General features: G+C 36.3%; 111 protein-coding genes, 2 tRNA genes, 1 other RNA gene and 1 other annotated feature (2 of these 115 running past the window's edge). Of the genes, 102 read left to right on the top strand and 12 right to left on the bottom strand.

Going from position 1 to position 115,343, the window contains the following annotated elements; genetic code table 11:
* The 6 genes from JOC49_RS01455 to JOC49_RS01430 all read left to right on the top strand — a co-directional run.
* A protein-coding gene (locus JOC49_RS01455; RefSeq protein WP_204661443.1) for an RNA polymerase sigma factor crosses the window boundary here: on the top strand, positions 1 to 299 show its 3' portion. 262 nt of this gene lie to the left of the window's left edge; 299 of the gene's 561 nt are visible here — the last part of the coding sequence; the start codon falls outside the window, past its left edge; it ends in the stop codon at positions 297 to 299.
* A 16-nt stretch (positions 300 to 315) separates the two neighbouring features.
* Positions 316 to 1,548, top strand: coding sequence for a DUF4349 domain-containing protein (locus JOC49_RS01450; RefSeq protein WP_204661536.1), 1,233 nt, complete (start codon positions 316 to 318; stop codon positions 1,546 to 1,548).
* Entirely contained in the window at positions 1,538 to 2,281 is a 744-nt protein-coding gene (locus JOC49_RS01445) for an SIMPL domain-containing protein (protein WP_204661441.1), read from the top strand. The genes JOC49_RS01450 and JOC49_RS01445 overlap by 11 nt, the downstream gene beginning before the upstream one ends.
* Before the next feature lie 66 nt (positions 2,282 to 2,347).
* Positions 2,348 to 5,035 carry a DNA polymerase I gene (gene polA / locus JOC49_RS01440; RefSeq protein ID WP_204661439.1) on the top strand — a complete coding sequence of 896 codons (2,688 nt, stop codon included), beginning with the start codon at positions 2,348 to 2,350 and terminating at the stop codon, positions 5,033 to 5,035.
* On the top strand, positions 5,022 to 5,648 hold the full coding sequence (gene coaE / locus JOC49_RS01435; protein WP_204661437.1) for a dephospho-CoA kinase: 627 nt from the start codon (positions 5,022 to 5,024) through the stop codon (positions 5,646 to 5,648). The genes polA and coaE overlap by 14 nt, the downstream gene beginning before the upstream one ends.
* Positions 5,649 to 5,697: 49 nt before the next feature.
* Positions 5,698 to 6,735 (top strand): nicotinate phosphoribosyltransferase, encoded by a 1,038-nt coding sequence (locus JOC49_RS01430; protein WP_204661435.1) that lies wholly within the window; start codon positions 5,698 to 5,700, stop codon positions 6,733 to 6,735.
* Between the two features lie 108 nt (positions 6,736 to 6,843).
* On the opposite strand, the gene JOC49_RS01425 is transcribed toward JOC49_RS01430, so the two are convergent.
* Positions 6,844 to 6,930, bottom strand: a tRNA-Leu gene (locus JOC49_RS01425).
* Between the two features lie 122 nt (positions 6,931 to 7,052).
* Between JOC49_RS01425 and JOC49_RS01420 the strand changes: the two genes are divergently transcribed.
* From JOC49_RS01420 to JOC49_RS01260, 32 genes are all read left to right on the top strand, one after another.
* Positions 7,053 to 7,763: a TSUP family transporter gene (locus JOC49_RS01420; protein WP_204661433.1), complete on the top strand. Its 711-nt coding sequence runs from the start codon at positions 7,053 to 7,055 to the stop codon at positions 7,761 to 7,763.
* Between the two features lie 12 nt (positions 7,764 to 7,775).
* Complete coding sequence (locus tag JOC49_RS01415) at positions 7,776 to 8,138, top strand: response regulator (protein ID WP_204661431.1); 363 nt, start codon at positions 7,776 to 7,778, stop codon at positions 8,136 to 8,138.
* A gap of 90 nt (positions 8,139 to 8,228) precedes the next feature.
* Entirely contained in the window at positions 8,229 to 9,017 is a 789-nt protein-coding gene (locus tag JOC49_RS01410; RefSeq protein WP_204661429.1) for an SPOR domain-containing protein, read from the top strand.
* 200 nt (positions 9,018 to 9,217) lie between these two features.
* Complete coding sequence (gene rsxC / locus JOC49_RS01405; protein WP_204661427.1) at positions 9,218 to 10,531, top strand: electron transport complex subunit RsxC; 1,314 nt, start codon at positions 9,218 to 9,220, stop codon at positions 10,529 to 10,531.
* A 13-nt stretch (positions 10,532 to 10,544) separates the two neighbouring features.
* Positions 10,545 to 11,480 (top strand): RnfABCDGE type electron transport complex subunit D, encoded by a 936-nt coding sequence (locus JOC49_RS01400; protein WP_204661425.1) that lies wholly within the window; start codon positions 10,545 to 10,547, stop codon positions 11,478 to 11,480.
* Positions 11,480 to 12,073 (top strand): RnfABCDGE type electron transport complex subunit G, encoded by a 594-nt coding sequence (locus JOC49_RS01395; RefSeq protein ID WP_204661423.1) that lies wholly within the window; start codon positions 11,480 to 11,482, stop codon positions 12,071 to 12,073. The genes JOC49_RS01400 and JOC49_RS01395 overlap by 1 nt, the downstream gene beginning before the upstream one ends.
* Positions 12,070 to 12,663 (top strand): electron transport complex subunit RsxE, encoded by a 594-nt coding sequence (gene rsxE / locus JOC49_RS01390; protein ID WP_204661421.1) that lies wholly within the window; start codon positions 12,070 to 12,072, stop codon positions 12,661 to 12,663. Before JOC49_RS01395 ends, rsxE begins: the two co-directional genes overlap by 4 nt.
* A gap of 12 nt (positions 12,664 to 12,675) precedes the next feature.
* Positions 12,676 to 13,257, top strand: a complete 582-nt coding sequence (gene rsxA / locus JOC49_RS01385; protein WP_341534637.1) for an electron transport complex subunit RsxA — start codon at positions 12,676 to 12,678, stop codon at positions 13,255 to 13,257.
* Between the two features lie 13 nt (positions 13,258 to 13,270).
* Positions 13,271 to 14,095 carry an RnfABCDGE type electron transport complex subunit B gene (locus JOC49_RS01380; protein ID WP_204661419.1) on the top strand — a complete coding sequence of 275 codons (825 nt, stop codon included), beginning with the start codon at positions 13,271 to 13,273 and terminating at the stop codon, positions 14,093 to 14,095.
* A 181-nt stretch (positions 14,096 to 14,276) separates the two neighbouring features.
* Positions 14,277 to 14,525 carry a DUF4321 domain-containing protein gene (locus tag JOC49_RS01375; protein WP_204661417.1) on the top strand — a complete coding sequence of 83 codons (249 nt, stop codon included), beginning with the start codon at positions 14,277 to 14,279 and terminating at the stop codon, positions 14,523 to 14,525.
* Positions 14,522 to 15,094 (top strand): Maf family protein, encoded by a 573-nt coding sequence (locus tag JOC49_RS01370; protein ID WP_204661415.1) that lies wholly within the window; start codon positions 14,522 to 14,524, stop codon positions 15,092 to 15,094. Before JOC49_RS01375 ends, JOC49_RS01370 begins: the two co-directional genes overlap by 4 nt.
* Before the next feature lie 12 nt (positions 15,095 to 15,106).
* A complete protein-coding gene (gene radC / locus JOC49_RS01365) occupies positions 15,107 to 15,781 on the top strand; it encodes a RadC family protein (RefSeq protein ID WP_204661414.1) in 675 nt (224 codons plus the stop codon).
* Positions 15,782 to 15,834: 53 nt separating this feature from the next.
* Positions 15,835 to 16,860: a rod shape-determining protein gene (locus JOC49_RS01360; protein WP_204661412.1), complete on the top strand. Its 1,026-nt coding sequence runs from the start codon at positions 15,835 to 15,837 to the stop codon at positions 16,858 to 16,860.
* Between the two features lie 32 nt (positions 16,861 to 16,892).
* Positions 16,893 to 17,771: a rod shape-determining protein MreC gene (mreC, locus tag JOC49_RS01355; protein ID WP_204661410.1), complete on the top strand. Its 879-nt coding sequence runs from the start codon at positions 16,893 to 16,895 to the stop codon at positions 17,769 to 17,771.
* Positions 17,771 to 18,268: a rod shape-determining protein MreD gene (mreD, locus tag JOC49_RS01350; RefSeq protein ID WP_204661408.1), complete on the top strand. Its 498-nt coding sequence runs from the start codon at positions 17,771 to 17,773 to the stop codon at positions 18,266 to 18,268. The genes mreC and mreD overlap by 1 nt, the downstream gene beginning before the upstream one ends.
* Entirely contained in the window at positions 18,261 to 21,098 is a 2,838-nt protein-coding gene (locus JOC49_RS01345; RefSeq protein ID WP_204661405.1) for a penicillin-binding transpeptidase domain-containing protein, read from the top strand. Before mreD ends, JOC49_RS01345 begins: the two co-directional genes overlap by 8 nt.
* A gap of 71 nt (positions 21,099 to 21,169) precedes the next feature.
* Positions 21,170 to 21,838: a septum site-determining protein MinC gene (minC, locus tag JOC49_RS01340; RefSeq protein ID WP_204661404.1), complete on the top strand. Its 669-nt coding sequence runs from the start codon at positions 21,170 to 21,172 to the stop codon at positions 21,836 to 21,838.
* A gap of 28 nt (positions 21,839 to 21,866) precedes the next feature.
* Positions 21,867 to 22,664, top strand: coding sequence for a septum site-determining protein MinD (gene minD / locus JOC49_RS01335; protein WP_204661402.1), 798 nt, complete (start codon positions 21,867 to 21,869; stop codon positions 22,662 to 22,664).
* An 11-nt stretch (positions 22,665 to 22,675) separates the two neighbouring features.
* Positions 22,676 to 22,942, top strand: a complete 267-nt coding sequence (gene minE, locus JOC49_RS01330) for a cell division topological specificity factor MinE (protein ID WP_204661400.1) — start codon at positions 22,676 to 22,678, stop codon at positions 22,940 to 22,942.
* 40 nt (positions 22,943 to 22,982) lie between these two features.
* Positions 22,983 to 24,095 carry an FtsW/RodA/SpoVE family cell cycle protein gene (locus tag JOC49_RS01325; RefSeq protein ID WP_204661398.1) on the top strand — a complete coding sequence of 371 codons (1,113 nt, stop codon included), beginning with the start codon at positions 22,983 to 22,985 and terminating at the stop codon, positions 24,093 to 24,095.
* Between the two features lie 12 nt (positions 24,096 to 24,107).
* Positions 24,108 to 25,946, top strand: a complete 1,839-nt coding sequence (locus JOC49_RS01320) for a TIGR03960 family B12-binding radical SAM protein (protein ID WP_204661396.1) — start codon at positions 24,108 to 24,110, stop codon at positions 25,944 to 25,946.
* A complete protein-coding gene (locus tag JOC49_RS01315; protein WP_204661394.1) occupies positions 25,933 to 26,634 on the top strand; it encodes a TIGR03936 family radical SAM-associated protein in 702 nt (233 codons plus the stop codon). The genes JOC49_RS01320 and JOC49_RS01315 overlap by 14 nt, the downstream gene beginning before the upstream one ends.
* A complete protein-coding gene (locus JOC49_RS01310) occupies positions 26,634 to 28,007 on the top strand; it encodes a ribonuclease E/G (protein ID WP_204661392.1) in 1,374 nt (457 codons plus the stop codon). Before JOC49_RS01315 ends, JOC49_RS01310 begins: the two co-directional genes overlap by 1 nt.
* Before the next feature lie 106 nt (positions 28,008 to 28,113).
* Positions 28,114 to 28,422, top strand: a complete 309-nt coding sequence (rplU, locus tag JOC49_RS01305; protein WP_204661390.1) for a 50S ribosomal protein L21 — start codon at positions 28,114 to 28,116, stop codon at positions 28,420 to 28,422.
* Positions 28,423 to 28,424: 2 nt separating this feature from the next.
* The gene (locus JOC49_RS01300) at positions 28,425 to 28,775 is read left to right on the top strand and encodes a ribosomal-processing cysteine protease Prp (RefSeq protein ID WP_204661388.1); all 351 of its coding nucleotides are present in this window, start codon (positions 28,425 to 28,427) and stop codon (positions 28,773 to 28,775) included.
* On the top strand, positions 28,759 to 29,040 hold the full coding sequence (gene rpmA, locus JOC49_RS01295; protein WP_204661386.1) for a 50S ribosomal protein L27: 282 nt from the start codon (positions 28,759 to 28,761) through the stop codon (positions 29,038 to 29,040). Before JOC49_RS01300 ends, rpmA begins: the two co-directional genes overlap by 17 nt.
* Positions 29,041 to 29,121: 81 nt before the next feature.
* Complete coding sequence (gene obgE, locus JOC49_RS01290) at positions 29,122 to 30,399, top strand: GTPase ObgE (protein ID WP_204661383.1); 1,278 nt, start codon at positions 29,122 to 29,124, stop codon at positions 30,397 to 30,399.
* A gap of 12 nt (positions 30,400 to 30,411) precedes the next feature.
* A complete protein-coding gene (gene yhbY, locus JOC49_RS01285; protein WP_243423528.1) occupies positions 30,412 to 30,840 on the top strand; it encodes a ribosome assembly RNA-binding protein YhbY in 429 nt (142 codons plus the stop codon).
* On the top strand, positions 30,837 to 32,021 hold the full coding sequence (gene nadD, locus JOC49_RS13165) for a nicotinate-nucleotide adenylyltransferase (protein ID WP_243423527.1): 1,185 nt from the start codon (positions 30,837 to 30,839) through the stop codon (positions 32,019 to 32,021). Before yhbY ends, nadD begins: the two co-directional genes overlap by 4 nt.
* On the top strand, positions 32,018 to 32,356 hold the full coding sequence (gene rsfS / locus JOC49_RS01270; protein ID WP_204661381.1) for a ribosome silencing factor: 339 nt from the start codon (positions 32,018 to 32,020) through the stop codon (positions 32,354 to 32,356). The genes nadD and rsfS overlap by 4 nt, the downstream gene beginning before the upstream one ends.
* A 20-nt stretch (positions 32,357 to 32,376) precedes the next feature.
* A complete protein-coding gene (locus JOC49_RS01265; RefSeq protein ID WP_204661379.1) occupies positions 32,377 to 33,018 on the top strand; it encodes a helix-turn-helix transcriptional regulator in 642 nt (213 codons plus the stop codon).
* A gap of 12 nt (positions 33,019 to 33,030) precedes the next feature.
* The gene (locus JOC49_RS01260; RefSeq protein ID WP_204661377.1) at positions 33,031 to 33,408 is read left to right on the top strand and encodes a RidA family protein; all 378 of its coding nucleotides are present in this window, start codon (positions 33,031 to 33,033) and stop codon (positions 33,406 to 33,408) included.
* A gap of 26 nt (positions 33,409 to 33,434) precedes the next feature.
* Here the strand turns inward: JOC49_RS01260 and JOC49_RS01255 are convergent, their stop codons facing one another.
* Entirely contained in the window at positions 33,435 to 34,739 is a 1,305-nt protein-coding gene (locus JOC49_RS01255; RefSeq protein ID WP_204661375.1) for a D-alanyl-D-alanine carboxypeptidase family protein, read from the bottom strand.
* A gap of 97 nt (positions 34,740 to 34,836) precedes the next feature.
* On the opposite strand from JOC49_RS01255, the gene JOC49_RS01250 reads away from it, so the two are divergent.
* The 8 genes from JOC49_RS01250 (at position 34,837) to JOC49_RS01215 (ending at position 44,254) form a co-directional block, all read left to right on the top strand.
* Entirely contained in the window at positions 34,837 to 35,211 is a 375-nt protein-coding gene (locus JOC49_RS01250) for a ComEA family DNA-binding protein (RefSeq protein WP_204661373.1), read from the top strand.
* Between the two features lie 46 nt (positions 35,212 to 35,257).
* On the top strand, positions 35,258 to 36,304 hold the full coding sequence (gene selD / locus JOC49_RS01245; protein ID WP_204661371.1) for a selenide, water dikinase SelD: 1,047 nt from the start codon (positions 35,258 to 35,260) through the stop codon (positions 36,302 to 36,304).
* Between the two features lie 8 nt (positions 36,305 to 36,312).
* Entirely contained in the window at positions 36,313 to 37,704 is a 1,392-nt protein-coding gene (gene selA, locus JOC49_RS01240; RefSeq protein ID WP_204661369.1) for an L-seryl-tRNA(Sec) selenium transferase, read from the top strand.
* Positions 37,701 to 39,584, top strand: coding sequence for a selenocysteine-specific translation elongation factor (gene selB, locus JOC49_RS01235; RefSeq protein WP_204661367.1), 1,884 nt, complete (start codon positions 37,701 to 37,703; stop codon positions 39,582 to 39,584). The genes selA and selB overlap by 4 nt, the downstream gene beginning before the upstream one ends.
* A gap of 13 nt (positions 39,585 to 39,597) precedes the next feature.
* On the top strand, positions 39,598 to 40,305 hold the full coding sequence (locus JOC49_RS01230; RefSeq protein WP_204661365.1) for a response regulator transcription factor: 708 nt from the start codon (positions 39,598 to 39,600) through the stop codon (positions 40,303 to 40,305).
* A gap of 52 nt (positions 40,306 to 40,357) precedes the next feature.
* Positions 40,358 to 41,698 carry a sensor histidine kinase gene (locus JOC49_RS01225; protein ID WP_204661363.1) on the top strand — a complete coding sequence of 447 codons (1,341 nt, stop codon included), beginning with the start codon at positions 40,358 to 40,360 and terminating at the stop codon, positions 41,696 to 41,698.
* A 10-nt stretch (positions 41,699 to 41,708) separates the two neighbouring features.
* Positions 41,709 to 42,578 carry a GerMN domain-containing protein gene (locus JOC49_RS01220; protein ID WP_204661361.1) on the top strand — a complete coding sequence of 290 codons (870 nt, stop codon included), beginning with the start codon at positions 41,709 to 41,711 and terminating at the stop codon, positions 42,576 to 42,578.
* Positions 42,579 to 42,664: 86 nt separating this feature from the next.
* A complete protein-coding gene (locus JOC49_RS01215; RefSeq protein ID WP_204661359.1) occupies positions 42,665 to 44,254 on the top strand; it encodes a glycosyl hydrolase family 18 protein in 1,590 nt (529 codons plus the stop codon).
* A 47-nt stretch (positions 44,255 to 44,301) separates the two neighbouring features.
* On the opposite strand, the gene JOC49_RS01210 is transcribed toward JOC49_RS01215, so the two are convergent.
* Together JOC49_RS01210 and plsY are read right to left on the bottom strand one after the other, a co-directional pair.
* Positions 44,302 to 44,398, bottom strand: a tRNA-Sec gene (locus JOC49_RS01210).
* Positions 44,399 to 44,450: 52 nt separating this feature from the next.
* Complete coding sequence (plsY, locus tag JOC49_RS01205) at positions 44,451 to 45,047, bottom strand: glycerol-3-phosphate 1-O-acyltransferase PlsY (protein WP_204661357.1); 597 nt, start codon at positions 45,045 to 45,047, stop codon at positions 44,451 to 44,453.
* A gap of 112 nt (positions 45,048 to 45,159) precedes the next feature.
* Here plsY and JOC49_RS01200 point away from each other — a divergent pair, with 112 nt between their 5' ends.
* Entirely contained in the window at positions 45,160 to 46,083 is a 924-nt protein-coding gene (locus JOC49_RS01200) for an alpha/beta hydrolase (RefSeq protein ID WP_204661355.1), read from the top strand.
* On the opposite strand, the gene JOC49_RS01195 is transcribed toward JOC49_RS01200, so the two are convergent.
* Positions 46,073 to 47,278, bottom strand: coding sequence for an alanyl-tRNA editing protein (locus tag JOC49_RS01195; protein ID WP_204661353.1), 1,206 nt, complete (start codon positions 47,276 to 47,278; stop codon positions 46,073 to 46,075). The genes JOC49_RS01200 and JOC49_RS01195 overlap by 11 nt on opposite strands.
* 76 nt (positions 47,279 to 47,354) lie before the next feature.
* Between JOC49_RS01195 and JOC49_RS01190 the strand changes: the two genes are divergently transcribed.
* The 5 genes from JOC49_RS01190 to holA are packed head-to-tail and all read left to right on the top strand — an operon-like array spanning position 47,355 to position 53,706.
* Positions 47,355 to 48,254 carry a hypothetical protein gene (locus tag JOC49_RS01190; protein WP_204661351.1) on the top strand — a complete coding sequence of 300 codons (900 nt, stop codon included), beginning with the start codon at positions 47,355 to 47,357 and terminating at the stop codon, positions 48,252 to 48,254.
* A 39-nt stretch (positions 48,255 to 48,293) separates the two neighbouring features.
* Entirely contained in the window at positions 48,294 to 48,725 is a 432-nt protein-coding gene (locus JOC49_RS01185) for a hypothetical protein (RefSeq protein WP_204661349.1), read from the top strand.
* A 40-nt stretch (positions 48,726 to 48,765) separates the two neighbouring features.
* Positions 48,766 to 50,517, top strand: coding sequence for an Eco57I restriction-modification methylase domain-containing protein (locus tag JOC49_RS01180; protein WP_204661347.1), 1,752 nt, complete (start codon positions 48,766 to 48,768; stop codon positions 50,515 to 50,517).
* Positions 50,518 to 50,568: 51 nt separating this feature from the next.
* Positions 50,569 to 52,692: a DNA internalization-related competence protein ComEC/Rec2 gene (locus JOC49_RS01175; RefSeq protein ID WP_204661345.1), complete on the top strand. Its 2,124-nt coding sequence runs from the start codon at positions 50,569 to 50,571 to the stop codon at positions 52,690 to 52,692.
* Positions 52,693 to 52,695: 3 nt separating this feature from the next.
* Positions 52,696 to 53,706: a DNA polymerase III subunit delta gene (holA, locus tag JOC49_RS01170; RefSeq protein WP_204661343.1), complete on the top strand. Its 1,011-nt coding sequence runs from the start codon at positions 52,696 to 52,698 to the stop codon at positions 53,704 to 53,706.
* A gap of 120 nt (positions 53,707 to 53,826) precedes the next feature.
* Here the strand turns inward: holA and rpsT are convergent, their stop codons facing one another.
* On the bottom strand, positions 53,827 to 54,093 hold the full coding sequence (rpsT, locus tag JOC49_RS01165) for a 30S ribosomal protein S20 (RefSeq protein WP_204661341.1): 267 nt from the start codon (positions 54,091 to 54,093) through the stop codon (positions 53,827 to 53,829).
* 177 nt (positions 54,094 to 54,270) lie between these two features.
* Between rpsT and lepA the strand changes: the two genes are divergently transcribed.
* From lepA to JOC49_RS00940, 45 genes are all read left to right on the top strand, one after another.
* Entirely contained in the window at positions 54,271 to 56,082 is a 1,812-nt protein-coding gene (lepA, locus tag JOC49_RS01160) for a translation elongation factor 4 (protein ID WP_204661339.1), read from the top strand.
* A gap of 53 nt (positions 56,083 to 56,135) precedes the next feature.
* Positions 56,136 to 57,290 carry a radical SAM family heme chaperone HemW gene (gene hemW, locus JOC49_RS01155; RefSeq protein WP_204661337.1) on the top strand — a complete coding sequence of 385 codons (1,155 nt, stop codon included), beginning with the start codon at positions 56,136 to 56,138 and terminating at the stop codon, positions 57,288 to 57,290.
* A gap of 115 nt (positions 57,291 to 57,405) precedes the next feature.
* Positions 57,406 to 58,431: a heat-inducible transcriptional repressor HrcA gene (hrcA, locus tag JOC49_RS01150; protein ID WP_204661335.1), complete on the top strand. Its 1,026-nt coding sequence runs from the start codon at positions 57,406 to 57,408 to the stop codon at positions 58,429 to 58,431.
* Between the two features lie 13 nt (positions 58,432 to 58,444).
* A complete protein-coding gene (gene grpE / locus JOC49_RS01145; protein ID WP_204661333.1) occupies positions 58,445 to 59,002 on the top strand; it encodes a nucleotide exchange factor GrpE in 558 nt (185 codons plus the stop codon).
* Positions 59,003 to 59,025: 23 nt separating this feature from the next.
* Positions 59,026 to 60,846, top strand: a complete 1,821-nt coding sequence (gene dnaK, locus JOC49_RS01140) for a molecular chaperone DnaK (RefSeq protein ID WP_204661331.1) — start codon at positions 59,026 to 59,028, stop codon at positions 60,844 to 60,846.
* A 66-nt stretch (positions 60,847 to 60,912) separates the two neighbouring features.
* Positions 60,913 to 62,085 carry a molecular chaperone DnaJ gene (gene dnaJ, locus JOC49_RS01135; protein ID WP_204661329.1) on the top strand — a complete coding sequence of 391 codons (1,173 nt, stop codon included), beginning with the start codon at positions 60,913 to 60,915 and terminating at the stop codon, positions 62,083 to 62,085.
* Between the two features lie 117 nt (positions 62,086 to 62,202).
* Positions 62,203 to 63,141 (top strand): 50S ribosomal protein L11 methyltransferase, encoded by a 939-nt coding sequence (gene prmA / locus JOC49_RS01130; RefSeq protein WP_204661327.1) that lies wholly within the window; start codon positions 62,203 to 62,205, stop codon positions 63,139 to 63,141.
* Between the two features lies 1 nt (position 63,142).
* Positions 63,143 to 63,898: an RsmE family RNA methyltransferase gene (locus tag JOC49_RS01125; protein WP_204661325.1), complete on the top strand. Its 756-nt coding sequence runs from the start codon at positions 63,143 to 63,145 to the stop codon at positions 63,896 to 63,898.
* 11 nt (positions 63,899 to 63,909) lie between these two features.
* Positions 63,910 to 65,214: a tRNA (N(6)-L-threonylcarbamoyladenosine(37)-C(2))-methylthiotransferase MtaB gene (gene mtaB / locus JOC49_RS01120; RefSeq protein ID WP_204661323.1), complete on the top strand. Its 1,305-nt coding sequence runs from the start codon at positions 63,910 to 63,912 to the stop codon at positions 65,212 to 65,214.
* 39 nt (positions 65,215 to 65,253) lie between these two features.
* Positions 65,254 to 65,598, top strand: a complete 345-nt coding sequence (locus JOC49_RS01115) for an HIT domain-containing protein (RefSeq protein ID WP_204661321.1) — start codon at positions 65,254 to 65,256, stop codon at positions 65,596 to 65,598.
* 116 nt (positions 65,599 to 65,714) lie between these two features.
* Positions 65,715 to 65,897 carry a 30S ribosomal protein S21 gene (gene rpsU, locus JOC49_RS01110; RefSeq protein WP_204661319.1) on the top strand — a complete coding sequence of 61 codons (183 nt, stop codon included), beginning with the start codon at positions 65,715 to 65,717 and terminating at the stop codon, positions 65,895 to 65,897.
* A 15-nt stretch (positions 65,898 to 65,912) separates the two neighbouring features.
* Positions 65,913 to 66,356 (top strand): GatB/YqeY domain-containing protein, encoded by a 444-nt coding sequence (locus JOC49_RS01105; protein WP_204661317.1) that lies wholly within the window; start codon positions 65,913 to 65,915, stop codon positions 66,354 to 66,356.
* A 120-nt stretch (positions 66,357 to 66,476) separates the two neighbouring features.
* A complete protein-coding gene (locus tag JOC49_RS01100) occupies positions 66,477 to 67,466 on the top strand; it encodes a PhoH family protein (RefSeq protein ID WP_204661315.1) in 990 nt (329 codons plus the stop codon).
* Positions 67,453 to 69,522: an HD family phosphohydrolase gene (locus JOC49_RS01095; RefSeq protein WP_204661313.1), complete on the top strand. Its 2,070-nt coding sequence runs from the start codon at positions 67,453 to 67,455 to the stop codon at positions 69,520 to 69,522. The genes JOC49_RS01100 and JOC49_RS01095 overlap by 14 nt, the downstream gene beginning before the upstream one ends.
* Positions 69,519 to 69,977, top strand: a complete 459-nt coding sequence (gene ybeY / locus JOC49_RS01090; protein ID WP_204661311.1) for an rRNA maturation RNase YbeY — start codon at positions 69,519 to 69,521, stop codon at positions 69,975 to 69,977. Before JOC49_RS01095 ends, ybeY begins: the two co-directional genes overlap by 4 nt.
* A gap of 15 nt (positions 69,978 to 69,992) precedes the next feature.
* Positions 69,993 to 71,078, top strand: coding sequence for a DUF3048 domain-containing protein (locus JOC49_RS01085; protein WP_204661309.1), 1,086 nt, complete (start codon positions 69,993 to 69,995; stop codon positions 71,076 to 71,078).
* Positions 71,079 to 71,089: 11 nt separating this feature from the next.
* The gene (locus tag JOC49_RS01080) at positions 71,090 to 71,479 is read left to right on the top strand and encodes a cytidine deaminase (protein ID WP_204661307.1); all 390 of its coding nucleotides are present in this window, start codon (positions 71,090 to 71,092) and stop codon (positions 71,477 to 71,479) included.
* A gap of 11 nt (positions 71,480 to 71,490) precedes the next feature.
* Positions 71,491 to 72,381, top strand: a complete 891-nt coding sequence (era, locus tag JOC49_RS01075; RefSeq protein WP_204661305.1) for a GTPase Era — start codon at positions 71,491 to 71,493, stop codon at positions 72,379 to 72,381.
* A 16-nt stretch (positions 72,382 to 72,397) separates the two neighbouring features.
* Positions 72,398 to 73,768 carry a magnesium transporter gene (gene mgtE / locus JOC49_RS01070; RefSeq protein WP_204661303.1) on the top strand — a complete coding sequence of 457 codons (1,371 nt, stop codon included), beginning with the start codon at positions 72,398 to 72,400 and terminating at the stop codon, positions 73,766 to 73,768.
* A 6-nt stretch (positions 73,769 to 73,774) separates the two neighbouring features.
* Positions 73,775 to 74,515 carry a DNA repair protein RecO gene (gene recO / locus JOC49_RS01065; protein WP_204661301.1) on the top strand — a complete coding sequence of 247 codons (741 nt, stop codon included), beginning with the start codon at positions 73,775 to 73,777 and terminating at the stop codon, positions 74,513 to 74,515.
* 117 nt (positions 74,516 to 74,632) lie between these two features.
* Entirely contained in the window at positions 74,633 to 76,618 is a 1,986-nt protein-coding gene (locus tag JOC49_RS01060; RefSeq protein ID WP_204661299.1) for a methyl-accepting chemotaxis protein, read from the top strand.
* A 94-nt stretch (positions 76,619 to 76,712) separates the two neighbouring features.
* The gene (locus JOC49_RS01055) at positions 76,713 to 77,207 is read left to right on the top strand and encodes a DUF4342 domain-containing protein (RefSeq protein ID WP_204661297.1); all 495 of its coding nucleotides are present in this window, start codon (positions 76,713 to 76,715) and stop codon (positions 77,205 to 77,207) included.
* 27 nt (positions 77,208 to 77,234) lie between these two features.
* Positions 77,235 to 77,400, top strand: a binding site (T-box leader).
* A gap of 54 nt (positions 77,401 to 77,454) precedes the next feature.
* Positions 77,455 to 78,843 (top strand): glycine--tRNA ligase, encoded by a 1,389-nt coding sequence (locus JOC49_RS01050; protein WP_204661295.1) that lies wholly within the window; start codon positions 77,455 to 77,457, stop codon positions 78,841 to 78,843.
* A gap of 40 nt (positions 78,844 to 78,883) precedes the next feature.
* The gene (locus JOC49_RS01045) at positions 78,884 to 79,705 is read left to right on the top strand and encodes a pyruvate, water dikinase regulatory protein (RefSeq protein WP_204661293.1); all 822 of its coding nucleotides are present in this window, start codon (positions 78,884 to 78,886) and stop codon (positions 79,703 to 79,705) included.
* 85 nt (positions 79,706 to 79,790) lie between these two features.
* Entirely contained in the window at positions 79,791 to 82,415 is a 2,625-nt protein-coding gene (gene ppdK, locus JOC49_RS01040; RefSeq protein ID WP_204661291.1) for a pyruvate, phosphate dikinase, read from the top strand.
* A 125-nt stretch (positions 82,416 to 82,540) separates the two neighbouring features.
* Positions 82,541 to 83,554 carry a deoxyguanosinetriphosphate triphosphohydrolase gene (locus tag JOC49_RS01035; protein ID WP_204661289.1) on the top strand — a complete coding sequence of 338 codons (1,014 nt, stop codon included), beginning with the start codon at positions 82,541 to 82,543 and terminating at the stop codon, positions 83,552 to 83,554.
* A 77-nt stretch (positions 83,555 to 83,631) separates the two neighbouring features.
* Positions 83,632 to 85,422 (top strand): DNA primase, encoded by a 1,791-nt coding sequence (gene dnaG / locus JOC49_RS01030; RefSeq protein WP_204661287.1) that lies wholly within the window; start codon positions 83,632 to 83,634, stop codon positions 85,420 to 85,422.
* A 15-nt stretch (positions 85,423 to 85,437) separates the two neighbouring features.
* Positions 85,438 to 86,661 (top strand): RNA polymerase sigma factor RpoD, encoded by a 1,224-nt coding sequence (gene rpoD, locus JOC49_RS01025; protein WP_204661285.1) that lies wholly within the window; start codon positions 85,438 to 85,440, stop codon positions 86,659 to 86,661.
* Between the two features lie 56 nt (positions 86,662 to 86,717).
* On the top strand, positions 86,718 to 87,431 hold the full coding sequence (locus JOC49_RS01020; protein ID WP_204661283.1) for a tRNA (adenine(22)-N(1))-methyltransferase: 714 nt from the start codon (positions 86,718 to 86,720) through the stop codon (positions 87,429 to 87,431).
* Positions 87,428 to 88,231, top strand: coding sequence for a Nif3-like dinuclear metal center hexameric protein (locus tag JOC49_RS01015; protein WP_204661281.1), 804 nt, complete (start codon positions 87,428 to 87,430; stop codon positions 88,229 to 88,231). Before JOC49_RS01020 ends, JOC49_RS01015 begins: the two co-directional genes overlap by 4 nt.
* Positions 88,232 to 88,305: 74 nt before the next feature.
* Positions 88,306 to 89,298, top strand: a complete 993-nt coding sequence (locus tag JOC49_RS01010) for an ABC transporter permease (protein ID WP_204661279.1) — start codon at positions 88,306 to 88,308, stop codon at positions 89,296 to 89,298.
* A 9-nt stretch (positions 89,299 to 89,307) separates the two neighbouring features.
* Complete coding sequence (locus JOC49_RS01005) at positions 89,308 to 90,189, top strand: ABC transporter permease (RefSeq protein WP_204661278.1); 882 nt, start codon at positions 89,308 to 89,310, stop codon at positions 90,187 to 90,189.
* Between the two features lie 19 nt (positions 90,190 to 90,208).
* A complete protein-coding gene (locus tag JOC49_RS01000; RefSeq protein ID WP_204661276.1) occupies positions 90,209 to 90,499 on the top strand; it encodes a hypothetical protein in 291 nt (96 codons plus the stop codon).
* A gap of 40 nt (positions 90,500 to 90,539) precedes the next feature.
* Positions 90,540 to 90,872: RNase P RNA component class A (rnpB, locus tag JOC49_RS00995), an RNA gene on the top strand.
* A 333-nt stretch (positions 90,873 to 91,205) separates the two neighbouring features.
* Complete coding sequence (gene uraA, locus JOC49_RS00990) at positions 91,206 to 92,498, top strand: uracil permease (RefSeq protein ID WP_204661274.1); 1,293 nt, start codon at positions 91,206 to 91,208, stop codon at positions 92,496 to 92,498.
* 123 nt (positions 92,499 to 92,621) lie between these two features.
* Entirely contained in the window at positions 92,622 to 93,677 is a 1,056-nt protein-coding gene (locus JOC49_RS00985) for an endonuclease/exonuclease/phosphatase family protein (RefSeq protein WP_204661272.1), read from the top strand.
* Between the two features lie 18 nt (positions 93,678 to 93,695).
* Entirely contained in the window at positions 93,696 to 94,448 is a 753-nt protein-coding gene (locus JOC49_RS00980) for a nitroreductase family protein (protein ID WP_204661270.1), read from the top strand.
* A gap of 296 nt (positions 94,449 to 94,744) precedes the next feature.
* Entirely contained in the window at positions 94,745 to 96,682 is a 1,938-nt protein-coding gene (locus JOC49_RS00975) for an endonuclease MutS2 (RefSeq protein ID WP_204661268.1), read from the top strand.
* A gap of 53 nt (positions 96,683 to 96,735) precedes the next feature.
* Entirely contained in the window at positions 96,736 to 97,917 is a 1,182-nt protein-coding gene (locus tag JOC49_RS00970; protein WP_204661266.1) for an acetyl-CoA C-acetyltransferase, read from the top strand.
* A 93-nt stretch (positions 97,918 to 98,010) separates the two neighbouring features.
* Positions 98,011 to 100,035, top strand: coding sequence for a sensor domain-containing protein (locus JOC49_RS00965; RefSeq protein WP_204661264.1), 2,025 nt, complete (start codon positions 98,011 to 98,013; stop codon positions 100,033 to 100,035).
* A complete protein-coding gene (locus JOC49_RS00960) occupies positions 100,035 to 100,697 on the top strand; it encodes a SanA/YdcF family protein (RefSeq protein ID WP_204661262.1) in 663 nt (220 codons plus the stop codon). Before JOC49_RS00965 ends, JOC49_RS00960 begins: the two co-directional genes overlap by 1 nt.
* 21 nt (positions 100,698 to 100,718) lie before the next feature.
* On the top strand, positions 100,719 to 101,654 hold the full coding sequence (locus tag JOC49_RS00955; RefSeq protein WP_204661260.1) for a hypothetical protein: 936 nt from the start codon (positions 100,719 to 100,721) through the stop codon (positions 101,652 to 101,654).
* Between the two features lie 123 nt (positions 101,655 to 101,777).
* Positions 101,778 to 103,112, top strand: coding sequence for a TldD/PmbA family protein (locus JOC49_RS00950; protein WP_204661258.1), 1,335 nt, complete (start codon positions 101,778 to 101,780; stop codon positions 103,110 to 103,112).
* A 9-nt stretch (positions 103,113 to 103,121) separates the two neighbouring features.
* Positions 103,122 to 104,348 (top strand): metallopeptidase TldD-related protein, encoded by a 1,227-nt coding sequence (locus tag JOC49_RS00945; protein WP_204661256.1) that lies wholly within the window; start codon positions 103,122 to 103,124, stop codon positions 104,346 to 104,348.
* Positions 104,349 to 104,397: 49 nt separating this feature from the next.
* Positions 104,398 to 106,536, top strand: a complete 2,139-nt coding sequence (locus JOC49_RS00940) for a DNA topoisomerase III (protein WP_204661254.1) — start codon at positions 104,398 to 104,400, stop codon at positions 106,534 to 106,536.
* Positions 106,537 to 106,786: 250 nt separating this feature from the next.
* Here the strand turns inward: JOC49_RS00940 and JOC49_RS00935 are convergent, their stop codons facing one another.
* Positions 106,787 to 107,857 carry a M42 family metallopeptidase gene (locus JOC49_RS00935; protein ID WP_204661252.1) on the bottom strand — a complete coding sequence of 357 codons (1,071 nt, stop codon included), beginning with the start codon at positions 107,855 to 107,857 and terminating at the stop codon, positions 106,787 to 106,789.
* 172 nt (positions 107,858 to 108,029) lie between these two features.
* Here JOC49_RS00935 and JOC49_RS00930 point away from each other — a divergent pair, with 172 nt between their 5' ends.
* Complete coding sequence (locus JOC49_RS00930) at positions 108,030 to 108,410, top strand: hypothetical protein (RefSeq protein WP_204661250.1); 381 nt, start codon at positions 108,030 to 108,032, stop codon at positions 108,408 to 108,410.
* Between the two features lie 2 nt (positions 108,411 to 108,412).
* Here JOC49_RS00930 and JOC49_RS00925 read toward each other — a convergent pair whose 3' ends face one another.
* Positions 108,413 to 108,955: a hypothetical protein gene (locus JOC49_RS00925; protein WP_204661248.1), complete on the bottom strand. Its 543-nt coding sequence runs from the start codon at positions 108,953 to 108,955 to the stop codon at positions 108,413 to 108,415.
* A gap of 95 nt (positions 108,956 to 109,050) precedes the next feature.
* Here JOC49_RS00925 and JOC49_RS00920 point away from each other — a divergent pair, with 95 nt between their 5' ends.
* A complete protein-coding gene (locus tag JOC49_RS00920) occupies positions 109,051 to 109,539 on the top strand; it encodes a flavodoxin domain-containing protein (RefSeq protein WP_204661246.1) in 489 nt (162 codons plus the stop codon).
* Here the strand turns inward: JOC49_RS00920 and JOC49_RS00915 are convergent.
* The 3 genes from JOC49_RS00915 to JOC49_RS00905 are packed head-to-tail and all read right to left on the bottom strand — an operon-like array spanning position 109,531 to position 112,059.
* Positions 109,531 to 110,163, bottom strand: a complete 633-nt coding sequence (locus tag JOC49_RS00915) for a LysE family translocator (protein ID WP_204661244.1) — start codon at positions 110,161 to 110,163, stop codon at positions 109,531 to 109,533. The genes JOC49_RS00920 and JOC49_RS00915 overlap by 9 nt on opposite strands.
* Positions 110,145 to 111,326 carry a mechanosensitive ion channel family protein gene (locus JOC49_RS00910; RefSeq protein ID WP_204661242.1) on the bottom strand — a complete coding sequence of 394 codons (1,182 nt, stop codon included), beginning with the start codon at positions 111,324 to 111,326 and terminating at the stop codon, positions 110,145 to 110,147. The genes JOC49_RS00915 and JOC49_RS00910 overlap by 19 nt, the downstream gene beginning before the upstream one ends.
* A gap of 19 nt (positions 111,327 to 111,345) precedes the next feature.
* Complete coding sequence (locus tag JOC49_RS00905; RefSeq protein WP_204661240.1) at positions 111,346 to 112,059, bottom strand: class I SAM-dependent methyltransferase; 714 nt, start codon at positions 112,057 to 112,059, stop codon at positions 111,346 to 111,348.
* A gap of 133 nt (positions 112,060 to 112,192) precedes the next feature.
* On the opposite strand from JOC49_RS00905, the gene JOC49_RS00900 reads away from it, so the two are divergent.
* The gene (locus tag JOC49_RS00900; RefSeq protein ID WP_204661238.1) at positions 112,193 to 112,915 is read left to right on the top strand and encodes a tRNA threonylcarbamoyladenosine dehydratase; all 723 of its coding nucleotides are present in this window, start codon (positions 112,193 to 112,195) and stop codon (positions 112,913 to 112,915) included.
* A gap of 21 nt (positions 112,916 to 112,936) precedes the next feature.
* Positions 112,937 to 113,755, top strand: coding sequence for an MBL fold metallo-hydrolase (locus JOC49_RS00895; protein ID WP_204661236.1), 819 nt, complete (start codon positions 112,937 to 112,939; stop codon positions 113,753 to 113,755).
* A gap of 124 nt (positions 113,756 to 113,879) precedes the next feature.
* Here JOC49_RS00895 and JOC49_RS00890 read toward each other — a convergent pair whose 3' ends face one another.
* Positions 113,880 to 114,326, bottom strand: coding sequence for an Lrp/AsnC family transcriptional regulator (locus JOC49_RS00890; RefSeq protein ID WP_204661234.1), 447 nt, complete (start codon positions 114,324 to 114,326; stop codon positions 113,880 to 113,882).
* A 151-nt stretch (positions 114,327 to 114,477) separates the two neighbouring features.
* Here JOC49_RS00890 and JOC49_RS00885 point away from each other — a divergent pair, with 151 nt between their 5' ends.
* Positions 114,478 to 115,343, top strand: the 5' portion of a protein-coding gene (locus JOC49_RS00885) for an oxaloacetate decarboxylase subunit alpha (RefSeq protein WP_204661232.1). The gene runs 532 nt beyond the window's last position; 866 of the gene's 1,398 nt are visible here — the first part of the coding sequence; its start codon is at positions 114,478 to 114,480; the stop codon falls past the right edge of the window.

Below are 115,343 nucleotides of genomic sequence, written 5' to 3'. Positions count from 1 at the left end.
ACATTTTGTCGTTGGATGAAGAGATTGCTGAACGCATTACGCTTGAACAGACACTGGAATCAAATTCTGGTGATCCATTGATGATATATGAAAAAAAAGAGATGAAAAATGCGCTGGATGATGCGTTGAACAAGCTTTCAGATGAAGGGCGATCAGTTGTTGTTTTAAAAGATTTGCTTGGATACACCTATGAAGAAATCGGGGAGATACTTCAAATCCCAATTGGAACGGTGAGATCGAGGTTAAATAGAAGTCGATCAACACTTCGTATGTTGTTGAAAGTGCAATTGGCAGAATAGGAAAGGAGGGACAGTTATGACATGTGAAAAGGCAAGAGAACTGATGTATGCCGCAATTGATGGCGAACTTGATCAGGGTCATTTAAGATCACTTGAAGAACATCTGGACTCCTGTGGCAGTTGCACCATAGAATTTGAAGAATTAAAATATATGATTCAAATGGCAGGAGAGTTGCCACTTAAAGAACTGCCTGATGACTTTAATAAGACTTTGCATAGTAAATTAATGTCTGAAGCAAAAACAGAAACATGGCTTAAAAAATTAGCAACCAAACGTAATGCTTTTGTTTTAGGATCAGTTGCTGTTTTACTTGTTGCAGTGTTTGCGGGTCAAAATTTGTTGGGTGGCATGGGGTCCACTGATATGGCAAAATCCGAATCGGCCTATGACTTTGTAGGCGAAATGGAAACAACGGCAGCGGCAGAAGCACCTGCATCTGTTCAATTCAATACATCTATGAAAAGTGATGACGCTTTAGATGGTGGAGCAGGAACACGTGTAGAGGCGACAGAGTCATCGCAGATCACTAACGAAACATATAGGGAAGGCCGATTAATCATTCATTCAGCGTCCATCAATATGGATATTGAAGATTACGATGGTACTTTTATGACCATTCGAAACTGGGTTGAAGGCACCGGTGGGTATGTAGAAAGTGAGTCCACATCGCTAAAAACCAATTATGGGGATGGAAAAGATCTTAAGTATGGCTATTTGACGCTGAGAATTCCAGTTCATGCATATGGGACTATTTTGACGGATTTAAAATCGCTTGGTCATGTAACCCGTGATTACGCCAATGCTTATGATGTGACAAAACAGTATCGAGATACAGCATCAGAAGTTGAAAATTTGAAAGTAACAGAAAATCGATTGAGAGAAATTATGACTCAAGCCACTGAAATTGAAGATATTTTGTCGATAGAAAACGAATTGACTCGAATTAGGGGATCAATTAATGCGTATGAAAGACAACTTAAGGATTGGGAAGCTTTAGCAGATTTAACAACTGTTACTGTAGAGTTAAATGAAGTCAATTCCCTTGAAACGGTTATTGAGCCCATAGACGACAGCTTATGGGGAAAGGCAAAAGAGGGGCTTATAGACACGATTAATGGCATTAAAAAAGCGGTTGAACGGTTTGTTATTTGGACTGTATCCAAGTCTCCGATACTTTTGGGGATTGCAGGTATTGTATTTGTGGTTCAAAAGATTTATTTTAAAAGGAGGAAACGAAATGAAACGTAAAATGATTTCAGTACTGTCAATAGGACTTGTGCTTATGATGAGTTTAGGCATTGCCACATTTAATATGCCGTTTTACCCATCGGGGGCGGAGAGCGAAACGGAGGCATCACGCGTGGTTACTGTATCCGGAAAAGGCGAAATAGTAGTGGTACCAGATATGGCTCAAATATCTATTGGCGTTCAAACCAAAAATCTGGACGCATCTGGTGCACAAAATGAAAATGCAAAGTTAATGGATCAGGTTATTGCTGCACTTCACAAGCATGCTGTGGCTGAAAAAGACATTAAAACAACTGGGTATTCACTTTATCAAACTTATGATTATGATTCTGATGGGAAAAGAAGTGACCCGTATTATGTGTCAAGTAATACTGTAACTGTAACCCTTAGAGATATTGATAAAGTTGGAACGCTTATAGATGCAACCACTACAGCTGGTGCTAATTCTATAAATAACATTCGATTTATGCTTGAAGATGATTCAGAATATTATCAAGAGGCACTAAAACTTGCGATGGAAAATGCCAAAGGTAAAGCCGAAGCAATTTTATCTACTTTTGATCGCAGTCCCGGTTTACCAAAGTCTATAAGTGAGTCCAGCAGTGGTGGGCGATTATATCTAGAGTATTCTCCAGATAAAGCGATGGCTGAATCTTATTCAAATGTGGAAACACCAATAGAAGCCGGTGAAATCACAGTTTCAGCCAGTGTATCTGTAACGTATGATTATTAAAACCCTTTAAAATGACATTGTGAGTCTACAGTGTCATTTTTTTGTTCTTGTGAAGGTGGCATGCCGGTGTTTCCTAAGACATTTTATGATATAATTGCCATAGAATATTCTGAAGGGAGAAAATCATTGAAACAAAAAATTGTGATAGTAGATGGAAACAGTTTGATTAATAGAGCTTATTTTGCCATGTCTGAACTTAAAAATTCTAAAGGGGTCTATACAGGAGGCGCTTATGGGCTAATAAAAATGATTATGAGTTTGACAGAACAATTTAACCCAAGCCATTTCTGTGTGGCGTTTGATATGAAAGGTCCAACGAAACGACATGAAGCCTACGCTGAGTACAAAGGAACGCGTAAGGGAATGCCTGAAGAATTGGCGATGCAAATGCCAATTGCAAAAGATCTTCTGGATGCGCTTAAAATATCAAGAATTGAGTTTCAAGGATATGAAGCTGATGACCTAATTGGCACACTATCCAAGCGTGCACTGGATGAAGGGTTTGAAGTCAATGTTGTAACAGGGGACAAGGATGCACTTCAGCTTGTAGCCATAGGTGCCAGAGTGCATATTACAAAAAAAGGCATTAGCGAACTTAAACTCTACACAGACGACACTGTAATGGAGGAACTGGGTGTGCATGCCGATCAAGTAATTGATTTTAAAGGGCTAAGTGGGGACAGCTCTGATAATATCCCAGGGATACCAGGTGTTGGCCCAAAAACGGCTGCTAAACTTCTTACACAGTTTAAAACGGTTGAGAATTTGGTTTCCTCATTTGAGTCAGTTGAAAACAAGCGCATTAGAGGTCTCGTTGAAACTTATAAAGAACAAGCTTTGCTTAGTAAAAAACTTGCTACAATTATGCTTGAAGTGCCTTTGGACTTTACGATGGATGCCTTTGTGATTGAAACGCCAGATTCTGATGTTGTCGTTGACCGATTTAGGTATTATGAATTAAGTAATCTTTTACAGAAATATATTGCTTCAGAAGACCAGCATACAGAAGTTAAAGAAATAGAGTATGACTTAAAGCCCGTTTCAGAGATTGTAGAAACAATTAAAAAGAATAAAGCTTTTGATATGAAACTGTATCAAGATAAAACGGGTGATGCTTTGGTGTGTGCTTCTTTTTGTGTAAATAATAAAGTGTTCTTGGCGCAAGACCCAAATGCAATAAACGAAATGGCACCCGTCTTTAAAGATAAAAATATAGCCATTAGTGGCTATGATCTTAAAAGAGACTTGCTGTATTTGTTTAAGCATGACATAGATGTAGACCATTGTCATTTTGATGGCTATATTGCGGCTTATCTTTTGGACCCATCTAGGCGTAATTATGATTTATCTGAAGTTTACTATGAGTATACAACACAAAATCTTCCATCAGAGGAAGCTGTATTTGGGAAAGGCGCAAAGAAAAAAAACTTTGAAGATGTTGATGGAAAAACGATTCATGTGTATGCAGCATCAGAAATTTTTGCCATTCATAAGCTTAATGAAACTTTTCAAAGCAAATTGAAAGCATCTGATTTGATGGATTTGTTTGAAGGGGTTGAAATGCCACTTGTGAAGATATTGGCTGAGATGGAGTATACTGGGTTTAAAGTGGATATGGACCAAGTCAATCATATTGATGGTCAACTCAATGAAAAACTCACTGAGATAGAAAAAGCGGTCTATGATTTAGCGGGTGAAACTTTTAATATCAACTCACCAAAGCAACTGGGGGTCATACTTTTTGAAAAATTGGGACTGCCACCGGTTAAAAAAACAAAAACGGGATACAGTACAAGTCATGATGTTCTTGAAAAATTAGCCAGCAAACACCCAATTATATCGGAAATCATGGATTATAGGATATATGCAAAACTTAAATCAACTTACATTGACGGCTTAAAAGCTGTTATGGATCTTGAAAATTCAAGGGTTCATACATCTCTTAATCAAACAGTTACAATGACGGGAAGGCTAAGTTCTACAGAGCCAAATCTCCAAAATATTCCCATCAGGCTTCCATACGGTCGCAAAATTCGCCGTTTTTTTGTAGCAGATGAAGGGTGCACACTTTTGGATGCTGACTATTCACAAATTGAACTTAGAATTTTAGCGCATTTGTCAGGTGATAAGGTGTTAATTGAAGCCTTTAGAAATGAACTTGACATCCATGCGATTACAGCTTCTCAAGTATTTGGGATTGATCAATCAGAAGTAACTGGTCTACAGAGAAGCCGCGCAAAAGAAGTGAATTTTGGGATTATCTATGGCATGGGCGATTATGGCCTTTCAGAGAGTTTGGGCATTAGCAGAAAAGAAGCTAAAACTTACATTGAAAATTATTTTAAAAGTTATCCTTCTGTTGAAGGATTTATGCATGGCATCATAGAAAAATGCAAAGAGAAGGGGTATGTCGAAACGATTTTGAAAAGAAGGCGTGCCGTTCCCGATATTGATGCGAAGAATTTTATGTTGAGATCGTCAGCAGAACGTATTGCGAGAAATACCCCAATTCAAGGTTCGGCGGCAGATGTCATTAAACTGGCAATGATTAGGGTGGCCAATGCTTTGCAAGAAAAGGGGCTAAAGAGCAAACTTATACTGCAAGTTCATGATGAACTGATTCTTAATGTGCCAAATAATGAGCTTGAAGATGTCAAGCAATTGCTAAAGGAAAATATGGAAAGCGCAATTGATTTAAAAGTCCCTTTGAAAGTAGATATGAGCATAGGAGCGAGTTGGTATGATGCCAAGTAAAACCAATTGGGTTATTGGAATTACAGGATCAATAGGAAGTGGGAAATCAACTGCAGTGACTTATTTAATCGATCTTGGCTATCCGGTGGTTGATGCAGATCGAATTGCCAGAGAAATTGTCGAACCTGGAGAAGAGACTTATAATAAGATTATAAGGGCGTTTGGAACGGAAGTTTTAGAAGAAACTGGTGTGATTGACCGGAAGTTTTTAGGACGCCTTATTTTTAATGATCCTGAAAAGCGTAAGATATTGAATGCGATTACGCATCCTGCGATTTTTAGGTGTGTTCAAGATCAAATTAGGGTTCACATGAAAAATAACCGGATTGTTTTTGCAGATATTCCTTTATTGATAGAGTCTAATAGGATGTCAGATTTTGATGAGGTATGGTTAATCTATGCACCTGAACCTATGTTGGCTCAAAGAGTCATGTCGCGCGATCAAGTCACACAAGATGAGGCGATGGCAAGAATAAAGGCTCAAATGTCAATTGAACAGAAACGTAGACTTGCGGATACAATCATTCAAAACACAAAAGGAAAACAGGAGCTTTACAGTAATATTGACAAAGAACTATCAAGACTAAAAAGTCATTTGAATGTTGATAAATGAGGTTGATTCACTTATAATGTAATGGACTAAATGGTAGGAAGGAAAAGCCATGATTAAAGAATTGAAGCATTTGTCAGATATTGATGAAATTCAGATATCTGATCATCGTAAACTACACAGTGCAACACATGATGAAATAATTGCAGGTCATACAACAGATGTCTATTTTCTAAGAACATTGGATATCTTAGAAGAACTTAACTTGTCTGATTCTGAAGTGGTTGCAGAAATTTTTCCACGAAAACCTGGTGTTATGGCAGGGATGGCGGAAGCGCTTAACTTGTTAAAGGGGAGAGGCCTTGAAATTTGGGCGCTTGATGAAGGCGAATCTTTTGAACCAAAAGATACTGTTCTAAGAATTAAGGGAAAGTACAAGGATTTCGCAATTTATGAAACGACACTTCTTGGTATGTTGGCCAGTGCATCGGGATGGGCAACCGCTTCACGTGAAGTTAAAGAGGCTTGTGGAGATAAATTCTTTCTCTGCTTTGGTGCAAGACATGTTCACCCTTCAGTAGCACCTGTTATGGAACGTGCAGCTGTGATTGGAGGCGCTGGCGGTGCAAGTTGTATTTTGGCAGCCAAATTAAGTGGCATAGAGCCTTCAGGGACAGTCCCACATAGCGCTATGCTTGTAGCAGGAGATACATTGCCTGTTGCGGAGACTTATGATCGCATTGCCTCAAAATCCCACAATCGAATAGTGCTTGTAGATACCTATAAAGATGAAGTTGAAGAAGCTTTACGTATTGCCGAAAAATTAGATGGTAATCTATATGGTATAAGGTTAGACACACCAAGTGAAAGAGGTGGTGTTACACCTGGTTTGGTGCGTGAAATGCGTGCTAAGTTAGACTTAAATGGGTTCAATACAGTTAAAATTTTTGTTTCTGGTGGATTATACCCTGAGAAAATTAAGAGTTTAAGTGAAGCCGGCGCAGATGCTTTTGGAGTAGGGAGTTATATTTCTGCAGCGTCTCCAATTGATATGACCATGGATCTTAAAGTTGTAAATGGAAAATCAGTTGCTAAAAGAGGTCGGATTCCAGGCCTAATTGAGAATCCAAAACTTAAAAAAAGAGATTAAAAATAACCGTATCCACTTGAATGCTTTGTGTTCTTGGATACGGTTTATTTATTGAAATAAAGAAAAAAAAGAGCATCCCAAGCTTATTGAGATACCCTTCTTTATAAATGGTGCGGATGGCGGGATTCGAACCCGCACGAGCGGTTGCCCACTACCCCCTCAAGATAGCGTGTCTGCCAGTTCCACCACATCCGCTTGTTGCGACTTTTTCATTATAGGGATATTGCAAATAAAAGTCAATGATTTTTCAAAAAAAAAATTCAAAAGTTTATATTTTGATGCTATAATGTGTTTATGTCAAAAAAAGGAGCAATGATGTGACAATTTTAATACCAGGTTTGATCATATTCTTTTCTGCACTTGTTCAAGGGGCAACAAGTTTCGGGTTCTCATTAATTGCCTTACCGCTTTTAGGTCTTGTATTGGACCTTAAAACCATTGTGCCAATGTTGGTTCTTTTCAGCCTCTTTATGAACATTATTATACTGATTAGACTCAAACGTAAACCCCATATAAAAGCACTTCTTATGATGTTTATTGTTGCTGTGATTTTTACACCGATTGGGGTACAAATCCTAAAAGTAATGGATGAATCAATTCTTAAAATTTTTATTGGAATTTTATTAATCGTTGTTGCAATTTTACTTAAAAGGGGATATCGGGTACACATACAAAATGAAAAATTGACTTTTTTGATTGCTGGCGTTTTAAGTGGTATTTTTAATGGGTCAGTTTCGATTAGTGGGCCACCGATTGTGGTTATGCTCTCTAACAATGATACAGAAAGAGATTTATTTAGAATATCGTTAACGACGTATTTTCTGCTTCTAAATATAATTACTGTATTTCTTTATTTTAATGGCGGTTTATTGTCTGCAGGCATCATTAAATCATATTTAGGGCTGATTCCATTTTTAATTGGAGGTACAATTGCAGGAACTTTACTGGGAAGCCATATTGATGAGGTTAAGTTTAAGAATGTCGTCTTAAATTTACTGGTTGTTATGGGAATTATGAATTTATTTTAGGAGGTGATCAAGATGGGCAAACGTATTTTGATTGTAGATGACGCTGTTTTTATGCGTAAATTATTAGGAGATGTTCTTAACAAAGCGGGTTACGAGGTTGTAGGGGAAGCTTCAAATGGTGGTGAAGCACTTGAAAAATATAGGGATTTGAAACCAGACCTTGTTACTATGGATATAACAATGCCAGAAGTAGATGGCATAGAAGGGCTTAAGCGGATCAAAAAAGAGTTTCCAGATGCAACTGTTTTGATGTGTAGCGCAATGGGCCAAGAATCTATGGTTATTGATTCTGTTAAATCAGGTGCAAGAGGATTTATTGTTAAACCCTTTGTAGCGGATAAGGTTATTTATGAAGTGTCAAAGTTAATTGGATAATTGTATTCATTCATGAAGTTGCCAGTATTTTAACGCAACTTCTTATTTTTTTGCTATAATAGACAAAGAACAAATTAGGAGGCTATGTGCATGCTATCTAGAAAAAAAATTCAGCAATTTATGGATCAACAGTTTTATATTGCGATAGTCGTAATTCCATTGGCACTTTTTTTAATTGGCTATGGTGTTACTTCTCTGATTTTAAAAGGAGATACAGATTCTATAGGCGATACACATTCAAATTCAGAAGTGAGTGCCACCACAGAAACAACAGAACCGGAAGTAATAGTGACCCCTCAAGAGGTTAGGCTGGGAACAACTGAACAATTTATCCTTCAAATTGCAAGTTTTAATTCAAAAGAGGGTGCTGAAGCTGCAGTTATTCAATTTCAAAAAGAAGACCTTCGTTCGCATTGGATAAAATCGGGACAAAATTATAAGGTGTATGTTGTAATGTCTTCAGATCAAGAAATAATTGGGGATTATAGAACCGCATTTATCAAAGATAATCCTGAACATTCTGATGCTTATGTTTCAAATGTTTCTTTAGAACTAAAGAATTTTACAGTGTTTGCAACTCCTGAAGAGGTTCAAGAAATTAAAACTTTTATAAATGACTTCTATTTTGACAACAACGCGTTTTTTATGCAATTTATGGATTTGGATACAGTTCCGAATCAAGTTTTGTTGGAAGCTTTAGAACCAATTCAAAAAACTTTGGAAATTTTGGATGACTATAGCGGGAACATTGATACTGAATTCACAAGTATGCTTCAAGAAAATTATGCTGTTTTTGAAAAATTAAACGCTGAAAATGCGTCGTCTGAAGCCTATATGGATGCATTTATAGATCAACTTATGATGTTAACAAGCCATTAAATTAGCGGGTTTATCCGGTTAAGATTGAGAAAAAATTAACTTATGATTTCAAAAAAATGTTGAAATTTCAATGGTTATAGCATTGACCTGTTATTTTATTTATAGTAAAATTGTTTTGGCAACTCGGGAGATTGTATACAGTATAATCTTCTTTGTATATCTATTTAAGTTACTTCAAATTTTTTTTAAGGGGTGAGTATATGGGGCTTCTATCGTTTAAAGGTGGTATACATCCACCGCATGCCAAAAAAGCAACTGAACATTTACCAATCGTTGATTTTTTGGATCCAAAGATAGTTGAGATTCCACTAAGGCAACACATTGGTGCACCTTGTGACCCTATTGTGAAAAAAGGGGATCAAGTTAAAGTGGGCCAATTAATTGGACAAGCGCCTTCTTTTGTTTCGGCGAACATTCACAGTTCAGTATCAGGGACTGTTTTGGATGTAAAAAAGCAAGATACGGCATATGGGTTTGAAACCTGTATCATTATTGAAAATGACGGACAGAACTCAATTCATGAGAGCGTGACGCCAAAACCTGATTATAAAACATTATCGGGCAAAGAAATTGTTGAAATCATTAAAGACGCTGGATTAGTCGGTATGGGTGGTGCGGGTTTTCCAACACATGTAAAATTATCGCCACCACCTGAAAAGACAATTGATACAATTGTTCTAAACGGGGCAGAATGTGAGCCTTATTTGACTTGTGATCATAGGTTGATGCTTGAGAATTCTCAAAGTATTGTTAAAGGTCTTCAAATATTGATGCATGCATTAAATGTTCCAAACGGTTATATTGGAATCGAAAACAATAAACCTGATGCAATTGAAAGCATGACGAAGGCTGCTGAAGGGACGGGGATTCATGTTGTTGGTCTTAGGACGAAATACCCTCAAGGTGCAGAAAAGCAGCTTATTTATGCGTGCACTAAGCGTGAAATTCCATCAGGTGGATTGCCAATGGATATTGGCGTTGTGGTGAATAATGTTGCAACTGCCTCAACAATCGGTATTCTTTTTGAAACGGGAATGCCTTTGGTTGAACGTATTTGTACAGTTACAGGTAAGGGAATTAAATCACCTAAAAATATTCGCTTTAAAATTGGAACACCACTTAGTCAATTGGTTGATTTCTGTGACGGGTATGCTGAGAAACCTGGAAAATTGATTTTAGGTGGCCCGATGATGGGTGTCGCACAAGCAACAGATACTTTACCTGCGATGAAAAATACTTCGGGTGTTTTGGTTTTTTCTGAAGCTGAAGCGAAATTACCTGAACCATCACTTTGTATAAAATGTGGTAAATGTGTTTCGGTATGTCCGGCATTTCTAGAGCCTATCCAAATAAGTGCGTATTCTTTAATGCACGATTATGATAAAGCGAATGCCTATCATGCACTCGACTGTATAGAGTGTGGTTCTTGTTCTTTTGTTTGTCCGGCACATCGGCCATTGTTGCAAACCATTCGGGTAGCCAAGCGTGAAATATTGGCCAAGAAACGTAAATAGGGGAGGTTTATAAATGGAATCAAGACTTATCGTATCATCTTCTCCTCATATTCGTTCGTCGGAAACTACGCAAAATATTATGAGGGATGTAACAATCGCACTGCTTCCTGCAGCTGCTTTTGGTGTATATAATTTTGGAATTAACGCATTTATTATCTTGGCTGTTTCAGTTCTTACGGCTATTATTGCTGAAGCCATCAGTCAAAAAATTAGAAAAGTACCAATTACGATTAATGATTTTAGTGCCGTTGTAACTGGTCTTTTGTTAGGGATGAACCTACCATCATCCGTTCCAATTTGGATACCAATTATTGGTAGTGCATTTGCCATTATTATAGTAAAGCAAGCTTTTGGAGGTTTGGGACATAATTTTATGAACCCTGCACTTGCAGCCAGAGCTTTACTTGTTGCTTCTTGGCCTGTGGAAATGACGACTTGGCCAACAGCTGGTGTTGACACCACAACTTCAGCAACAATTCTTGGCATTATGAAAGAAGGTCAAGTTACAGAACTGCCTTCAATTATGGATGCGTTAATTGGGACAGTTGGTGGATCAATTGGAGAAACTTCGGCTTTACTTCTGATTATTGGTGGTTTGTATCTCATTTTCAGAGGGGTTATTTCTTATAGAATCCCAGTGTTTTACTTGGGAACATTTGCGACTTTAACGCTTGTTATTACAGGTTTTAATGTTCAGGAAACCCTTCTTCATGTTTTAGCAGGTGGTTTGATGCTTGGTGCTTTTTTCATGGCCACGGATTATGCGTCATCGCCAATTACTGCTAGAGGACAGATTATTTACGCAGTTGGAATTGGTGTCATTACGGTTGTGATTCGCTTCTATGGCGGCTATCCTGAAGGTGTCTCGTATTCAATTCTACTGATGAACGTCGTAGCACCAATTATTGACAAATATACTAAACCGCGTGTGTTTGGAGGTGCTAAATAATGAAAGAGATTTTTAAAACAGGAGTAGTCCTTTTAATCATTTGTTTTGTAGCGGCTTTATCTTTGGCATTTACCAATGAAATTACAAAGGATAAAATAGCAGAGCAGAGAATGATGGCAAATGAACTGGCAAAAAAAGAAGTATTGCCTGCTGCTGCAACCTTTCAAGATGTTGATGAGGATTTATTATTAGAATTGATTGAGTCTTATTCACCAATTATTGAGGCTTATATTGGATACAACGATTCAAATGAAGTTGTAGGCATCGTATTTAAATCAACACCTACAGCTTTTGGTGGTGCTATAGAAGTTGTGACAGGAATTGAACTTTCTGGTGAAGTAACTGGTCTTAGAATTGGCTCTCATCAAGAAACACCGGGATTAGGTGCAAAAGCAGCAGATGCAGATTTTTATGCGCAATACGCGGGAAAAAGCACTGAATCTTATATTGGTGTTTCCAAGACTGCTGCTAGTGGTAATGATATTCAAGCCATTACAGGTGCAACCATTACATCCGATGCAGTTACTGTTGGCGCCAATGCTTCTATAGATGCTTTTAAAATGATTATGGAAACAGGAGGTGTTGGAAATTGAATTTAAAAAATTTAACAAACGGTTTGTTTAAAGAAAATCCAATTTTTGTCCAACTGTTGGGAATGTGTCCAACCCTTGCTGTTACCACATCAGCTGAAAATGGAATTGGTATGGGACTTGCAACAACAGCCGTTTTAGTGAGTTCAAACCTTGTTATATCTTTGCTTCGTAAATTGATACCAGCAAAAGTAAGAATTCCGGCATATATTGTTATTATTGCAAGTTTTGTTACAATTGTCGGTATGGTTATGGAGGCATTTCTTCCAGCATTGTATGGTGCACTTGGTTTATTTATCCCACTTATTGTTGTTAACTGTATTATTCTAGCCCGTGCTGAATCTTTTGCATCAAAAAATAACATTGCAGATTCGGTATTGGATGGTGTCGGAATGGGATTAGGATTTACATTAGCCCTCACTGTGCTGGGTGCAGTAAGAGAATTGTTTGGAAATGGAACAATTTTCAATTTGTCTATTTTTGGCGCTGGCTATAAACCAGCACTTATTATGATATTACCACCGGGGGCATTTCTTGCACTTGGTATTTTGTTGGCACTTTATAATGTATATCAAATCAAGAGCGCTAAATAAGGAGGGGTTGACGTGGAAAATGCAAGTATATTTGTAATAATGGTCAGTGCAATTCTCGTGAACAACTTCGTCTTATCGAGGTTCTTGGGAATATGTCCATTTTTAGGTGTATCCAAACAGGTAGAAACTGCTTTTGGAATGGGTATGGCTGTAACGTTTGTCATGACCATGGCGGGTACACTCACATATTTTGTTCATCATTATATTTTAGTTAAGGCCGGATTGGAATTTTTGCAGACAGCAGCTTTTATTCTTGTTATTGCATCACTTGTGCAGTTTGTAGAAATTGTACTGCAAAAATTAAGTCCTACACTTTATCAAGCTCTCGGCGTTTTTCTGCCGCTAATTACAACCAACTGTGCTGTATTGGGTCTTGCCTTACTGAACATTCAATATGAGTTTGGATTAATTCAAACCATTGCACATTCATTTTTTGCAGCTGTAGGCTTTTCATTAGCCATCGTTTTATTTGCTGGTATTCGTGAAAAACTTGAAACTTCTGACGTGCCTTTGCCATTTAAAGGCTTTCCAATAGCATTGATTTCAGCGAGCTTAATGTCAATAGCCTTTTTAGGCTTTACTGGTTTGGTTTAGAAAGGTGGACTAAATGGATATAAATACAATTGTTTTGGCAGCTTCCATTCTGGGTGTTATGGGTCTGCTTTTCGGTACTGGTTTGGCTTTGGCATCGAAGAAATTTGCCGTTGAAATTGATCCAAGAGTAGCAGCTGTTAGAGAGGCTGTTCCTGGTGCCAACTGTGGTGCTTGTGGATACCCAGGATGTGATGGATTCTCTCAGGCTGTTGTGAAGGGCATTGCACCAGTCAATGGATGCCCTGTCGGAGGTGCTGATTGTGCACAAAAGATTGCACAGATAATGGGAACTGAAGCTGGAAGTAGTGTTAAACAAGTGGCCCGTGTAAAATGTGAAGGTCATGAAGAAAATTGTGGTAACCGTTATGATTATGATGGTGTTACAAGTTGTGTGGCTGCTAATATGCTAAATGGTGGGCCTAAAATGTGTACGTATGGCTGTATGGGCCTTGGATCATGCGTAGAAGTATGTCAGTTCGATGCTATTTTTATAAATGAAAAAGGAATTGCAGAAGTAGATCCTGAAAAATGTACAGCTTGTAATAAATGTGTAGAAATATGTCCTAAGAATGTCATTAGTCTTGTGCCATATGACCAACTTACAATAGTGGCTTGTAACAATTATGATAAGGGTGGTCACGTAAAGAAAAATTGTAATGTTGCTTGTATTGCATGTGGTATTTGTGAAAGAAATTGTCCGCATGATGCAATTCATGTCATTAATAATTTGGCTCAAATCGATTATGATAAATGTACAAATTGTATGATTTGTGTTGAAAAATGTCCTACTAAAGCCATTCAAGGAGACTTAACACTTAGAACAGTAGAAACTGCATAATTGTAAAATAGATAGGAATCTAAAACGGCATTTCCAAGGGAGATGCCGTTTTTTAACGGTTAACAAAAGTAATCTGCAACCATTCTTTAACTTGTATTTGAGACATCTTAATGCTAAACTATTATGTAGGTTAAAAAAGTGAATTACAAATGGAAAAATATGGTATAATTGAGGAGATACTATGAGAGGTAAAAACGGAGATCGTTTAATTTTATTAGTGCTTTTATTGATTGGTGCTATATTTGGAAGCTTAATTGGATCGGCACTGGGTGACACTTTTCCAATATTGAATTATGGAAAATCCATTGGCGTTGATCCATTTGTTGTAGACCTAAACATAATACACTTAACTTTTGGTCTCAAACTGAGTTTGAATTTAGCGGGCATTATCGGTTTAATCTTAGCTTTTGTGGTGTATTGGAAACTATGAGAATTATTTTAGCTTCCCAATCTCCACGAAGAATTGAGCTTCTTCGACAATTTAATCTAGAATTTGAAATTATGCCGAGTACGATTGAAGAAAAAATAAATGTAGAGGATGAACCCGTGCAGGCGGTTATGGCCTTGGCGTTTCAAAAGGCGCGAGAAATTGCTTTTGAAAATCCAGATGCACTGGTTATTGCAAGTGACACCATTGTATATGACGATACTATACTTGGAAAACCTACAACTGCTGATTCAGCAAAACAAATGCTGCGTTTGCTGAGTGGGACAAGTCACTACGTTTATACAGGCATCGCGCTTATACATCTGAATGCAGCAAAAAAAATCGTCGACTGTGTTAGGACAGAAGTTTGTTTCAACAGTTTATCGGATGATTTAATTGATCAGTATGTTAAAACAGGGGAACCGATGGATAAGGCTGGTGCTTATGGTATACAGGGTTTGGGATCAATTTTAGTTCGTAAAATTAACGGTGATTATTTCAATGTGATGGGTTTGCCTCTCTCAAAACTGAGTCTATTATTGAAAGAACATTTCGATTTAGACCTTCTTTAAATAGGAGAAACGATGATTAAAGGCATCCCTCAAAGTGAACAGCCAAGAGAAAAAATGATATCTTTAGGCGTAGAAACGTTAAGCAATTCTGAACTTCTTGCAATATTGATTCGAACTGGAACAAAACATAAAACGGCAGTTCAGCTGGCACAAGAGTTGGTTAATTCATGTTCAGGAGACTTTTCAGAATTCGCGAACATAACCTTAGAAGAATTAAGTGGTTTTACGGGTATTGGGCCTTCAAAAGCTTGCCAAATTCTAGCTGCTGTTGAAGTGGGTAAGCGCGTAAAAATGTCTGGCATTGTAAGGCGCACAAAAGTTTCAAGTCCAGCGGATATTTATCAGTATTTTAGCGCTCAATTATCTGATTTAAAAGTAGAAAAATTTATAATTGTCTTGTTAAATACAAAAAATGAAATTATTAATTGGGAAATGGTTTCAATGGGGAGCCTAAATGCTTCTATAGTCCATCCAAGAGAAGTTTATAATCGTGCTGTGAAAAGAAGTGCAGCTTCAATACTTGTATTGCACAACCATCCATCTGGCCATGTAAAACCAAGTGCCGAGGACATAAACATTACGAGGAGATTAAAGGAATCAGGGACTTTACTTGGGATACCATTAATCGACCATTTAATTATTGGCAAAGACAGTTATTTTAGTTTCAAAGAAGAAAATCTTTTATAAAGCTTAAAAGAAATATATAACAAATTATTTGAAAGTATGAAAGGAAACATATTATGAGATTTGGACTATTTTACAAGCAACTGGGCATCGATTTAGGGACATCAAACACTTTGGTTTGCGTTAAGGATAAGGGGATTGTTGTTAGAGAATCTTCAGTTGTTGCAATTAACGATAAAGGGGAAGTACTCGCTGTTGGACGTGAAGCAAAAGAAATGATTGGTAAAACGCCAGGCCAGATTAGAGCGATTAGACCTCTCAAAGATGGCGTAATAGCAGATTTTGACATTACACAAAAAATGATTAAGTATTTTATCAATAAAGCAGTTCCTAATATTGGATTTCTTACAGGTGCAAAAGTTGTCGTTGGGATTCCATCTCAGATTACAGAGGTTGAAAAAAGAGCTGTCTATGAAGCTTCGCTTTCAGCTGGTGCAAAAGATGCGTTCTTGATTGAGGAACCAATGGCTGCCGCAATTGGTGCAGATCTTCCAATTACTGAACCTACTGGCAGTATGATTGTTGATATCGGTGGCGGGACAACTGAAATAGCCGTTATTTCTTTAGGTGGCATCGTAACAAGTCAATCTATTCGTATCGCAGGTGATGAACTTGATGAAGCCATTATCAGTTACGTCCGAAAGAAGTACAGTTTAATGATTGGTGAGCGGACGGCAGAACGAATAAAAATGGAAATCGCATGTACTATGATTCCTGAAAAGGAACGTCAAATGGAAATTACAGGCCGGAATTTGGTAACTGGACTTCCAAATATGTTGGTTCTTAAGTCAAGTGAGATATATGAAGCCATTAGAGAACCTATTCAGGCTATCGTTGAAGGCATAAAAACAACATTAGAAAAGACCCCACCTGAATTGTCATCTGACATTTACCAATCGGGAATTGTTCTAGCAGGGGGTGGCGCATTACTTCACGATCTTGATAAACTAATTCATAAAGAGACTGGAATGCCAGTGAGAATCGCAGATGATCCTTTAGATTGTGTTGCAAATGGAACGGCAAAGGCTGTTGAAAGTTTTAATGAGTTAAAAGAAGTTTTCAAAGGATCTAGAGCTTTTTAATCAAGTAATTTACTAAAATGTCGGAGTTATAAATGAATGAACGCCTAAAAAAACTCACAATTTTCATAGCAGGATTTACATTGGTTATTCTTATGATTCTTTCATTTGGTGGCCGAGAACGTATAACCTTTATCGAGAGTAAACTCGGTTCTGTTCTGACGCCTATACAGAAGGTTTTAACTCAGTTTGGAAACTTTATTGACAATCAGACAGAACCAATTATCAATGTTCTAAACTATAAGGACCTTAACGAAACCCTATCTGAAGAAAACGAGTATTTGAAAGAGCAAGTGGTTTCTCTAACGATGACTCAAAAAGAATTGGCTGAACTAAAGCAGTTGAAATCTGCACTTAAATATGTAGATACTGAATCAACAAATCGTATTGTAACTGGAAATGTAATTGGTAAAGATATTGGCAATTGGTATAACATGTTTACCATTGATGTGGGCGCTGACCATGGCATAACTAAGAACAGTACCGTTATAAATGGAAAAGGTTTGGTAGGACAGATTTACGAAGTCGGCGAAAAGTGGTCAAAAGTCATTTCCATTGTTGATCATAAATCTTCTGTTGGTTTTGAAATGATGCGTGTTAATAATGACTATGTGGGTACATTAAACGGTACAACCAATTACGAATTAATTGGTGAACTGTTTGATCCAAAGGCGGAGGTATTTGTTGACGAATACATTGTGACTTCCGGTTTGGGACTTTATCCAAAAGGAATTTTAATTGGACAGATTTATGAAGTTTTAGACGATCGCGATCAACTGTTAAAACGTATAAAAGTAAAACCATCTGTAGATTTCAGAAAAATTGATAAGGTCATGGTAATTCCTTTTACTCGGGAATTGAAGCAAAATCATTCAGAACTTTTTAATTATGATATGAAACTGGAGCAAAATTGATGAAATATCGGAGTGTTGTATTACTTGGAATTTTAAACTTTATACTGTCCAGTTCGCTTTTACAAATAGTGCGAATCAATGATGCAATGGCTAATCTTTGCATCATTTTCTCTATTGTCATTATGGCGCTTGTTTCTGAAAAACATGCCTATGTGTATGTTCTGGTCTATGGTTTTCTCCAAGATGTTTTTTTGGGGCGCATGATTGGTGCCAACGTATTCACTTATTTGATAATTGTATTTGTAGCGGCTCGATTAATCCATGTTCTTTTTGTTGGAAATTATGTTACACCTATATTTTTAGTGATTTTATCAACCGTGATGTATCATTTTGTTTTTTATCTGATTACGTTTTTCTTTCAGGCCACAGTTCCGCTTGAAATGTTGTATGTCAAAATTATAACTGAAGTTGTTTTAAACAGTTTGATTGCATTATTTGTTTATGCATTTGCATTTAAAAAAATTAATGGCTATAAATTAGGGGATTATAATGCTTAAATTTATTCTGAATAAAAAAAATCATATTGTAATCGTTCTGTTTGCAGTTTTTGTTTTTTTGGGATGGAGTTTACACCAACTTACAATTGTAGAAGGCGATGCTTACTACGAAAGGTCTATTAATAATCGCATCAAAAAAGTCGAAACCTTGTCAAAACGTGGTGAAATCTATGACCGAAACGGGAAATTACTTGCAACAAATTCTGTTGGATTTACCCTTGAATTAAACAGTGGGGTTATACCATCAAATGAATTTTCAGAAATTACAATTTCAATCATTGATTTTTTAGAAACTCAAAATGAAACGCATATTGATTTTCCAATTCAAATTGTGGATGGCGCATATCACTATACATTTGATAGAAATATAAAAAGTTGGTTGAGTAACAATGGTTATAACGAAACTTGGACAGCTGAGGAAGTGTTTAACGACATCCGTGCAGCCAACTATTTAGATGATGAATTGAGTAACTATGAAGCGTATCGAATTCTGTACAATCAAGGCAAATATTTGCCAATTTCCACCTCTAGAATGATGTTTTTAGAAGAAATTTATAAGAAAAACTTTTTGGATATGTATGGATTGCCGATTGACATATCCGCAGAGGAAGCTTTTAAAAAAATCAGATCACGTTCAGAGTTCCATATTTCAAAATCTTATTCTGATGAAGATGCCTATAAAATACTCATTTTTAGACATGCCATTAAATCACAAGGGTATTTAAGTTATGAGCCCATTGTTGTTGCGCCATCAATATCTGAACAAACCGCTATTTTGGTTCAAGAAAAAGGGTATGATTATGTAGGCTTATCTGTGGGATATACAACTGTGAGAACTTATCCTGAGAAAAGTACTGCAGCTCACATTTTGGGTTATATGGGACCTATTGCAACAGAAACAGAAATTGAGACCTATGTAAATGATCTGGGCTATTCAAAAAATCAAATTATTGGGAAAACTGGAATTGAAGGCGTCTATGAAAAAGATTTGCATGGTGAAAATGGATACAAGTATATTGAAGTAGATGTTTATGGGAAGTATGTTTCAGAGGTGGATGAAACAGCCTACGGTTTAGACATTAAGGCGTCGAAATCTGGTGATGATTTGATATTGTCTATAGATTATGATTTGCAAAAAGCTCTTGAGAACAGTTTGGATACAGTTCTTTCTAAGATTAGAAATGGCGAACTTTATGAAAATCCATGGGGCGATTTTCAGTTTGATGCTTACCCAAATGCTGAAACAGGTGCAGGGGTAGTTGTCGATGTTAAAACGGGCGAAGTTCTGGCTATGGCTAGTTATCCGGCCTATGACGTCAACTTGTTTTCGCAGGGAATAAGCCAATCTGATTGGAATGCTTTAAACCCAGTAAATAAAAGAAACCCTCTAGCGGCAAGACCACTATATAATATTGCTTCCATGATGGTGGTTCAACCAGGCTCCGTCTATAAAATGGCGACAGCTTATGCAGCACTGGAACAAGGATTAGATCCTACTGAGAAGTTGTTTTCCGATGGCTATATAGAAGTGGGAAATCATGTTTTTGGGTGTTGGTACTGGAACGATCATCGTCACAAACATGGTTTGACGGATCTTTACAAAGCACTTGAAGTTTCGTGTAACTATTATTTTTACAACATATCAAATGGCTATGATTATTACAAAAATCGCCCCCTTAACTTTGAGATGGGCCCCACAATTATGACAGAATCCTCAAAACAATTTGGACTTGGCGAAAAAACGGGTATAGAAATCGGTGAAGTTGCTACAGGTGTGCCGGATCCAGATCGAAAAAAATTAACAATTCAAGCTTTGCTCAAACGTCAACTTAAGGTGTTGGCTAAAGATTACTTTCCTGAATCAATTACTGAAAACGAAGAACAGTTAAATGATTTGGTGGATGAAATTGTGAGTTGGTCTGATGACAATCCATCTAGAGGGGCATTGATTAATAAACTATTTGAAGTAGGCAGCAATCCAGATTACTATGTAACAGAACAACTGGCTGATATTATAAAATACGATTATTTCAATTTAATGAAATGGTACGAAAGTGATACCATGAACCTCTCGATTGGACAAGGTGACCACACTTATACACCTGTTCAAATTGCACGGTATATATCCACCATTGCAAATGGAGGGTACCTGAATGAATTGACTTTGGTTAAACAAGTGGGCGATGAGATTATAAATAAAAACCAATCTGTGGTTTCAATGGATCCGGAAAATTATCTCGTTCATATACAAAAAGGAATGAGACAGGCGTTAACCAGTCAATCAAGTTCTTTAAGGCATTTTTTTAATGAGTTTCCGATAGAGATAGCGGGGAAAACTGGAACAGCTCAAAAAGAAGGCTTGATTCCACCGTTAGACGAAGTTGCCTATTTAACAGAATACCTAGAATTTATTGCGCCAAAACTCACATTAGAAGACGTGGAATTAAAAACACTTGAAATCATTAAGCAGCGCAGTGAAGAAATGAGTCAATTGGAGAAGCAAAAAGATAATGCAGCAAACGAGGCAGAAGCTGATTTTTTTGAAGCAAAATTCAACAGATTGGTGGAGCAGGATTATTTGAATAAGGGCACAGCAATGCGACTTGCTATAAAAGAACTTTCTGAAGAAGAAATTTCAGATGATGATTTAAATCAATTTAGACTCCCTTATGATAATTATTCGTGGTTTGCTTCCTATGCGCCTTATGATAATCCTGAAATCGCAGTTGTAATTTTGGTCCCTCAAGGTGGGTCTGGATCTTATTCTGCTGCAATTGCCAGGGATGTCTATGCTCAGTACTTTAAATTAAAACCACCTACAGGGGAGTAACTGTTGTAGATTCGTTAAAAATACGGTAAAATAGATGTGTTAGGCAATAATAAGATTCAGGTGGTGATGAAATGGGGCGTAAAGGGCCTGCTGAATTTAAAGGAACTTTCAATGGACTCTATATTAATGTGGACTCAAATGCAAGTTTTGAAGAGATTATTTTATTCTTAGAGAAATTGTTAAAAGATAAAGCAGACTTTTATCGAGGCTCAAAAATAATTGGATTAACTGGTAAATCGTTTAATTATCGTGAAAAAGCGATGGTTGAAGCGCTGATTGAAGCACAATCGGGTATTGAAGTCATTAGTCTAGAAGAATCTGTTTCTGAAGTGAAAAAAGTACCTGAAACACTCAAGGTCGAAATTGAAAAAGAGAGTGTTGTTGAAAAACTAGTTGTTGCACAAGCTGGAGCGGATACTCATTTTGTATACGGAACGATGCGTTCTGGAAAATCAGTCCATTTTGCGGGACATGTTGTCGTTGTTGGAGATGTGAATCCAGGTGCTGAAATCATTGCAGAAGGAAACATAGTCGTTATGGGTCGCATACTGGGATTTGTACACGCGGGTTCTTCAGGAGATGAGTCTGCAGTAGTGGTGGCTAATTTACTTAAACCTACTCAGATAAGAATTGCAAAGTATATTTCTGTTCCACCAAATGATGATCATTCAGAACACACAGTTTATCCAGAAAGAGCCTTCATAAGTGAAGGTCTTATAAAAATAGAAAAATGTCATTGATTTTAAGGTGACTTATGGAGGGGACACTATGGGTGAAGCAATTGTAATTACGTCCGGCAAGGGCGGTGTTGGTAAAACAACAACAACTGCCAATATTGGTGCAGGATTGGCTATGGAAGGCAAAAGAGTTTGTGTCATTGATGCAGATATTGGACTTAGAAATCTAGACATTGTCCTTGGCTTAGAAAACAGAATTGTATACGATATTGTTGATGTTGTAACTGGCGCATGTCGTTTAAAACAGGCATTGATTAAAGACAAACGATTTGATAATCTTTATTTGCTGCCTGCAGCTCAAACCAAAGATAAAAATGCAATTAATCCAGAACAAATGAAAGAGCTCATTACAAATTTGAAAAAAACACATGACTATATATTGGTGGATTGTCCTGCAGGTATTGAACAAGGGTTTAAAAATGCCATCTCAGGTGCTGACCGCGCTATAGTCGTTACAACTCCAGAAATTTCGGCAGTAAGAGACGCCGATCGAATTATCGGTCTTTTGGAAGCGGCAGAATTACATGATCCAAGACTAATTGTCAACCGTTTAAGAGTGGATATGGCAAAACGTGGTGACATGATGAATGTTGAAGACATTGAAGATATTCTTGCAGTTGACCTTATAGGTGTTGTCCCTGATGATGAAGAAGTGGTCATGAGTACCAATAGAGGCGAACCGGCCGTTTTTAAAGAAAATTCTATATCAGGTATGGCATTTAAAAATATCGCAAAACGCATTATGGGAGAAGAGATAGCCTTCTTGGAATTTGATGTTCAGGAAAGCTTTTTGGATAAACTTAAACGAGCGTTCACATTCAACAGATAGGAGGAGGTTGCATGTTCGATTTATTCGGATTCTTAAATAATAAACAGACAAGTAAAAATGTGGCTAAAGACCGATTGAAACTCGTTCTTGTTCATGACAGATCCAACTGTTCTCCAGAATTGTTGGAACTGTTAAAAAAAGATATTTTATCGTCAATATCTGAACATGTTGATTATGACACGGCAGATTTGGATATTAAAATAACACGAACAAGAGACAGTTCATCTGGTAAGCCGGTCCTAGTGGCCAACATTCCGCTAAAAAATCTTAAAAGATAAAAGGTCCTCGCGGGGCCTTTTTTAAATAGGAGAAAACACCTTGAATTTTAGAAAAATACTCTCTCAATTTGATTATCTGCTTATAGTGATTGTCCTTATTATTTTTTCTGTAGGCCTTTTAACCATTGCAAGTGCTACAGACTTTATGAATCTAGGCATCACAAGAGAAGTGAAAATGCAAGTGGTTGCTTTTTCTTTGGGAATTGCTGCGATTATTTTGCTTCAGTTTATTAATTACGAAATTTTTGGCATGTTTTATAAAAGTATATATGTTTTGGGAATTTTACTTTTGCTTTTGGTTTATGTGCCAGGTCTAGGCGTTGTTCGTGAAGGGTCAAGACGTTGGATTGATATTGGCTTAATTAACATTCAAACAAGCGAATTGGCAAAACTTGCATATATTTTATTCTATGCCAAATTTCTAGAAAAAATAGGTGGCATAAAGGGAATCAAGGAAATTTTCAAATCTCTTTTAGTATTGGCGCCTTATTTGGTGTTGGTTTTAAAACAGCCTGATTTAGGAACATCTTTGGTATTTGTTTTTGTAACTTTTGGCATGATGTTGGTTTCAGGACTTAAGTATAGATATGTTGTTTTGGGTGTGGGAACTTTGGGGATAGCAATGCCTTTTATTTATCCAAGGTTAGAAAATCATCAACGGGTCAGAATTGATGCTTTTTTAAACCCTGAAGATTTATCTTTACCTGGCAATTATCAAGTATTACAGTCCAAGATTACCATTGGTTCTGGCCGAATGTATGGTAAAGGACTTTTTGAAGGGGTATACCATAGATTAAATTATTTACCTGTCCAAGAAAGTGATTTTATTTTTGCTGTTTTTGTAGAAGAAACTGGGTTTGTTGGCGGATTAGCACTTATTTCCATGTATTTTTTCTTTTTAATGCGAATGATTCACTTAAGCCGTAAAACAAAAGATGATTTTGGATCTTATGCAATTATTGGAATTACGTTTATGTTTGCTTTTCAAATTATTGAAAATATTGCTATGACAATGGGCAAACTTCCTGTAACCGGAATAACGCTCCCTTTTTTCAGTTATGGCGCTACAGCTGTTCTCACAAGTATGCTTGCGATTGGACTTGTGGAAACAATTTATTTGAGGAGACAAAAGGGTACATTTACTCATTTTTAACAAGGAGGCATTATGAATTTGGAAACACTGCTTCGCCAAGTTGAAAAACCAACACGGTATATCGGCGGAGAAATCAACACTTTTAATAAACCTATTGATGATCAAATGATTCGTTTTGCATTTGCATTTCCCGATGTATATGAAGTGGGAATGAGTCATTTAGGCATGCAAATTCTTTACCGGTTATTGAACACACAAGAGGACGTTTTCTGTGAACGTGTTTTTTCACCATGGGTTGATATGGAAGCTAAAATGCGTGAAAGTCAGCAAAAGTTGTTTACTTTAGAGTCAAAGTCACCCTTGTCTCATATGGACATAGTTGGGTTTACACTTCAATATGAGTTAAGTTATACAAATATACTAAATATGCTCGATTTGGCAGGCATTGAAAAATATGCCAAAGACCGTCATGATAAAGAGCCACTCATTATCGCAGGAGGCCCTTGTGCTTATAATCCTGAGCCAATTGCTGACTTTATAGATATATTCTTTATAGGAGAAGCTGAAGAAGTCTTATTGGAATTTTTAGATGTTTATAGACGGTATAAGGTCAATCAGATATCTAAGGATGAACTTCTCTTGGAAGCTACGAAGATTGAAGGGCTTTATGTGCCTAAATTTTATGTGCCAATCTATGATGAAAGTGGATTGCTCATAAAATATGAGCGAAATAGATCTGTCCCTGAGAAAGTCAAAAAGCGTCTTATCAGAGATTTTGATAAAGGTTACCAATTGGATACCATGATTGTACCTTTTAATGATATTGTACATGATCGGGCCATGGTTGAAATTTTTAGGGGGTGTACAAAAGGCTGTCGTTTTTGTCAAGCAGGTATGCTTTATAGACCTATTCGCGAAAAATCAGTTCAAACAATAGAGAAAAATGTAAGAGATATTATTGATTCTACAGGATATGAAGAGTTTTCATTGACCTCTCTGAGCAGCATGGATTACAGTGAAATTGATACTTTAATTCGAAATTTAGTATCTGAGTATGAGTCAGACCATATAGGTGTCTCTTTACCGTCATTACGATTGGACAGTTTTTCAGTAGATGTTTTAAAGGAAATTCAAAAAATTAGGAAAACTGGGTTGACTTTTGCGCCTGAAGCTGGAACGCAACGCCTTAGAGACGTGATTAACAAGGGTGTTTCTGATGAAAACATATCAAGCACCTTTAACAGTATTTTTTCACTTGGTTGGCATCGGGTAAAACTCTATTTTATGATTGGATTGCCTACAGAAACAGTTGAAGATTTAGATGGCATAAATGACATTGCAAATTTAGGAACGCATACTTTTAAGCAAGTAAGACCTGAATACATGAAAAAGAATGTTCAAGTGACTGTAAGCACCTCTTGTTTTGTGCCAAAACCCTTTACCCCCTTTCAATGGATGCCCCAAGATAGTTTGGAACAGTTTAAAGAGAAAATTAGTCACTTAAAGCATAAAATAAACAATAAGAAAGTTGTTTATAACTATCATGATCCAGAAACAAGTGTGCTTGAAGGTGTGTTTGCGCGTGGAGACAGACGACTTTCCAAAGTGATTTTAAGGGCTTTGAAATTGGGATGTAAGTTCGACGGCTGGCAAGAATTTTTTAATTTTGAGTTGTGGCAGAAAGCTTTTGAGACGGAACAGGTTGATATGGCATTTTACAATACACGTGTACGTAGTTTTGATGAATTTTTACCATGGGACATAATTGATGCAGGTGTTGATAAACGGTATTTAGAATTGGAGTATAAAAGAGCTTTAAACGGTGAGGTCACTCAAGATTGTCGTGAAGGCTGTACAGGCTGTGGTGTAAATATCAGTATAATTGGTGGTGAGTGTTATGGCGACGCTTAGGATTGCATATTCAAAAGAAAAATATATGAAATATTTAGGACACTTAGAATTGATGAAGCTATTTGAGCGTATTTTTAGGGTAAATAAGATGCCGCTTAAATTTTCCGAAGGATTCAATCCAATTCCAAAGCTTACTTTTGCTGCACCATTATCTGTGGGATATAGTACGAAGTATGATGTTATGGAAGTGACTCTTGATCGAGAGGTTCCAATTTCTGATGTTTTAAAGCTTAGTTTCCCAGATGGGATTGACCTTAAGGATGCCATTTATGTGGACTGTAAAGCGTCGCTTATGTCAAAAGTTGAGTATGCGGATTATTTGGTCAAAATTGAATTTCAGAACGATGTTTCACAATTGCCATTTAAGGATTGGGTAGAGTCTTTCATGCAACTTGAGTCCGTGACCTATGATAAAAAGACAAAAAAAGGTAAAATCAAAACCATAAATGTTTTAGATCAGATTTATAAATTAACATCTGTATATTGTATGGAAAATGAATGGATTTTTAAAGGTACTTTTGCATCGGGAAGTAATGGGAGTTTAAACCCAGAAAAATTTGTAGAAGTCTTTTTAAAACACTATAAAATAGAAAAAACTATTGAATCAATTGAAGTAGAACGGCTTGGGCTATATTTTAGTGAAAATGACGCCCTGGTAAACTTATTTGATTTAAAGGACACGGAATAATGGTTGTTATGACGGTTGACGAAACACCAATTCTACGTCTAGGACTTGTTATTGATTTGGAATCGGATTCAATTAAACACCTTATTTTGGATAACAAATTTAAAACATCAATTTTGAATCAAATTTATTGTGGCCGAATTATGCAGATTATTCCAAGCCTTGAAGGCGCATTTGTTGATATTGGTAAATCTCAAAATGCTTTTATTCGAAACAAGGATCTCTTGAGACTAATGGGAGACTCTTTTAAGCAAGGCGATTCAATTATTGCTCAAGTTTCTAAGGATATTCATGGTCAAAAGGGACCTCTTTTGACGTCTGATATCACCATAGAAGGTCACTACACAGTATATTTACCCTATGGCAACCAGGTGAAATTTTCAAAAAAAATTTCAGACAATTCAACCCGAAGCGTCATAGAAAAGTGTATTAGAGATCAATTTGGTGATGACTTTGGTGTTATTGTTAGAAGTTCTGTTTTAAATTTGGGTGTTTCTTTTGACCTGCTAATAGATGAACTTAAAAAACAGCGCGATAAATGGGATTGGATTGTAAAAAGAGGCTTATTGGAGCAAAAAACAAAGTGTCTTTATGACACCAATAGCTTTGAAAATCGCATAGGTGAAACTGTTGAATTGTTTTCAATAAATCAAGTTGAAACGTCATCAAAGTCATTTAATCAAATGTTTAAAAACGATTTTCATGATTTACCAATTAAGATGACAAGTGGCGCTGCTTACAAGAAGTATTTAACACAGATTACCAAACTTTTGTTTCAAAATGCATTTAGTGCAAGGTCGGGAAGCTCATTCGTTATAGACACTCTGGAAGCATTTACAATTGTTGATGTTAATTCAAAACATGTAATAGGCAACACACAGAAAACAACAGCAGCTTTTGAAATCAACTGGGAAGTCAGTGGTTTAATTGCTGATTATATACGGTTAATAAATATTGGTGGTCCTGTATTAATCGATTATATAAACATGGATTCAGCTCACCAGCGGTTGTTAATTGATAGGCTTCAAAAAGATTTTTTTAGACGTATTGATGGGTTTACAGTTCATGGGTTTACGAAACTTGGCATTCTTGAATTGTCGAAAAAAAGAGTTGGACCAACAGTGTTTGATCGGTTAAGTTTAAACGCCGAAAAAAAGGATATGTACTTTTGGTGGTTGAATGAGATGTTTGTTGACCTGATGGAATTGGAACACCATACCAATACAAAATCCGTAGAGGTTGAAGTTGATTCTGAACTTTATTCTTTTTTAAGACAAAATCCAATTGAGTGGGAGACTTCACTTAACGTTAAGTTTAAAGCAAATAAAGGTAAAGAGATACCCTATAAATTTCAGTCTCAATTTATTGACAATTAGGTGGAACTGTGATAACATTTATCGGGTAGCCGCACGAAACCGGTTCTATTAATAAATGGAGTCATCCATACCGAGTTTTGGCGAGAAAGGATAGAGGAGGTGCGATATGTACGCAATTATTAAAACAGGTGGCAAGCAATACAAAGTTGAGCAAGGCGATGAACTCTTTATTGAAAAATTGCCAGTGAATCAAGGAGATTCTGTTGATTTCACTGAAGTTCTTGCTGTTTCAAATGAAAATGGTTTGCTTGTAGGCGAAGACGTTTCATCAGCTAAAGTTACAGCTTCAGTTGTTAAAAATGGTAAAGCTGCAAAAGTGGTTATCTTCAAATACAAAGCTAAGAAAGACTACCGCAAAAAGCAAGGTCATAGACAACCATATACGAAAGTTAAAATTGAAAGCATTAGCTTATAATAATGATCAAGGTTATTTTTGCAACTGCTAGGAATCATTTTTCAGGAATAAAAGTAACTGGACACGCCTATTCGGATGAACCCGGAAGAGATTTGGTGTGTGCTGCTGTATCCACACTTTCGCAAACGTTATTGAATGCGATAGAAGTCGTTGGAAAGATTCCTGAAGAAGAGATGCTGTGTCAAGTTGAAAAGGGATATTTAAAATTCTCCATTGACAGCAAGTGGCAGAGCGATTCGCTTGATCTTGTTTTTAAAACGATTTTAATTGGCATTGAAGGTATAGAACGGACGTATCCAGAATACGTCAAGCACATTATTAAGGAGGTGCATGAAGATGTTGAGAACTTTTGATTTGCAATTGTTCGCCAGTAAAAAAGGTGTTGGTTCTTCTAAAAACGGTCGTGACTCACAGTCAAAAAGATTGGGTCTTAAAAGAGCTGACGGTCAAATGGTAAGCGCTGGCAGCATTCTTATTCGACAAAGAGGCACAAAAATCCATCCTGGCAACAATGTTGGCAGAGGTGGCGACGATACTTTATTTGCTAAAGTAGACGGCGTTGTGAAGTTTGAGAGAAAAGGCAGAGACAAGAAACAAGTAAGCGTTTATGAAGCTTAATCCGAATGTCCATCATCCGTGATGGACATTTTTTATTAAAACCTTTATAGTAGATATATAAGGTTCTTTTTGAGGTGCAAAATGTTTGTAGATGTTGCAAGAATCCATATTAAAGCTGGAAACGGTGGGAATGGCCGTGTGAGTTTCAGACGGGAAAAATATGTACCGGATGGTGGGCCTGATGGTGGCGATGGTGGAAACGGTGGAAACATTGTTGCTGTCGTAGATTCAGGGATGCGTACTTTGATGGATTTTAGATATAAAACAAAATACCATGCTTTACCTGGAGAAGATGGTGGCAAAAAGAAAATGTCAGGTAAGGCAGCGGAAGATTTAGTGATTAAGGTTCCGGAAGGGACCATTATTCGTGATCTAGATACTGGAAAGGTCATTGCGGATCTTAAATCCACAGGTGATCGTGTTATTTTAGCAAAAGGTGGTCGTGGCGGAAAAGGAAATCAACACTTTGCAACACCAACTCGGCAAGCGCCTACGTTTGCTGAAAAAGGAATTAATGGTGTTGAAAGGACCATATCTTTAGAATTGAAATTACTTGCTGATGTTGGCTTACTTGGCTATCCCAATGTTGGAAAGTCTACATTTTTAGCTGCAACTACTAAAGCAAAACCTAAAATAGCAAATTATCACTTTACAACGCTTCAACCCAACTTAGGTGTTGTTGAAGCTGTAAAGGGTAAAAGTTTTGTGCTTGCGGATATTCCGGGACTTATTGAAGGGGCTAAGGAAGGTGTGGGCCTTGGACTAGAGTTTCTAAGACATGTTGAACGGACAAAAATATTGATTCATGTTGTGGACATATCGGGTTTAGAAGGTCGTGATCCGTATACTGATTTTTGTACTATAAATTCTGAAGTTTTTGGATATAGCGAAAGACTTTCGACGCGTAAACAAGTGGTCGTTGCAAATAAAATGGACTTACTTTATGATGAAACTGAGTATCAGGCGTTTAAGGAAAAAGTTGAGGTAGATGGCTATACAGTTTTTCCTATGTCGGCAGCAACAGGCGAAGGTATTGAAGCAATACTAAATCATGTGACGATGTTATTGGATACAATTGAAGATGAACCGCTCATTAGCGAGGATGATTATTTGGTTGAAGAACTTGACATAACAGATCTTAATGAAATCAATTTCTTTAAAGATGGGGATGTGTATTGTGTTGAGGGTCAATTTATAGAAAGAGTTCTATACTCTACAGATTTGTCTGATATTGAATCCCTCAGAAGATTTCAAAATGTACTTAAGACCAAAGGTGTTTTTGATCATTTGCGTGAAATGGGTATTGAAGATGGTGATACGGTGAGAATTTTTGACATAGAATTTGAATTCTATGCATAGGAGTAGTAGATTATGTTAACTGGAAAACAAAGAAGTTATTTAAAGGGGTTGGCTCATAATGAGAAGGCTCTGATGCAACTGGGTAAAGAGGGCCTTTCAGAAGGTTTTATTAGTCAACTGGATGCGCTTTTGGAATCTCATGAGTTAATAAAGGTTAGTGTCTTGGATAACAGTTTGGAAGATGCTAAAGCGGCTGCAATAGACGTCTGTGAGGCTTTAAAAGCTGAATATGTTCAATCTATTGGCAACAAATTTACCATATATCGTCAATCGAAAACAGATCCTATGATTGAGATTCCTGGTGCTGATAATTCAAGAGTACGTGCCAATAAAAGTCGAAAGGCTTCTCAAGTGCCAAAACAGGAGAAACTTTCAAAAAGAGGTGGCAAAATTTCAAAACCAAATCAAAATAAAAATAAAAAGAAGACACCTCGGCCATGATAGGGCGAAAAATCGGGATTATGGGTGGTACATTTGATCCAATTCATTATGGCCACCTCATGCTTGCCGAGCAAATTCGCACAAGCTTTCATTTAGATGAAATTATATTCATCCCTGTTGGTAAACCACCTCACAAGGCACATTTTAATTCAGCCAATCAAGTGGATCGATATGAAATGGCAGTGCTTGCAACTGGAAATAATTCTTTTTTTAAGGTATCAGATATTGAGACCAAGCGGACGGAAACCACATACACTATTGATACAATTAGACTTCTAAAAAAAACATTGCCAGATTGCGATGAACTCTATTTTATAACAGGTGCAGATGCCATTTTACTTTTAGATTCATGGAAAAATTATGAAGAACTGGTAAAAATGGTTCGTTTTGTTGCGGCAACAAGGCCTGGTATCGATTTGGAAAGATTGAATGACAAAGTGAGTGAATTGACAATCAAGTATGGTGCTGTAATTGATGTTTGTTATATTCCTGCGCTTGCCATTAGTTCTACGGATATTAGAAGACGTGTTAATGAAGAAAAGAGCATTCGGTACTTGTTGCCTGAATCGGTTGAAGCCTACATAGAATCTAAAGGTCTTTATAAAGAACACCATGATCAATATTTTGAAGTTCTAAGTGTTCTAAAGAAAAATATGAGTTTAAAACGATTGACACACACTCTAGGAACCGCCCAAATGGCACGTAGACTTGCAGTTCACTATAATGTGGATCCTGTTAAGGCAGAGTTTGCAGGTTTGTGTCATGATTTTGCCAAGGAAATAGATCGGGAAAGTATGTTGGCCCACATTAATCATTATGGCATTTATTTCGATCCTGTTTTTAAAGTCAATCCCAATATAGCGCATGGCGAAGTTGGTGCAGAATTGATCAAAGACCAGTTCAACATACACGATGAAACGATTCTAGATGCAATTAGGTGGCATACGTACGGGTTTAAGAAGATGTCTACTTTAAGTAAGATTGTCTATGTTGCTGATCTAATTGAGGAAGGACGTCGGTTTGAGTGTGTTGAAATATTGAGAAATTTAGCTTTTAAAAGTTTAGACCAAACGGTACTTGCATACAATAACATGAATCAAAAATATCTGGAAAATGGTATTGGCATTCATAGAAATACACTGGAAATGATTGAAGAAATCATAAATGAGGAGAAATCATGAGCGTATCAAAGGAATTTGCATTAAAAATTGTTGATTTATTGGAAGATAAAAAGGCAAACGATATTACGGTTATAGATGTAGAAGGGATTAGTCCAATTGCAGATTGCTTTGTTATTGCAACTGGAACATCATCAACACATATAAACGCTTTATCGGACCATTTGTCTAAAGAACTTAAAGAGGATTTAAAACATAGAGAAGGCAAGGTTTCAGGCGGCTGGATTTTACTTGATTTTAAAGATGTAATTGTGCATGTTTTTACTGGTGAAACCAGAGCCTACTATTCACTCGAACGCGTGTGGAGTGATGCACCGAGAGTTGCCTTGCATAACTGATAAAAGAAAGGAGTATGCTCATGACGAAAACCGTTCATCCGGTACTTACAAAAATGATTCCTGTTGCAAAAGGGATTGCTGAAACTTTTGGATCGAATTGTGAAGTTGTTATTCATGACTTCAGTAACATAGAACAGTCCATAGTCGCAATATTTAACGGTCACGTTACAGGACGAACACTTGAAACACGTATGAGTGAATCTATTCTGGAAAAAATCAACAAGCATCAAGATGGTTATGATGTGTATAATTATACTGGAAAAAGCACATTAGGCAGAGAATTAAAATCTACAACGACTTTTATAAGAAATTTTGAAGATGAAATTATTGGCTGCATGTGCATTAATTTTGATATTACAGACATCTTAAGTGCGCGTAATTTGTTGAATGAATTGAGTAAAGTGGATGAAGAGGAAACGATAGTTATTGGTGAAATAAATAAAATTAACGATGTCTTATATGATATTGTTGAAAACACAATTCATAAATTTGGTCGTCCGGTTATTTACTTAAACAAAGATGAGAAGGTAAGTATTGTAAAGGATTTGGAAGATAAAGGCGTTTTTCTTATCAAAGGTGCTATTGATTATGTCGCGAATTCACTTCAAGTTTCGCGATACACAATATACAATTATCTCGATGGTATTCGAGATACAAAATAGGAGGATGTTTATATGTTGAAACCAATTTCTACTAGCAAAGCACCAGCTGCTGTTGGCCCTTATTCTCAAGGTATGCAAGCAGGATCATTTATTTATGTTTCAGGCCAATTGCCAATTAACCCCAGTAATGGTGAACTCATTAAAGAGGATATCAAGTTGGCAACTAAACAGTCACTTGAAAACGCAAAGGCAATTCTTGAAGAGGCTGGCGCATCTTTAAATGATGTTGTAAAAGTTACTGTTTTTCTAGCAGATATGCGACAATTTGCAGACATGAATAGCGTATATGCAGAATACTTTACCGACCACAAACCAGCTAGAGCAGCTTTTGAAGTTGCGAATTTACCACTATATGCTGATGTTGAAATCGAAATGATTGCATACAAATAAGATTAAAAGAACGCGATTTGAAAGCATCAAATCGCGTTCTTTTTTTTATATTTGATTTTTTTTAGATTAATAAAAGTCATAATAAACCGCCATAAAAGTAAGGCAATAAGTAACTTGATGCCATACTGCACCCATGTTGGGCTTTTATGTGGAAGATGTGTTGTTGCTTCGTTAATTAAGTTCTCACCAGAATAAAATGCATCTGAGACAAGATTGGTTTTAAGTAAAAGTTGTGCATTGAGATAATATTCCACAATGCCAATAATTTCATTTTCTTGAATAGGCAACTGTAAGTTGGGTTGCCAAATAATTTTTTTCTCAATCAAGTTTTCATCTAAATCAAGTGGTAAATCAATGGAAATTCTAGAAGCAGCAAGTCCGGTGATAAGTGTTTCTTTTTGCGTATTGATAACGATTTGATCAACTTTTGAACCTGGTTCTGCCAAGACAACTGTTTTTGTATAGTTTTCTGCGTAGTCAAACATTTTACGCGTGTCCTCATACATAAGGTGACCTTCCGTTTTAAGAACCACTGATATATACGTTCGGCTTTCATCAAAAGTTGCAGAACCAACAAAACAAGATCTCGCCATATCCGTATAGCCACGCTTAATACCCGTTGCAAAATCATAGCTTGTTGGCACTTGTTTTCCATCTACAGCAATTGAGATGTTTGAACCAGGTATACCAAAAAACATACTGTTCGTACTGTTCAAATAACGCGTTTCATCTTTTTTGTTGGTGGGTGGGATTTCATATCGTAATGTTTTAACAATGTTTCTAAACGTTTCATTCTTCATTGCATAAGCTGAAATTTGTGCAAGATCATATGCCGTTGTAACATGATCATCATGGTGGAGCCCATGTGGGTTTTCAAAATTGGAATTAACCGCACCCATAGAAGCGGCTCTTTCATTCATGACTTTTGCAAAAGACTCAATTGTACCTGAATGAAATCGAGCTAATGCCTCTGCAGAATCGTTTGCACTGGCAATCATAAGTCCATATATAAGGTCTTTAACGGTTAACTGCTCACCAACCTCTAAAGCAATATGGCTGCCACCCGCATATGGCGATTCTGAGTCAATTGTAACAATATCCTCTAAATTTAAATCTTCAATGGCTATGATAGCCGTTAAAATTTTAGTTGTACTCGCTGGATATAAAGGCAATTCTGAGTTTTTTGAAAACAAAATCTGGCCTGTATTTGAATTTATTAATATTGCGGATTCCCCGGTAAGTTCTATGGATTCCAAAGAATCAGCATAAATTGGTTTTGATATTAAACCAATCAGTAAAATAATCAGTAAAACTTTTGTTTTGAATGTCATGTTATCCTCCTTGTCAAACTCCATTATAAAGAAAATTTCTCCTTTTGTGTATAAAAATATGCTAAAATATAATTAATGGAAAATTATGGGAGATGTTATGAAGTTTATTCAGTGGTTATGGATCCTTATTTTTGTAGGCATTATAGGGGTAAAGGTCTTGATGTATGAGCCTTTTGAGATTCAAATAAATCCATCAGAAGGTCTAATTGATCAAGTGGAAATACTTAATACTCAAAAGCTTAAAGCAAATGAAATATTTGATCCTGTTGAAAAAAAATATTATACAATAGGCGAGTTTAACACACTCAGCCTTGATATGTACACGCATTTTAAAGGAATTGGACCTTCATTAGCAAAGGCGATATACGATTACATTCAAGAATTCGGGACATTTGATTCTTTTGAAGAGTTAACGTTGGTAAAAGGAATTGGGGATAAAAAACTCAAAGGAATGTTGGAGAATTCAAGATAATTTTTAGGAATAATGTTATAATAATTGTTGAATAGGAGGTGCTGAAATGTCAACTGTAAAATTAACACAGTATACAACTGCGTCTGGCTGAGGCGCTAAAATTGGTCCTGAGACCCTCGCGCAAGTTTTGTGCGATTTACCTAAGTTTAATAGTAAAGAGTTATTGGTGGGATTTGATGCCTCCGATGATGCTGCAGTTTATAAATTAAATGAGACACAAGCTTTGATTCAAACTTTAGACTTTTTCACCCCAATTGTTGATGATCCATATACATTTGGTACAATTGCAGCCACCAATGCCTTGAGTGATGTCTATGCAATGGGTGGTGAACCGACATTGGCACTCAATATAGTTGGGTTTCCAAATTGTTTGTCACCCCTTATTTTGAAAGACATATTAAGAGGTGGTGCTGATAAAGTAAAGGAAGCGGGTGCCTTGTTAGTAGGGGGACATTCTATTGAAGATGAAGAACCTAAATATGGGCTTTCTGTAAGCGGAATTGTCCACCCAGAAAAAATTTGGACGAATATAGGTGCCAGTGATGGTGATGTTTTGATATTGACAAAGCCATTAGGCATAGGCGTTTTAACAACTGCATTAAAAGAAGAAATGACTGATGCAGAAACATATGATGAAATTGTGCATATTATGACTTATTTAAACAAATATCCTTATGAAGTTTTAAAAAACTATGAGGTTCATGCATGTACAGATGTAACGGGATTTGGATTTTTAGGGCATGCGCTTGAGATGGCAAAAGGATCTAACGTTACGATAAAGGTTAATGTGGAAGATGTTCCTTTTATAAAAGCTGCCATTCCCTTTGCAGAGATGGGCATTATTCCTGCAGGTGCCTATCGAAATCGTGCACATGCCTTGTCCTCAATTGAAGTAGATCCTGAAATTGAGGAAGTTTATTTAGACTTGCTCTTCGATCCACAAACTTCAGGCGGACTCTTGGTTGCAGTTCCCGAATCTCAAGCAATTGAAATATTGGGAAAATTAAATGATGTATGTGAGATTAAAAGCCACATTGTGGGTAATGTTGTGGCGAAAAAAGAGATGTGTGTTATATTAAAAAATATAAAATAGGTGTTTTTATGAATGAATTGCTAAGACAAATACCAAAAATTGATCTTATCCTTGATAAGATTCCAAATGAATTTCATGACAAATTGGATCGAGAGATTTTAAAATCTAGAATTGAAACCCTTATAGATGACTTGAGAACTTCCATTAAAGCTGGTGAAGTATCCCATTTTGATGTTGATGATATCATTGGACGTGTCATAGAAGACATATCAAAGTTATGTGATTTCTCTTTAAAACGTGTGATTAATGGTACTGGAATTGTTCTCCACACTAATCTAGGGCGTGCCGTTATTTCAAAAGATATTTTTAAGGATAGCATTGAAGCATTGACACACTACAATACCTTAGAATATGATGTCAAAACAGGTAGACGCGGTATTCGTTATCAGCATATTGTAGAAAAGATTTGTGCATTAACAGGAGGCGAATCTGCAATTGTTGTGAACAATAACGCCGCAGCTGTTATGCTTGTGCTGAACACATTTGCTAAGAACAAGGAAGTCGTTGTTTCAAGAGGTGAACTTGTTGAAATTGGGGGCTCTTTTAGGGTTCCAGACGTTATGCTAGCCAGTGGCTGCATTTTAAATGAAATTGGTACAACAAATAAGACCCACTTAAGAGATTACGAAAATGCGTTAAATGAACAAACGGGTTTGATTTTAAAAGTGCATACAAGCAATTATAAAGTTGTTGGTTTTTCACAGTCTGTTGAGATTGATCAACTGGCAACTCTGGGGAAAAACAATGAAATACTTGTCTATGAAGATATTGGGAGTGGCTTGATACACAATATATTTGATGCTATCGCACACGATGAACCCATTGCTGTCGATTCAATTTCCAAAGGTGTCGATCTCGTTTCTTTTTCAGGCGATAAATTATTTGGTGGCGCACAAGCGGGATTTATTGTAGGAAAAAAAAGACACATAGATGTGATTGCGAAAAATCCTTTATTACGTGCTTTTAGAATTGATAAGTTTACTTTGGCGATTATTGAGCGTACACTCACTGAATACTTAAAACCACAAAGTTCAATAACCGGAATTCCAACAATTAATAAACTTAAAGAAAGTCCGATGGCAGTTCAACAACGGCTAAAAAATTTCGTTGACAATTTTGGAGAGGCCTTGATAAACCATGGACTAACCTATAGCATAGTTGAAACAAAAGCAGAGGTCGGTGGTGGCGCTATGCCACTTTATAAGTTGCCCTCTTTTGCGCTGGGATTGAAAGGACCTTTCTCTGTAAACCAATTACAAGATCAATTGAGACAATTGCAAACACCAATTATTGCCACTGTATCAAAGGATATTTTACTTTTGGATTTTAAGACAATTGATTCGGATGATTTTGACTTGTTGTATCAAGGGCTTAGAGACTGTTTGGAGGCAACACAATGAGAGATACATTAGTTGTGGGAACAGCCGGGCATATTGATCATGGAAAAACATCGCTTATTAAACATCTGACCGGTATTGATGCGGACCGACTTGCCGATGAAAAAAAAAGAGGCATAACCATTGACTTGGGATTTGCTTATTTAAAACTTAATGACAATCAACTAATTAGTTTTGTTGATGTTCCCGGTCATGAACGGTTTATAAAAAATATGCTTGCCGGTGCTATGGGGATGGACGCTGTTTTGATAGTTGTTGCAGCTGACGAAGGGTTTATGCCCCAAACACTTGAACATTTACAGATTTTATCACATTTAAACATCGCCAATGGGATTGTAGTGCTCACTAAATGTGATTTAGTAGATGAAGAAGAACTGGAATTTAGAAGAGAGGAAATAAAAGAATATTTAAAAGACTCTTTTCTTGAAAATGCACCAGTTGTTGAATATTCAATTCAGGATGACTCAGCGCGTTTAAACCTATTGGATCGTTTAAAAATGATGATGACTGATATGAAGCATGAGGTAACACATACCATCTCAAGGATGCCCATTGATCGTGTTTTTACCATTAAAGGACACGGGACTGTCGTTACAGGCACATTGATTGAAGGAAAAATTCAAGTGAACGACATGCTTTATCATTATCCTTCCAGAGCTTCTGTGCGTGTAAAATCAATTCAAGTACACAATGAATCTGTTTTGGAAGCTGTATATGGGCAACGGGTGGCGTTAAACCTTGCCATAGATAAGACTTTGATTCATCGAGGTGATATTTTATCCAGTTCAGATCTTTTGCCTGAATCTCATATTGTTGATGTTGAATTTAAAGCAGATTATGTTCCAGTTAAACATTGGCAAAGGATTCGATTATATCATGGGACTAAAGAAATTTTAGGCAGGATAGCGACTTTGAACCAAGATACAATCCAACCAAATGTAACTCAGATTATTCAGCTTAGACTTGAGAGTCCGTTGTTTGGTAAAGCGAACGATCCGGTTATCATTCGAAATTTTTCACCTTTGATAACTTTAGGAGGTGGCGTGATTGTTAATCCAAATGCTGAGAAACACCAATTTTCTGATGGGAATTTAAGCATTTCAGATGAAATTTTAGCAGGTATTCAAAACGAAAACCAACCATTTGTTTATTCAGATGACTTGTTTCATCCGATTCCACATGATTTGGATTCATGTAGGTTGGGATTCGAGGATTTGTTGAATGAAAATCGCATCGTTAATCTGACTCAGTCACTGTATTGTACAGATGAGTGGATGACCATGATTCTTGAAACATTAAGTAGGGAATTAAGTGATTTTCATGCCAAAAACCCGTTTAAGGCAGGTATTGATCGTGAGACTTTAAGATCACGACTGAATCAAGCCTTGACAAAGAAAAATCGATTTGATAAAAGCTTCTATCAACCTATCTTGAATTATGCAATTGAGAAAAACGCAATTGAGTTATCGGATCAATGGGTTAGCCTACCAGGCTATTCTATTGAACTTGGTAGTGAAGAGCAAAAATGGCTTAAAGTCATTGAGGATGCAGTGGATCAATCGGGTACAAGGCCTATTGGCATTAAAGATTTACCAGAAAGTAGAACCCTAACTAAAAAAACTCAAGAGGATCTTTTATATTATTTGATTAATTCTAATATTCTTGTTAAAATTAATGAAGAAGTTGTAATATTAAAAACACATTTGGAAACTTGCATAAATCTGCTCATCAAACACTTTGAACATAATGATGAACTCACTGTGGCAGAGTATAGAGATTTGTTAAACCTTTCAAGAAAGTCTAGTTTGGAGCTCTTGGAGTATTTTGACAGAATTCAATTGACGAAGAGATTTGAGAATTCTAGAGTTTTAATAAAAAAATGAATGGAGTGAAAGTATGGCTGAAAAAATTTTGGTAGTTGATGACGAACCTATTTTGTTAAAAGGGTTGAGATTCAGTTTAGAACAAGAGGGGTACGATGTTGAAACTGCAATGGATGGTAAGGAAGCCTATGACAAGATTTTATCCAACACTTATGATGCAGTTATTTTGGACTTAATGCTTCCAAGCATGGATGGTCTTGAAATTTGCAAAAAAGTCCGTGAAAATAAGTCTATGGTACCAATTCTAATGCTTACTGCAAAAGATGATGATTCTAGTAAGGTACTGGGCCTTGAATACGGTGCAGATGATTACATTACAAAACCATTTAACATGCTTGAACTTAAGGCTAGAATTAAAGCCATTTTAAGACGTGTTCAAGTAAGTGATCAAATGACAGCATCAAATCTGATAAATCTTGGAGACTTTAGTATCAATACTTTAGGCAGAAAAGTAACTGTTAATGGTCAACAAGTTAATTTAACAGCGAAAGAATTTGATTTATTGCTCTTATTGATTATGAATGAAGAAAAGGTGTATTCCCGTGAAGAGTTGTTGGAAACAATTTGGGGTTATGAGTATTTTGGTGATGTTCGTACGGTAGATGTTCACATTCGCCGTTTAAGAGAAAAAATTGAAAGCAATTCCTCGCAACCAGAATATATATTAACAAAATGGGGAGTGGGTTACTATTTTAAGAATAAAAAGAAAAGAGTCCTTTAAAAGTATTAGGTGGAAACTTGTTTCCACCTATTTAATATTGATAATATTTGTTATGATTGTCACCATTTTAATTGTGGAAGATCAACTTATTCGCACCAATGTTGAAAAGGAAGGGCAAAATCTCGAGTTACAAAATCATACGATTGCAACTCAAGTTGCTGCTTTTGTTGGAAATATCAATAATTCTTATACAAAACAATATGTTGACGACATTATCAAGGAATCCAGTTTTGAATATGGTGCCAGAATCTTAATCCTAAACCTTGAAGGAGAAGTGCTGATTGATTCATATGACACACTGGTTGGCAGCACACTTGACACCAACGAAATACAATCTGCCCTTGAAGGTCGTTCTGAGAGTACAATATATACCCATGAAAGTGATTTTGTGTTCTATTGTGCCACACCAATAATAGAACAAAATAATCTAGTAGGGATTTCCTTTTTATCAACTTCTGCAAATCATATTTTTGAAGATGTTAATGAAATTATTGACCATTTACTTTTTATTTTTACGACGGCTGTATTAATGTCAGTGTTAATCAGCGTTATTTTTGCGCGCATTATTTCTAGACCGATTGAATCTTTAACAAAGTCTGTACAAAATATTACGCAAGGGAAATATGATACTAAAGTAGATGTGACAAGTAAAGATGAAATTGGTGAATTGGGTAATGCGTTTAATATGATGGCAACCAAACTTTATCAAGTGGATGAAAGACGCAGAAAATTCGTTTCTAATGTCTCACATGAATTGAGAACGCCAATGACTTCAATGAAAATTGTTTCTGAAACCTTATTGGCAAATTCCACTTGGGAAGAATCTGTTTACAGAGAGTTTTTGAATGACATTCATATTGAAGTAGATCGACTTAACAATATAATTGACAGCTTGCTTTATTTGGTTAGAGTTGAAAAAGATGACTTAGAATTGGATTATAATATGACATACGTTAATTATTTGATTGAATGGGTGATTAAAACATTAAAACCAATTGCTGATCAGAAAAACATTGACTTAAAACTTGTGTCTCATAACAAAGTTCAGATTCAATTGGATCAAGAAAAGATGCAACAATGCTTGCTAAATATTATTGGAAATAGTGTTAAATATACACCAGAAGGTGGTAGCGTGACAATTGATTTGTCTGAGTCAAAAGAAATCGTCTCGATTAAAATTATCGATACAGGCATTGGAATTCCTGAAAAAGACCTCCCATTTATTTTCGATCGCTTTTATCGTGTGGATGAGGCAAGGGCGAGAAAAACAGGTGGTACTGGGTTGGGACTCGCTATCGCGCAACAAATTGTCATGCTTCATCAAGGGACGATTGAAGTAGAGAGTCAATTTGGCATTGGGACTACAGTTTCAATTAAAATCCCTCGTCTTTAAGGAGTCAGAAATGAGATTGCCCTATAAAACATTAATTGCACTTGTCTTATGCGCTTTGGTATTAATTATACATGCTTATTTCAATCAGCCTTACGCCAGCCTTACAACGCAACAGTATATTGAGCCAATTCATGACCAGGTATCTGTTAAATCAACTTTATATTATGTGTTTGATGGTGCCTTGTTTCCATATACTGCAAATCTTCAGGTTAAAGATGGCAAGTATGCAAGTGCGGTTATTGATCAGATGAAGTCTGAGCCTGTTAATACCCACTATAAGACACTTTTCAACTTTGAAGTTGAAGTTGAATCCATTGAAATTGTAAATCGTACAGCTTATATAAATTTTTCAGAACAGATGCTTTCTTCTGATTTGATGGCCTCATCTGATTTAGATCTTTATATTTGGTCTTTAGTAAATAGTTTGACAGAACTCAAAAACGTTTCAAATGTTCAGCTTATGGTTTCAGACCAACCTATAACATATCAGGTTTCTGGTAGGGACTTATCAGTTCCTTTGACACGTGATATGACCTTGGTTTATGCATCTGAAAAACGGCCATCAGATGCGGCTGAAGAATTTATAAAAACAATTGTATCCACTCGATTTGACCTATCTTATGCACTTCTATCTGAAGAAAGTCGATCTTACTATACCTATACGGAATTTGTTTCATATGCAGATGATTTAAAGCAGGAATTGGATGCATATGCGTATAAAAATCATTACACAAAAAGAAGCAGTGATGGTTGGGAAGTTTTATTGAAATTTAGCATGCCTTATAATAAAGATGGATTTGAATTGGACTTGTATAAAAAGTTTTTTGTCATATTTGAAGAAGAAACCTATAAGTTGTGTTTGTGCAATCATAAAGATTAAAAGAAATTTAATCAACCTGTCATGTTATTACGGTCAGTTCCAGTTTATAATAAAGATATGAATGGAATGGAAATGGGGTAGTGTTCATGAAAAAATTATTGGTTGTTTTTTTGAGTTTAAGTATGTTATTTCCAAATATTGCGTTTGGTGAAACTTCATATTCTGATGTTGATGTGTCACATTGGGCTTATGAAGCGATTCACCATGTTAGCGAGTTGGGAATCATAGATGAAGAAAGTTCTTTTGGTATGGGAACGCCAGTTTCTTTAGAATCCTATATAACTTGGATTAACGAAATTGGACGTCTTTATCCGCAAATCGGCATTCGATCTGATTTAACAGTTGAAGATGTGACTGCACCAATTAGCCGATTGGATGCAATTGTAACCTTGATTGGGGCTTTTGGGTTAGATGCACAAGCAGAAACATTGAGACATTGTGAGATTCCTTTTATAGACTCAAATGATAAAGTTGGGTATATAAAAATGGCTTTAGATTTCAACTGGCTTACAGTAAATCCAGAAAAAACATTTAGACCAAATGATTATGTAACGCGCGAAGAAGCTGTTACAATCTTGTACCGCGCGATTCAAAAGATCGATTCACCGATGCCACATTTAATGTCATATTATGCAATCAGTTCTTATAGCCAAGCAGAAATCTCAAGTCATTTATCAGATTTGGCTTATGGATGGAGTCGATTTGAATTGGACCCTTCAAATGGACTGACTCTAAATATGTCTGCATCCAACAGCAATGAATACAGTGTACCCTCTCAGTATACCTTGGCTTTTGATGCAACACTTCGTGATGAAACAACACCATATTTAATGTTATTTGTCAAAGAAGACTATGTGTACGATTCGGATCTAAAGAAACAAGTATCCCTGACAGAGTACATCCTTTCAGATAAAACGAGAAGAGAAACTGCAATTGATGCTGTTGAAGCTTCTTTAAAACAATTTCCTCAATTTAAAGGTGTGCTTGTAGATTTTGAAGGCTTAAAAGGGGCGGATAACGCGCTTAATTTATCTTTGTTTTTAGAAGGTTTAAGGGAAGAGTTGGGGGACTCATATAAGATTGCCACAGCTGTTCATCCGCCAAGAGCAGAGGGAATTGCCTATTATGATGGGTATGATTTTAGAAAAATAGGTGCTGTATCAGATTTGATTGTTTTAATGGCACATGATTATTATCCAAAAAAATTAACAGAAAGTGAAATGGAATCAGGATTAACCATCACACCACTTTCACCTTTTGATGAAATTTATTATGCGATTAAAGTAATTCTTGATTCAGAAAAAGGCATAGAGGACTCTGAAAAATTGGTGCTCCAAATTTCAATTGATTCTGCACAGTGGAAAGTATCTGACGGCAGAATAATCAATTCAAGGCCTTATAATCCTACGTATTCCGCTATACTTGAACGTATTGAATCTGGTGCAATCTTGGACTACTCAAAAAAATACCAAAATCCAACGATTGTTTTTGAAAATGAATCAGATTTAACCCGTAATATTGTTTGGTTTGAAGACTCAAAAAGTGTTCAAGCAAAAATCAATTTGGCTTATTTGCTTGATTTAGGTGGCATTTCGATTTGGAGACTCGGAACGATACCTGATTTTGAAGAGAGTGTTCTGGATATATGGACTCAAATAAAAAGCAATTATGAATAAAGCAAAAGACCTGAAACAGCTGTTAAACTGTCTCAGGTCTTTTTTAATGGCGGAGGCACGTGGGAATCGAACCCACCCAGGAAGCTCTTAACCCCCCGTGCTGATTTTGAAGATCAGAAGGCACACCAGCACCCCTCTGCCTCCATGTTCTTTATAATGATAGCATATTTTGTTTAAATTTAACAGTAGAGGGATATTATTTTTTATTAAGGATTTTAGTTTCTGTACCACTTATGAGTCTAGATAAGTTGCTACGGTGTCTGTAGATCACAAAAATTGCAAGTAAGAATGAAAACACAATTTGCACATAGGCGGGGTACATAAAAAATGTCAAAATCGGTAAAATAATTGCGCTTCCAATAGATGCAAGGGACATATATCGAGTTGTTAAAATAACCAAGAACTGAAAGACCAAAATTATTGGAAAAATAAGGGGAAAAACAATAGCAATTACACCAGCTGAGGTCGCAATGCCTTTTCCGCCGTTAAAACCAAGCCAAACAGAGTAGCAGTGGCCAAGAACTGCAAAGCCACCTGCAATTAGGCCACCTGTAACACCATATAATTGGTTGCCTATTAAAGCAGGGATTAAACCTTTTAAAAAATCTCCAGCAAATGCAAGTACGCCAACTTTTAGACCTAAAGTACGAACGACATTTGTTGTTCCGGTATTTCCACTACCATGTTGGCGAATATCAATTCTACCAAGAATTTTGGGGATTAAATAAGAAAAGGGAACGCTCCCAATTAAATAACCCAGTGTCATAATTAAAATATAATTGATGAATGTCATAATTGCCTCCATAATTGTTTTGCATTTATATTTTAGCATAAAAATATTGGAGTTAAAACATTCAAGTGGAAGTGTTATAATAAAGTTATTATTAGAAAATTAGGGGGCAACTATGAAAACAAGTTTTAAGCAAGATTCATTTGGTGAGTTTATGTTGGATAGCCGGAAATGGCACTCAGATTGTGAACCAAGTGCAATTGTGGTGATTTCTCATGGTATGGCTGAGCACATTGATCGTTATGATCATTTTGCAAATTTTCTTTTGGATCATGGCATCTTTACATATGGGCATTCACATCGCGGTCATGGCTTAACTGCTGGCGGAAAAACCAATCTTGGATTACTGTGTGAAAATGGTTGGATGAAAATGAAAGAAGATTTACGCAGAATTGTTCAATATGTAAAAGCAGAGTATCCGCATAAGCCAATAATACTTCTTGGGCACAGTATGGGTTCATTTTTGGCAAGGGATTATCTTATGGACTATTGTGATCAAATTAATGGTGTTATTTTAACAGGCACAGGGTATCAACCTAAATCATTGTTGAAATTTGGTAAATTTATAGCAGGTGCTGAATCAAAGTTTAGAGGGTCAAGACATCGCTCAAAACTGCTAAATCAACTTTCATTTGGATCTTATTCAAAATCCATTAAAGATGCTCAAACTGATTTCGATTGGCTAAGCACCGATTCTAAAGAAGTAGAGAAGTATATAAATGATCCTTTTTGTGGAAATGTTCACACGACAGGGTTTTACTATGGATTTTTTGAAAACTTAATACGCATCATCTATAGTCCGGAATTTTTAAATGATAAAAGTGATATTCCAATGTTGCTTATGTCAGGGTCTGATGATCCAGTAGGCGATTTTGGAAAAGGCGTTAAAAAAACCCAAGAAGCATTCAGCAAGCTTGGGTATGATACAACACTTAAATTAATAGAAGGTGCACGTCATGAAGTTTTAAACGAAGTCAATAAAGTAGACGTTTATCATATACTGTTAGATTGGATTAAGCGGTATAATTTTATAGAATAAGGGCCTCTATATGTGACTCAATTTCAGCGAGTTGTTTTTCTAGATCTATAGGCTCAGTTGTACCGCCTTGTGCTATGAGGGCATTTCCACCGCCTTTAATGGTCTCTGATTTTAGATAGGTTTCAAACAAGTGACTCATATTGTAGCTTTTATCTAAGTCTTTTGACTTTATCAGTACAATATGCTGCTTGCCTTCTTCCGTTGAAATGCCGAGTACAATTGTGTTTGGCATTTCTGTAATTTTTTGTGCTTTCAGTCGAAGGGCATTCATCCCCATTTGGTCTTCTAATAGTTTAATGACTTTTAAACCAGTTATGTCTTCATAATCCTTGGTAATGGCATTGGCCTCATAGGTTATAATTTGGGATTCCAAATCGGATAAATTACGTTTGGTCTCTTTTAGTAATTTTAGAGTATTTTCTGCAAAAGTAAGAACTTCATTTTCAGGCACAGAAAAAAGGTGCATGAGTTTGGTTATAATATGGTTTTGTATGTTAAAAACTTGTAAGGCAAGTAAGCCACAGACAAATTCAATCCGCACACCACTCTTATAATGGTCATATTTGCGAATTTTTAGGATGCCAATTTCGCTTGTAGTTCTCAAATGTGTGCCCCCACATGGTGAAAAGTCCAAATCATCGATTTCTACAATGCGTATGTCCTTGGTTACTTTGGGCATTTTACGAAGGGGAAGGGTTTCGAGTTCCTCTGATGTGGGGTAATGAATGCGAATTTCTTTGTTTGCAAAAATAAAGTCATTGATTGAACTTTCAAGAGAACGCACTTCTTTTTCAGTGAGTTTACGATCTAGATCAACCGTCACATAACCGTCTCCAATATGGAATCCCACGGTATTTGCTTGAAAAGTAGTGTAGGCAACAGCTGATAGAAGGTGTTGCCCAGTATGTTGCTGCATTAACAGTAAACGTCTCTTAGAATCAATATGGCACTTAACAGATTTAGCAATCATTTCTTCAGGGCACGGTTGTTGGGTGATGTGAAATATTTCAGCCCCCATTCGAATTGTATCAACAATTTCAAAGGCGTCAATAAAGCCATGATCGCCAGGTTGGCCGCCGCCCTCAGGATAGAAGTAAGTTTCAGATAGCGTAATGGCGTATAAACCTTCATAAGGAATACAGGATAGTATTCTGGCTTCAAAATCATAAGTATAAGCATTTGTTAAGTATTTCATAAAAATAACCTCCATTAACTTTAATACATCTTCTATTTAGTATATAATATTTTAATGACGCGTAAAGGAGAATTAAATGAATTTGATAGAATTTGAATCAATTTATACGGACGTATTGGCATATGCTCTTCAAGAGCGTTTTAAAAAGGACTTAGAACTTGCAAAATCAACTTTTCTTATAAAAGACGATCAAAGTGATTTTTTAGGTTTTACAGAATGGTTTGTTTTTCATTACCCTTTAAAGTCAAGTGGAAAAACAATTGTTCAACAAATGGCTTCTGAACGAGAGGATGCTTTATTAAGTGCACTAAGCCACTCATATAGGAGTATTTTCGAACTTAAGGCTGAAAATGATAAATTATATGCATTAGACATCTTCACAGGGATGCATTTCCAACTTCAAAGTGCAAAGCTGGATCCAGAAATGCTTTATGGCTTAAGATTGGTTGAAAATGATGGTTTTTATGAAGTTGTCGGGGATGAATTGACGTTTGAGAAGGCACATAAGAGTTTGATTAAGCGTCATGTTTTAGACCAGTTCAATAAACTGAATACCTTAGAAAGCCCTATGTCTTTTGAATCATTTATTGGAACAAATGCCCATATCTTATATAAATTATACGATGTCCTGGATGCAGTGTATGAAGAAAATATGCACGATGACATTTACGAATTACATCAGGCATCTTTTGCGCTTAAAGTTAGTGTGGATGAGTGGTTAGATGTTTTAAGTGAAAGTGATTTGACGATAATTCCAGATGAGGATGACGCTTTAATTTTCAGGCTATATTCTCAAGAATCATTAATTTCAGAATTGGAATTTGAAGAACATAAATTCAATTTGCTTTGTAACAATGAAAGTCAATTGACTTATTTGATTCAATTAATTAATACCATTGCCGATGATAAGGCTATATTTTTAAGTCAATCTAAATATTTAATCGAAGATTTGTTAGAGGGCGGATTTGACAACTAGCCCTAATTGATAGTACAATGGTCTTAATCGTTATAAAATTTGAAAGGAGTAGTTGATAAAACTATGGATACAGGCCCTTCGGAGGTTCCCGAACAGGATTTAACCTCACTGAAAAAGCTTGAAATGACAGATGTACTTGAAGACATTAAAATGTTGCTGGAGCAGCATGACAACCCAGCACTTGAACTTCAACGGTATTTGTCTGAAGTGGAATCTAAAATTAATGATGAAAACAAACTGAAATTGGAGTCCGTCGATCGCAATCATATTAAACATTTGATTGAAAAGCACCCCTATTTTAAAAATCCTTCAACCTATCATATACGTTTAATTACAATTATGAAGTACTTGAAGAAAAAGGGTGTGGACATAACTTTAAATGACTTTGACCTTTTGGTTGATGAGATTATTATGTCTATTGACGATGTCGAAAAGATAAGTTATGGTAAATACAGTCGAAAAAGGTTTTAGCGCTTTGCGTTAAAACCTTTTTTATATGATGAGGTCCTATATGAAACTTGAAAAATATATTGCTTTAAAAAACAAATATGGACATGCAAAAGAAATTGACACGCATAAATTGTATGCTTCTGGAGCTGTTTATACACCAGATGAACCTGCAAATCACCTTGCCAAAATGGCAATTTTACAGTATTTAAGAATTAACAAACCTAATTTTGTGCCATCTTTTGAAGCCTTCTTTGAAAATAATGTGGTTGATGAAAACGCCCATAGCCTTTTTAACTTGTTGAAATCCTTGAAAGTATTGGATTTAGCCAGTGGATCTGGAATGCTTGTTTTAACTTATGTGGAATTGATGATTCGTTTTTCAAATGCAATCCATTTAAACTCACATGCCTTTATAAAAGACATGCTTGAAAATAAAATTGTCGTATTTGACATTAGTGAAGATGCAATTAATAAATATAAAGAACTGTGTCTGGCGTTGGGAAAAGCTTATGGTCTAAGAGATGAAATTCAGTTTAAAGCTGTATATTGTCAAAATTCGCTTATAAGCGACCTATCACCGTACAACAACACTTTTGATTTAATTCTTGGGAACCCACCCTATATTGGAGAGAAGGGGAATACTAAAATTTTCAATGTACTCAAAGAATCAAATTTCGGTTCAAAATGGTATGAAGGCAAAATGGACTATTTTTATTTTTTTATTTACAAAGGTTATGATTTGTTAAAATCCAATGGCGTATTGTGTTATTTAACTTCCAATTATTTTTTCACCGCTGATGGGGCTAAAAAATTGCGCAACTTTATTTTTGAAACGTTTTATTTATCGAGTTTGCTAAATTATGGCGCCCAATCCGTTTTTGGAGATTACAAGCTACATGCGGCTATATATACACTACAGAAAGACAAATGTAACACAGTCTACCTCTATAACAAAAACTGTAACTGTGTGAGCGAAGTTTCGCACGAGACCGTCTTTGACAAAGAGTTGAATATGCACTTTATTTCAGACCCAATGATTTATAAGATTTTATCGAAAATGGAAGCGCAAAGTATAGGCACACTTGAAGCCTATTATGATGTCTTTCAAGGGATTGTTTCTGGTTTGGACCGAAAGGATGGAGAAGGTGTTTTTGTCTATAAGGACAAAGAAGTGGATCGGTTGCCAGAGTCTGTAAAACCTTTTTTAAAACCCTTCTATAAAAATAGTGCCATCTGTCATTATCATCATAAAGGAACAACCCCATATTCAATTTTGTACATCACCAAAAATAGAGCCCCTAAAGAAATTGAGTCTCTATTGTTTCCATACAAGGCTTTGTTGGAAAATAGAAGAGAAGTTAAAAATGGTGTTAGAAAATGGTACGAGCTTACGTGGCCTAGACAAGAGAACGTTTTTTTAGGGCCAAAAATCATTGTACCACAACGTGCAAAAGCCAATTATTTTGCTTTTGATTCTGGTGATTTTTTTGCTTCGGCAGACATTTATTTTATTAAAGACACATTGTTTTCTATCTATTCATTAGAGGTATTAACCATGGTTTTAAACGCCAGATTATATAAGTTGTGGTTGACTTATAAGGGAAAACGAAAGGGTGACTTGTTGGAACTGTATGCAACACCTTTAAAAAAAATCCCACTACCAAATTTATCTGACAAGCAAAAGAATCTTTTAAATGCACATTTTAGTGGTTCCGAGCAAAGTGTTTTGCCCATTGTTGATGTGGACAAAATTATATATGAAGCTTATGGGTTTACACCTGAAGAAATTAAATATATGGATACACTTGATTAATACATCAAACTCCTATAAAATGGAAATATATTCCAAATTATAGGAGTTTTTGTGAATCGTAAATTTGTTTTTTCTATGTGCTTAATTGTTGTATCCCTCTATTTTATGACCCAAACGCACTATCTGGGGTTGGTGAGTGAAAAGAGAGCAGAAGTACCTACAAATACCGATATTGGGGCATATGAAGTGACCATTCAAGGTAAAGTGAATGCTTACAACCTTTCCAAATCCTATATGATATTTGAAACCAAGGATTCCAAAAATGGAAATTCTATTTTATTAAGACTGAATTTTCGAGGCATAGGGTCTGTTGAAACGCTCCTTTTAAAAAAACAATATCATTTGTATGTAACGCTTGATCAAAACAAAAACCCTTTTATAAGCCAAAAGAACACATTTGGATTTGACTATGATCGATATCTTTTTGCAAATGGTATATTGGGTCAATATAAAATTATTTCAGCAACAGCTGACTTACAAAACAAAGTGTGTCCACACTGCATGGTTTTAGACTCACGAAGACATGTGGAACGCTTCTTTGAAACTTCCTTTTCCCCCAGCACATCTGGGTTTTTAAAAGCTTTGATTTTAGGGGATTCTGACTCATTCGAAAATTATAATCAGTTTAAAAATCTAGGCCTTGCACATATTTTTGCCATATCTGGCTTACACTTTGGCCTTCTATTTAAAGGCGTTCAGAAGTGCATATATTTACCAAATAGATGGCTTAAATCTATAATTTCAATTTTTGTAATGGGCATATTTCTGATCTGGGTTGGCGCAAGTTATTCTGCACAAAGAGCCTTTTGGATTATCAGCTACCAGATGTATGCTAATGTTCGAAATTTAAATGACGATGTATTTAGTGCAATTGCATTTTCTTCTGCAATGATTTTATTAAGATCCCCTTGGGCTATTTTATCAGTTTCATTTCAATTGTCATTTTATGCGTATATTATGATTGCCGTTTTTTACAAAAAATGGCTTGTTTTTAAAAGTCCAAACAAATGGATTCAAACCGTCCAATTCTCTATTTTAATTCAAATTTTCATGATGCCTGCAACCCTTTATTATTTTGAGGTCTTAAACCTATGGGGGGCTTTTTCTAACGTGTTGATTGTACCTCTAATAGGTTTGGTTTTACCTCTTGGTCTTATACTTAGTATGTTGAGTATGACGGGGTTGACACTTACAAATTTGGCGTTTATGGAGCATTTGGTTGCCCTCATTAACTTAATTGCAAGTAAAATGCCTTTTAAACCCTTTGAACTATATGGGATTTCCAATCAAATCTTTAAAAATGTGGTTCTAATCATCTGGTTCTATTTTATTTTAAAAACTTTACGTTTAAATAAAAGGCTTAAATACAATGTCCTTGTGTTTGGTATTATGCCCATTATATTGGTGTCAAATATAATGCCACAAGCGCCAAAATTATACATTCATTTTATTGATGTTGGTCATGGGGATTGTGCAATTATTCAATATGGAGAACGTGCAATAGCCGTTGATACCGGTGACGGATTTCAAGGTGTTGAATCTCACTTAAGCGGTTTTGGAATCTTGTATTTGGATTTTATAGTTTTATCCCACGCCCATCATGATCATATTGGAGGACTGGAAGCGCTTATAAAAGCATATCCCGTAAAAACGGTCTTAACCACCTTAAGTACGTCTGAAAAGCTTAATAATTCTAATACAAAAATTGTGGAAAAACCTAAGGAAATTAGTTGGATGCCAGGGGTGACGTTTTTAATTCAACCACTTGAATCTGATGCCAATGAAAATGATGATTCTTTAGTTTTACAGATGACCTATGGAAGCCATACTGCCTTATTTTTAGGTGATATTAGTATTGATAAACTTAGAAGATTAGCGTTGCCAAAATCGATCTCAATTTTAAAGGTACCACATCATGGCTCTAAAACCTCTTTGTATGCACCACTATACAAAGATCACAACGTTTTATATGCAATTGTTAGTCACAATTCAAAATACAACTTTCCTTCGGAATCGGTGATTGAAACACTTGCTTTATCTAAAATCAAAACATTTTCTACTTACTGTCACGGTGGCATAAGTTTTGAGTTAGACCCAAAGGGCATTAATTATCATACTTTTTTGAGTGACAATGGCGTTGATGTTTTGTATAATGAAATGAATATTGGAGGCTAAAGCATGGACTTTTTAACGTATTACAAACAGATTAGTTCTGGAAATTTAAACTCAATTGCTGTTTTTACTGGTGATGAAACTTATAATATTGATCATACATTAAAATATATTGAGGGTCATTTTTTAGAACCCATATATAAGGATTTCAATTACGATGTCATTGAGTCTAATTTTGACATAGATGGTTTTATGGCACTTGCATCTACTTTACCGTTTATGGATCAAAGACGGATTATCATCATTCATAATACGGGTGTATTGAAACAGATTAAGGATCAGCAAGAGGATCATTTGATTGATTATTTAAAAAATATGTCGGAGACAAGTGTGGTTATTTTTAGAGAATCTGAGTTGGATGGTCGTAAAAAAATTGGAAAGTGGCTAAAGAAGAATAGCGACTGGGTCCAATTTGACAAACTTAGTTCAAGTGACTTTCTAAAATGGTGCACCAAAAAGTTCAAATTGTATGTGGGTAACATTGATTCAAAAACTTTAAGTTACTTTGTTGAACGTGTTGATTATTTAGATCCAGCTTCTGGTAAAAATCTATATGATGTTGAAAACACAATTAAAACCCTTTGTGGGAATCAAAAACAAATCCAAATTGAAATGATTGACCAATATGTGAGTGTGCCACTAGAACACAATATTTTTAAATTAATGGATGCCATTAGTTATCGAAATTTATCTGAAGCGATGATAACTTTGAATCAATTTATAAATGCAGGGGAGCCTGTCATTAAGATTTTTACATTAATTGCACAACAATTTCGAAATATTTATAAAATGAAATTGCTGATTGAAGCGGGGTATACCAGTTCAACAGCTGCTTCAAAATTGGATATCCATCCATATGCAGCAAAAAAAGCATCTACTTTTGCAGTAAAATACACAAAAGATCAACTGTCAGAAATACTTGCTTTAATGGAGAGAACGGACATAGCCCTTAAATCAACTGGCATTAAGCAACAGTTAACCCTGGAGAAGGCGCTTTTTGAAATGGCTCAAATGTAAATGGTGTTCAAAAAGACGAAAGCGTACTTCAAAGAGAAGTACGCTTTTTTAATATTTGATCAAATATTAAATTGACACGGTCATTTTTTCGGGGATTTCAAGTTAAAACAAGTTAAACGACTATTCAGCCGCAGCGTTTAATCTTTTTCTTAATCTTGAAATTTTTCTTGCAGCTGCATTTATATGGAATAATCCATTTGCAGAGTACTGAGACATTCTCTTTTCAAAATAGAAAAATCTTTCTTGAGCAAGAGCCATATCGCCAGCTTCTAGCGCTTCTAAGAATCTTTTTTCAGCAGTTTTTAACGCTGATTTTTTAGATTTATTCAACGCCGCTTTCTTGTTGATTACATTAATTCTTTTCTTTGCAGATTTAATATTAGCCATTGATTTCACCTCCCCGATAAATTTCAACAGAGTTATTTTATCACGATGCCACTAGATTAGCAAGTGATTTTAGAAAAAGCCTATAATAATTTTAGTTAATCTATTTGTGAAGGATATTACCGTATGGTATAATTGATATTGCACATAAAACTGTAACATATCGTGTAGGAGGATGCAATGCCGAGTGAAAGACAAAAGTACATTCGAAATTTTTCGATAATCGCACATATAGATCATGGTAAATCAACCCTGGCAGATAGATTAATTGAAAAAACAGGTCTTTTGACCCAAAGAGAAATGAAAGAACAAATATTAGACAACATGGATCTTGAGCGTGAGCGTGGAATTACAATCAAACTTCAAACTTCTAGATTAATCTATAAAGCCCAAGATGGTCATGAATATATACTAAACTTGATTGATACACCTGGTCATGTGGATTTCACCTATGAGGTATCTAGATCTCTTGCGGCTTGTGAGGGGGCTGTTTTGGTTGTAGATGCAACACAAGGCGTCGAAGCACAAACACTTGCAAATGTCCATTTAGCAGATGAACAAGGCCTTACAATTGTACCGGTTTTAAATAAAATTGACTTACCAAGTTCCAGACCTCAAGAGATTATTGAAGAAATTGAAGAAGTTATTGGAATACTTGCTGAAGATGCACCTCAAATATCTGCAAAAGATGGTATAAATATAGAAGCAGTTCTTGAAAAAATAGTTTCAGATGTCCCGGCTCCAGATGGAGATGAAACTGCGCCCTTAAAAGCTTTGATATTTGATTCATATTATGACAGTTATAAGGGTGCTGTTGCCTATGTAAGACTCATGGAAGGTTCTGTTAAAAAAGGGGATCGCATTAAAATGATGGCTTTAGGCAAACAATTTGAAGTCGTGGAAGTTGGGGTTTCAGTGCCAACACCACTTGCAGTTCCTGAACTTAAGGCTGGTGATGTTGGCTATATCACTGCAAGTATAAAAAATGTTAAAGACTGTAGAGTTGGAGATACCATTACTTTCGCAAACACGCCAACTGAAGCGGCTTTACCAGGTTATAAAAAAGCAACACCTATGGTTTATTGTGGAATATACCCTGCAGAGGGCGAAAGTTATGATGATGTCAGAGATGCACTTGAAAAATTACAACTCAATGATGCAGCCTTGTCATTTGAACCAGAAACATCAGTCGCTTTAGGCTTTGGATTTAGATGCGGTTTCTTGGGATTGCTTCACCTTGAAATTATTGAACAACGGTTGGACCGGGAGTTTGATTTGGATATAATTGCCACCGCACCAAGTGTAATCTATCGGGTAACCAAAACGGATGATGAAGTATCTATGATTCAAAATCCTTCTAACCTACCACCTGTAACCGAAATTAAGATGATGGAAGAACCTATTGTAACTGCAAATATAATTGTACCAAATGAATATGTAGGAAATATCATGGAGCTTTGTCAAAACAGGCGAGGCGAAATGGTTCATATGGATTACTTAGACCCTAAACGCGTGGTTTTGCATTATGATTTACCTTTAAACGAAGTAATCTATGACTTTTTTGATGCACTTAAATCCAAAACAAGAGGCTATGGGTCCTTGGATTATGAGTTTAAAGAATACCGAGAATCCGATCTGGTTAAAATGGATATTCTCTTAAATAAAGAAATGGTGGATGCTTTTTCTATGATTGTTCATCGAACGAAAGCAGATTCAAGAGGACGCGTAATTTGTGAACGGCTAAAAGAAGTTATTCCAAGACAGATGTTTGTTATTCCTATTCAGGCCGCTGTTGGAAACAAAGTCATTGCGCGAGAAACGATTAGTGCTTTACGTAAGGATGTCCTTGCTAAATGTTACGGTGGCGATATTTCCCGTAAGAAAAAGCTTCTTGAAAAGCAAAAAGAAGGTAAGAAAAAAATGCGTCAACTGGGAAATGTAGAGGTCCCACAACAAGCGTTTTTATCTGTATTAAAATTTGATGAAAATTAAAATAGGGACAATCGATGCTGCAGAGCTGAGATTGTCCTTTTTTGGAGGGTGTTATGGAAAAAATCGGACTATATATACATGTGCCATTTTGCAATTCCAAATGTACCTATTGTGATTTCACTTCTTTTGTGCCAAAAGCATCAGAACGTAATCAGATTATTGACCAGTATTTTGATGCGCTTCACACAGAGTTTAACCAGTATATACAAAATGGCTATAAATTCAGTGTTGAAAGCATCTATTTCGGGGGCGGCACACCATCTAGTGTTCCTGCAAGCCACATTGAAACGATGCTAACCTTAATAAAATCAAAATGCACTTTAACAGATGATTGCGAGATTACGCTGGAAGTTAATCCAGGTACCATTAATCGTGAAAGCGCTATTCAATATAAAAATTCAGGGATTAACCGGATTAGCATGGGGCTTCAAACAACCAGCAACTCACTGCTTAAGACAATTGGTCGAACGCATGATTTTGAGACGTTTCAAGCGACCTATAAATTGCTAAGAGATATTGGGGTTGACAACATTAGCCTTGATTTGATGTTTGGTTTGCCGGGGCAATCCATGGCGTCTTTGCGTGAAAGCATGCAAGAAATTATAAGGCTTAACCCTGAGCATGCTTCAATATATTCTCTTAAAGTGGAATCTGGAACACCTATGGCAAAGATGCTTGAAAAAGGACTGATTAAATTGCCAGATGAGGATATGGAAAGAGAGATGTATCACACAATTATTGACGTCATGGAATCCTATGGCTTTTATCAGTATGAAATATCAAATTTTTCTAAACCGGGTATGGCATCTAAACACAATTTGATTTACTGGCATAATCAGCCCTATTTGGGTCTAGGCCTTAGTGCACATTCAAAATTAAATTCTGTAAGATTTGCAAATACCAATGACTTTGAGACATACCTAAGTATTATAGGTCATAAAAACAGAAGTATACGTGTAGAAGAAACCAAAATTGACACATTAGAAGACCTGTTTGAAACAATCATTTTAGGGCTTAGATTAAATGAAGGTCTGGATATTGAAAAGCTTAATCAAGCCTATCAAATTGACTTTGAACAAAAGTATCATAGTGTTCTGGAAAAACTCAAATTTTATGAACTGATTGAAACAGAGGGACAGGTCGTTAAATTGACACGAAAAGGTATGGATTTATCCAATCAAGTTTTCGGGGCATTTATGAATGAATAAAATGTAACGATCTTATAAATATTTATTTTGAAGGTTGACAAACCAGACGTCAAAAGGTATATTATTTATAGAATTAGCACTCGATTGAAATGAGTGCTAACAAGTGGGTGATTAAATGATTTCTGAAAGACAACTGAGAATACTGGAAGCCATAATTAGTGATTTTATTGATACAGCACAACCAGTAGGGTCACGAACAATTTCAAAAAAATATCCATTGGGAATTAGTTCTGCTACCATCCGCAATGAGATGGCTGATTTGGAAGAATTAGGATATCTGGTTCAACCACATACATCTGCAGGACGAATTCCTTCTGATTTGGGATATCGATTGTATGTGGACGCTATTGTCAATGAACACACCATTGGGCTTCAGGAAAAAGAAATGATCCAATCTCTGCTACTCAATAGGATTATTGAGGCCAATGATTTGGCTAAGCAAGCGTCTAAGTTATTGTCTGAGTTTACAGGACTGGTTTCCATAGTCACCATTCCTAAATTCAACAAATGTAAACTGGCGAATTTAAAACTTATAAAAGTAACGGATTCAAGGGTTCTTTTAATTTTAGTAACCAATACTGGGATTGTAAAGAACATTCAGCTTGCAATCTCCAACGCAGATCAATTTATATTGGACCGTATCTCTGATACGATGTTAAGTTTTCTTGAAGGCGAGACCATAGAAAAAATTGATATTCGATCCATTATGAGACTAAAAGATAAACTACAAGGACTTGGAACTTTTGTAGACTATTTGATTCCAATTCTTAGAGACGCGCTTAAATCGCTTAATGGTACAGAATTGTTTGTAGAGGGATTGGCACAAATTTTATCCATTCAAGAATTTGCGAATACCGAAAAAGCAAAAACTATTTTTGAGTATCTAAAAGACCCTGATAATATGGAACTTCTTATTGAGGAATTATCTTCTGATCAACTGTCCATTAAAATAGGTTCTGAAATTAAGAATCCGATTCTGGACGCCTGTAGTATTGTATCATCTTCTTATAAAGTTGATGGCAAAAGCGATGGCAAAATAATCGTCATAGGTTCGAAACGAATGGATTATGGCAATGTTGTTTCAGTTGTTAATTACATTAGCAATACCTTATCAGATGTTTTTTCAGGAATTAACTTATAGGAAGGTGACAAAATTGGCGAAGAAAAAAGAAAAGCATAAAGAACAAGAAGACCAAGATGAAATCATAAGAAATGGCGAAGGTGATGAACTTACAAATCAAGATAAAACGCCTGAAGTCGAGGTTAACCCAATTGATACTTTACAAGAGGAACTGGATGCTTTAAATGATAAGTATCTAAGGTTAAATGCGGAGTATCAGAACTATCGAAAAAGAGTTGAAAAAGAAAAATCAGACATCTTTAAATTTGGTACTGAAAAACTCTTTGCAGACTTATTACCTGTTATGGATAATTTTGAACGTGCACTTAAAGTAGATGACGCTTCAAAAACTAATGACAAATTCCATGAAGGGGTTTTAATGATCAAAAAAACTTTTGATGAGTTTTTTGAAAAAAATGGTGTTAAGAAAATTGAAGCTCTAGGACAACCGTTCGATCCTGAAATACATCATGCTGTATTGTCAGAAGAAAGTGATGATGTTGAAAGCGAACATGTTGTAGAAGTCTTTCAAGAAGGTTATACAATCAATGATAAAGTCATACGTGCCAGTATGGTAAAAGTATCTAAATAGTTTAAAATTATAGGAGGCATAAAATGGGAAAAATTATTGGTATTGATTTAGGAACAACAAACTCGTGTGTATCTGTTTTAGAAGGTGGCGAAGCTGTAGTTATATCAAATGCAGAAGGTAATAGAACCACACCATCGGTAGTTGCGTTTACAAAAACAGGTGAAAGACTTGTTGGTGAAACAGCAAAAAGACAAGCAATTACAAATCCAGACAGAACAATTATGTCTGTTAAACGTGAAATGGGAACAGATCACAAAGTGAAAGTAGATGACAAGACATATTCACCACAAGAAATTTCAGCAATGATCTTACAAAAATTAAAAGCCGATGCTGAGAGCTATCTTGGCGAAAAAGTTACAGAGGCTGTTATCACAGTACCTGCATACTTTACAGATGCGCAAAGACAAGCGACAAAAGATGCTGGTAAAATTGCAGGCCTAGAAGTAAAGAGAATTATCAATGAGCCAACAGCTGCTTCTTTGTCATACGGTCTTGATAAAACAGATAAGCAACACAAGATAATGGTCTTTGACCTTGGTGGTGGTACTTTCGATGTATCTATCCTAGAAATTGGAGATGGTGTATTTGAAGTGCTTGCTACAAATGGAAACAACCACCTCGGTGGAGATGACTTTGATAAAGTCGTAATGGACCATTTAGCGGATACTTTTAAATCGGAACATGGTGTAGACTTGAGAAACGATAAGATGGCACTTCAAAGGCTTAAAGAAGCTGCTGAAAAAGCAAAAAAAGAATTGTCTTCAACACAAACGACAAATGTTAACCTGCCATTTATTACAGCTACAGCTGAAGGTCCTCTTCATTTAAATGTTGATTTAACCCGTTCCAAGTTTGAGCAATTAACCAAGCACTTGGTTGATATGTCTATGGAACCAACAAAAAAAGCCCTTAAAGACGCTGGCTTGAACCCATCAGACATTGAACAGGTTATTTTAGTAGGTGGTTCAACAAGAATCCCTGCAGTTCAAGATGCTGTTAAAAAATTTGTTGGAAAAGACCCGCATAAAGGCGTAAATCCAGATGAATGTGTTGCACTTGGTGCGGCAATTCAAGGTGGGGTACTTTCTGGTGATGTCAAAGACGTTCTGCTTTTGGATGTCACACCACTTTCACTTGGAATTGAAACACTTGGTGGTGTATTTACAAAATTAATCGAAAGAAATACAACCATTCCTACTAAAAAAAGTCAGGTATTTTCCACAGCTGCGGATAATCAAACTGCTGTAGACATTCATGTACTTCAAGGGGAAAGACAGATGGCAACAGATAACAGCACACTGGGCCGTTTCCAGCTTGATGGTATTCCACCTGCTAGACGTGGACTGCCACAAATTGAAGTAACATTTGACATTGATGCGAACGGCATTGTTAATGTTAGTGCGAAGGATTTGGGTACAGGTAAATCTCAACATATTACAATTACTGCAACAACAAATCTTTCTGAAGATGAAGTTGAAAAGAAAATTAAAGAAGCAGAACAATTTGCAGAAGAAGATAAAAAGAAAAAAGAACTTATTGAAGAACGTAATAAAGCTGACAATATGATTTATGAAGTTGAAAAATCCATGAATGATTTAGGCGATAAAGCGACTGAAGAACAAAAAAATGATGTAAATTCAAAAATTGAGGCGCTTAAAGCATCCATGGCAACAGATGATGTTGAAAAAATCAAAAGTGATTTTGAAGCATTGACAAATGCGTTCCAGCCTCTGGCAGAAAAAATATATGCTGACGCAAATGCTCAAGCCCAAGAAAATCCTTCTCCGGAATCAACCGATCAAGATGATTCTGTTGACGAAGCTGATTATGAAGTGGTAGACTAATAGAGTTATCGGACGAGGCACCTATACCGGTGCCTTGTCTACTTGATTAGAAAGGTGGGTTAAAGCGTGAGTAAAAGCGACTATTATGAGTTGCTCGGTGTCGATCGGAACGCTGATGAAAACGAATTAAAAAAAGCATATCGGAAACTGGCAATGAAATACCATCCAGACCGAAATCCAGATGATAAAGAAGCAGAAACAAAATTCAAAGAAATTAATGAAGCCTATGAAATTTTAAGCGATCCTGAGAAACGAAAACTGTATGATCAATTTGGTCATGCTGGCGTCAACCAAAATATGGGAGGCGGTAGTGGATTTGGTGGTTTTGAAGGTGGATTTGGTGGTTTTGAAGATATTATAAATGAAATGTTTGGTGGCGGTTTTGGGTTTGGTGGAAGTGGTGGAAGCCGTAGAAATGGACCAAGACGTGGTAAAGATCTGCGAGTTGATGTCACATTAAGTTTTGAAGAAGCCGCATTTGGTAAAAAAACGACACTAGAGTTTTTCAGAACAGAAACATGTGATGTGTGTCATGGAAAAGGCAATGAGCCTGGTTCAGCCACCCATACATGTAGTACGTGTAATGGGACCGGAGAGGTGCGTTACACTCAACGGTCACTTTTTGGAGAATCTATAAGTGTTAAAGCGTGTCCAACCTGTAAAGGAAAAGGTGAAACGTTTGACAAGGCGTGTCATCAGTGTAAGGGACATGGTATTGTCAAGAAAAAACACACGAAGGAAATTGAACTGCCTGCAGGCGTATTTCACGGTGCCAACATGCAAATTAGGGGTGAAGGTGACTTAGGCCAGAATGGTGGGCCGCGTGGTGATGTTATCGTTGTAATTCATGTTAAACCTCATAAAGAATTTACACGTGAAAATAATGATATTTTCTATGATTTATGGGTTTCATATGGGCAAGTTGTTTTAGGCAGCGAAGTTATGGTACCTACTTTAGACGGCAAAGTTAAATTTACAATTCCAGCAGGAACACCAGCAGGAAAACAGTTTAAATTAAAAGGCAAGGGAATTCCTGTGCTTAATGGCTATGGCCGTGGCGACCAATATGTTAAGATACATGTTGATATTCCTAAAGACCTTACAAAAAAACAAAGGGAATTATTAGAAGCATTAGAATCTGAAATGGGGAATACCAAATCAAGTTCTTCTAACGCTCAAAAAGGAAAAAAAAAAGAAGATAAATCCTTCTTCGACAAAATGAAAGACGCACTTAGCTAATTCTTAGACCTATGCTAATCACATGGGTCTTTTTTTGAGTTTTTAAATGTGGACTCAAACAATAGTTCTGTGATATAGTATTCGATAGAAATCTTATGAAAAGGATAGGAATTAAATATGGCTTGGTTTGAAATAAATATAAAAACGTCAATTATGTGTATAGATGCTGTAAGTCAACTTCTTTATAGAACGGGGGCAAATGGCGTTCAAATATTAAATCCGAATGATCCTGATTTACTTGGCAATGCGTCTGGTCTATGGGATTTTTTTGAACCTGAAAATACGACGTTGGATTTTGAAGGTGCTGTTGTAACCGCATATCTTGAACGAGACTCTATTGAAGGAACCGTTGACACCCTTAAAAATAAGCTTGAAGAATTAACCTCATTTGGTTTAGACCCATCACCTGGCATTATTGAAACTCAAATTGTTTTTCAAGAGAATTGGGAAAATGAATGGAAAAAGTATTTTAAACCAATTCGACTTGGGAAAAAAATGGTAGTCAAGCCAAGTTGGGAAACAGTTGAATCAAAGACAGATGAAATTGTAATTGAAATTGATCCTGGCAATGCCTTTGGTTCTGGAACACATGAGACCACGTCACTTTGTATTGAAATGATTGAAAAATACATGAGGCCATCAGATCATGTACTGGATGTTGGCTGTGGAAGTGGTATTTTATCTATTGCAGCAGGTTTATTAGGTGCAAAGTCGATATTGGGTGTTGATATTGATCCTGTTGCTGTTAAAACAGCACGGGAGAACATAGAGCGCAACCACCTTGAGAACATATCAGACATCAGACAAGGTGATTTGTTGTCGGTTGTGGACCAACCAGCTGATTTAGTTGTTGCGAATATTATCGCTGAAATTATCATACAGTTGGTAGACGATATTGATTCTGTTATTAAATCCGGAGGGTATTTTATTGCTTCAGGGATCATTCTGCAAAGATTAGACAGCGTGCTCGACAAAATTCAATCTTCTGGTCTTGAAGTTGTGGAAACTGTAAAAAAAGGTGAATGGGCTGTTATTGTTGCACGGAAAGGACTTTAATATGCATCGGTTTTTTTTAGGAAAATCAGATCTTGTTTTAGACCAAGTGATTCTGATAAATGAAAGTGAGACATTAAAGCATCTTAAATTATCGCTTCGTGTAAAACTTAGTGAATCAATTGAACTTATATCAGATCAGTTTACTTATATTTGTCAAATCCAATCGATTGAAGAAGATCAAATTACAACTAAAATTCAGTCAAAGGAGTCTCATTCAAATGAGACCAGTAGTACTATCGATTTGTTTCAATGTGTTCCTAAAGGCACAAAACTTGAGTTAATCTTACAAAAAAATGTAGAATTAGGTGTCAAAAAATTTTATCTTGTTGACAGCAAAAGGTGTGTAGCGGATTATACAGGTAAAGATATTTCAAAGAAAATTATGCGGTTTGAACGGATTATAAAAGAGGCTGCAAAACAGTCAAAAAGAGATATAGTACCAGAAATTGAAGGCCCTTATACGCTTAAAGATGTTTCGAAAAAAATTGACACATATGATGTTTTTCTTGTTTTATATGAAAATGAGGAAAGTACGTCTATTGGTGAAAAATTGAATGCACTTAAATCTATCAATTCGGGGAAACTTAAAATTGGTATTTTAGTAGGACCTGAAGGTGGACTTGAGCCTTATGAAGTGGATGATCTTCAGGCAAATGGGGCTTTTTCTGTAAGTTTAGGAAAACGAATATTAAGAACGGAGACTGCAGGTTTTACTGCGGTTACAATTGCCCAATATATAATGGGAGAATTTGAGTAAAGGAGATCAATATGAATCGTGTTGCTTTTGCAACTTTAGGCTGCAAAACAAATCAGTATGAAACAGATGCACTTATGGATTTGTTTTATCAAAATAGATATGAAATAACAGACTACGATGATCTTGCTGACATTTATGTTATTAATACGTGTACTGTAACACACGTTGGCGATAAAAAATCACGGCAAATGATTCGACGTGCCAAAAAAAACAATCCTGAAGCCATAGTTGTGGTAATGGGGTGTTATGCCCAAATTTCTCCAGAGGAAGTCAAAGCAATTGAAGGCGTCGATATCGTTATTGGGACAGATTCAAGAACGCATATATTAGAATATATTGAATCCTATAGAAAGGGCGATAAAAAAACGCCTCTTGTTGTGGTAGATGATATCATGACAGTTCATAACTTTGAAAATATGGTGTTAAATCGTGTAAAAGTACATACGCGCGCATTTATAAAAATACAAGAAGGATGCAATCAATATTGCAGTTATTGTATTATCCCTTATGCGCGAGGCCATGTTCGGAGTCGTTCAATGAAACATATTATCGAAGAAGTTGAAACTTTATCTCAAAAAGGCTATCGTGAATTTGTACTAACTGGCATCCATATTGGGTCATATGGCGTAGACCTTGGTGAGAAAAGATTAATTGATTTGATGGAGGCTTTGAACCAACTTGAACATGTAAGTCGAATACGTTTAGGATCAATTGAACCTAGGCTAATTACAGAGGCTTTTATTGAACGCTTGGCACCACTTGAAAAAGTTTGTGATCATTTTCACCTTTCGCTTCAAAGTGGTTCGGATTCTGTGCTGAAGCGAATGAACAGAAGATATTCAACCGATGATTATGCATCTGCTGTTAGCAAACTTAGAAAACTATATAAGAATCCTGCAATAACAACTGACCTAATCGCCGGATTTCCTGGTGAGACAGAGAATGAATATGCAGAAACAGAGGCGTTTATTGAACGTATTGGTTTTGCTGAAGTACATGTGTTTCCATTTTCTAAACGAGAAGGGACACCGGCGGCTACAATGCCCAATCAAATTCCACCCAATGTAAAAAAGAGTCGGGCAGATGCCTTGAGCCAAATTGCAAGCAAAATGCGTCATAATTATTTGATGCAATACAATCAGACCCATCTGAGTGTTCTCATAGAAGAAGAAAAAGCGGGCTTTTATATTGGCCACACTTGCAATTACTTGAAAGTGAAAATTACCTCTGAAAGCCATCTTGATGCTGGACGTATTGTAAATGTGCAAATACATTTAAATGCAGATTTTGAATTAGTGGGTGAAATTATCTCATAATTCTGATATAATAAGTTCAGCGCAACAGGAGGTGAGTTTGTGAGTGACTGTTTATTTTGTAAAATAGTTAAAGGCGATATTCCATCTACAAAAGTATACGAAGATGAGTGGGTCTATGCCTTTAAGGATATTCAACCTGAAGCGCCAGTTCACATTTTGATTGTACCAAAGGTTCACCTTGATTCAATTGCAAAGGCATCCGAAAAAGATGTCAAATTATTGGGACATATACAACTAGTAGCTGCTGAAATCGCCAGATCTGAAGGTTTGGAAGAAGCTGGCTATCGACTTGTAACCAATATTGGTGAAGACGGGGGACAAACTGTACAACATCTGCATTATCACCTTTTGGGTGGTAGAACGCTCAAATGGCCTCCTGGCTAATTTAATCAAGATTATCTATTGCATTTTAAAGCATCATAGTGTATAATAACAAAGTATGTTCTAGGTACATTCCTCTGTACTATTGAAGAATCTATTAACGGAGGGAGGGAATGTGAATGTCTGGCATCAAAGTAGGAGAAAACGAGAGTATCGATAGTGCTTTAAAAAGATTTAAAAGAGAAACTTCTAAGGCTGGTGTAATGGCTGAGATTAAAAAGAGAAGACATTACGAGAAGCCTAGCGTGAAGCGTAAGAAAAAATCTGAAGCAGCTAGAAAAAAGAAGAAAAAGCAGTTTTAGTGAAAGGATGATTATATGTCACTAAAAAATATGCTGATGGATGATTTGAAAATTGCAATGAAAGAAAAAGATAAGTTGCGCAAATCTGTAATCACTATGTTGCGATCTGCTATCAAACAAATTGAAGTAGACGAACGAGTTGAATTAGATGACGCTGCAGTTATTGATATTATTGCGAAACAAATCAAACAGAAAAAAAACGCCATCGAAGAATTTCGAAATGGCGGACGTCAAGATTTGGTCGATACTACTGAAGCGGAGATAGATCTTTTGATGGGATATCTTCCTGAACAACTCTCAACTGAAGCTATTTTGGAAATTGTCAAAGAGGCAGTCTCCAAAACTGGAGCAACTTCCATGAAAGACATGGGAAAAGTTATGGGAATTGTCACAAATGCTACTAAAGGCAGAGCCGATAGTAAAACCGTTGCAGATATGGTCAAAAAAGCCTTATCTTGATCAGCAAAATATTTGTGAATCATAATGGCATATCCGAAAGGGTATGTCATTTTATTTTTTTGTGCAGCAAATCGGTAATTATGCTAGAATAATTGTAACAGCGAATTATCAGGAGGTCCTATGACAGATCAAACAATGCGAAAAATTGCCTTAAATGATTTTAGTGCTTTGCATTTATTATTTGGGAACTTAGATGAAAATATCAAAATAATTGAACAGAGTTTCAACGTTCTTATTGCAGCGAGAGATGGTGAAATTATCGTTCAAGGGGATACTCAAAATGTGTCATTGGCGATTGATGCCATTGAAATTATCATTCAAAATATAAAATCAGGTGAAATTATTGACCGACAACGCGTTAACTATATTGTTCAATCGGTTCATGGTGGTGAGGGACAAAAACTTGAAGATTTAAACAAGTCTTTTATTTGTGTCACAGCAAGAGGCAAATACATTAAACCCAAAACCTTAGGGCAGAATCAATATATTAAGTCAATTCAAGCAAAAGACGTTGTGTTTGGAATTGGGCCGGCAGGCACTGGAAAAACATATTTGGCTGTTGCCATGGCTGTAAGGGCTTTCAAGAACAATGAAATAAATCGCATTATTTTAACAAGACCCGCCGTAGAAGCTGGTGAAAGTTTAGGATTTTTACCAGGTGATTTACAGATGAAAGTCGATCCCTATTTAAGACCACTTTATGATGCCCTATATGATATTCTTGGCGCAGACACGTATAATTCTTTTAAAGAACGTGGTTTAATTGAAATTGCACCACTTGCTTATATGCGGGGAAGGACACTTGATAATGCGTTTATTATTTTAGACGAGGCTCAAAACACAACACGTGAACAAATGAAAATGTTTTTAACCCGTTTTGGATTCGGATCAAAAGTAATTGTAAATGGAGATATTACTCAGATTGACTTGCCGTCTGGTAAAAAATCTGGGCTAGTTCATGCCATTGAGGTGCTAAAAAATGTAGAGGAAATTGGCATGGTTAAATTGACAGAACGAGACGTCGTTCGACATGAATTGGTTAAGAAAATTATCTTAAGTTATGACCGTTATGAAAAAAAAATCGAGGTTCATAAAAATGAAAAAAAATAACCGTTTTTTAAAAAACAAAAACTTGTTAATTAACACGTCTATTATGCTTATTGGTTTGTTAAGTGTGTTTTTTGTTTTGAACAATTCTGCTTTTTATGGGCTTTATGCTTATGAAGTAGGCGACTTAGCCAAGGAAGCTATTTATTTAAAAGCAGATATTGTTGACACACATTTGACAGCCGTTCGAAAGCAAGAAGTGAAGGACAGTATTGAACCAATTTATTATGTGGATTTTTCAAAAATTGTGGCTTCAAAGAAAGATTTGACAGATTTTTTTGCGCGTGTTCTAGAAATAAAATCTTCTTATGCGTCTGATGAAACTCTAATGAAACGCGTTTATGTAGGCATTGAAAAGAAAAATGCCTATGAATTGAATGAAGAAGAACTGGTTGCAATTATCTCCATGTCTCCTGAAAAACTAGATTCTATGAAAACCTACGCCATTGATATTGCTTCACAAAATATGTCAGGTGGTTTAAAATCGGATGAAATCAGCTCGGTCATGACTAATGTAGGTGTATTTTTAGACAATCAAATTGAACTAAGCTCTATGGATCGAAATGTCTTAATTAAATTGATTGAACATTCTTTAACAGAAAACGCTTTCGTTGATATTGATAAAACAAATGCGAAAATTGAAAATGAACTTTCAAAAGTTGAAGAGGTTGTCTATAAGAAGGGAACACTATTAATCGAAAAAGGGGATCCTGTTACAGAAGACCATTATAGAATATTGTCTGAAGGTGATATGTTAATTCAGTCCGGACGCGATCGTTTCTTAATTAGTGTGGCACTTTTTGCATTAACCTCTGTCATCTGGATTATTCTTCATTTTTATCTGTATTTATATGATAAAAAAATCCTAGCATCGGTTAAGACGTATGCCATATTGATCAGTCTTTTTGTGTTTTCTTTTGTTATCGGAAAATTCTTTTATGATTTTTCACCCTTTATGGTACCAATTCCTGCCTTTGCAATGATGGCAGGCATTATGATTACACCGCATATTGTGGTTTTCTTTGGTTTGGCTTTAATTGTTTTTACTTATATTTGGACGTCTATGGAAGCAATAGTCGTTATGGCTTATATTATTTCTCTAATGGTCTTAGCCCTATTGGTCCGAAATATCAAACAAAGGTCTCAAGTTGTTACAGCAGGTCTTTTTACGGCATTAATTTTGATGATTTTTGCAATTGTCCAAACACTTTTATTTAACACGCCTATTGATGCATTGCCTTTAACTGTTATATTTGCCTTAGGAAATGGCATTATAAGTTCAGTTATTACAATTGGTTTGATGCCGTTTTTTGAGGGATTTTTCTCTATATTGACCCCTTTTAAATTGCTTGAACTTTCAAACCCCAATAGGCCATTGTTAAAGCGACTTTTGGTTGAAGCGCCAGGAACCTACCACCACAGTGTCTTGGTTGGAAACCTTGCTGAAACAGCAGCCCATGATATTGGTGCCAACAGTTTGCTTACACGTGTTGCAGCGTTCTATCATGACGTTGGTAAATTAGAACGCCCTTATTATTACAAAGAAAATCAACTGGGGAGTGACAATCCGCATGATAAACTTCCACCACAGATAAGCGCCAATATCATTAAACAACATATGAGTGTTGGGGTTGAAATGGCCAAAAAGAACAAGCTGCCTGATGAAGTTGTTGATGTAATGAAAGCGCATCATGGAACGTCCTTGATTAAATATTTCTACCATCAAGAACAACAATCAAACCCAGATGTAGATGCTTCAAAATTTGTTTATCCTGGGCCAAAACCCGAAAGTAAAGAAGCGGTTATTTTAATGCTGGCAGATTCTGTGGAAGCCGCCGTGCGAACGCTTGAATCGCCTACAAAAGAAAAATTAAGCGCATTAATAGAAAAAATTATTGGTCAAAAGATGGCAGAAAACCAATTAAGTGAGAGCGATATTAGCATGCATGAAATTGAGCGTATTAAAAAGTCTTTTCTAAACGTACTCAGTGGAATTTTTCATGAACGTATCGTTTACCCTGATGTAGATGTGGTTCAAGCCTTGAAGGAGGAAAAATGATTTTTGAAATTAACAATGAGACAAATTTCGAATTAAATTCCAATATGGAGACCCGCCTTCAAGAGGCCTTAAATACTGTTATGGCTTTGGAATCGGTTGCTTGTGATGGTGAGGTATCTTTGCTCTTTGTAGACAATGAGACAATTCAAAACCTGAATAAAACGTATAGAGAAAAAGATGCTGTAACCGATGTTCTTTCTTTCCCTCAGTATGAATCTGTTTATAAAAATGGCCTTAAAGAGCCATATGCATATCTCGGAGATGTTGTAATTTCAATAGATCGTGCTGAGGAGCAAGCCCTAGAATTTGGACACTCTCTTGAGCGGGAAATCATATATTTGGTTGTTCACAGTTTATTGCACTTGCTTGGTTACGATCACATGACTGATACAGAAAAAAAACAAATGCGTGCACATGAAAAAGAAGTACTAAAAAAGCTCAAAATTTTTAAGTGAAATAAAGGAGTGTACATGAGCCAGACAAAACGAATCCTATTTGCATTTATACTTTTAAGCAGTATTTATTTAATTGGATGTACCAAGGTTGAGACAGAACTGACGACTTTACCCACAGAAATCACCACATCAACATCAACCGAACCAGAGACCGAACCGGAAACAGAACCGTTAACGCCTATTTTAGGAGAAAATGAAGTAATTAATCCACTCACAGGAATGCCAATGGTATCCGTTGAACCACTTCGGCCTATTGCGGTTATGATGGACAATTTGGCACCTGCTAGACCTCAAGCAGGTTTATCTAAGGCAGATATTTGTTATGAAATTCTGGCTGAAGGTAGAATTACGCGCTATTTGGCTGTTTTCTATTCAAACTTACCAGACCTTATTGGACCGGTTCGCAGTGCTAGACCATATTTTATAGAAAAAGCCATGGAGTACAATCCATACTATGTTCATGTGGGTGGGTCAAACCAAGCTTTTAAAGACATAAAAAAATACAGACTAGCTGATATAGATGGCCTAAGTAGTGGTGCGTTTTGGCGGGAAAACCATAAAAAAATACCACACAATATGTATACATCATCAAAAGAAATTGTTGAGGATGCCAATAATAGAGGGTATAAAACACATGTAGAGCCGACTTTCCTAGAATTTCATGCGTCATTTAAGGAAATTGAAGGTGATGCTGCTGGGCAGATTACCTTTGTTTATAAAGAACCGACCCGTAGCAGTTCTACCGGATATGCCACTTCGTATAAATATAACAATGAAACAAAATTATATTACAGGTATACTAATGGTAAACCACATGTTGATGAGACGGATGAAAACCAACTAACGTGCAGCAATATTCTTGTTCAATATGCCGATACCAAAGTGATTGATAATGAAGGCCGGCTGGCCATTAAATTTGTAGGAACCGGTGAAGGCAAGCTTTACACTGCAGGCAAATCCGTTGCAATCAAGTGGGAAAAAGAAACACCAGAAACACCTACGCTATTTTTTACACAGGATGGCGAGGCAATCCAACTCAATCCTGGTCAAACTTGGATACAAGTTATGGAAACTGGGCACGAGGAAATAATTGAAAATTGAGGTGACTGATCATGACTTACAAAGAGTTAGTAGAAAAAGCATATGAAGCTATGGAATTTGCATACACACCCTATTCGAACTTTAACGTTGGGGCAGCCTTACTAACCAAAAGCGGGAAAGTTTATACAGGTTGCAATATTGAAATCGCATCATATGGCGCTACAAATTGTGCTGAAAGAACAGCTATTTTTAAAGCGGTATCAGATGGTGAAAAAGAGTTTAAAGCAATTGCAGTTGTTTCAAGCAGCCATGATTATACATTTCCATGTGGCATATGCCGTCAAGTGATTGTAGAATTTGGCAAAGATATTGACATCATTATCGCTAAAGATTATGATTATGAAGTCTATAGTATAGATGACCTTTTACCTAAGTCATTTACTCAAATTGATATGAAATAAACGGAGGTACCATGTCTTTTAAATCAGGTTTTGTAACCATCATTGGCAGACCCAATGTTGGGAAATCCACGTTACTAAATAGAATTATTGGCGAAAAAATTGCCATTATGTCAGACAAGCCACAGACAACACGACATAAAATTACGGCCATGTATAATGACGCATCCACACAGATTATTTTTGTAGATACACCTGGTATTCATAGGCCTAAAAGTAAATTAGGGGATTACATGGTGACCAGTGCAAAAAATGCAGTTAAAGATGTAGATGTTGTTATTTTAATGATGGATCACTCTTTAAAAATTGGGCCTGGTGACCAGTACTTGTTAGATTTTGTCAAAGAAGCTGGTGTTCAAGTTATCTTGGCAATTAACAAGGTGGACCTTTTAAAACCTGAAGCATACAAGCAAATATATGATGTATATGAAAAAATGCCCTTTGTAAAAGAAGTTGTTGGCCTTTCTGCAACACTTGGTCATGGGGTCAAAGAACTTATTGATGCAATTAAGAAAGAACTTCCTGAAGGGCCTGCCTATTATTCTGACGATACACTAACAGACCAAACAGAACGCACAATTGTAGGCGAAATTATACGTGAAAAAATATTGATGTATATCCAAGATGAAATACCACATGGTGTCGCAGTTGAAGTTCAATCCATGAAACTTCGTCCAGATGAGACACTTTATGATATCGAAGCCAATATAATTTGTGAAAAAAAATCTCATAAAGGCATTATCATTGGTAAAGAAGGTCGAAAACTAAAAGGAATCGGTAAAAGTGCCAGACAAGATATCGAAAAATTCCTTGATAAAAAAGTAAACCTACAACTTTGGGTAAAAATAAGAGAAGGCTGGCGTGATAATCAAAATCTATTGAATTCACTAGGTTATAAAGACTAGAAGAGGAGGTGTCGCCGTGCGAATCGTTAAATTTTATGAAATTCTCGCCGAAGTTGAAGCAATGATTGAATCAAATGATGATTTGAAATTGCATACGTATTTAGAGAATATGCACGCTGCTGACATTTCAGAAATATTAGAGAATTTAGATGAAGCAGACCAGATATACTTGTTTGGTCTGCTTTCTGATGAACTTGCCACTGAGGTTTTAGAAGAATTAAACTCAGAAGACTTTAGCAGTTTGCTTCACGCTTTAACTTATGAAAAAAAAGTGGCTGTTCTGGACCTTATGTCACAAGATGAAATTGTTGATAAACTCAGTGATTTGCCAGAAAATCGTCAAAAAGAAATTATTGCTTTTTTAGATTTCGAAGATGCTGAAGACGTAAAGGAACTCCTTGTCTACGAAGATTCCACAGCTGGAAGACTCATGACAAAGGATTTTGTTTCCATACAAAAAAATTACACCATTTATTATGCCATTGAAACCTTAAGGGCCATTGCACCAGACGCAGAAACCATCTACTATGTTTATGTTACAGATGATCAAGAGAGGCTTGTAGGCGTTATATCTTTGCGAGAGCTCATTGTATCAGCGCCGAATCGTACAGTTTCCAGTGTGATGAATGAAAATTTAATTACAGTCCATGTTGATGACGATCAAGAAGAAGTGGCGCAAATTGTATCCAAATACGATTTGCTTGCAGTTCCAGTTGTAGACTCAGAAGGAATTCTTCAGGGCATTATAACCGTCGATGACGTTTTGGATATTATTGAAGAAGAGGCGACAGAGGACTTCTATAAATTTGCTGGTTCATCTGATGAAGAAGCATACGAACATGATACCACTTTAAAAGTTCGTGTTTTTGCTTCGATACGGTCTCGATTACCTTGGCTTATAGTTACTATTTTTGGTGGCCTTCTTTCCGCATCCGTTCTTGCTTATTTTGAGAAAACCATTAGTGCAAATGCTTCATTGGCTTTGTTTATGCCACTATTGGCAGGTATGGGCGGAAATGTTGGAACACAGTCGTCTACAATTACGGTGCGGAACATTGCAACACATGAAATTGAAGGTACTGGCATTTTTAAAACGCTTATACATGAAATTTCAGTTGGATTAATTGTGGGGATTGTATGTGCATTAATCGTAGCCGTTGCTGCAATAATTATGGAAACGGAATATCATATTGCAATTATTGTTGGCATTTCCATGTGGGCAAACATGAGTACTGCAGCAACCATTGGCACAATTGTTCCACTCGTTTTTAAAAAAATTGGGGTTGACCCTGCAGTGGCTTCTGCACCCTTTATTACAACAACTATTGACTTAACGGGTCTTTCAATATATTTTACGCTGGCAACCATAATGCTTGCGGGATTGTAGGCGGTTATGTTTTTTGAAACCAATGCTTTGGTATTAAAGGCAACCAAAAGTGTCAATAACGACATTTTCCTTACCTTGTTTACTGAAAAAGGGGGTAAGTTAGAAGCGGTTGCCAATGGTGCCAAAAGTCCGAAATCGAGTTTGGCGGCATGTGCCAAACCTTTTGTTTTTGGTCAATTTGTACTGAATACAAAATCAAAGGTCATGAAAATCGACTCTGTAGATATTCAAGAATCGCATTTTAGGATTACAGATGATTTAGAATCCCTTGCATACGGAAATTATTTTCTTGAGCTTTGCCATTTAACAACTTATCCTGCTGTTATCGATCGTGTGCATTACAGGTTAATTGTTGAACTCATTGATTTATTAATTCAAAAAAATACACCTTACGCCCTGCTGCGTGCCGCTTATCTGGTTAAACTTACAAAGCTAACGGGTCATGCGCCTACGCTAATCCCCACATGTGCTGCTTGCGGCATGCCCAATGAAATATACCAGTTTTCAATCCAAGAAGGGGGGCTGGTGTGTAAAAGTTGCTCTAAAAAAGTGCACACCATTACGCTCAATCAATCTTTTGTACAGGTGATTCAATTTATGCTTGAAAAAGATATTCAAGTTCTTGTGAAAACCAAAATACACCCCAATTATTTAACAAAAATTATTGCGATTTTTGAAGCATATTTGGAATACCATTTAGATTTAAAGCCTATAAAATCTAGGAATTTTTTAGAAAGCTTATTTTAAATTAATAATTATTTTAGCATCTGATATTCACATCAGATGTTTTTTTGTTATGATAACTTTTGTTGTGGGTAAATATTTATTAATTCCTTATCCCATCTAGAAAGGGGCGAACACATTATGAAAAAAATGAGCTTAAAATTGAAATTGATTATTGCTTTTATTCTGGTAATTACCATCCCTATTGTGACATTAAGTATTATGGTTTATAATACGACAACTGCATCATATGAAGACATGCTCACAAGCTCAAGTTCAGAGCAATCTGAACTGATAAAACAAAATATTCAAAATTACATGAATATTTATAGTCGGGCAACAAGTCTCTTGTCAAATGATGCCAATGTAAAAACTGCTCGGACCGTAACACAAAACAGATCCTGGGTTTACAAGGCTTTTGAATCCTTTATTGATGAATATCAAGAGGTTAAAAATGTCTATGTTGGCTACTCAGATCGAACATTTTTAATTTATCCTGAAACGGAATTGCCTGCTGATTACGATCCAACAACCAGACCTTGGTATACAGACGCAGTCGCTAAAAACGAACTTATTTGGACTGCCCCTTACAATGATGCATCGGACGCTTCTATTGTTGTTGTATCTGCTGGTGCACCTGTTACGGGGATTAGTGGCAACATTGAGGGTGTTTTGGCTCTAGATCTAGATATTACTGAAATTGCTAAAATGGCTAACGATGTTCAAATCGGTAAGTATGGGTATATTTTCTTAGTAGGACCAGATAGCGTGCCATTTACGCATCCAGATGTTTCTATAATTGGACAACCGATATCTGTCGATGGACTAAGAACATTTGTTGAAAGTAATACAGAAGGTAGATACGCGTATACAATTGATGGGATTGATCGAATTGCAATTATGACCTCTATGGAACGATTGGGGTGGAAAATAATAGCGGTTGTTGATGAGCGTGAAATTCAAGAAGACACAAATAAATTGCTTTGGACAATTGTTGCCATTGCATCTGTTTTATTGATTCTTGCCATTATTGGCGCAATTATATTCTCGAATCGTATCATTAAGAATGTACGCAACATGTCTGACACAGTTAGTGTTGTCAGTAAAGGTGACTTTACGAAACGCATTAAAATTAAAACACATGATGAAATTGGAAAACTAGGTGCTGACTTAAATGTTATGATTGACAGCGTTTCAGCACTTCTTAAAAACGTTAACCATGCAACGGATGATGTACTGGGTTCTGCAACATCCCTTGTCGACCTTTCAGACCGTTCTAGAAGTGCTTCAAAAGAAGTGGCTTATGCTGTTGAAGAAGTGGCTCAAGGTGCAACAAAACAAGCTCAAGATAGTGAAGTAAGTAGTAGAATTGCTTATGAAATGGGAGACAACATCAAGAAGCTTACGGATAACATTTTAGAAATGATTCACATGACTAAAACGGCTGGTGATGTCAACGCCGAAAGTGTTAAATCTGTAGAGGTTTTAAGAGCTAAAAATGAAGAAAATAACGAAGCAACTTTAAAAACTGAAACCGCTATCCTTGAACTTGAAAAACAATCTCAAGATATTGGTAGTATTGTTGGTGCAATCAGTACAATTGCTGAACAAACCAACCTTCTCGCGTTAAATGCTTCAATTGAGGCTGCAAGAGCTGGTGAACATGGCAGAGGTTTTGCTGTCGTTGCGGATGAAATTCGAAAGTTAGCTGAAGAATCCAGTAAAGCTGCTGATGAAATTAAAAACATTGTTGTTAACATTCAATCTGGAAGTCAAAATACAGTTAATATTATGCAAGAGGTTAAATCCAGATCAAGTGAACAAAATGAAGCTGTTGTAAAAGTTGAAGATGCCTTTACTGAAATCTTTAACGTGATTAATAGCATCCAAGGTATTATTGATACCATTTCAAATGATATTGAAGTTTTGGATGATAGTAAAATACAAATACTCGATAGTATTTCCAGTATTGCAAGCATATCCGAAGAAGCTGCCGCAGCATCTGAAGAGGTAAGTGCTTCCATGCAGGAACAAACAGCTATTGTTGAAGAAGTTGCTTCCTCTGCAGATCAATTAAAAGACCTTGCACTAGGATTGGAAAACAATATTAAGAAATTTAAAATTTAATGTTTAAAAAAAGGTCGCAAATTAGCGGCCTTTTTTTGTGTTTTAATCCATATAGTGCTATAATTTAAAATATAAGAATTCAAGGAGGTTTCGCATGAAAATTACACTTGAAATGGTGGATGAAGTCATTGAACGTACAGGCGCAAGCTATAAAGTTGCAAAAGAAGCACTTGAACTAAATGAAGGCGACATGCTAAGAGCCATTGTTTATATTGAAGAGAATGCTGGCTTTCAAGATAAAATTAATAAGAAATTAAATGGTCAAGAAATAGTAGAACGCCTAAAATCTTTAGTGAATGAAGGTCTTGTGCATCAAATTCTTATTTTGAAAAATGGTCGAACTGTTGTAGATATCCCAGTTGTTGCTGGTGCGGTGAGTGCTGTAATTTTTGCAAAACCAACTGTTGTTGCCATTATTGCAGCAATTGCAACGGGCTGTGAAATTAGAATTGTAAAAAAAGATGGTGGAACGATTAATTTTAATGAGCTTACGCAAGAAAAATTTGATGAGTTTATGGCCTATATCATGCGTGAAGAAAAAAAAGAAGACTTAAACAAAGAAAGCACTGAAAGCCACTTTACAGACTAATTTGTTTATGCTAAAATCAATTAAAATATTGCTGCTATGATGAAGAAAAGTACATAAAATGAATTTTATAGAGAGTCGGTGGGTGGTGTAAATCGATATTGTCATTTTTGGAAAGGCGCTTCGGAGCTATGCACATTTAAGTGGGTCTTTGACCAACTAGGGTGGAACCGCGGAATAATCTTTCGTCCCTTACATTGTTTTTGGGATGGAAGATTTTTTTATTTGAAATTTTTATGGGAGGCAACAAATGCGAAAAGTTACTATGGAAAAAGTTGTGGCATTAGCCAAGTCAAGAGGATTTATATTTCCTGGATCAGATATATATGGCGGGCTCGCCAATACATGGGATTATGGCCCACTTGGTGTTGAGCTAAAAAACAACGTTAAACAGGCTTGGTGGAAAAAATTTGTTCAGGGAAGCCCGTACAATGTCGGTGTAGACAGTGCAATTCTTATGAATCCAGAAGTATGGGTGGCGTCTGGTCATGTTGGTGGCTTTAACGATCCATTAATGGATTGTAAATCTTGTAAAACACGTTATAGGGCAGATCAGTTAATCGAGGCCTATGCAAATTCAAATGGAAAAGAAATCCAAGCTATCGATTCGTGGTCTGATGAAAAGATGGAAACTTATATTGAAGAAGAAGGCATTAAATGCGAAAAATGTGGCGCACATGATTTTACTAAAATTCGTAAATTTAATTTAATGTTCAAAACATTTCAAGGTGTTGTTGAAGATTCGTCAACTGAAATCTTTTTACGTCCAGAAACAGCCCAAGGCATCTTTGTGAATTTCAAGGCGATTCAAAGGGCAACTCGAAAAAAAGTGCCTTTTGGAATAGGCCAAATTGGCAAATCTTTTAGAAATGAAATTACGCCAGGTAATTTTACGTTTAGAACCCGCGAGTTTGAACAAATGGAACTTGAATTTTTCTGCAAGCCAGGTGAAGACCTTGAATGGTTTAACTATTGGAAAGATTATTGTATGAATTGGCTTTTAAACCTTGGACTTAATTCTGAACACGTGAAATTTAGAGATCATGATGCTGAAGAACTTTCTCATTATTCAAACGCCACAACAGATATTGAATATTTATTCCCATTTGGTTGGGGCGAGTTATGGGGGATAGCTGATCGAACTGATTTCGACCTTAAAGCGCATATGACACACTCAAAAGTAGATTTATCGTATCAAGACCCAATTACAAATGAAAAATATGTTCCATATTGCATTGAGCCATCTTTAGGTGCAGATCGCGTAACGCTTGCTTTTCTCGTTGATGCTTATGATGAAGAGACACTTGACGATGGCACGACACGTAATGTGTTAAGGTTTCACCCAACTCTTGCGCCATTTAAAGCTGCGATTTTCCCACTGTCAAAAAAATTAAATGAAGGTGCAGAGAAAATTTTTGCTGATCTTTCTGAACATTTTAGCGTTGATTTTGATGACTCGGGTAGTATTGGTAAACGGTATAGAAGACATGATGAAATTGGAACACCATTTTGTATTACTTACGATTTTGATTCTGAATTAGATGCGAGTGTTACCATTAGACATAGAGATTCTATGGAACAAGAGCGGATTAAAATCGAAAACCTTGAAAATTATATTCGAGAGCGATTGAAATTTTAGAATTTGGATATAAATAAAGAAGGGCTTAAAGGAGGCATTTATGGAAGACAATCGGTATTATGTATATATCGTATCCGATTCTTTGGGGGAAACTGCTTCACAAGTCACAAAAGCGGCTATGAATCAATTTGCGAACAAAGATTATATCTTAAAAAAATACAATTACATCCGGGATGTGGATGCTGTAAATGAAATTGTAGCAGAAGCGTCTAACCACCAATCTATAATTATGTATACAACTGTTATTGATGAGCTGACTTTTGCCATTGAGCACATGTGCAATGAACACAATGTGATTTGTCATGATTTGATGTCCCCAATCTTAATCCAGTTTGAAAAATTTTTTGGAGAACCTGCAGCTCGAAAACCAGGCTCCATGTATAAGATGGATGATGATTATTTTGAACGCGTAGCGGCAATTGAGTTTGCAGTTAAGTACGATGATGGAAAAGATTTGAGGGGGTTAAAATATGCCGATGTGGTATTACTGGGCATTTCAAGAACTTCAAAAACGCCCCTTAGTATGTACCTGTCACATAAAAATGTAAAAGTAGCCAACGTGCCGCTTGTACCTGAAATCCCAGTTGCAAAAGAAATTCATGAAGTTCCAAGACACAAATTAATTGGGCTCACAAATTCACCTGAGAAGTTAAATGAGGTTCGTATTGAACGCTTAAAAGCATTGGGCCTATCTTCAAACGTGGAATATGCCAATTTCGATCGTATTCTTGAGGAATTGGACTACGCTGACCGCGTTTACCGTCAACTCGGTTGCCCAGTTATAAACGTTGCCAACAAAGCAATAGAAGAAACTGCCAGCATTATACTTGAAATTACCGGTCTCAACATAAAACTCAAATAGACATCCTTAGTTAATGACCCATAGTTTACTCTAGTTTACTATGGGTTTTTTATAAAAAAATATAGAAAGAGGAAGGTTTAAAGAGATGAAGAAATTTGTTTATGCTTTTGAAGAGGGGAACAAAGAAATGAAAGCACTGCTTGGCGGAAAAGGTGCCAATTTAGCTGAAATGAAGAAAATTGGCCTTCCGGTACCAGATGGGTTTACAATTACGACTGAAGCATGTAACCAATACTATGCAGATGGCGAAAAAATTGCGCCTGAAATTGTCAACGAAATTAACCATCACCTGTTAGAATTAGAGAAAAAAACGGGTAAAAATTTGGGAGATTCAAATGACCCGTTGTTGGTATCTGTAAGATCTGGTGCCTATATTTCTATGCCTGGTATGATGGACACTGTCCTTAATCTTGGGTTAAACGATGCTTCTGTAGAAGGCTTGGCAAATCTTACTGGCAACCGAAGATTTGCTTTAGACAGTTATCGAAGATTTATTCAAATGTTTGGGGATGTCGTTCTCGAAATTCCTAAATACAAGTTTGATCGTGTGCTCGAAGGTCAAAAGAACAAACGCGGGTTTAAGAATGATACTGAATTAACTGAAACGGACTTATCTGAAATTATAGAAGGCTATAAAAGTATTGTAAAAACTGAAAAAGGTTTTTCTTTTCCTACAGAACCGAAAGAACAATTGATGATGGCAATAGAAGCTGTTTTTGGCTCATGGAACAATGATCGTGCCAGAATATATAGACGGCTCAATGAAATTCCACACGACCTTGGTACTGGGGTTAATATCCAATCCATGGTGTTTGGCAATATGGGAGACACTTCTGGAACAGGTGTTGCCTTTACACGGAATCCATCTACAGGTGAAAATCTTCTTTTTGGTGAATTTCTGATTAATGCTCAAGGTGAAGATGTTGTTGCAGGGATTCGGACACCCCAACATATAGCAGAACTTAAATCTGTCATGCCTGATGTGTATCAACAGTTCCAAGATGTCTGCACCAAACTTGAAAGCCACTATAAAGATATGCAAGATATAGAATTTACAGTTGAACGTGGCAAACTTTATCTGTTACAAACACGAACAGGCAAAAGAACTGCATTTGCAGCTGTAAGAGTTGCTGTAGAATTGGTTGAAGAAGGGGTCATTTCAAAAGAAGAAGCTCTTTTAAGAGTTCTTCCATCTCAACTGGATCAACTGCTTCACCCTATGTTCAGTGAAAAGGCTTTGCTTGAAGCAAAACCACTGACAAAAGGCCTTCCTGCTTCTCCCGGTGCTGCATCTGGTCGCGTTTATTTCCATTCAGAAGACGTTGTTAAAATGAAAGAAAGCGGCGAGGCATGTATCTTAGTAAGAACAGAAACGTCTCCTGAAGATATTGAAGGCATGGTAACGGCTAACGGTATTTTAACAGCGAGAGGTGGTATGACATCTCATGCCGCTGTTGTTGCAAGAGGTATGGGAAAATGCTGTGTTGCTGGATGTAGTGAAATATTTGTAGATGAAGAAAACAAATTTTTTATAATTAATGATGTTAGATATAATGAAGGGGATTATATTTCGTTGGATGGCATATCTGGAACTGTTTATGCTGGTAAACTTGAAACCGTAGAAGTTGGATTAACAGGCGAATTTGCAACCCTTCTTGAATGGGCTGATGAAGTGCGCACACTAGGTGTTCGAACAAATGCGGATACACCAAGAGATGCAGAAACGGCTGTGAAATTTGGGGCTGAGGGAATTGGCTTGTGTCGGACTGAACATATGTTTTTCAGTGATGAACGTATTCTTAAAGTCCGTAAAATGATTCTAAGTACAACGCTTGAAGAACGTATAGAAGCTTTAAATTATTTGCTTCCATACCAAAAAGAAGATTTTATTGGCATCTTTAAAGCAATGGCTGGAAAACCGGTTACGGTTCGATTGCTCGATCCACCATTACACGAATTCGTACCTCATAAAGAAGATGAGATGAAAAAACTTGCCAAAGATCTTGAAATGCCTTATGAAATTGTTAAGCATAAAATAGAAAACCTATTGGAAATTAACCCAATGCTTGGGCATAGAGGGTGTCGTCTGGCAATAACGTATCCTGAAATTTATGAGATGCAAGTCAAAGCAATTTCAGAAGCTGCAATTCACTGTATCAAAACTGAAAAAATTGAAGTACTTCCTGAAATTATGATTCCACTTGTTGGACATATGCCAGAGTTTACAATTTTGAAAACCTTAACTCAAAAAACTGTACAGGAAGTCATGGCGGCAGAAAATCAAACGTTCGATTATAAAATTGGCACCATGATTGAAATCCCAAGAGCAGCTCTTATAGCGGATCAAATTGCTGAAGAAGCTGAATTCTTCTCATTTGGAACCAATGATTTAACTCAAATGACACTTGGTTTTTCTAGAGATGATGCCGGCAAATTCATGGGTGAGTATATGAAAAAAGGCATATTTGAAAAAGATCCATTTGAATCCATAGATCAAAATGGTGTAGGCAAGCTAGTCGATCTAGGGGTGAAATTGGGAAGACAAACAAATCCAAATCTTAAAATCGGAATTTGTGGCGAGCATGGTGGCGAACCAAAATCTATAGATTTCTGTCACCGTGAAGGCTTAAACTATGTTTCATGTTCTCCATACAGGGTTCCAATTGCTAGATTAGCAGCAGCACAAGCCGCAATTAACAATCGTAAATAGTCATCAAATCGACACCTCTGCGCCATAAAGGGGTGTCGATTTTTCACTAAAAATTAATAAAATATCATGAAAAAAAAAGAGGAATTGTGTTATAAATGTATAATACATGAGAAAGAGGTGGTTCTATGCTAAATTATAGGTTGCAACAAGAAGCATTTGAAAAAGCGCATCTTTCCCAATATGCACAAAAATCTGCAGACACGAAAGGACGTCAAGCAGAGGAACCCAAATGTCCAGTTCGAACTGAGTATCAAAGAGACCGTGACCGGATTTTACACTCTAAATCTTTTCGCAGACTTAAACACAAGACTCAAGTTTTTTTATCGCCAGAAGGAGATCATTACAGGACGCGATTAACCCACACTTTAGAAGTCTCTCAAATTGCAAGAACAATTTCGAGAGCTTTAAGGTTAAACGAGGACCTTACCGAAGCTATTGCGCTGGGACACGATTTAGGGCACACACCATTTGGACATTGTGGAGAAGACCAACTGAATCAAATTCATCCAGGAGGCTTCGATCACAATGATCAAAGTTTAAGGGTTGTTGATTTCCTTGAAAAAAGAGAAAGCAAACCTTGTGGCCTCAATTTGACTGAAGAAGTACGCGATGGCATTTTACATCACAGTGGAAGTGTTCTTCCCAAAACTTTGGAAGGTCAAGTGGTGAGTTTTTGTGACCGTATTGCTTATTTAAATCATGATATTGATGATGCAATTCGAGCGGGCGTTTTAAAATCAATTCAAATCCCAAGTCATATTGTAAACGAACTAGGGGAATCCCATAGCAAACGCATAAACACATTGATTTTAGATTTAATTGAGAACAGTATTTTAAGCGAAAAAATTTCGTTAAGTCAGGCAAAAGAAGCAGCATTTATAGAACTCCGGACCTTTATGTTTGACAATGTTTATTACAATCCTGACGCCAAACGCGAGGAAATTCGTGCTGCTCATATTGTCAAAACACTCTACTATTATTTTTTAGAACATCCGGATCAAATGCCAAAGGAACGGTACAATGATTATGTGTCAGGGGAAGAAAATGAATCTGTAAAAGATTATGTGGCCAGTATGTCTGATCGATATGCCGTTAATCTATTCAAAGACCTATTTATTCCTAAATTTTGGCATTACTAAATATTCTAATTTAAAAAGGATTTTAGCGCTGTTTGTCGAATAATAATTTATTGAGAGTCTATCAGAAAGGCGCATTCATGCAAAAAAGTAACTCGGGAAATGTATTTGAATTTATTTTAGAACATGTGAACATTGTTGATTTGATTTCTAATTATATCCAAGTGGAACGTGCTGGGAAAAATTATAAAGCTTTGTGCCCATTTCACAATGAAAAAACAGCTTCATTTATTGTATCTGAAGAAAAACAACTCTATCATTGTTTTGGGTGTGGCGCAGCTGGAAATGCAATTAATTTTGTCATGTCCTATGAAAATTTAGACTATATTGATGCAGTTGAATTCTTAGCCGACAAATATAATTTGGATATCAGTGGATTTTCCGGTAAAAATGACAGAAATAACACTGGTCAACTGACCAAGTATTATGATATATTAAAGGACGCGGCAATTTACTACTACAAGAATTTAAGACAAAATGAATCGGCGCTAAATTATTTGAATCGTAGAGGCATATCTTATGAAACCATAAAGAAATTTGGACTAGGTTTTTCAAATGATGCTTGGCGCAATTTATTGGACAAACTTAAAAATAAATACAGTATATCAGAACTAGAAGCTGTTGGGCTTTGCTTGCCCAACAAAGATGGAACCAGCCATTATGACCGTTTTAGAAATCGCATTATGTTTCCAATTATTAATCCAAAAGGAAAAATAGTAGGATTTGGTGGTAGGGTGATGGACGATTCATTGCCAAAATATCTCAATTCGCCAGAAACTGATGTGTTTAATAAAAGTCGAACTTTATATGGTTTAAATTTAGCCAAAAATGTTCTCAATCAAAAAAAACAACTCATAATTGCAGAAGGGTATATGGACGTTATCACACTTCATACAAATGGTTTTGAAAATGCTGTTGCCACGCTAGGCACTGCACTTACATCTGATCATGCCAGGCTCATGAAACGGTATGCAGATGAAGTTGTCCTTTGCTATGACTCAGATTTTGCAGGTCAAAAAGCAGCACTGCGCAGTCTAGATATTTTGCATGGTATTATAGAAAAAGTAAAAGTGGTTGTTTTAGGTGAAAATCTAGACCCAGATGATTTTTTAAAAAAATATGGCTCTGAAGCTTTTAAAGAGAAAGTAGAGACAGCTTTAACTGGCACTGAGTTTAAACTCAATCACTTAAAACAAGGTTATAATCTCAACGATGAATCTTCTAAAATTGAATTTTTATCCAAAGCAGTTTCTGTCATTTCAGAGATTGAAAATAATTTCGAAAAAAACCTTCACATTGAGAGACTTGGCGAGTTGTTGGGTGTAAATACAGAAATGATTGCTCAAGAAGTTTTTAAGGGACAGTATAAAAAGGAAATTAAATACGGATTTAACGATAAAAACAAATCTGTTCAAATTCCTAAAGTAAGTCATGAAAAGAAAAAATACCTTGAGAATCAGTTAATTGCCTATTATATACACAACCATCAAACGGTTAGTGATACGCAAAAAAAATTAATCCAAAGCTTTCACTTTTCACATGAGATGCAGCCAGTTTTTGATTATATTTTTGACTATTTTAAAACAAAAGAAACATTTTCAAAGCAAGATATAATTGAAAACGCAGATTTGGATATTTCAAAAATGTTGATTGAAGTTTTAGACGACTACTCAGGTGATACAGATGAAATTGACATTGAACTTATTATGCATAATATTATCATCATTTCTTTAGATGATGAAATTGAAACACTTAAATTGAAATTGAAAGACGCATCCAACGCTCAAGAACTTTTTAAAGTCATTCAAGACAAGATGCGACTCAAACAAGATTTAACAATGAAAATGCGTCATAGGAAATTTAAAAATTGAAAGGAGGCCATTCAATTGAGTGATAAATTGAATGCCAAGAACCAGGAACTTGTTAAAGCATTGATAAAAAAAGGTAGAAAAACTGGCACTTTAACTTACAAGGAGATTCAAGACAAGCTTTCTGAGCTTGAAATTGATAAGGATCAGATTGATGATATCTATGATGCTTTTTCAGCACTTGACATAACAATTCTTTCAGAAGATGAGGACCAATCTGATTCGGATTCTGATGACGATGAAGATATTGATGACATTGATTTGGAAGATTTAGAAGACTTAGAAGACCTTGAAGATCTTGAAGACATTAAAGATATTAAAAATATCGAAAAATTGGATAAGGCTAAAGATGATGACGATGATGATGACGATAAAGATGACATTATTGTTGATATTAGCGCTCCAAAAGGAATTAATATTGATGATCCTGTCAGAATGTATCTTAAAGAAATTGGCGAAGTCCCTTTATTGTCAGGTGAAGAAGAAGTTGATCTTGCGAAAAGAATGGCAGATGGTGATGAACTTGCCAAAAAGAAACTTTGTGAAGCAAACCTACGTCTTGTGGTAAGTATCGCAAAAAAATATGTGGGTAGAGGTATGCTTTTCCTAGATTTAATTCAAGAAGGAAATTTAGGCCTAATAAAAGCAGTTGAAAAGTTTGACTGGACCAAAGGATTTAAGTTTTCAACTTATGCCACATGGTGGATTAGACAAGCTATAACGCGCGCAATTGCTGATCAAGCAAGAACCATTCGAATTCCTGTGCACATGGTTGAGACCATCAATAAGTTGATTCGAGTTCAAAGACAGCTATTACAAGAGTTGGGTAGAGAGCCTGCGCCTGAAGAAATTGCAAAAGAAATGGACATGACCGTTGATAAAGTCCGTGAAATTTTAAAAATAGCGCAAGAACCCGTTTCTTTAGAAACACCAATTGGTGAGGAAGAAGATTCTCATTTGGGTGATTTTATTCCAGACAATGATGCACCAGCTCCTGCGGATGCAGCTGCTTTTTCAATGCTTAAGGAACAACTGATGGAAGTCCTTGAGACCTTGACACCAAGAGAACAAAAGGTTTTGAAGTTGCGTTTTGGTTTGGAAGATGGACGTGCACGAACTTTAGAAGAAGTGGGTAAGGAATTCGATGTTACCCGTGAAAGAATTCGTCAAATAGAAGCAAAAGCCCTTAGAAAGCTTAAGCATCCGAGTCGAAGTAAGAAACTCAAAGATTATTTAGAATAAAAAATTTCAATGACCGGTCTTGCTTAGGCCGGTCATTTTACATGAGGAGATTGAGAATGAATAAACCCAAAATCAGTAAACGGCTCAAGTTTATGGCTAGCCTTATAGAGGATACCAGTTCTATAGCAGATATTGGGACTGACCATGGCTATTTGCCCTTGTATTTAATGCAAAATAACCGTATTAAACACGCTATTTTATGTGATGTTAATTTAGGTCCTTTAGAAAATGCTAAATCAACTTTTTTAATGACATCCTATTCTGCACATGTAGAGTTTAGGCTCGGGTCCGGCATAGAGCCTATAGAGAAATCAGAAGTGGATCTTGTCATAATTGCTGGAATGGGAGGTGGCCTGATTCAAGAGCTTCTGACTCAAAATATTTCTAAATCTAAGTCATTCAAAAAAATTCTCTTGCAACCCATGACAGAGCAAAGTGCCCTTAGAAAATGGATTAATGAGAATTTAACCGAGTGTTACTTGGATTATTATATTCACGAAGGCAATAAGTTTTATGAAATTATAACTTTGGGTATAAACAGTGAAGTGGACTATATAGACATCCAATCTATTTCTGACGATTTAGAGTTTGGCTATCGAGTCGCCTCTAAAAATATAGAAGAATACTTACGTTTCTTAAACCACAAAAAAGAAAAGTATCAAATGATTCAACTAAAATCCAAACATCTTTTGGATAAGCAGAATTTCTGTGCGGAAAAACTAGATACAATCAAACGCATACAAGAGCACTTGAAAGGAGCCATATTATGATTACTTCTGTTAACCAAATTATGAAATTGATTCAAAAACTCGCCCCCTTTGAAACCGCTGATGATTGGGACAACGTCGGTTTGATAATCGGAAGTGGGAGTCACATTGTCAACAGAATTTTAATTGCACTTGACTTAACTGAAACGGTACTGGATGAAGCAGTTGAGGAGGGGTATGAACTGATTATTACCCATCATCCGCCTATTTTTTCAGCTATAAAAAATATTACAACAGAAGACCGTTTGGGCAGGTTAATTATCAAGGCCATCCAAAATGATATTTCTGTTGTTTCAGCACACACAAATCTAGACAAATCGTTTAATTTTGGGATTAATCATTTTATCGCTGATGCATATGGTTTGGAACAACTTAGAATACTAATTCCAGAGGGCGAAAATGTTGGTCATGGTGTCATAGGAACCTTTAAGACACCAATGGATTTTGATGCCTTTATAAATCTTACTAAAAAAATCTTTAATATTGATCTCGTTAAAGGGTCAAATTTTCATAAAAAACGCGCCATTCGTTCACTTGCAATTGCCAGTGGTGCCGCATCGGATTTTATTGAAAATGCTTTGACTGAAAAAGCAGATATCTTTTTAACTTCAGATTTAAAGTACCATGAATACCAGCGTGTAATTGGAACCGATCTAGCCCTTTTAGATATTGGTCACTTTGAGAGCGAACGCGTTTATTTAGAAAAATTTTGTGACCTATTGATGCAAAATGCACACGCACAAAATTATGATGTTGTTTTTCAGGCGACAGAAACAGAAATGCCTTTGATTAAACATTTGTAACAATTATTACTTTTTGGACTCAGTCCTGTATAATTATTTTAGTTATCGTAATATAAGGTCAAAAGGGGGACTGAATGAAGCGTTTCTTTATCGGTAGACTATTGCAAATGATACCACTTCTATTTGTCATAACACTTATAATTTTTATCATTATTGACGCTATGCCTGGAAATGAGCTATTAGCTTATATCAATTCCTTGCCTGAAGGCGAACCGAGACCAAGTCGAGAACAGATTGAGCAAATGATGAAAGTTCTTAAGTACGATACACCATGGTTTGAACGTTATTTTATTTGGATTTCAAACGCTCTTAAAGGCGATTTTGGCGTTTCCTTATACTATAGAAGGCCAGCTCTAGAAATTGTGAATACCCTTATTTGGCGTACGTTTATGCTTAACGGAACGGCTTTGGTGTTTACTTTTCTATTTGCAATTCCAATTGGTGTACGGTCTGCTGCCAAGCAAAACAGTTTTTTTGACAATTTCTTCTCCACAACGACGCTGATTTTAATTTCATTACCTGCTTTTTTTATTGGAATTTACCTAATGCGGCTCCTTGCTGTAAATGTTTCTTGGATACCCGCCACTGGCATGCGGTCAGTGCCCTATATTATAAAAGGTTATCCAAGTAAATCTGCTGAGATACTTGATATCATTCGCCATATGCTATTACCAGTTTTAACTTTGACTGTTGCAGGTGTAGGGACCGTTTCACGTTTTGTTCGAAATGCAGTGGTGGATGTTATTAATAACGACTATATTAGAACTGCTAAATCGAAAGGCCTCACAGAACGAACGGTTATCTATAAACACGCCTTTAGGAACGCTTTAATTCCAGTTATATCATTGATTGGTGTTATGATTCCAACGTTGTTTGTGGGCAATATTTTTGTTGAAGCTGTCTTTGTTTGGCCGGGAATTGGCCTTGAATTTCTATATTCAGTTTTTCGAAGAGATACTGCCATGCTGTCATTGTTAATTTTATTTTTCTCATTTGCATCTGTCTTAGGTAATTTTTTAGCAGACATCCTTTATGGTGTCTTTGATCCTCGATTGAAAGCAGAATAGGAGGCCATCATGAAAAAACAAAATTCTATGGGGCCGTGGGTCATGGCACTTAAACGGTTTAAAAAAAACAAAATTGCGCTAATTGGGGCTTTTTTTCTACTGGTGGTGATTCTTGCGACGCTTCTAGTGCCAGTATTCTCACCCCATCCTCTGACTGACATCAACGTCGTGATGCGGTACAAAGCCCCACAAATTTCACATCCCTTTGGGACAGACCAATTTGGTCAGGATTTATTTACACGTGTTATGTATGGTGGCCGACTGTCTCTGATTTTGTCCGCTTTTTCTGCAGTGATAACCATTACAATAGGCACCCTCATAGGGGCACTTTCTGGTTATTTTGGGGGCTGGCTAGATCAACTTTTGATGCGACTCACAGAACTTGTTCATGTGTTGCCCCTGATTCCAGTATTAATTGCATTTACCGCTATTTTCAACATGGGCTTACCCCCACTTGAACGGATGATTGTGACAATGGGCATCTACGGCTTCTTAAATTTTCCATCTTTGGCGAGACTCGTACGGGGACAAATTATGGTTCATAAAAAAAGTGAATTTATGAATGCTGCTGACTTGCTTGGCCTATCAAAGACGTCGAAAATTTTTAGACATCTTATGCCAAACATCTTCGGCGTTATCATTGCTTCATCTGCAGGTATTATTGCAAATGCCTTGCTCATTGAACTTATGCTTTCATTTGTAGGACTTGGATTTCCGCCACCGACGCCAACATGGGGGAATTTGATTCCTAATATCAGAAGTTCAGGCATTTCTGCCTATTATTGGATGTGGTTTTTCCCTGTTACTTTAATTTCACTTACTGTTATCAGCATCAACCTTATGGGTGAAGGGCTTAGATTAGCACTCGATCCCAAAGAAGAAGGCCGCTAAATATAGAAAGGGGATTTATATGAATAAAAGACGTTTTTTTATGATTGTTCTAATGCTGTTTGTTGTTTTAGCACTTACCGCTTGTGTGCCTGGTGATGGCAAAAACACATCTGAAGATCCCGCAGGATTTTTCTGGGGCATTTGGCATGGATGGCTGGCACCACTATCACTTATAATAGGAATCTTTAACAAGAACATCCGAGTCTATGAAGTGTTTAATACAGGTTGGGCTTATGATGTTGGCTTTTATATGGCTGTCATTAGTGGTTTTGGTGGACTTAGTGTGGCAAGAAAGAAGAAAAAAGATTAATATGATTTGCTTATTTAGAGTGAATCCGTTATAATAGCAAAGAGTAAATCAGATAATCGCGTGCTTTGGCACGAGGAAAGTCCGAGCTCCATAGAGCAGGGTGCTGGGTAATACCCAGTGGAGGTGACTCCAAGGAAAGTGCAACAGAAATAGACCGCCTCTTTGAGGTAAGGATGGAAAGGTGAGGTAAGAGCTCACCAGCGCATAGGCGACTATGTGGCTCTGTAAACCCCATCTGGAGCAAGACCAAGTAGGGTATAAAATGGAGGCTGCTCGTCTCCCCCGGTGGTAGGTCGCTTGAGCGTTTCGGCAACGATACGCCTAGATAGATGATTGTCAAATACAGAACTCGGCTTATAGATTTACTCACTACATAATCCGCTGACCGCAATGGTTTGCGGGTTTTTTTGCGCAATAGATTACTATATATGGCCATCGTTTTCTCGATGCTTATGGTCGAGACTGTATAGACAAAGACAGACTTAAACTCTGCGGTTTGCTTGCAGCACTGGAATAGATGTATAAGTATTTGTTTTTAAATGTGAACTAAATTTAATTGTGAGTCTGCAACGAACTTGATTGATATATTTTAGACAATATTAGGTCTGACTGCTAATGCTATTAACTAGATTGTAAGAGACAATAGAATCCGGAGATTAAAATCAGCTTTAGCGAATCGATAATTTAATTAATCTAGGAGCGTATTATGTCAAAACAAGAAATTCAAGTTGATGAAAGATTGCCAATACTCAAAACAATTCCATTGTCTTTTCAACATTTATTTGCAATGTTTGGTGCATCGGTTCTTATTCCAATTATAGTAGGTGTTAACCCTGCCCTTCAATTGCTCTTCAATGGTATCGGGACACTCTTGTATATTATTATAACAAGAGGCAAAATTCCGGCATTCTTAGGGCCAAGTGCAGCCTTTATTCCTGTCGTATCAGCAGTTATGCTTACTGAAGGGTACAGCGCAGCACTATCTGGTGGTATCGTTGTCGGAATTATTTTTACCATTGCAGGTTTTGTTGTCAATAAAGTAGGGATGGGGTGGATTGATGTCTTGTTGCCACCAGCGGCGATGGGCACTGTTGTTGCCGTAATCGGGTTGATCTTAGCAAAATTTGCATCCGGTTTAGCGGGTTTAATACCAGGTGAAGTTCCACCGGAACTTCAAACTAAAACCATTATTGTTTCAATGTTTACGTTAGGTGTTGCCATTATATCAAGTGTTATGTTTAGAGGGTTCTTAAAGGTAATTCCAATATTGATTGCCGTTGTGTGTGGTTACTTATTTGCAATCACACAGGGGCTTGTTGATTTGTCTACAGTTGCCGAGGCACCTTGGTTTCAGATTCCAACATTTGTTAAACCTGAGCTAAATTTTAATGCAATTATGATTATAGCACCCGCAGCACTTGTGGTCCTTGCGGAGCACGTTGGTGATTTAAGTGTAACTGAAAAAATAGTCGGGAAATCCTTAATTCGAAAAGATAAGGGTTTGTCTCGATCTTATATTGGAAACGGTATCGGCACAGTTCTATCTTCTGCTTTTGGTGGTTTGCCAGTAACAACTTATGGTGAAAATGTTGGTGTAATGGCACTTACAAAAGTATATTCCGTTTGGGTAATTGGTGGTGCAGCTATATTTTCTATTGTTCTGTCATTTATGGGCAAGGTAACTGCTATTATACAAGCAATGCCACAGGCTGTTATGGGTGGTGTGTCTATTCTCTTGTTTGGTATGATTTCTGCATCAGGATTGAGAATGTTAATTGATTCAAATGTAGATTACTCTAAAACCAGAAATCTCATTTTATCCGCTATTGTACTCATATTGGGTGTTGGTGAAGGTAAAATCGTTATGGGGCCTGTTGAACTAGAAGGTATGGGACTGGCAACAATGGCTGCCATTCTCTTAAGTCTTTTCTTCTTGCTAATTGACAAGCTCGGTATTAGCAACACTTCCGGTTCGGAAGAAGAGGAAACAGAAGCATAAAAATGTATAAAACTCAACCTTATTTATTTTATTTTAGGTTGGGTTTTATTTTTTTCCCCTATAGCCCACCTATTTTGATAAAATGTACATAGAAGTGTAAAGTTTATGAAACTAGGAGGCGTTATGAAGCGGATTCTTTTTTGGGCTCTAAGTATACTAATGGTACCAGTTCTTATTTTTGTATTGTTTCTGGCATACAGCATTGTTACGGAGTATAAACCAGGTGAAGTAGAAGAAGGCATTGTTCTAAATAAAAATAAAGTTGACAAAGTAGAGGTGTCTCCTTTTCAGGTGACCATATTCAATATTGGTTACTGTGGCCTTGATGCTGCACAAGACTTTTTCATGGATGGCGGCACAATGTCGCGTTCTTCTAGCCTAGAACAAACTGAAAAAAACTTATCAGGTGTTCTTAAATTTATGACTGAAATAGGATCTGATGCTTTTTTGCTACAAGAAGTTGACGAAGAATCATCAAGAAGCTATAAACTCAATCAAGTAAACCGAATTGTTGACGCTTTTCCCTCATACAGCAGCACATTTGCTTACAATTTCAGGACAGGTTGGGTGCCTATTCCTGTTACGAATCCAATGGGTAAAGCTATTTCAGGTCTACTGACACTTTCAAAAGCAAATCCTGAAATAACGACCCGTTACCAACTGCCAGGTGATGAACCCATCCCAAATCGCTATTTTGATTTAAAGCGTGCAATTTTAATGAACACCTACGAAATGGATAACGGAAAAACTTTAGTTCTTATGAATGTACATCTGTCTGCTTTTGATGAGGGTGGCTTAATTAGAGCGCAACAAGTTGAATGGTTAATAAATTTTATCGAAGAAAATTATAATCCCAATGAAAATTACTTTATTATTGGTGGCGACTGGAATCATTTGTTGTCGCAAAAATTTTTCGATCGTATTAAGGGTGAGCCTGAGTCATGGATTGCTGTGATTCCAGATTCAATTGAAGCGACTGGCTTCAAACTTGTTTATGATGAAACTGTCAACACTGTTCGATCGCTCATTACGCCTTATGAACCTGGCGTAAGTTTTGAGACTATTATAGACGGTTTCCTTGTTTCACCCAATGTAAAAATCATCTCTGTTACGGGCCATGACTTAGGATTTGAAAATTCTGACCATCAACCTGTAACGGGCGTATTTGATTTTGAATAAGACAAAAGGAGTTTAATAATGAATCCAATTTACGAAAGCCTCATGAATCGAAAGTCCACTCGAGTTTTTGAAAATAAAACCATCGAGCCAAATTTGAAATCACATATTTTAGAAGCCGCATTTCAAGCGCCAACTGCTGGGGCACAAATGCTTTATTCCATAATAGATGTAACTGACTCATCTATAAAAGAGAAGTTGGCAGTCACATGTGATAATCAGTCTTTTATCGCAAAAGCACCCATGGTTTTAATCTTTCTAGCCGATTGTAGACGATGGCTTGACACCTACAAATATGCTGGCCTGAATCCAAGACTTCCTGGAGTGGGCGACTTGTTTCTAGCCATTCAAGATGCCGTCATTGCCGCACAAAATGCAGTTGTTGCTGCAGAGTCCTTTGGAATAGGGTCTTGTTATATTGGCGATATTCTTGAGAATGCAGAAATTCATAAAGACCTCTTAAATTTAGATCCTTATGTCGTGCCTATTTCCATGCTTGTGTTTGGTTATCCAACCGAACAGCAAAAAGATCGTCAAAAACCCGCAAGATTTGATCGCAAATACTTGGTTCATGAGAATCAATATAAACGTTTAAATGAAGCAGAACATAAAAAAATGCTTATAGAGCGCGCTCAAAATCCAACTTTTGAATATAATACTTACATTGAAAAGTTTTGTACACGTAAGTATATGTCTGATTTTTCTCTGGAAATGTCCAGATCTTCTGAATTATACATTGAGAATTTCATGACACAAAATAAAAAGATGAGATAGTTCCAATTCATGTTTATCTTGCATTTTAAAAAAAATCTCTTTATAATAAATATAGAAATGCAACATGACAGTTGCATCAAGGAGTTTTTTATGAGTGGAGTCGTTCTAAACAGATAACTTCAAAATGGTGAAATTGCATACCCGGTTGGGTTTCTTTGTAGTGCAATTTTGCCAGCAAGTTTGTTTAGAACACTGTAACCCGTAAGGGCTCTATTTTTGTATCCAAGATTTTGGATTTATTAGCAATAGGCAGTGCGTCTATTGCTATTTTTTGTTTTTTGAAAGGAGAAAGTACATTGATTACTGAAAAAATGCAAGCTATGCTAGACTGGAATGAAATTATAACGCGACTCGTTAATTTCGCTGTCTCTGAAAAAGGCAAAACAAGTCTAAAAAATTTGTATCCTATGACCGATTATTACTTGATTCAAAAGAAATTAGATGAAACCACAGAAGCCAAAAGAATGCTTGACGCCTCAAGCACGATTCCACTTCATGCCCTGATTGGTATCAAAGCTATTCTCGATAAATTGGATCGAAACGAAATACTATCACCCTCTGATCTAGACCATATTGGTGGTTTTATTAAAGATTGTCAAAAAATGATGCGTCATATGCAAAACAATTATGAAATCGCACCGAAAATTGCCCAATATGCTTTTAGCATGGCGCCATTAGACAACGCACTTAATGAAATATCGCGGTGTATCGTTCATGGTACGGTAACGGATGAAGCTTCAAATAAGCTGTCAAAAATTCGAAAAAAAATCATCCAAATTGAAGACCAAATCAAGAGCAAACTTCAATCCTATCTTACTCATTCAAGTTATAGCAACATGCTGACTGATGCCATAATTAGTCAACGTGACGGACGATATGTGATACCTGTTAAGTCAGAACACAAACGCAATATCGATGGTATGGTACTGGATCGTTCAAGATCAGGCGGAACTGTCTTCATTGAACCGATTTCTGTAAAAAAATTACACGATTCATTAGATCAATTAAAAATTGATGAATACAACGAAGTGTATAGAATTTTGTCCGAACTTTCGAGTACACTTATGACCGTTAATCCAGAACTTAGAATCAATTATGATGCAATGGTTACGTATGATATTTTATTTGCAAAAGCGAAACTGTCATCTTCAATGGCAGCAAACGCCTCAAAAATCAATCTTGATGGTGTGATAGCCATTGCGCAGGGGAAGCATCCACTTTTAGGCAGTGATGCTATCCCACTAAATTTAGATTTAAACCAAACGCGCCGAAACCTAATTATTACTGGGCCAAATACTGGTGGAAAAACAGTTACCATGAAAACAGTTGGCTTATTTATTCTAATGACTCAATCTGGGCTTCATATTCCATGTGGCACAGGAACAAACTTAAATATCTTCACTCAAATCTTATGTGATATTGGAGATGGCCAAAGTTTAACACAAAACCTAAGCACTTTTTCATCACACATAAAAAACATCAATGAAATTTTAGAAAATGCAACGCATCACGCTTTGATTATTTTGGATGAAATTGGCGCAGGAACCGATCCGAGTGAAGGTATGGGCATTGGAATTTCAGTTTTAGAGTATCTAAACGCAAAAAACTGTTATATTTTAGCTTCAACACATTACAATGAGATAAAGAAGTTTGCGAGTGCCCACCCAGATTTTATAAATGGGCGTATGGCATTTGATATCAAATCACTAATGCCGCTTTATAAACTTGAAATTGGAAAAAGTGGGGAAAGCAATGCGCTTCATATTGCACTTCGAATCGGTATGCCCAAATCACTTATCGAACGTGCCCATGAAATTGCCTACAATGAAAAAATTGATGTTCAAAAACAATTGGACGCACAAATTGAACAACAGGAAAAATATGTAGTTCCAGAACCTTTGAAATCCATTAAAAAAGGAAAATCTGATAAATCAATATACAAGCCCAAGACAAGGTCAAAGTTTAATATAGGAGATGCTGTTTATATACACACGATGAAGAGAACTGGTATTGTGTGCGAAACAGAGAACACTAAAGGAGAAGTAACTGTTCAAGTTATGAACAAAAAGATTAAAATCAATCATAAAAGACTTTCTTTATATCTAGAATCTGAAGACCTGTATCCTGAAGATTACGACATGGACATTGTTTTTAATAGCAAATCAGCTCGAAAAGCAAAGAAAAAAGTTCAAAAAGGTCATAAAGATATTGTTTATGTTGATTCCAACCAGTAATGGCACAATTATTGCAATATCCTTTTTATAAGAATAAAAGGAGGCTACAAATCATGAAAGAAATAGTAATTGTAAGTGCTGTTAGAACAGCTGTTGGAAGTTATGGAGGCAGTTTGTCAAATATACCTGCTGGTGATCTGGGATCAATTGTAATTAAAGAAGCTATAAAACGCGCTGGGATAGAAGCATCTCAAGTGGACGAAGTCTACATGGGGTGTATTCTTCAAGCTGGACAAGGACAAAACGTAGCACGTCAAGCTTCAATTAAGGCAGGCCTTCCAGTTGAAATTCCTGCAACGACTCTAAACATGTTGTGTGGGTCAGGGTTAAGAGCTGTTTCACTGGCAGCTCAAACGATCATTTCGGGGGACAATGACATCGTCATCGCTGGTGGTACTGAAAACATGAGTATGGCACCTTATTTGCTTGAAAAAGCTAGATTTGGTTACAGGATGGGGGACGGAACCCTAAAAGACTCAATGGTATTTGATGCCTTGACAGATGCTTTTAACAATTATCATATGGGCATTACAGCAGAAAACCTAGCGGCTCAATATGCCCTTTCACGTGAAGCTCAAGATCAATTTGCTGCTGAAAGCCAAAACAAGGCAGATGTTGCGATTAAATCTGGACGTTTTAAGGATGAAATTGTCCCTGTCGTTATCCCTCAAAGAAAAGGAGACCCAATTGTATTTGATACAGATGAATTTGTTAAAGAAGGGATTACACCAGAAAAATTAGCAAAACTTAGACCTGCTTTTAAGAAAGATGGCACTGTAACTGCAGGAAATGCATCTGGGATAAATGATGGTGCTGCCGCACTTGTGATTATGTCTAAGGAAAAGGCAGAGGCACTTGGCATCAAACCACTTGCAACAATTGTCTCTTATGCAAATGCTGGTGTTGATCCTTCTATTATGGGAATCGGACCTGTTCCATCATCTCGAAAAGCGCTTGATAAAGCTGGATTAAAAATCGATGAAATGGATCTTATTGAAGCAAATGAAGCCTTTGCCGCCCAGTCCTTAGCTGTAGGGAAAGACCTATGTTGGAACCCAGAAAAAGTCAATGTAAATGGTGGGGCAATTGCACTTGGCCATCCGGTTGGGGCAAGTGGCGCAAGAATTCTTGTAACCTTATTGTATGAAATGGAAAAAAGAAACAGTCAGTATGGATTGGCAACTTTATGTATCGGTGGTGGCATGGGGACTGCTGTTATTGTACAGAAGAATTAAACTGTCCAAAGTTTGTACATGAATAACTTTGACTTAATAAAGATTTGTTTGATACAATAGAAGCGTAATCATTTAAATCTTTAGGAGTCAATTATGAATATAATAAAAAGTATGGAAGACATTAAGCAGCTTCCTGTAGATAATGTTAAAAACAACCCTTGGAAAACCGTGGTAATGTATGCTGCCATCGGTTTTCTTTGGATTGCATTTTCAGATCAGCTAATATTAGTTGTTACAGATAATCCTGAAACAATTAGCACCTATCAGACATATAAAGGTATTTTTTACGTTGTTATTACTGCATTTTTGTTGTATTATTTCATTCGAAGAGACTATGCAAGGACAATTGCTTTAACAAACGATGTGATTAAAAGCAATGAAGAAATTGTTGCATATACAGAAGAACTACATGCTATGGAAGATACACTTAAAAAAAATATAAAAGAACTTCATTTAACCAATTCTATGTTGGCCAGTCAAAATCAATATGTTGATGAAATCTACAACCGTAGTAACGCCGCGATTCTCATGTGGCATCCAAATGGCAAGATTGTAGACTTTAACGATCAATTCAAAAATCTTTTGGAATATGATGACAGTGAATTGGCCGAACTCAACTGGATAAACGAACTTATTCCCACTCAAGAAAGTGAGTCCAGTACTGAAAAAATAAAAGCGCTTTTAGAAGCGTATCGAAATGAAAATTATGAGCGCACTTTGATTTCAAAATCTGGTCGTTATTTAACCTTTATTTGGAATGATGCTCTAATAAAAAGCCCTGCAGACGGAAAACCCCTTATCCTCTCGTTTGGAATGGATATAACCGTCCAAAAAGAACAAGAAGCTCGACTCAATCACCTATTGTCTTTTGATGAACTAACAGGCCTTGGCAATAAAGTCAATTTCGAAGAAACTATAAGAGACTTAATTTCTAAAAAAATAGATTTCTCTATTTATAGCATAGATTTTGATAACTTTAGACACTTAAATGAGGTGCATGGGTTTAAAACAGGGGATCAATTTTTGACGACATATGCTCAAGCACTTGCTCAAAACTTTAATACATTTGATTGCTTTCGTTGGTCTGCAGATGAATTTTATATGGTGCATTCTTATACGAATCCAGTTCAAGAAAACAAATTATTGCAAAGTGTCATCAACTTTTCTTCTCAAAAGTGGACATTAAATGATGCAGAATACAAACCAACCGTATCAATTGGTGTGGTTCAATATCCGACACACGGTAAGGACACAACAACGCTTATAAAAAATTTAGATATTGCACTTAATTTTGCGAAAAATAACGGCCGTAATCAAATCGTTTTTTATGACGAAATTCAGCACGAAAAACTTGAACTTTATTCTCAAGTGGCTTTTGAACTGGGCAGAGCCATCGAAAAAGGAGGCTTTGAACTTTTTTATCAACCGATTTTTAACATACAGACTCAAAAAATGGTTGGTGCTGAAGCGCTAATTCGTTGGGACAATCCTTTTGGCGTAAACACTGGTGAGTTTATTACAATTGCTGAAAATACAGGTCAAATCAAAGACATTGATTATTGGGTTATCGATTCTGTCTTTAAATTTATCGCTCAACATAATCAGATTTGGGCACATCAAATGATGTCAATTAATTTATCTGCTCAGTCATTTAATTCCAATGAAATTTTAGAGTATCTCAAGAAGAAAATTTCATTTTATAAAATCAACCCTGCACAGATTACATTTGAAATTACCGAGTATTCCATAATCAGCAATTTAGAATTCACAAAGGAAATGGTTGGTAATTTAAAGAATATGTCTTTTAATGTCGCTTTAGACGACTTCGGAACGCAATATTCATCCCTGAATTATTTGGGAAAACTTAATTTAGATCACCTTAAAATTGATAAAAGTTATACAGATTTAATTACACTTAACCCTCTAGACAAAAAAATTGTAAGGCATATTATTAATTTAGCGTCAGATATTGGTCTTGAAACCGTTGCAGAAGGAATCGAAACTGATGCACAATTGGACGCATTAAAGCAAATGGGCTGTAAAATGGGTCAAGGTTACCTCTTGAGTCGACCGATACCAGCTAAGGACATAATTGGACTTGTGGAGGCGCAATCTTAATGAAGATTTTTTTTAAAAAATTAATGTTATTTCTTATGATTTTAGTAATCAGTGTAGGTCTTGTATCTGTTCTTATCAATATTCACGTTATTTCAAGTACAAAAAATTGTATTATTTCACCTGAAACCGCTTCAGTTTTAAATGCGGATGCTATTTTGGTGTTAGGCGCTGCTGTAAGACCAGATAAAACACCAAGTCCCATGCTACAAGACAGATTGAACCAAGGCATTGACTTATATAATCTAAAAGCCTCAAACCGAGTTCTTGTTAGTGGTGACAACAGTACCATTCATTATGATGAAGTTACTGTGATGAAAAATTATATTTTGGCAAGTGGTATACCTTCTGAAGATGTGTTTAAAGACCATGCTGGGTTTAATACCTATAACAGTATGTTTAGGGCAAAAGAAATATTTAGAGTGAACCGTGTGATAATTGTCACGCAAGAATACCACTTATACAGGGCAATCTACATTGCCAAACATTTGGGTATGGATGCTTATGGCGTTGCGTCCAATCCGAGAATTTACTCCGGACAATCGGCGAGAGATTTCAGGGAATTTTTAGCAAGAGTAAAAGATTTTTTCCTTTCAATTGTAAAACCTGATTCTGTTTTTTTAGGAGATGAAATCCCGATTTCGGGGAATGGTAATTTGTACTAAATCGCCACAAAGGAGGCCACTATGAAAAACAGTCTCATCATACTTGGCATTATACTCATTCTTTTTTTGACAACATATTATATGGAAAGTACAACAGCCACTATTGATATCTACAGTGCCGATGCAAATACACTTGAGCGCCTTACTGTGGATAAACTCACAGTTCATGCAAATGCTTCAATCGAAGACCGGCTTCTGATTATTACACAAGGCTTGTCTGAGAAGGTGTTTAAGCTTCCAATGGCTTTTATAGAAATTAAACAAATTTTCAATCAAGACATTGCTTATATTAATTTACTGGAATCTCCTGATAAGGACAAAACCCATGCTTGGAACATAGGATATTTTCAAGGCTCAACAGGAAGTGCTGTCACGTCTATTGCATTAGTGGATTCTTATCTTCAACCCGATTATGAAGGCGCATGGATTGATGGCGTTAAGTTCTTATATGAAGGAGAAACCATCCAATTCGACCATGTTTATGGTCTTCAACAAACACAGTATCGACATAAGGTATATACGTTAGCTGAAATTGATGAAAATGATAAACTCTTGGAAAACATATCTTTAAAATCAAAATCTATTTCTGATAACAAACGTGAAATTACCTACGAATTAAGGGGAGAATTTCCAGCAAATGTTATGGTTCAGCATTATGCTGCTAACGATAGTTTTAATCTTTTAATCTTAGAATCTCCCATACGCGCCTTAAATATAAAAGTTGATTTTGCAGAAAATTTTATGCCCTACACAGAGACCTTTGACTGGAAGATTCCTATTTCTAATCCGGATACATTTTTAGAGAAGCTTAAAAACTATGATTTAACCCTTTATGAGAAATTTATAAATGAAGATCCCGTTTATTTATCTGTTTTATTGGCAGATTTCAATAGTTGGTTGAATGCCGAATCAGAATATTTAAATTCAGTCAGATTTATAGACATAATAACAGATTAATACTGAAAAAAAGCCTTTTCCTATTTGGAATAAGGCTTTTTTAATGTAATTTTAACCCAATAATCAGACAATTATGTTACAGTAAAGTCATATAAAAATATTTATATCAAGAGGAGGCTGTCCATGTATATTTTCCCTAAGCATTTGTATACAGATGTCAGAATTGAAGAAACGTTCGAAACCAAACTAAGTTACAAAAAAGAAGTGCTGCAAGAACAAAAAGTAAGAAATAATAAAGGCGCCTTTATCCGCGTATTTGATGGTGTTAGATGGTTTTATGCGTCCACAACTGAACTGGATACTATACAAGCTCAAATTGATAGATTGGCATCAATGGCGACGCCAAATAAAGCCATTGATTCAAATGCCATTGTAAAACAATTTGAAGTCCATAAAGATCAGTTGCTCCAATACACAAATCAAAGTGTTTCAGATATTGACATTACGGTAAAGAAAAACTTACTTGAATCCTATTTGACTCTAATCCCTTCAGAAACTGTGGTTCACCATTCTTCATATTATGTGGACAACAAAACCATAAAGTCCATTTTTTCGTCTAAAGGAACTGCTGTTACATTTGATAAACAAACGTGTGGCATTCGCATAAATCTAGAGTTGGCTCATGGCGATAATAAGGATCAGACCAGTGTCTCAAAAGCAGGTATATTTTTTGACGACATCCTAAACCTTAATGATTTCTTTAACTCAGAATTTAAAAAAGATATTGAATTTGTAAAAAATGCAATCCCTGTTGAACCAGGTCAATACACTGTTCTTTTAAGCCCACTAGCTACTGGCGTTTTTACCCATGAGAGTTTTGGACACAAAAGTGAATCTGATTTTATGGTTGGCGACGAGACCATGAAGGCAGAGTGGGCTATTGGTAAAAATGTAGGCACGAAAATCTTAACAATTATTGATGATGGACAAGTTAGGGGAAATGGGTATGTGCCATACGATGATGAGGGAACAAAAGGCAAGAAAACATATATTATTACAGAGGGCAAACTCACCGGAAGATTACACAGTACTGGAACCAGCGCATCTTTAGAAGAAGACCTTACTGGAAACGCACGTGCCATGAACTTTGAATTTGAACCAATTGTGCGTATGACGACTACCTATATTGAAAAAGGGAAACGTCCACTTGCAGACATCATCTCTGAAATTGATAAGGGCATATTCGTAGACAACATCAATCATGGTTCAGGTATGTCAACATTTACAATTGCACCCTCTAGAGCCTATATGATTGAAAATGGAAAAATTACAAAACCTGTTAGAATTTCAGTAATTACGGGGAATGTTTTTGAAACTTTAGGTGAAGTCGATGCCTTAAGTGAAGAATTTGAACTTTTAAGTTTTGTTGGCGGCGGCTGTGGCAAAATGGAACAGTGGCCACTTCCGGTAGGCTTTGGTGGCCCATACACACGTGTTCGAAAATTAACTGTACAATAGGGGGAACTCATGAAAACAGAATTTATAACTCTAACAAATAAAGAAACAGCTGCAAAGATTGTGAATTCAAAAATCGATGCAGTTCGCGTAAAAGACATAACAAAAAAAGGCGTTCGTGTTTATAACAATGGGAAAATTGGCGTTTCAGGTGCCATTGGAAACATTCCCAATGAAACACTCGTCCAACACGCTACAGAAAATTTGGAAGCCGATATTGAATACCCATATGAAATTGAGTCTAATTTCATAGATCATCGCAATGTCTCAAGTCTTAAAATGTCAAGTGAGTCTCTCCTTGAAACAGCTGAAGAAGTGCTTTTAGAGCTTAGAAATACACATGATACATTTTGGTTTTCAGAAAAAATAGCTGTAAATGAAGTCACCTATACGTATCAGAATTCTGAAGGTTTAGATTTAATCTATGAGGATTCTTGGATTGAATTGGGATTAATTCTGAAAGAAAAAAAATCAGCCAATTTGTTTGATGGGTTTATTCAATATATTGGCAGAACGTTTGACAAAAAGCGATTTTGGGATTTTAATCACGCATATTTAACAGCTTACTCAAATCAGGTTGCGTTACCAGAAGGGGACAAACTCCCTGTATTCATGTTAGAAGCGCCTGAACTTCTTGGTTTTATGAACAATTCTTTAAATGGTGAGCGCTATGCAACTGGAAGCTCGATTTTTACAGGGAAAATTGGTGAAAATCTTTTTAATGAGAAAATTGTACTGGGCCAAAATTTTAATCCTTCAAAAACATTTGCCCCACATTTTGATTCAGAAGGGGTTGTTCTAAAAAATGACACGTGTCACCTCATAGAAAATGGAAAATTGGTTCGTGTCTTTACTGATAAAAAAACGGCCAATCAATACAAGCTTCCGCATACAGGTGCTGCCAGTGGTGCTTATGATGGGATTCCTACGCTAACTGGAACCAGATTGAGATTTGAAACAGATTCCACTTCAATACCAGCTGTTCTAAAGGGGAAGCCGGCTGTTTTAGTAGTTGCTTCAGCAGGTGGTGATTTTACACCTGAAGGCAGTTTTGCCGCGCCAATTCAAGTTAGTTTTTTATTTGATGGTGAGAAAATTATTGGCAAACTCCCTGAATTTTCAATCAGGTCTCATCTATACAAGATGCTTGGTGAAGATTATATTGGAACTTTTGATAATCCTTTCTATATTGCTGAAAACTCACAACTTCATGGATTTTATATGACAATCTCAAGGTAACATATACGCCTCTAATGTGATATAATGTAACGCATTGGAGGCGATTTTTATGTCAAAAAAATTAGTGCTTGCAGAAAAACCTTCTGTGGGCAGAGATATAGCACACGTTTTAAACTGTAAAGAAAAACACAACGGTTATTTTGAAGGGAAAAATTATGTTGTAACATGGGCATTAGGACATCTTGTAACACTTGCAGATCCAGAAACATATGATCCTAAATATCAAAAGTGGAATCTTGAAGACTTGCCAATGTTACCCGCACCTCTAAAATTAGAGGTTATACGCAATACCAGAAAGCAATACAACGCCGTAAAAACATTAATTCATAGAAACGACATCTCAGAAATTATTATTGCCACAGATGCAGGTAGAGAAGGGGAACTTGTTGCACGATGGATTCTTGAAAAAGCCCATTGCAAAAAAAATAGCCAACGCCTATGGATTTCTTCTGTAACCGATAAAGCGATAAAAGAAGGATTTAACACGTTACGTCCCGGAAAAAATTATGACCGCTTATATGCTTCAGCACTAGCGCGTTCAGAGGCCGACTGGTATGTAGGGCTTAATGCCACACGTGCTCTAACCACAAAATACAATGCGCAACTTTCCTGTGGTAGGGTTCAAACGCCTACCTTGGCAATGGTTGCGGAAAGAGAACGTGATATACAAACTTTTAAAAGCAAAACTTTTTTTGGACTTCAGGCATTAACGCAAAACCTCCATTTTGTATGGGTGGATCCAAAGTCAAAAAGTGCACGAACATTTGATCAAGCGACTATAGATGCGGTTGAAGAAAAGTGTTCGGACCATAAGATTAAAATTGATAAAATTCAAAAGACCTTAAAAAAAGTACCCGCACCTCAGTTATATGACCTAACTGAATTACAACGTGAAGCCAATCGAAAATATGGGTTTTCTGCAAAGCAAACTTTAAACGCCATGCAAAAACTATATGAAACTCATAAAATACTTACTTATCCTAGAACAGATTCTAGATATATTTCTTTAGACATCGTTCCAACACTTAAAGATCGAATTAAAGCTTGTGGCTCAGGTGAGTTTGGTCGTGTTGCAGGCAAACTATTAAAGCAGGAATTTCGTTTGGGGAAAAATTATGTCGATGATTCAAAAGTAACAGACCATCATGCCATTATTCCAACAGAACACTCTGTACCGCTTCATATACTTTCAACGGATGAACGGAAAATATATGACCTCGTTGTCCAGCGGTTTTTAGCTGTATTAATGCCTGTTTATCAGTTTGAGCAAACTTCAATTGAAGCCTCAATTCATTCAGAACATTTTATTGCAAAAGGGAAACGTATTGTCGATTTAGGATGGAAAGCTGTCTATTCAGATTATGATGACGCCATATCAGAAGAAGATATACACGATCAAACTTTACCAAATATTTATGAAGGACAAACCTTTGAATCAGTTCATCTAAGGAGAACAGAAGGTAAGACACAGCCACCAAAGTACCATACAGAGGGAACCTTATTAAGTGCAATGGAAAGACCTTCTAAAAATATGCCCTATGGTATTGGGACAGTTGCTACACGAGCCGATATTATTGAAAAACTACACAGTTCCTTTTTAATTGAAAAGAAAGACCAGTATTTATATATGACATCTAAAGGCAAACAACTGCTTGAAATTGTACCTGAGGACCTTAAAAAACCAGAATTGACTGCTGAATGGGAAGAGAAACTTGAAAAAATTGCTAAGGGTCAATTAGAAAAAGACACTTTTATATCAGAAATCAAACAGTATACACAGTCTACCGTTGCAAATATTAAAAACAGTTCTGTGAAATTTAAGCACGACAATTTAACACGTGAAAAGTGCCCAGATTGCGGAAAAAATCTTTTGCTTGTTAATGGGAAAAAAGGAAAACTTTATGTTTGCCAAGATCGGGAATGTGGCTATAGACGGTCATTATCCATCGTTACAAATGCCAGATGTCCTGTCTGCCACAAAAAAATGGAATTAAGAGGTGAAGGCGAAAATAAATCTTTTTTCTGTCGCTGTGGCCACAGGGAAAAATTAGACGCTTTCAATAAAAGACGAAAAGAAGCTGGAAATAAGGGAAGTGCAAAAGATGTTAAAGCCTATTTAGACGCTCAAAAAAAGGAAAATTCTTTTGACTCTCCTTTAGCTGAAGCCCTTAAAAAATTGAAATTGTAAAAAAAGGGGCCCATGAAAATCATGGGCTCTAATTTTTTGATGACAAAGTCATCAAGTGTATTTAGTGCTTTCAAAAGACCTTCTGGATTAGGTTTTGTTTCTGAGACGTCATCTCTTGTAATTGTAAAATCAAATATAGTTTAGATTTCAAGATGCTTTAACCCCATATCAAGTGATTCTACTATACAAGGTTTTTATAATGGCATGATTAAAGGCATATTAGACTTATGTAAAATAAAAAACCGAAGGCTTAAAGTGCCTTCGGTTTAAATTGTGCCATATCCAATTGGGTTGCTACAAGTTTTGCCAAGTCAACCACCGCTTCAAAATCACTAAATGCAGCATAATTATAATGGGTGTGCACATATCTTGATGGGATTCCAAGGACAAGTACAGGAACTGCTTTGTTTTGAATATGAATGCGCCCTGCATTGGTACCACCTTTAAGTCTAACGGCACTTTGAACAGGTATTCCAACTGTATGCGCCAAGGCTTTAACTGTATTTATTAATCCTCTGTGGCTCACATAACTTGCATCCATATGTCGTATTTGAGCCCCTTTCTTTAATACACATTGCGCAGAATAGGCATCGACGTATAAATCATCTGCAGGAGACCCTTCAAAAACAATGGCAATATCCGGTTTTACAACTTGACTGGTAACATATGCCCCTCTTGTACCCACTTCTTCTTGACTGGCAAGTGCACCTATGACATCAAAAGGTAAGTCTTCAATCTCTGAAAGTTTTTCCAGTGTTTCAATAACCGCTGCTGTTCCCAAGCGATTGTCAAATGCCTTACCGAACATAATGCCTGTTTTTTCATTGTAATTAAATTCAACACTCGGTGCTATCGGATCACCAACTTGAATTCCAAGTAAAGAAACGACTTCATCTCTGGAGGTGCATCCCACATCAATTAAAAGAGTCTCTGTTAAAAGAGGTGCTGATTTTTCTTTTTCTGACATAAAATGGGGTGGTTTAGAGCCTACAATCCCTTTAACAAAATTACCAGCTTGGGTTTTTATTTGAACCGTATGTGCTGGAATATTTGTTGGTACCCATCCACCAAGTGGCACAAATGAAATTAGACCATTCTTTTTTATGCTTTGTACCATAAATCCAACCTCATCTATATGGGCATCTAGCATCAAAATTGGTTTTTCACCAGTATTGCTCTTTAAAGACAAATACACATTGTTCATGGCATCTGCTTCAATGTTGAATTTAGAACCATATTTCTGAACAACTTGAACCACATCTTCTTCAAAACCCGATGGTCCAAACGCTTTAGACAAATCTTCAATCATTTTCAAACGCATAAAATGCCCCCTTTAAATTGTTTTCATACTCGAACTATCACCTTCATTTTACGCTTAAGCCTTATATGTTTCAAGTGACTTCTTTTGGATATCTATTTCATGAGGTGATCGGATTGAAAAAAAATGGCTCTATGAATTCAAACTTTTTCAGAATTCCACTATTTTTATAAGTGTGTTCAAAATAATTGTCTTTGCAACTGCAATGCCTATAGCACTTATAGTGGGTCTTGAGCTCTCAAATGGATTTGACGCTGCGCTTTGGGCCTTTACAAGTACAGCTCCATATTTATTTTTAATTATGTTTGTCTTATTTCTACTGGCTTATCTATTACTTGCCCTGTTGTATGGTGGTGCAGGCCTTTTGAGCGGCTCCAGACAAATGCTTTATAGTGATTTTTCCAAGGTAAAAAAAATTAGAATCCAAAAAAAGAAACATGTCCTTTATTTGGATGCGCCATTTAACCATAACCAGATTTATGTGGAACAGGTTGATTTTGATACTGTAAGTGCTTATATCATCGCAAAATGTCCTCAAGCAAAAGTTAAGGGTTAAAATTATTTTAGTAGGGGACAACCACATCTAAAGCAAACCTCTTCAGAGATATCACATAAAGATCCACAAGCAGCACAAAATATAATGGCATCATTTGATTTATCATATTTTTCATAACTATTTAGACCACCATGATGTCTTACCTTGTCACCAATTTTATAGTAATTATAAACGGTGTCGTCGTCCCGATGTTCCAATGTGATTATTTTTCCAGTATCTATTCGCTTAATCAGAATTGAAAATGCCATATAGTGCATTGATCCTGTATCACGTGTAGATTTGTTTCTTTTTCGGATGACTTTTTTATCAATAATGATGCCATCCCATGTTTTACTACTTTTTCTACCAAGAATTTGTAAACCTGCGATTCCAATAAACATTCCAGAAATTATAAGCCCAATAAAAAAGAAATCTCGCCCACCTGCGAAGCAGAACCCAGTTAAGGCAATTGCTGAGAGCCCAAATGAAAAAAAGAGGGCATATCGGTTGCTATTTTTTAAATACTTCTTAAAGGCAGGATCATTTATCCGATTTGAATATCCCATGCTAACCTCCAAAAATGTTTCGATACTTATTGATACACATGTGATGACACTGGTAAACAACAGTGATAAACTAAAATAGTAAGGAGGGATTGTCTATGAAAAAAGTTCTTATTGTAACAGTAAGTAAAACTGGAACAACAGATCATGCTGCCAATTTAATAGCAGATGTGATTCAAAGACAGGGTCATGAAGCCATACACAAGTCCTTGGATTCAGTTGACAGCTTTGAGTCGTATGACCTGATTATTATTGGGGCACCTATCAATGGAATGATGTGGCATCCAGATGCAAAAAAAATCATTGAATCAAAAGCGGGAGAATTGCAAGCAAAAGAAGTGGCTCTTTACCTTATGGCCTATATGTTGGATGCTTGTAGGAACACATGGAACAACAAAATACATAGTAGCCTAAATCAAATTGAAAAAATGGTAAGCCCAATCAGCATAGGGTACTTTAAAGGGAAAATAGATAAACCTATGCCGGCAATCGCACGCTTTTTGTTTGGACTACCAAAAGAACTTCCACTTGATCGAACTGAAGATGATGCTGTAATACAGTGGGCTGAAACACTGGTATCACCATAAGGCATAAGCACTGTATAAGAGGAGAAAAGCCATGACACTGTTGAATTGTTTTTCATACTTGGAAATAAAGCGATTCAAAAATTGGCCAAATAAAGCCCATGTTGTATTGGACAAAAATGCCATAAAAGCTAAAAATATCGAAAAGAGAAGGTAGTGTGTATGGGTTGAATAATAGGGGACAACATAAGCTGAAACAACTGTTAGTGCATATAAAATTGCTTTTGGATTAATGAACTGAAGAATCATTCCTGCTTTAAAACCATAGAGAACCTGAAAGTTCTTTGTGGTTTTTTTGTGAGATAAAATTCCAATCACATCAATGCCCATAATTTTCAGTGCCAGATAGGACATATAGAGACTGCCTAAAATTTTCATGCCAATTTGAAACTGAGGTACAAGGGCAAACAATCCCCTGTTAAAATAGGTCGAAACCATTACCAGAAAAAAGAAGCCAGTGGTTACGCCCATTATAAAGGGGAGCGTCTTGCGATAACCAGATTTACTCGAGCTGATCATAGACATAAGGTTATTTGGACCTGGAGAAAAGGTCACTGCAATAACATAAGACAAAAAAGCACTTAAAGTAAACATGCCCACCTCTACTTTTATTTTTTGATGACCCATTCTGTAGGGTCTTGATATAGAGCCAAATCAAACATAGAGACAACAGAAATCAGGTGATCAAAAATATCTGCCTGAATCATTTCATAATGCGCCCACACAATATCATCTGTAAAACAGTATATTTCAATAGGCAGCCCTTTTTCTTCCGCTGCCAGTTGTCGTGCCATAACAATCATCTCTTTGTGTACACGAGGGTGATTTTCAAGGTATTTTTGAACGTAGGCTCTAAAAACGCCTATATTTGTTAAATGACGCCCATTTATTTTCAAAGTTGTATCCGTTCCAAGCTTTTGGTTATATGCTTCAATCTCTTTATTTTTTTCCTGAATATACTCAGATATATAATCAATTTTTTTATATCTTTCCAACATCTCATCTGTACAAAATTTAACCGTTTTAATATCTATATGCACAGACCGCTTAATACGTCTTCCACCACTTTGGGCCATGCCTCGCCAATTTTTAAAGGAGTCATTAATTAGGGCTTGAGTTGGTATTGTTGTAATTGTCCGATCAAAATTTTCAATTTTAACAGTGGTCAATGCAATTTCTCTAACATCACCATCCGCGTTATACTTTGGCATTTCAATCCAATCCCCAATACGCAACATATCATTTGCAGTTAATTGTATCCCCGCAACTAAGCCTAAAATTGCATTTTGAAAAACCAACATAATAACAGCTGTCATGGCACCTATGCCACTTAACAAATAAATGGGACTTCTGCCGATTAAATTCGATACAATCACAATAGCCGCCATAATATAGACAAAAATCTTAACAACCTGCAAATAGCCTTTTATAGGCTTTGCTTTTGAAACGATATGTCTATTGTAAATGCTTTCAACAGCATTTAGCAAAGCGTCTATAACACTTACAACAACAATTACCATATAGATGCCCAATATTTTTTGAATCGTTTCACCATATGTGGTCATAAAGGTTGCAATAAAATGAATCCCTAAAACTGGTATAATTTGTGATGCTCTTGAAAAAACTTTTTTCTCAAGCATAATGTCATCAAAGTTGTATTTGTTGTTTTTAATAAAATGAATCAAAATTTTTAGCACAATCTTTTTTGTAACAAAGTATAAAATGAGTGCAAAAACTAGCGCTCCAGCCAAAACAAGTGTTTCTGGCCATTCCTTAATAGAGTCAATCATAATTTAAATCCTTTCACGTTTATTTATTTGCGACCAAAATCAATTGAAGTGAACTTTCATCTAATGGTTTTCCAGTAAAATCTCCATACCATTGAACGTCTTTAAAACCAACCTCATTTAAAATCAAGTCTAATTCCTTCATTTTAAGGCCTAAGAGTGCTGTGTCCGCTTCATACACGTTGCCATTAGACTTAATTAAAAGCTTAGTGGAGAAGCGAACAAGGGGCGTATCAAAGGCGTAGTTGCGTTCGAACCTAACATGTTCATTGTCAATCAACGGTAAGGTCCTAATTTTATTAGCGATGACTGCGTCATAGTGAATAATTTGTAAGACCAATTTTCCATTTTCATCAAGCATGGTGTTAAAATCAAATAACAGACTTTTAATTTCCTCTAAATTTGTCAAATGTACCAATGTGTTTCCAATGCAAAATATTCCATTAAATTTTCTAGAGCCATATGCCTCAAACACATCTCGCATATCCATTTGCGCCACAGTCATATTGGATAATTTGTCCGAAATACGTTTTGCAACAGCAATCATATCTTCACTATAATCAATCCCAATTACATTATGGCCCCGTTTTGCAAGGCCCTCAGAAACACGTCCATCGGAACACCCAACATCTAACAAATGGCTATTTTCTTGAAATTGTTTTGATAAAAAATCAATTTTCCCTTGAGAAGGGAAAATAAAATGATACACGTCTGCCATATTTTTATAAAACGTCATTACAAAAGCCTCCACAATTTTTAATACTATTATACAGTTACTTTACTAGAAAGTACAAGTCTTGCCATAATGATTAAGTGGCGCAATGTGTGCTATACTATTTATATAAAACAGTTTTATAAAGGAGGTCCCAATGAACGAGTTTTCAAGAAGCGAATTGCTACTTGGCAAAAGTGGTATTGAAATTTTAAAACGTAGCTCAGTTGCTGTTTTCGGTATTGGAGGTGTGGGGTCCTATGTGGTTGAAGCACTTGCACGTACTGGTATAGGCACTTTTTATCTCTATGACAACGATACGATTTCTATAACCAATATCAATCGGCAACTAATTGCAACTCATAAAACGATTGGTAAAGTTAAAGTAGATGTTATGAAAGATCGTATTTTAGAAATTAATCCTGAAGCAGAAGTTCATACTTATCCAATATTTCTAGATTATACTTCAGAAAACGAAATCAATTTTTCAGCGTTTGACTATGTTGTTGATGCCATTGATACAGTATCTTCCAAAATTCTTTTAGCTGAAATTTGTTCACAATTAAGCCTACCAATAATTAGCAGTATGGGCGCTGGAAATAAACTTGATCCTACACGGTTTGAAGTGAGTGATATTTTTAAAACTTCTGTTTGTCCGCTTGCTAAAGTTATGCGGCGCGAACTCAAAGCACGTGGTATAAAGACACTGAAGGTCGTTTATTCAAAAGAAGAAGCACTAAAGCCTTTGGCAACTGATCTGGATGAAACACTTGCGAATCCAAAAAGACAAATTCCAGGTAGTGTTGCCTTCGTCCCTTCTGTGGTGGGATTGATTATTTCAGGGGAAGTCATTAAAGATTTAATCCAGGCTGTGAAATAGGTTTTGAAAGGATGTGGGTATATGGAAGTATTAACACTTATTGACAATGTTGTTTATGGTCAAGGACTTGTGGGGGAGCATGGTCTCTCATTTTTAATTAAAATTAATGGCAAGAAAATTTTGTTTGATACGGGTCAGACTGGTGCAATTCTTCAAAATGCAAGTTTTCTTGAAGAGGATCTCTCTGAAGTAGATGCTGTTGTTTTAAGTCACGGACATTATGATCACTGTGGGGGGTTAGAATCATTTTTAAAAGTAAATACGCATGCAACAATTTATTTAAAGCGTAAGGCAATGGATGAAAAATTTAGTCTAAGAGAAGGTGTTAAAAAGTTTATTGGATTTTCACTGAGTCAACCCATTGAATCTTATGACAACCCATTTGTATTTGTTGATTCAAATGTAGAAATTTACCCTGGTGTTATACTCATGCCAAATATTCAGACGTATACAAACAATTTGGTTGAACAAAATCGTTTTTATGAGAAAACGAATCATCAATTTATACATGATTCTTTTGCAGACGAGTTATTTATGATGGTTGAAACCAATCAATCCACCCATGTGTTTACTGGCTGTTCTCACAAAGGTATTTTAAACATCCTAAAAACAGCTTATGAAGCCAGCACCAATGGGAAACTCGACACCCTTTCAGGTGGAATGCATTTTACGGGCTCTCTACTAAACGAACTGGATGGACACATTGACGAATTGTCCTTATTTGGTCTTAAAAAATTCTATCCAAATCATTGCACGGGAATAGATGGCTATTTCAAACTAAAAGCACGCTATGGCGATCAAGTTAAATATCCATTTACAGGCTTCCGATACGACTTGTAATTTTAATATAAACTTGGTTGAAATCTGGATATATGGGTATAAAAAATACACCTGAAAGATTATTGTTCAGGTGTAAACCTAATATTTCCCCCCTATAACCTCTAGTTTTCTAGAGGCTTTTTTTTTAGCTTTCTTGAGAGAAGGGGAGAATTGCTTTTCGTTTCAAAGGACTTGATAAAATTATGGATGTTTTGGTACTGCCAATTGCTTGTATCTTATCCAATAAAGCTTCAAGTTCATGTGTATTGCTACAGACAACTTTTACAGTCATACAATCTTCACCGGTCACATGATGACACTCAATAATTGAAGGTTCTTCAATTGCAAACTTCTTGAACTTTGCATGTGAACTCACTTTCATGCCAACATGCACCATTGCTTCTACATATAGTCCAATTTTTTTAGGATTGATAACTGCAGAATACCCTTCAATAACACCATTTTCTTCCAATCTTTTAACGCGCTCAGACACTGCAGGTGATGTTAAATTAACACGTTGTCCCAATTCCTTCATGGAAATTCTGCCATTGTTTTGAAGGATTTTTAATATTTTAAAATCCGTCGCATCCATTCATACAACTCCTATTCAAAATAAAGTAAAGTTATGAAAAATCTAATAAAATAAGTTACTTTTATACTATCACTTTTTAAAAAAACTGTACAGAAATTTTAATGAATGTTAAACTTTTGGTGAGCAACCAAACATATATAGGAGGAATACAATGCCTAAGATTAAAATAACCGAAACGATTTTACGTGATGCACATCAATCCATGATTGCCACACGACTGACAACCAAACAGATGATTCCAATTTTAGAATCGTTGGATGCAGTAGGGTATCATGCGCTTGAATGTTGGGGTGGCGCAACTTTTGATGCTTCTCTCCGATATTTAAATGAAAATCCGTGGGAACGTTTAAGACTTATTCGAAAAAATGTAAAAAACACAAAACTACAAATGCTTTTAAGAGGTCAAAACATACTTGGCTATAAGCATTATGCAGATGATGTTGTAGAAGAATTTGTGAAACGCTCAATTGCCAATGGTATAGATATTATAAGAATTTTTGATGCCCTTAACGATCTTAGAAACATTGAAAAAGCCCTTGTCACAACAAAAAAAGAAGGCGGTCACGCACAAGCGGCAATTTCTTACACAATAAGTCCTGTCCATACAATTGAAACTTATGTAGACCTTGCTAAAAACATGGAATCTATGGGTGCAGATTCAATTTGTATCAAAGACATGTCTGGCCTTTTAACGCCATACGAGACAGAAAAACTTGTTAAAGCCATTAAATCAAGTACGACTATTCCACTTGAATTGCATTCACACTATACAAGTGGTTTGGCCAGCATGGCCTATTTAAAAGCTGTAGAAGCTGGTGTTAATATTCTCGACACAGCGATTTCACCATTTGCTCTTGGCACATCACAACCACCTACAGAGCCTATGGTAGCAGCGTTACAAGGAACAGAATATGACACTGGGTTGACATTAGATGCCTTGGATAAAATTACAGAATATTTTGCACCAATCCGAAAAGAAGCAATTGATTCTGGTCTAATGGACCCTAAAGTACTTGG

The organism is Fusibacter tunisiensis, assembly GCF_016908355.1.
Classification (GTDB): Bacteria; Bacillota; Clostridia; order Peptostreptococcales; family Acidaminobacteraceae; genus Fusibacter_D; species Fusibacter_D tunisiensis.
This window is presented reverse-complemented; position numbering and strand designations above follow the sequence as displayed.

Bases quoted from the DNA above. Each gene is read 5' to 3' on its own strand.
- JOC49_RS01255 (WP_204661375.1), bottom strand. From the start codon at position 34,739: ATGACATTCAAAACAAAAGTTTTACTGATTATTTTACTGATTGGTTTA.
- JOC49_RS01020 (WP_204661283.1), top strand. From the start codon at position 86,718: ATGAATAAACCCAAAATCAGTAAACGGCTCAAGTTTATGGCTAGCCTT.
- JOC49_RS00915 (WP_204661244.1), bottom strand. From the start codon at position 110,163: ATGGGTCATCAAAAAATAAAAGTAGAGGTGGGCATGTTTACTTTAAGT.
- JOC49_RS01265 (WP_204661379.1), top strand. From the start codon at position 32,377: ATGACGAAAACCGTTCATCCGGTACTTACAAAAATGATTCCTGTTGCA.
- JOC49_RS01180 (WP_204661347.1), top strand. From the start codon at position 48,766: ATGAAACTTGAAAAATATATTGCTTTAAAAAACAAATATGGACATGCA.
- JOC49_RS00970 (WP_204661266.1), top strand. From the start codon at position 96,736: ATGAAAGAAATAGTAATTGTAAGTGCTGTTAGAACAGCTGTTGGAAGT.
- rplU (WP_204661390.1), top strand. From the start codon at position 28,114: ATGTACGCAATTATTAAAACAGGTGGCAAGCAATACAAAGTTGAGCAA.
- JOC49_RS01010 (WP_204661279.1), top strand. From the start codon at position 88,306: ATGAAGCGTTTCTTTATCGGTAGACTATTGCAAATGATACCACTTCTA.
- JOC49_RS01375 (WP_204661417.1), top strand. From the start codon at position 14,277: ATGAGAGGTAAAAACGGAGATCGTTTAATTTTATTAGTGCTTTTATTG.
- JOC49_RS01445 (WP_204661441.1), top strand. From the start codon at position 1,538: ATGAAACGTAAAATGATTTCAGTACTGTCAATAGGACTTGTGCTTATG.
- JOC49_RS01005 (WP_204661278.1), top strand. From the start codon at position 89,308: ATGAAAAAACAAAATTCTATGGGGCCGTGGGTCATGGCACTTAAACGG.
- JOC49_RS01225 (WP_204661363.1), top strand. From the start codon at position 40,358: ATGATTGTCACCATTTTAATTGTGGAAGATCAACTTATTCGCACCAAT.
- JOC49_RS01395 (WP_204661423.1), top strand. From the start codon at position 11,480: ATGAAAGAGATTTTTAAAACAGGAGTAGTCCTTTTAATCATTTGTTTT.
- JOC49_RS01370 (WP_204661415.1), top strand. From the start codon at position 14,522: ATGAGAATTATTTTAGCTTCCCAATCTCCACGAAGAATTGAGCTTCTT.
- JOC49_RS01125 (WP_204661325.1), top strand. From the start codon at position 63,143: ATGCATCGGTTTTTTTTAGGAAAATCAGATCTTGTTTTAGACCAAGTG.
- JOC49_RS01195 (WP_204661353.1), bottom strand. From the start codon at position 47,278: ATGAAATACTTAACAAATGCTTATACTTATGATTTTGAAGCCAGAATA.
- JOC49_RS00920 (WP_204661246.1), top strand. From the start codon at position 109,051: ATGAAAAAAGTTCTTATTGTAACAGTAAGTAAAACTGGAACAACAGAT.
- JOC49_RS00905 (WP_204661240.1), bottom strand. From the start codon at position 112,059: ATGACGTTTTATAAAAATATGGCAGACGTGTATCATTTTATTTTCCCT.
- prmA (WP_204661327.1), top strand. From the start codon at position 62,203: ATGGCTTGGTTTGAAATAAATATAAAAACGTCAATTATGTGTATAGAT.
- JOC49_RS00935 (WP_204661252.1), bottom strand. From the start codon at position 107,857: ATGCGTTTGAAAATGATTGAAGATTTGTCTAAAGCGTTTGGACCATCG.
- rpsU (WP_204661319.1), top strand. From the start codon at position 65,715: ATGTCTGGCATCAAAGTAGGAGAAAACGAGAGTATCGATAGTGCTTTA.
- JOC49_RS01360 (WP_204661412.1), top strand. From the start codon at position 15,835: ATGAGATTTGGACTATTTTACAAGCAACTGGGCATCGATTTAGGGACA.
- dnaK (WP_204661331.1), top strand. From the start codon at position 59,026: ATGGGAAAAATTATTGGTATTGATTTAGGAACAACAAACTCGTGTGTA.
- plsY (WP_204661357.1), bottom strand. From the start codon at position 45,047: ATGACATTCATCAATTATATTTTAATTATGACACTGGGTTATTTAATT.
- JOC49_RS01310 (WP_204661392.1), top strand. From the start codon at position 26,634: ATGGTTGTTATGACGGTTGACGAAACACCAATTCTACGTCTAGGACTT.
- rsxC (WP_204661427.1), top strand. From the start codon at position 9,218: ATGGGGCTTCTATCGTTTAAAGGTGGTATACATCCACCGCATGCCAAA.
- JOC49_RS00955 (WP_204661260.1), top strand. From the start codon at position 100,719: ATGAAAAACAGTCTCATCATACTTGGCATTATACTCATTCTTTTTTTG.
- JOC49_RS01035 (WP_204661289.1), top strand. From the start codon at position 82,541: ATGCTAAATTATAGGTTGCAACAAGAAGCATTTGAAAAAGCGCATCTT.
- ybeY (WP_204661311.1), top strand. From the start codon at position 69,519: ATGATTTTTGAAATTAACAATGAGACAAATTTCGAATTAAATTCCAAT.
- JOC49_RS01450 (WP_204661536.1), top strand. From the start codon at position 316: ATGACATGTGAAAAGGCAAGAGAACTGATGTATGCCGCAATTGATGGC.
- JOC49_RS01045 (WP_204661293.1), top strand. From the start codon at position 78,884: ATGGAAGACAATCGGTATTATGTATATATCGTATCCGATTCTTTGGGG.
- JOC49_RS00945 (WP_204661256.1), top strand. From the start codon at position 103,122: ATGAAAACAGAATTTATAACTCTAACAAATAAAGAAACAGCTGCAAAG.
- JOC49_RS01400 (WP_204661425.1), top strand. From the start codon at position 10,545: ATGGAATCAAGACTTATCGTATCATCTTCTCCTCATATTCGTTCGTCG.
- mreD (WP_204661408.1), top strand. From the start codon at position 17,771: ATGAAATATCGGAGTGTTGTATTACTTGGAATTTTAAACTTTATACTG.
- JOC49_RS00940 (WP_204661254.1), top strand. From the start codon at position 104,398: ATGTCAAAAAAATTAGTGCTTGCAGAAAAACCTTCTGTGGGCAGAGAT.
- JOC49_RS01230 (WP_204661365.1), top strand. From the start codon at position 39,598: ATGGCTGAAAAAATTTTGGTAGTTGATGACGAACCTATTTTGTTAAAA.
- JOC49_RS00895 (WP_204661236.1), top strand. From the start codon at position 112,937: ATGGAAGTATTAACACTTATTGACAATGTTGTTTATGGTCAAGGACTT.
- JOC49_RS00965 (WP_204661264.1), top strand. From the start codon at position 98,011: ATGAATATAATAAAAAGTATGGAAGACATTAAGCAGCTTCCTGTAGAT.
- JOC49_RS01410 (WP_204661429.1), top strand. From the start codon at position 8,229: ATGCTATCTAGAAAAAAAATTCAGCAATTTATGGATCAACAGTTTTAT.
- coaE (WP_204661437.1), top strand. From the start codon at position 5,022: ATGATGCCAAGTAAAACCAATTGGGTTATTGGAATTACAGGATCAATA.
- JOC49_RS01060 (WP_204661299.1), top strand. From the start codon at position 74,633: ATGAAAAAAATGAGCTTAAAATTGAAATTGATTATTGCTTTTATTCTG.
- JOC49_RS00985 (WP_204661272.1), top strand. From the start codon at position 92,622: ATGAAGCGGATTCTTTTTTGGGCTCTAAGTATACTAATGGTACCAGTT.
- selA (WP_204661369.1), top strand. From the start codon at position 36,313: ATGAATGAATTGCTAAGACAAATACCAAAAATTGATCTTATCCTTGAT.
- JOC49_RS01220 (WP_204661361.1), top strand. From the start codon at position 41,709: ATGAGATTGCCCTATAAAACATTAATTGCACTTGTCTTATGCGCTTTG.
- JOC49_RS01320 (WP_204661396.1), top strand. From the start codon at position 24,108: ATGAATTTGGAAACACTGCTTCGCCAAGTTGAAAAACCAACACGGTAT.
- radC (WP_204661414.1), top strand. From the start codon at position 15,107: ATGATTAAAGGCATCCCTCAAAGTGAACAGCCAAGAGAAAAAATGATA.
- JOC49_RS01015 (WP_204661281.1), top strand. From the start codon at position 87,428: ATGATTACTTCTGTTAACCAAATTATGAAATTGATTCAAAAACTCGCC.
- JOC49_RS01050 (WP_204661295.1), top strand. From the start codon at position 77,455: ATGCGAAAAGTTACTATGGAAAAAGTTGTGGCATTAGCCAAGTCAAGA.
- JOC49_RS01260 (WP_204661377.1), top strand. From the start codon at position 33,031: ATGTTGAAACCAATTTCTACTAGCAAAGCACCAGCTGCTGTTGGCCCT.
- JOC49_RS01315 (WP_204661394.1), top strand. From the start codon at position 25,933: ATGGCGACGCTTAGGATTGCATATTCAAAAGAAAAATATATGAAATAT.
- yhbY (WP_243423528.1), top strand. From the start codon at position 30,412: ATGTTAACTGGAAAACAAAGAAGTTATTTAAAGGGGTTGGCTCATAAT.
- hrcA (WP_204661335.1), top strand. From the start codon at position 57,406: ATGATTTCTGAAAGACAACTGAGAATACTGGAAGCCATAATTAGTGAT.
- JOC49_RS00910 (WP_204661242.1), bottom strand. From the start codon at position 111,326: ATGATTGACTCTATTAAGGAATGGCCAGAAACACTTGTTTTGGCTGGA.
- dnaG (WP_204661287.1), top strand. From the start codon at position 83,632: ATGCAAAAAAGTAACTCGGGAAATGTATTTGAATTTATTTTAGAACAT.
- nadD (WP_243423527.1), top strand. From the start codon at position 30,837: ATGATAGGGCGAAAAATCGGGATTATGGGTGGTACATTTGATCCAATT.
- JOC49_RS01190 (WP_204661351.1), top strand. From the start codon at position 47,355: ATGAATTTGATAGAATTTGAATCAATTTATACGGACGTATTGGCATAT.
- mreC (WP_204661410.1), top strand. From the start codon at position 16,893: ATGAATGAACGCCTAAAAAAACTCACAATTTTCATAGCAGGATTTACA.
- minE (WP_204661400.1), top strand. From the start codon at position 22,676: ATGTTCGATTTATTCGGATTCTTAAATAATAAACAGACAAGTAAAAAT.
- JOC49_RS01415 (WP_204661431.1), top strand. From the start codon at position 7,776: ATGGGCAAACGTATTTTGATTGTAGATGACGCTGTTTTTATGCGTAAA.
- JOC49_RS00925 (WP_204661248.1), bottom strand. From the start codon at position 108,955: ATGGGATATTCAAATCGGATAAATGATCCTGCCTTTAAGAAGTATTTA.
- JOC49_RS00950 (WP_204661258.1), top strand. From the start codon at position 101,778: ATGTATATTTTCCCTAAGCATTTGTATACAGATGTCAGAATTGAAGAA.
- mtaB (WP_204661323.1), top strand. From the start codon at position 63,910: ATGAATCGTGTTGCTTTTGCAACTTTAGGCTGCAAAACAAATCAGTAT.
- JOC49_RS01430 (WP_204661435.1), top strand. From the start codon at position 5,698: ATGATTAAAGAATTGAAGCATTTGTCAGATATTGATGAAATTCAGATA.
- JOC49_RS01100 (WP_204661315.1), top strand. From the start codon at position 66,477: ATGACAGATCAAACAATGCGAAAAATTGCCTTAAATGATTTTAGTGCT.
- JOC49_RS01380 (WP_204661419.1), top strand. From the start codon at position 13,271: ATGGATATAAATACAATTGTTTTGGCAGCTTCCATTCTGGGTGTTATG.
- selB (WP_204661367.1), top strand. From the start codon at position 37,701: ATGAGAGATACATTAGTTGTGGGAACAGCCGGGCATATTGATCATGGA.
- rpsT (WP_204661341.1), bottom strand. From the start codon at position 54,093: ATGGCTAATATTAAATCTGCAAAGAAAAGAATTAATGTAATCAACAAG.
- rsfS (WP_204661381.1), top strand. From the start codon at position 32,018: ATGAGCGTATCAAAGGAATTTGCATTAAAAATTGTTGATTTATTGGAA.
- JOC49_RS00890 (WP_204661234.1), bottom strand. From the start codon at position 114,326: ATGGATGCGACGGATTTTAAAATATTAAAAATCCTTCAAAACAATGGC.
- JOC49_RS01345 (WP_204661405.1), top strand. From the start codon at position 18,261: ATGCTTAAATTTATTCTGAATAAAAAAAATCATATTGTAATCGTTCTG.
- JOC49_RS00900 (WP_204661238.1), top strand. From the start codon at position 112,193: ATGAACGAGTTTTCAAGAAGCGAATTGCTACTTGGCAAAAGTGGTATT.
- JOC49_RS01085 (WP_204661309.1), top strand. From the start codon at position 69,993: ATGAGCCAGACAAAACGAATCCTATTTGCATTTATACTTTTAAGCAGT.
- JOC49_RS01200 (WP_204661355.1), top strand. From the start codon at position 45,160: ATGAAAACAAGTTTTAAGCAAGATTCATTTGGTGAGTTTATGTTGGAT.
- JOC49_RS01250 (WP_204661373.1), top strand. From the start codon at position 34,837: ATGAAGTTTATTCAGTGGTTATGGATCCTTATTTTTGTAGGCATTATA.
- minD (WP_204661402.1), top strand. From the start codon at position 21,867: ATGGGTGAAGCAATTGTAATTACGTCCGGCAAGGGCGGTGTTGGTAAA.
- recO (WP_204661301.1), top strand. From the start codon at position 73,775: ATGTTTTTTGAAACCAATGCTTTGGTATTAAAGGCAACCAAAAGTGTC.
- JOC49_RS01300 (WP_204661388.1), top strand. From the start codon at position 28,425: ATGATCAAGGTTATTTTTGCAACTGCTAGGAATCATTTTTCAGGAATA.
- JOC49_RS01080 (WP_204661307.1), top strand. From the start codon at position 71,090: ATGACTTACAAAGAGTTAGTAGAAAAAGCATATGAAGCTATGGAATTT.
- lepA (WP_204661339.1), top strand. From the start codon at position 54,271: ATGCCGAGTGAAAGACAAAAGTACATTCGAAATTTTTCGATAATCGCA.
- JOC49_RS01055 (WP_204661297.1), top strand. From the start codon at position 76,713: ATGAAAATTACACTTGAAATGGTGGATGAAGTCATTGAACGTACAGGC.
- ppdK (WP_204661291.1), top strand. From the start codon at position 79,791: ATGAAGAAATTTGTTTATGCTTTTGAAGAGGGGAACAAAGAAATGAAA.
- obgE (WP_204661383.1), top strand. From the start codon at position 29,122: ATGTTTGTAGATGTTGCAAGAATCCATATTAAAGCTGGAAACGGTGGG.
- JOC49_RS01095 (WP_204661313.1), top strand. From the start codon at position 67,453: ATGAAAAAAAATAACCGTTTTTTAAAAAACAAAAACTTGTTAATTAAC.
- era (WP_204661305.1), top strand. From the start codon at position 71,491: ATGTCTTTTAAATCAGGTTTTGTAACCATCATTGGCAGACCCAATGTT.
- hemW (WP_204661337.1), top strand. From the start codon at position 56,136: ATGGAAAAAATCGGACTATATATACATGTGCCATTTTGCAATTCCAAA.
- JOC49_RS01105 (WP_204661317.1), top strand. From the start codon at position 65,913: ATGTCACTAAAAAATATGCTGATGGATGATTTGAAAATTGCAATGAAA.
- uraA (WP_204661274.1), top strand. From the start codon at position 91,206: ATGTCAAAACAAGAAATTCAAGTTGATGAAAGATTGCCAATACTCAAA.
- JOC49_RS00960 (WP_204661262.1), top strand. From the start codon at position 100,035: ATGAAGATTTTTTTTAAAAAATTAATGTTATTTCTTATGATTTTAGTA.
- JOC49_RS01215 (WP_204661359.1), top strand. From the start codon at position 42,665: ATGAAAAAATTATTGGTTGTTTTTTTGAGTTTAAGTATGTTATTTCCA.
- JOC49_RS00980 (WP_204661270.1), top strand. From the start codon at position 93,696: ATGAATCCAATTTACGAAAGCCTCATGAATCGAAAGTCCACTCGAGTT.
- minC (WP_204661404.1), top strand. From the start codon at position 21,170: ATGGGGCGTAAAGGGCCTGCTGAATTTAAAGGAACTTTCAATGGACTC.
- rpmA (WP_204661386.1), top strand. From the start codon at position 28,759: ATGTTGAGAACTTTTGATTTGCAATTGTTCGCCAGTAAAAAAGGTGTT.
- JOC49_RS01000 (WP_204661276.1), top strand. From the start codon at position 90,209: ATGAATAAAAGACGTTTTTTTATGATTGTTCTAATGCTGTTTGTTGTT.
- holA (WP_204661343.1), top strand. From the start codon at position 52,696: ATGGACTTTTTAACGTATTACAAACAGATTAGTTCTGGAAATTTAAAC.